The organism is Telluria sp. Soil_C_11 (assembly GCF_057657395.1).
In genome coordinates this window covers 168,710-281,371 of record NZ_JBDGIN010000006.1, presented here as the reverse complement: position 1 = coordinate 281,371, position 112,662 = coordinate 168,710, and the positions used below count along the sequence as shown (strand labels likewise).

Genomic DNA, 112,662 nt, shown 5'->3' with positions numbered 1-112,662 from the left:
TAGCGTACTGTCTTCGACGGTGCGCCTTGCCCTGCAGGCTTTGTTAGGCGCTCTTCCGGTGGCAGGACACGAGCATGGCCGCTGCACTGTACGCAAGAATTATCGTTTTAATTTTTTCAGGGTGCTTGAATGAATCGTGTGTTTTCCCCGGCCGCCGGTGCGGCAATCGTAAAGTCCTTGCTGCTCGCGACCCTGGTGTTCGCCAGCAGCGCCCAAGCCGCCGACGCGGTCCACGGCTCCGCTCCGAAAGCCGACCCTGCCAAGGGCGGCTCCTTGTACGACACCGGCGACAACGCACGCGGCCTGCCGGCCTGCGCTTCCTGCCACGGCGCCGGCGGCAACTCCACCATCGTCGCCAATCCCAAGCTGGCCGGGCAGGCCGAAGCCTACATCCACAAGCAGCTGGTCGACTTCACCACCCCGAACCGCCAGCAGCCGGTGATGACCACCTACGCCAAGATGCTGAGCGACGAAGAGAAGACCAATATCGCCGCCTGGCTGTCGACCCAGCAACCGAAGCAGGGCGCGGCGCGCAACAAGGACACCATCGAACTGGGCCGCAAGATCTACCGCGGCGGCATCGCCGACCGCGGCGTGGCCGCCTGCGCCAGCTGCCACGGCGCCACCGGTTCGGGCATCCCGGCCCAGTATCCGCGCCTGGCCGGCCAGCACCAGGATTACACGATCAACCAGCTGCAAGCCTTCAAGACCGGTGCGCGCAACAACAGCCCGCAGATGGGCGCCCTGGCCAAGCGCATGTCGGACGAGGAAATGAAAGCCGTTGCCGACTACATCGCCGGCCTGAAGTAAGGTTTGAAGCAAACGGGCGCCTGCGCCCGCCAGGAAATCGATGAGCACCACGGGAATTGAACTGAAAACGCGCCGCCGCGGCCTGGCCGAGGCGGTCGAGCTGGTGTCGTCGATGCGCTTCGCGATCGGTTTGCTGGTGATGCTGGCGATCGCCGCCATCATCGGCACGGTCATGAAACAGAACCAGGCCGCGCCGGACTACGTCAACCAGTTCGGCCCGTTCTGGTTCGAGATCTTCCGCAAGCTCGGCCTGTACACCGTCTACAGCGCCTGGTGGTTCCTGCTGATCCTGGCGATCCTGATCGTCTCCACCAGCCTGTGCATCGCGCGCAATGCGCCGAAGATGATGCGCGACATGCGCAGCTGGCGCGAAAGCGTGCGCGAGGACTCGCTGCGCAACTTCCACCACAAGAGCGAATGGACCGCCGGCGGCAGTGCGGTGGCGCTGGCCAGCCAGACCGCCCGGCGCCTCGCCGACGCCGGCTACCGCGTGAAACTGGTCGACAAGCCGAACGGGGTGCTGGTGGCGGCCAAGAAGGGCGCCGGCAACAAGTTCGGCTACATCTTCGCGCACTCGGCGATCGTCATCATCCTGCTGGGCGGCCTGCTCGATTCCGACCTGACCATTCGCTTCCAGCAATGGTTCATGGGCAAAACGCCATATACGGGCGGCGGCCTGATCGCACAGATCCCGCCCCGGCACCGGCTCGGCCTGGGCAACCCCAGCTACCGCGGCAACACCATGATTCCGGAAGGCCAGGATAGCGCCAGCGCCATCCTGCAGCAGGCGAACGGCGTGCTGATCCAGGAACTGCCGTTCACGATCCACCTGAACAAATTCATCGTCGACTTCTATTCGACCGGCATGCCCAAGCTGTTCGCCAGCGAAGTCACGATCCGCGACCACGAGACCGGCAAGACCTTCCCGGCCAGCATCAAGGTCAACCAGCCGCTGATCTACCGCGGCGTGGCGATCTACCAGTCCGGCATCGAGGACGGCGGCAGCAAGCTCAAACTCACCGGCTACCCGATGACGGGCGCGTCGGATAAACCCTTCGCGATCGAGGGCGAGGTCGGCAACGCGACCGAACTGAAGCAGGGCAGCGAGCCCTACACCGTCGAGTGGTCGGGCTTCCGCGCCTTCAACGTCGAGAACACGAAGGAAGGCCAGGACGTACGCGACGTCAAGAAGGCGGAATCGCTGGACGCGCAACTGGCCCGCACCCTGTCCCAGCACACGGGCTCGGCCGCCAAGAACGCCAACAACAAGGACCTCAGGAATGTCGGCCCGAGCGTGCAGTACAAGCTGCGCGACAAGACCGGCCAGGCGCGCGAGTTCATGAACTACATGCAGCCGGTGACGCTCGAAGGGGCCGAGGTCTACCTGGCCGGCGTGCGCAGCAATCCGGGCGACCCGTTCAGCTTCCTGCGCATTCCCGCCGACGACCGGCACGGCGTGCGCGAATGGATGCGCCTGCGCGCCGCGCTGGCCGACCCCAGCCTGCGCGAGGAGGCCGCGCGCCGCTATGCCGAGCGCGCCATGCCGCAGGCAAGGAACGACGCGGCCCTGGCGCGCCAGCTGCAGGAATCGGCGGCCAAGACGCTGGCGATCTTTGCCGGCGATGGCAGCAAGGGCGGTTACCTGGCGGTCTCGCAATTCCTCGAACGGATTCCGCCCGCCGAGCAGGAAAAGGCGGCCAATGTCTTCATGAAGATGCTCAACGGCGCGATGTGGGAACTGTGGCAGGCCGCCCATGCGCGCGCGGGCGACGCGCCGATCGAGCCCAGCGAGGCCCATGGCCGCTTCCTGCAACTGGCGACGAACGCCCTGTCGGACAGCTTCTTCTACGGCGCGCCGGTCTACCTGTCGCTCGAGGATTTCACCGAAGTCAAGGCTTCGGTGCTGCAGGTGACGCGCTCGCCGGGCAAGAAAGTGGTCTACCTGGGCTGCCTGCTGCTGGTGCTGGGCATCTTTTCGATGTTCTACATCCGCGAGCGCCGCATCTGGGTGTGGGTGAAGGAACAGGGAAGTGATGCACACGCGCTGATGGCGATGAGCACCCAGCGCAAGACGCTCGACTTCGAGCGCGAGTTCGAGGATTTGAAGACCAGGCTGCCGCAATCGGCGGAAATCGGCGTAAGCTAGGCCAGGTACCGGAGAGAGGACTTATGTCGCAAGCAACCCAACCCCCCAGCACTTCGTCGTCGTCGCCCGCGCAGGCTGCGTACACCCAGCCGCCCGGCTTCTTCAAGCGCCTGGGCGCCATCGACTGGCTGTACGGCGCCGGCCTGCTGGCGGCTGCGCTGTTCGCGCTGCAGCGCTACGGCAGCTTCATGGACGTCTACGAACAGGCGATCCTGGTGCTGGCCGCGCCTACCTTCGCCCTGCTGGGCTGGCACTGGAAACCGGTGCGCTGGCTGATTCCGCTGATCGCCGTGCTGTCGCTGTGGGGCGTGTCGCTGTACGGCGGTGCGCTCGACGCCGCCAACCAGAAATTCTTCCTCAAGTACATGCTGTCGAGCCAGTCCGCGATCCTGTGGATGAGCGCGCTGTTCGTGTTCTCGACCGTGTTCTACTGGATCGGGCTGCTTGCGCGCTCGCCGTTCGGCGCCAGCGTCGGCTCCAAGCTGTGCTGGGCCGCCGTGGTGCTGGGCTTTACCGGCATGATGGTACGCTGGTACGAGTCCTACCTGATCGGCGCCGACGTCGGCCATATCCCGGTGTCGAACCTGTACGAAGTCTTCATCCTGTTCTCGATGATCACGGCGCTGTTCTACCTGTACTACGAACAGCGCTACGCGACCCGCCAGCTGGGCCCGTTCGTGCTGCTGGTGATCTCGGCCGCGGTCGGCTTCCTGCTGTGGTACACGGTGGCGCGCGACGCCGCCGAGATCCAGCCGTTGGTGCCGGCCCTGCAGAGCTGGTGGATGAAGATCCACGTGCCGGCCAACTTCATCGGCTACGGCACCTTCGCGCTGGCGGCCATGGTCGGCAGCGCCTACCTGCTCAAGTCGCACGGCATCCTGGCCGACCGCCTGCCGTCGCTGGAAGTGCTGGACGACGTGATGTACAAGTCGATCTCGGTCGGCTTCGCCTTCTTCACGGTGGCGACCATCCTCGGCGCGCTGTGGGCGGCCGAGGCCTGGGGCGGCTACTGGTCCTGGGACCCGAAGGAAACCTGGGCCCTGATCGTCTGGCTGAACTATGCGGCCTGGCTGCACATGCGCCTGATGTCCGGCCTGCGCGGCCGCGCCGCCGCCTGGTGGGCCCTGATCGGCCTGGTCGTGACGACTTTCGCTTTCCTGGGCGTGAACATGTTCCTGTCCGGGCTCCATTCGTACGGCAAGCTGTAAAACAGTGCGTTGGGCGGCTGAATCCCGGCAAATAGTGTAAGGTTGATATGTCGGGCGCAACGTGTGCGCCCGGCGCGCTTTGCGGGAGCCAGCCATGCTGATCAAACGAAACCCGAACGGCATCGACTTGCCGTTCCCATCCGAAATTACGCCGCGCGAGGTCTACGAAGGCCGACGCCAATTCATCGCCCGGATCGCGGCCACGGCCGCGGTCGGCTCCTCGCTGTGGGAACTGGCCAACCGCGAAGCCTTCGCACAAACGACGCCGGCGCAAAAGCTGGCCGCCGCCCGCAACGCCGCCTTCTCGACCACGGAAAAGCAGACCTCGTTCGAGGACGCGACCCACTACAACAACTACTACGAATTCGGCACCGATAAATCGGATCCGGCCCAGAACGCGCACACCCTGCGCACGCGGCCGTGGACGGTGCAGATCGACGGCGAGGTCAAGAAGCCGCTGACCCTCGACATCGACCGCCTGGTCAAGCTCGCGCCGCTGGAAGAGCGGATCTACCGCCTGCGCTGCGTCGAGGGCTGGTCGATGGTGATCCCGTGGGTCGGCTATTCGCTGGCCAGCCTGATCAAGCAGGTCGAGCCGACCGGCAATGCCAAATACGTGGAATTCACCACCCTGGCCGACAAGCGCCAGATGCCGGGCGTGGGCAGCCGCGTGCTGGAGTGGCCATACGTGGAAGGCCTGCGCATGGACGAAGCCATGCATCCGCTGACCCTGCTCACGGTGGGCATGTACGGCCAGGTGCTGCCGAACCAGAACGGCGCGCCGGTGCGCGTCATCGTGCCCTGGAAGTACGGCTTCAAGTCGGCCAAGTCGCTGGTGCGCATCCGCTTCGTGCGCGACCAGCCGCGCACCGCCTGGAACACGGTCGCGCCCGAGGAATACGGCTTCTATTCGAACGTGAACCCGAATGTCGACCACCCGCGCTGGTCCCAGGCCAGCGAGCGCCGCATCGGCGAAGGCGGCTTCTTCGCGCCGAAGCGCAAGACCCTGATGTTCAATGGCTACGACCAGGTCGCGTCCCTGTATAGTGGGATGGACCTGAAGAAATACTTCTGACGAGGCCAGATGACAAAGAACGCGCCCTCCAGGCCGGCCGTCGGCCCATCGCCGAAGCAGCTCACTGCGATCAAGAGCGTGGTGTTCGTGCTGGCGCTGCTGCCGTTCGCGCGCATCGCCTGGCTGATCGTCAACCAGGTGCCGGTCGAGCCGGTCGAATTCGTCACCCACGGCACCGGCGACTGGGCGCTGTACCTGCTGTGCGCCACCCTCGCCATCACGCCGCTGCGCCGCTTCACCGGCTGGAACTGGCTGATCCGCCTGCGGCGCATGCTGGGCTTGTATACCTTCTTCTACGCCCTGATGCACTTCCTGACCTTCCTGTGGGCCGACCACGACTTCGACTTCGGCGCCATGTGGAAGGACGTGCTGAAGCGTCCCTTCATCACGGTCGGCTTCATCGCCTTCGTGCTGCTGCTGCCGCTGGCCGCGACCAGCACCAACGCCATGATCAAGCGCCTCGGCCGGCGCTGGGCCCAGCTGCACCGCCTGATCTACCTGATCGCGCCGCTGACGATCCTGCATTACTGGTGGATGAAGGCGGGCAAGCACAACTTCGAGCAGCCGATCATCTGGGGCACGGTCGTCGCCGTGCTGCTCGGCCTGCGCGCGTACTGGAGCTGGAGCCGCGCGCGCAGCCTCACCTCATCCAGGTCCATGGGTTCCTGACGTGATGAAGGGACCTACCGCTCTCGGCCTTCTACTGGCACTGGTGCTCGTGCTGGTGCTGGCGGTTTCGCGCTTCCACACCGGCTCGTCGGTCGAGCGCTGCCTGGTGCTGGACGGGCGCTGGAACGAGCAGGCGGCGGCTTGCGCAAGGCAGGCCTGGCCGGAAGACCGGTCGCGCGACAGGGAATAGGAAGGCCGGGCCAAAGGCGGGGCGGCGGCGCCCCGTCGAGAACTGGCCCGGCCTGGCCGCCGATTACTGGGGCGGCGCCGGAAACTGGATAACGGGGCCGCTGGGAGTCTGGCCGGGCGGAACGAAAGCCGGGGCCGGATCGCCCACAGGTCCGAGGTGGCGTACGAAACGATAGATGGAGCGCACGTCTTCCTTGTCCATATCGCGCAAGGCGAACCAGGGCATCGGAGGCCGCAGCTTCGTCGTGTGCGCGAACTTCACCCACTCGCTTTCGCTCATCTTGCTCATCGTCAGGCGCAGGTTGGCCGGGTAAGTCGTTCCCCATGGGCCACGAAACCCCAGTCGGTCGCCGAGCAGCCAGTCCTTCTCCGGAACCTTGCCCTCGGATTGCGCATACCCCGCGGTGTGACAGTCATTGCATCCCGCAATCTTGACGAGATAGCGCCCACGCTCGATGGACGCGCCCTTGCTGGCGGCGCCCGCCGACGGCTCGCCCGCTGTCTTGTCGGCAGCGAACGCCGTCATGGGCATGCAAACGGCCAATAGCATCACGCCCCCAGCGGCGCTGGCTGCAAGCGTCTTGTCGATGTCACCGAATCTCATTGTCCCCTCCAGGCCATGCGATGGTTTGCTCTCCACGAGCCATGATAGTTGGCCGTGTCATCGGCACAAGGGACAGGAATCCTGTTTTCATAGGACAGCCGGCCAGATGCCGTAGACACTTGTACTGCCAGGCGGCCGCGCAAACAAGGGCCCGCCCCGCCTAGCGCACCAGCGAACGCGCCGTCGGCTGCAAGCGCAAGGTCTCCGGCGCCCGCTCCATGGCGTGGGCGGCCAACATGGCTTGCCAGCGCTCGTCCGCCGCCAGCGCCTGCACGTGCCTGTCGTACGCCGCCGCACCGTCGAACGCGGCAAAGCTGACGAACACGCGCTCCTTCTCCCGCACCGGAAGCCGTTCGAAAGTGTTTTTGCTTTTATCCGTCACATACTGCGCGAGGATGCGCGCGCCGCGCCGTTCGAGCAGCGGCGCCATGTCGCGCCGGAACGCGGCCGCGAAGCCATCCAGCGAATCGTCGCGCAGGTAGTAGATGGTGGCGACCACCAGCCGGCTGCCCACTGCAGCACCCGCAGCCGGCCGCGCCAGGCCGTCGAGCACGAAGCCGCTGCCGGCGAAGGCGGGATGCAGCAGCAGCACGTTGTCGTTGTCTTCGAGGGTGGCATTCGCCTGGTTGCGCCAGGCCTGCCATACCGGGCCGTAGTAGAAAGCGGTGAGGGCCTCGTGGCGCGCCCGCATGTCCGCGAATCCGCGCACCCACACGAAGCGGTTCGGGGCGTCCAGGTCGCGGAAGGTGGCGGCAATGCGCATGCCGGTCGCTTCCTGGCTTTCGATGAAGCGTTCCTCGAACAGCGCGATGAGCTCGTCGCGCTTGCCGGGATACAGCGTGTACTGGCGCAGTTCGACGACTGGGCAGCAGTCCTGCGCCAGGGCGCCGGCGACGGGGGAGGCGGACAGCGCGCAGGCCAGCGCGGCGCCGGACAGAAGGCGGCGGCTCATGCCTGCCACCCTTGCACGACGGTGACCACGCCGGTGCCCACCAGCAGCAGGCCGACCGCGCGCGTGGCCAGCCCGCTGGCGCCGAGCGAGGCGCCGGCCCGTTGCGCCAGCAGGGCCACGCCGCCGTACACGCCGGCCTGGGTGCCGGCCGTGATCAGGCCCAGGGCGGCGGCCTGCGGCCAGATCGGTCCCTGCGCCGGTTTCAGGAACTGCGGGAACACCGCCAGCATGAACACGTAAGCCTTCGGATTGAGCAGGCAGGTCGCCATCCCTTTCAGGAACACGGACGCGGCCGGCCGCGCGGGGGCGTCCAGGTGGACCCGCAGCGTGGTCGCGCCGGCGCGCGCGAGCTGCCAGCCGATCCAGCCGATATACGCCGCGCCGGCCACCAGCAGCAGGTTGAACAGCGCGGGCCAGAGCTGCACGATGGCGGCCACGCCGAGCGCGCCCATCGCGATGTGGCAGATCCCGCCGGCGACGATGCCCGCCACCGCGGCCAGGCCGGCGCCGCGGCCGCCGACCAGCGCGTTGGCCAGCACATAGGCCATGTCGAGGCCGGGCAGGGCGATGATGCCGAGCACCAGCACGAAATACAGCCACAGCGTGGTACTTCCGTTCATGTTTGCCTCCGTGGTCAAAACGTCACGGTACGCCCGATATAGGACATAATCGGTCCTATGTATCATCCGACCACACGCGTCCTCGCCTTGCTGGAACTGCTGCAGACCCATGGCCGCATGAGCGGGGCCGAGCTGGCGCCGCGCCTCGGCGTGGACCGCCGCACCCTGCGCCGCTATGTCGGCAAGCTGGAAGACATCGGCATTCCCATCGTGGCCGAGCGCGGACGCGCGGGCGGCTATGCCCTGATGCCCGGCTTCAAGCTGCCGCCGATGATGTTCACGGAGGACGAGACGCTGGCGCTGTCGCTCGGCCTGCTCGCCGCGCGCGGGCTCGGACTGGCCGAGGCGGCGCCCGCGGTGGCCAGTGCGCAGGCCAAGCTGGAGCGCGTCATGCCGGACGGGCTGAAGCGGCGCGTGCGCGCCGTCGATGAGACGGTGAAGCTGGACGCGGCGCCCGCGCCGGCCAGCAAGCGCGCCGACAACCGCGCGCTGGTGGCGCTGACCGGCGCGGCCCAGGCTTGCCGGCGGGTCGTGCTGCATTACCAGAACCAGAACGGCGACGCTTCGGTGCGCCGTTTCGATCCCTTCGGCGTGGCGTTCCGCCATGGGCGCTGGTACGCGGTCGGCATGTGCCACCTGCGGCAGGAGCTGCGCACGTTCCGGCTGGACCGCATCGCCGGGGTGGAGCCGCTGGCGGAACCGTTCGACCGGCCGGCAGGCTTCGATCCGATGGCCCATCTGGTACAGGCCATCGCGACCCTGCCGCGCGCCTTCACGATCGAAGTGCTGCTGAAGACCGACCTGGCGTCGGCGCGGGCCCACCTGTTCGCCGAGGCCGGGGTGTTCGAGGAAAGCGCCGAGGGTGTCACGATCCACGCCCAGTCCGACGAGCTGGACTGGTTCGCGCGGCAGCTGGCCGGCATGCCCTTCGATTTCGAGATCCGCCATCCGCCCGAGCTGCACGCGGCGGTGGCGGACTGCGTGCGGCGCCTGCTGCGCTGCAGTCCGGCGGCCGGCTAGGGCTTGCGCGGCAGGCAGCCGCGGCCATCTGTCACCGGCTCGAGGTGCGCGCGCGCGCCGCCGATCTCGATGTCCGCCAGCACCGGGGGCACGGCGCGCAGCTTGCCGGCCGCCAGATCGGCGCGCAAGGCCTGGCAGTCGACCTGCGGCAGGTTCACGCGGGCAATCGCCGACCATTGTCCCTGGCCGTCTTCGGCGAACACGACGCCATCCGGCACCGTTGCGGCGTTGTCGTCGCGGCTGCTGACCAGCACTTCCGGCTTGCCATCACCGTTCACGTCCAGCAACAAGGCATCGCAGTGCTTGCCTGGCTCACGCAGGCATTCCGGGTAAAGGTAGAGGTTGTCCTTGAGCGCCCAATCGGTGCGCAGGAAGGAATCGGGCAGCCGCGCACCTGGCTGGCGCAGCATCAGGTTCGAGTTCAGGTCGACCCTCTGCGCAGTCAGCGCGGTGCGGTCCCAGGAGCTTTTCATCTTGCGCACGATGCCGATCTGGCGCCGCACCAGTGCCGCATCCACTCCCTTGGGTTCTCGCTCGAGGCGATCCAGCGCGGCGCGTCCATAGCGTTCGCCGTCGAAGCGCAGGAAGGCGAAATCGAAGCGGTCGGCCTTGACCTTGCCGGACTCCAGCCGCGCAAGCTGGCTGGCGACCGAGATCCGGGCCGGGTCGAGCAGGGGCGAGAACAGCAGCAGGAGCACGCCGAGGACCACGAAGGCGGCGCCGATGTTGACCGCCGCCAGCGAGGGCAGCCAGCCCGGGCGCAGGGCGGCGCGCAGATAGCCGGCCGCATAGCAGGCCGCGACCACGATGCAGGCCGCCGCGCTGACGCGGTCGCCGGTCCAGCCGTAGTCGCGCACGCGCAGGGCCAGAGCGTACGCGGCAAGCGCGACCAGGGGCGCCAGCAGCAGGGCGGCGGCGCGCGCGGCCCAGCGCACGATGCGCGCGACCGAGGCGCCGTCCTCGCCGTTCTGCCAGGCCGCGTTGACCAGCACCACCAGGCCGGCGGCGGCGACCAGCAGCACCGCGGCCGCGCGCTTCGTGTTCCAGAGAGGTTCCAGGCCGGTGAACGGCAGGGCCAGCAGGAAACCGCCGACCAGCAGCACGATGATGGGCAGCAGCCAGGACAACAGCACCAGCAGCAGGCCGCGGATGCCGCGCACGATGGCCGGGCGCACATCGGTCAGGTGCATCGCGCAGGAAAAGGCGAAGGCGGTCACGGGAATCGCGAACCACTCCTTGCGCAGCAGCTCGGACAGGAATTTCAGCTTGACCAGGTCGAACAGGTTCGCGCCGAGGACCAGCACCAGCCAGCTCACGCCGGTGAACAGGGCGCTGAAGGCCAGCTGCACGCCGAGCTTCCAGGCGATGTCGAAATAGCTCGTGTAACCGGCGATCCGGCGGCCGTCGCGCACCGCGGCCAGCACCAGGGTGTGGGCGATGAAGCAACCGGCCATGGCGAACAGCACCAGTGGCGACGAGGGGTAGAGGGAGCGGTACAGTCCGGCCGCGGAGGCATGACGGACATTCGGTTCGCCGTGCGGTGGCAGCGGCAGGTCGCCGCCGCGCCAGGCATCGTGGCAACCGAGGCCGACCAGCACCAGCAGGGCGACGCCGCCCCACAGCAGCAACTGGCGCCGGGACAGGTGGCCCAGGCCGGAAATCAGGATCACCGGCACCAGCAGGCCGGCCAGCATCAGCGGCACCAGCAGCATGGGCACCGTCGCCGGCCATGCCAGGTCCTGGCCGGCACGGTAGAGCAGGTAGAGGAGCAGGCCTTGCAGCAAGCCCAGCAGGATTCGCCAGGCGCCGATGCGGGGCGACGTCAGCGCTGGCAGGGAAGGGTATTCGGACGAATCGAGCGCTTGCATGGAAAGCCTCCGGATGGCGATCCGGAGAGCTTATCATTCATGCAAGCTCGTGCAACAAATTTCAGGCGACGATCGTTTCCAGCGCAAACAGCTCGGCCGGCGTTTCGCGGCGGCGGATCAGGTGCACCTTGTCGCCGTCGACCAGCACCTCGGCCGCGCGCCCGCGGGTGTTGTAGTTCGAGGCCATGGTGAAACCGTAGGCGCCCGAGGCCATCATGGCCAGCACGTCGCCCGGTTCGACCGCCAGCTCGCGGTCGCGCGCCAGCCAGTCGCCCGATTCGCAGACCGGGCCCACCAGGTCGTAGGTGACCGTGGCGCCGTCGCGCGGCGCCACCGGCTTCACGTCCATCCATGCCTGGTACAGGGCCGGGCGCGCCATGTCGTTCATGGCGGCGTCGATCACGCAGAAATTCTTCTCTTCGCCCGGCTTCAGGAATTCGACCGACATCAGCAGCACGCCGGTGTTGCCGACGATCGAGCGGCCCGGTTCGAAGATGACCTTGATCGGCTTGCCCTCGTACTTCTTGGCGCGCCAGGCGTCCACGCGCGCGAACACGCGGCTGACGTAGTCGCCGATCGCCACCGGGGCGTTGTCGCCGGTGCCGTAGTCGATGCCCAGGCCGCCGCCCACGTCGAGGTGGTGCAGGTGGATGCCTTCGGCGGCGAGGGTGTCGATCAGCTCGATCAGTTTATCGAGGGCTTCGAGCAGCGGCGCGTCGTCCAGCAGCTGCGAGCCGATGTGGCAGTCGATGCCGACCACTTCCAGGTGCGGCAGCGAGGCGGCGGTGCGGTAGGTGTCCAGGGCGTCCGAGAAGGCCACGCCGAACTTGCTGGCCTTCAGGCCGGTGGCGATGTAGGGGTGGGTCTTCGGGTCGACGTTCGGGTTCACGCGCAGCGACACCGGCGCGCGCTTGCCGAGGCGGCCGGCGACTTCGTTGATGCGGTGCAGCTCCGGGATCGACTCGACGTTGAAGCACAGGATGCCCTTGCCGAGGGCCAGTTCGATCTCGGCCACGGTCTTGCCCACGCCCGAGAAGATCACCTTGCCGGGGTCGCCGCCGGCGGCGATCACGCGCAGCAGTTCGCCGCCCGAGACGATGTCGAAGCCCGCGCCTTCGCGCGCCAGGATGTCGAGGATGGCCAGGTTCGAATTCGCCTTCATCGCGTAGCAGACCAGGGCGTCACGTCCCTGGGCGGGCTTTGCGTAGCCCCGGAAGTTCTGCAGCAGCTGGGCCTTCGAATAGACGTAGGTCGGGGTGCCGAATTGCCGGGCGATGTCGGACAGGGGAACGCTTTCGGCGTGCAGGACGCCGTCTTGGTACGAGAATTGCGACATGATTACTGTTGGGTGGCGGGAGGAGATTGGGGAGCTTGCGTGGTGGTGCCGTTCGATCCCGCGACCGGCGGCGTCACGCCCGCGGCGGGCGCCGGCGGGCTGACCGTCGTTGCCGGAGCAGCCGGAGCCGCGGGAGCGGCCGGCGTGGTCGCAGCGGCGCGGGCCGGCGGCTTGGGCATGTAGAGCGGGCCGGGCTGGCCACAGGCGGACAGCAGGGCCAGCATGGCGGCAGCAAGAGCCGGGAGCGCAAATGGGGACTTCACGATTAGAATCACGGTTTGATTAGCAGACCTTGGAGTGTAGCATGACCGAAACCGAATTTTTGGACCTGGCCGAAGCCACCCTGAACGAGATCGAACAGGCCTTCGACCGCCTGTTCGAGCAGGACGTGGTCGACGTCGAATGCAAGCGCAGCGGCAACGTGCTGGAAATCGAATTCGTCGACAACGGTTCGAAAATCATCGTCAACAGCCAGGCCCCGCTGCAGGAGATGTGGGTGGCGGCCCGCGCCGGCGGCTTCCACTACAAGCGCGTGGGCGACGAGTGGCGCAATACGCGCGACGACAGCGAGCTGTTCGCCTCGCTGTCGGACTACGCCACCCAGCAGGGCGGGGCGCCGGTCAAGCTGCGCTGATCACACCCAGCAGGGCTTCCATGTCCACCGGCTTGACGAAATGGTGGTCGAAGCCCGCCGCGGCGGTCCTGGCCCGGTCCGCCTCCTGCCCGTAGCCCGTGATGGCGATCAGGGTCGCCGACGCCATCCGCGGCAGCTGCCGCAGGCGCCGCGCCAGTTCGTTGCCATCCATGTCCGGCAAGCCGATGTCGAGCAGGCAGGCATCGGGCGGCTCCCCGCCCGCGCATTCCAGCGCCGCGCGGGCGCTCTGCACGACCGTGACCCGGTAGCCCGCCGCCTCCAGGTACAGGCCGAGCATCTGGCCGGCGTCGTCGTTGTCGTCGACCACCAGCAGGTGCAGCCCGTGCGCGTCCGCCGCCGCCGCCGCCGCATGCGGCGTGGCCGTGGCGCCATCGCCGGGCGCCGCCACGCGCGGCAGGGTGAGCGTGAAGCGGCTGCCTTTGCCGATCCCCGCGCTGTAGGCGGAGACCTGGCCGCCGTGCAGGAGCACCAGGTTCTTCACCAGCGCCAGGCCGATGCCGAGGCCGCCCTGCGAACGGTCGGAAGAACGCTCGGCCTGCGCGAACATGTCGAATACCTGCTCGATCATCTGCGGCGCCATGCCGATGCCGTTGTCGCTGACGGTATAGCGCACGCTGCCGTCGTCGGCGTGCAGCGCCACCACGATGTCCCCGCCCTCGGGCGTGTATTTCGCGGCGTTGTTCAGGACATTCGCGACGATCTGCACCAGGCGCTTCTGGTCGCCATGCACGAAGGCGCCGTCGTGCGGCATCTGGATCGTCACGCGGTGCCGGCGGGCGTCGACCAGCGGGCGCACCTGCTCGACGGCGCTGGTGACGATCTGGCGTGCATCCAGCAGGGTTTCGTCGAGCGTGACCAGGCCGCGCGACACGCGCGACAGGTCGAGCAGGTCGTCGATCAGCCCCGTCATGTGCGTGACCTGGCGCGCAATGATCTCGCTGGTCTGGCGGATCCTGTCGCGGTCCAGGGACGGCAGGCGCAGCAGGTCGGAGGCGGCGCGGATCGGCGCCAGCGGATTGCGCAGCTCATGCCCCAGCATGGCCAGGAATTCGTCCTTGCGCTGGTCGACTTCGCGCATCGCGTACTGCCGGCGCCGGGCGCGCAGGGCCGACTGGACCGCGCTGACCAGGGTCACGCCGTGGACCGGCCGCTCCAGCAGCGAGACGTTGCCCAGCTCCAGGTAGCGGTGCTGCAGCCCGGCGGAGACGGCCTCGCGCCGGCTCATGATCAGCACCGGCAGGTCGGACCAGCCCTGCTGGTGGTCGAGGACGTGCTTCAGGATGCGCTGGAATTCCGGCGTGATCGCCTCGTCGCCGACCAGCAGCGCCCCGGCGCCGCGCGCCAGTTCCCCGGCCAGTTCGCCCGGCTGGGCGCAGATGCAGCAGTCGATGCCGGCGCGTCCGAACAGCTCGGCGATCAGCCTGGCGTCCTTTCCTACCGGTGCATGGATCAGGATGCGGTGTTCCAGCTCTGCGTTCGGCATCACGCTGCGGACGCTCCGTGGGGCGCCGGCAGGATCATCGGCACGCCGGTCAGGATTCCCTGGAAATTGCTGAGCACCGGGCCGACGGTGATGCCGCGCCGCGTGATGTCGAAATACCGGAGGGTCGTCTCGTGGGCGCTGCCGCGCTTCTTGAACACGGAAACCGCCTTCTGGACCGCGCCCTGCGCCTCGAAATAACGCAGGATCAGGACGTTGTCCGCCAGGTAGCTGACGTCCATCCCGGTCGACATGGTGTTGCCCACGATGCCCTGCTGGACGCCGACCAGGAAGGTCACCACGCCGCGCTGGCCCAGGTAGGTCAGGATCTCGTGCAGGTGGGTGGCCAGGAAGCCGGCTTCGGGCATGGCGTTCATGTAGCCGTTCAGGCTGTCGATGACGATCACGCGCGCGCCCTGGTCGGCCGCGCCGCATACGGCATGGCTGAATTCGCCGGGCGACATCTCGGCCGGATCGATCTGGTGCACGCTCAGGAGGCCGGATTCGTAGGGCGTGTGCAGGTCGAGGCCGATGCCTTCGCTGCGGTTCAGCAGCGTATTGAAGGATTCCTCGAACAGGAACAGGGCGGCGCGCTGGCCGCGCTCCGTCATCGCCTTCACGAACTGCACCGCGACGCTGGACTTACCGGTGCCCGGCGGACCCGAGATCAGAGTGCTGGAGCCTTCCTCGATGCCGCCGCCCAGCAGCATGTCGAGCGCGGGCAGGCCGCTGCCGACCTGCGCACGCCGGCTCAGTTCGCGCGTTTCGGCGGCGACGATGCGCGGATAGACGACCAGGCCGCCGGTGACGATCGCGTAGTCGTGCGGGCCGCGGCGGAACGCGATCCCGCGGTATTTCAGGATCCGCACCAGGCGTCGTTCGGCGCCGTATTCGGAATCCGTGTGCTGCAGCGAGATCACGCAATGGGCCACGCTGCGCACCTGCTGGTCGCCGCGCAGCGAGGTCTTGTCGTCGAGCAGCAGGGCGGTGCAGGAACGTTTCGCGAAATACTGCTTGAGAGCCAGCACGTGGCGCCGGTAGCGCAGCGGGCTGCCGGACAGCAGCTGCAGTTCGGACAGCGAATCGAGCACCACCCTGGTCGGATTGAGTTCCTCGACCAGCTTGAGGATCATGTTGTTGGTCTCGCCCAGTTCGACCTCGGACGGATGCAGCACCGTGTACTGCTCGCCCGGATCGAGCAGGCTTTCGTCGGGGATCACTTCCTGCACCGTGACGCCGTCCAGCGACATGCCATGCGCCTGCGCCACCGCACGCAGCTCGACTTCGGTCTCGGCCAGGGTGATGTACAGCACGGTCTCGCCGCGCGCCGCGCCTTCGGCCAGGAATTGCAGCGCCAGCGTGGTCTTGCCGGCGCCGGGATCGCCTTCGACCAGGTACAGCCTGTCCCTGGTCAGGCCTCCGCCGAGCACATTGTCGAGACCGGGGATGCCGGTCGAGATGAAGGCCGTGCTGGAGGTGTTCTGTGTACTCATGGATACTTTCGTTCAAATGGCAATCGTGCCGCTGGAAAGGCCATGATTACATAATTTCGTCAAAAAACGTTTCCCGGTGCGTCGGAATCAGAACAGCTCGTTCCTGACGGCATCGCGCGTCTTCTGCTGGTCGGCCGGGGGCGCCACCCCGACGTCGAGCGACTGCACTCCGGTGCCCGGCGGGTTCTCCATGTAGTAGTACTCGTCGCCGTACTGCACCAGGCCGGCCGGCACCGGCCGCTCGGCGACCGGCACGTCCTTCAGCGCCTTCTGCATGAAGCCGATCCAGATCGGCAGCGCCAGGCCGCCGCCGGTTTCCTTGTTGCCCAGGTTGCGCGGCTGGTCGTAGCCCATCCAGGCGATGCCAACCAGGTGCGGCTGGTAGCCGGCGAACCAGGCGTCGATCGAGTCGTTGGTGGTGCCGGTCTTGCCGGCCAGGTCGGGGCGCTTCAGCACCTGCTGGGCCTTGGCGGCGGTGCCGTAGCGCGCGACGTCGCGCAGCATGCTGTCCATCAGCCAGGCATTGCGCTCGTCGATCACGCGGTTGGCGTCGACGCCGGCGCGCTCCGGCCGCGCTTCCGACAGCACCTTGCCGTCGGCGTCGGTCACCTTCGAGATCAGGTAGGGCATGACGCGGTAGCCGCCGTTCGCGAACACGGAATAGGCGCCGGCCATCTGCAGCGGGGTGGTCGCGCCCGCGCCCAGCGCCAGCGTCAGGTAGGGCGGGTTCTTGTCCGCGTCGAAGCCGAAGCGGGTCGCGTATTCCTGGCCGTAGCGCGCGCCGATCCTGTTCAGGATGCGGATCGAGACCATGTTCTTCGACTTCATCAGGCCGCGCCGCATCGTCATCGGGCCTTCGTACTTGCCGTCGTAGTTCTTCGGCTCCCAGGCCTGGCCGCCGGTCGAGCCGGCGTCGAAGGAAATCGGGGCGTCGTTGATCAGGGTCGCCGGCGAGAAGCCGCGTTCCAGCGAGGCCGAATAGATGAAGGGCTTGAACGAGGAACCCGGCTGGCGCCAGGCCTGGGTCACGTGGTTGAACTTGCTGCGGTTGAAGTCGAAGCCGCCGATCAGCGCGTGGATCGCGCCGTCGTCCGGGCTCACCGCCACGAAGGCCGATTCCACTTCCGGCATCTGGGTGATGCTCCAGGTCGAGCCGCCGTCCTGGGTCACGCGGATCACCGCGCCGCGGCGGATGCGGCGGGTCTCGGCCGCCTTCGGCGACAGCCAGCTCTGGGCGAACGACAGGCCGGCGCCGGTCATTTTGATTTCCTCACCGGAGGCCAGCACCGCCGTCACCTGCGACGGCGAAGCCTGCAGCACGATCGCGGCGACGATGTCGTCCGAATCCGGATGCTCGGCCAGTTCGGCCTCGATGGCTTCGTCGGCTTCGCTCTTGGCCTGCGGGATCTCGATGTATTTTTCCGGGCCGCGGTAGGTGTGGCGGCGTTCGTAGTCCATCACGCCGCGGCGCAGCGCCAGGTAGGCGGCGTCCTGCTCGGCCTTGGTGATGGTGGTGAACACGTTCAGGCCGCGCGTGTAGGTGTCTTCCTTGAACTGTTCGTAGACCAGCTGGCGCGCCATCTCGGCCACGTACTCGGCGTGCACGCCGAAGGCCGTGCTGTCGGTCTTGATCTTCAGTTCCTCGTTCTTCGCCTGCTCGAACTGCGCGTCGGTGATGTAGCCGAGTTGGTGCATGCGCAGCAGGATGTACTGCTGGCGCAGGCGCGCGCGCTTCGGATTGACGACCGGGTTGTAGGCCGACGGCGCTTTCGGCAGGCCGGCCAGCATCGCCGCCTCGGCCACGCTGATGTCGCGCAGGTCCTTGCCGAAGTAGATCTGGGCCGCCGACGAGAAGCCGAACGCGCGCTGGCCCAGGTAGATCTGGTTCATGTAGACCTCGAGGATCTGGTCCTTGCTGAGGTTCTTCTCGATCTTCCAGGCCAGCAGCGCTTCGTAGGCCTTGCGCTTCAGGGTCTGTTCCGAGGACAGGAAGAAGTTGCGCGCGACCTGCTGGGTGATGGTCGAGGCGCCCTGGCGCGCGCCGCCGGTGGCGTTGTGCAGCGCGGCGCGCAGGATGCCCCAGTAGTCGACGCCGCCGTGTTCGTAGAAGCGGTCGTCCTCGATCGCCAGCACGGCCTTCTTCATCACGTCCGGGATGTCCTTGAAGTGCACCAGAGTGCGGCGCTCCTCGCCGAATTCGCCGATCAGGACGTTATCGGCGGTGAAAATCCTTAATGGCATCTTCGGCCGGTAGTCGGTCAGGGTGTCGAGGGCCGGCAGGTTGGGGTAGGCCATGGCCAGCGCGAACACGACCACCAGCACCCCGCATACGGCCAGGCCGAACAGCGTGGCGAGCAGGGTCAGGAGGATGCGTTTCGGACTGTGCTTGTTGGGCGGGGAAGACGGCGGGGTCGGCGCCCCGTTCGAAGATGCTTTCATGCGCATGAATGGTTCGCTGTGTTGATCTGATTCATTATAAGGCAGGGCCGCTGCGGGGGCACGCATGGTCAAGCCGATAACAGCTGTGTAAACGGTGACAATCTTGATCCATACGACTGGAGAACCAAGTGTCGTATTCATGCTTCGGCTCAATATGTTCCCGTGTAGAAATATCTTGTCTGTAGTCATCCTTATTGCTACGATTTAACGCAGTGCCTTGAGCATCTACATAAATAAGGCGCATTAACTCGCTGGTTTTTCTAAACAAAACATCCCGCCCGGGCGTTCAATAAGTCGTTCTTGCAAGAACGCGCTGCAGCAAAGAGGGAGCAACGCTCGTGATCAGTCTAGGTTCCTTGTTCGGACAGTCCAACCCGCCCTTGATCGGAATCGACATCAGTACGTCCGGCGTGCGCCTGGTGGAGCTGGCCGATGCCGGCAAAGGCGAGCTGCGGCTGGAACGCTATGCGTCCGAGCCGCTGGCGCGCGGCACCGTGGTCGACGGTAATATCGAAAACATCGAAGCGGTGTCGGAAGCGGTGCTCCGGGTCTGGAAAAAGAGCGGCACCCGGATCAGGCACGTCGCGCTCGGCATGCCGCCGGCCGCCGTCATCACCAAGAAAATAATCCTGCCCGCGGGCCTGGCCGAAGACCAGCTCGAAGTGCAGGTGGAGTCCGAGGCCAGCCAGTACATTCCGTTCGCACTGGACGAGGTGAGCCTGGACTTCGACGTCATCGGCCCGGCGCCCAACTCGCCGGAAGACATGGAAGTGATGCTGGCGGCGGCCCGCCGCGAGAAGGTCGAGGACCGGGTCGCGATCGCCGAGGCGGCCGGCCTCACCGCCACCGTGCTGGACGTCGAGTCGTATGCGGCGCGTGCCGCGGCGCAGCGCGTGATCGGAGAACTGAGCGGAGAACCGGGCAGCGAACCGGGCGGCGCGCAGGACGGTCGCATCGTGGCCCTGTTCCAGATCGGCGCCCAGGCCACCCACATCTCGGTGATGCAGAACGGCGAGACCATCTACGAACGCGAACAGCCCTTCGGCGGGATCCAGTTAACGCAAGATATCGTGCGCGCCTACGGCCTCTCGTTCGAGGAAGCGGAAGCGCGCAAGAAGGCCGGCGACCTGCCGGACAACTATGGCGCCGACCTGCTCGCGCCCTTCCTGGAAAACGCTGCGCTGGAAGTCACGCGCGCGATCCAGTTCTTCTTCACTTCGACGCCGTACACCCGCATCGACCAGATCTACCTGGCCGGCGGCTGCGCGCTGGTGCCGGGCCTGCTCGACGTGATCGCCGGCCGCACCAGGATTTCGAGCGCGGTGATTTCGCCGTTCAAGGGCATGCAACTGGGGCCGTCGGTGCGCGAACAGCAGCTGCGCAACGAAGCGCCGGCCTACCTGGTCGCCTGCGGCCTGGCACTGCGGAGGTTTGGCTGATGATCCGGATTAACCTGCTTCCCCACCGGGAAGCGAAACGCAAGCAGAAGCAGGCCGCGTTCGCGGTGCTGCTGGCCCTGGGCGGCCTGCTCGGCGCGGCCCTGGTGCTGATGGTGGGCGGCTACAACGCCAGCCGCATCGCCACCCAGAACCAGCGCAACCAGGTGCTCAAGAATGCCAACGCCGAACTCGACGTCAAGATCAAGAAGATCGCCAACCTGAAGGCCGAGATCGAGGGCCTGAAGGCGCGCCAGCAGGCGGTCGAAGACCTGCAGGGCGACCGCAACCAGCCGGTCTACCTGCTCGACGAACTGGTGCGCCAGACGCCGGAAGGGGTCTACCTGAAGAGCTTCAAGCAGGACGGCCAGAAGGTGCTGCTGTCCGGCGTGGCCCAGTCGCAGGAACGGGTCGCCGAGCTGCTGCGCAACCTGTCGGGCAATTCGCCGTGGCTGGAGCGCCCGGACCTGGTCGAGGTGCACGCCGCCACCCTGGCCCAGAGCAAGAGCGGACGCAAGGTCGTCGAATTCACGCTGAACGTGTTCATCAAGCGCGCGCGTGAAAAAGAGGAAAACGCCAAAGACGGCGCCAAAGACGGCGCCAGGCCGGGACCAAAAAAATGAACATCGATCTGAAACAGCTGGGCGCCGACATCGCGTCCCAGTTCGAAGGCCTGCAGGGCCGCCATCCCGGCCTGTGGCCGCTGGCGCCGCGCCTGCTGTGCGCGGCCGGCGTGATGGCGGCCGTGCTCGGCCTCGGCTACTTCTTCTACTGGAGCGGCCAGTTCGAGGAACAGCAGGCGCTGGCCGCGCAGGAGCAGACCCTGCGCAACGACTACAAGGCGAAGATGGCGCAGGCGATCAACCTGGAGGCGCTGGAAGCCCAGCAGCAGCAGGTCAACCGCTACGTCGAGCGCCTCGAGAAGCAGCTGCCCAGCAAGGCCGAGATGGCGGCCCTGCTGTCGGACATCAACCAGGCGGGCCTCGGCCGCGGCCTGCAGTTCGAGCTGTTCAAGCCGGGCCAGGTGGTGGTCAAGGATTACTACGCCGAGCTGCCGATCGACATCAAGGTCACCGGCAGCTACCACGACATCGGCGAATTCGCCGCCGACATGGCGAAGATGCCGCGCATCGTCACCCTGAACAACCTGTCGCTCAACACCGGCAAGGATGGCGTGCTGTCGCTCGACGCGGTCGCCAAGACCTTCCGCTACCTCGACCAGGACGAGCTGGACAAGCAGTCGCAGGCACGCAAGAAAAAGAACAAGGAAAAGAAGGGGGCCAAGGCATGATCAAGCAAGCCAGCGCCTTCGTGGCCGCGGCCCTGCTGCTGGCCGGCTGCGGCGACAGCGACGTCAAGGAAATCCATGACTGGATGGCCCAGGTCAGGCAGCAGACCCGCCCGGCGGTCAAGCCGCTGGCCGAGCCGAAGGACTTCATTCCCTTTGCCTACGGCGACCGGCAGGCGGTCGATCCGTTCAGCCCGAACAAGCTGCTGAGCGAGCTGGCCAAGGCGGCCGAGACCGCGCACGATCCGAACAAGCCCGACCTGCAGCGTCCGCGCGAGGTGCTGGAGGGCTATCCGCTCGACACCATGAAGATGGTGGGCACGATGCAGAAGGGCAGCGTGACCTATGCGCTGCTGCAGATCGACCGCGCGGTCTACCAGGTCCGCGCCGGCCAGCGCATCGGCCAGAATTTCGGCATCGTCACCCGCGTGAGCGACGACGCCATCAATATCCGTGAAGTGGTGCAGGACGCTGCCGGCGAGTGGGTCGAGCGCATGGCGAAGCTGGAGCTGCAAAACAAGGAGAACCGGAAATGACCCGACTTGGAAACATCGCCCTTGGCCTGTGGATGGCGTTCGGCGCCAGCAGCGCTTTCGCGCAGAACGCGATCGAATCGATCAGCGCCAACCAGCAAGGCAATAACGTCGTCATCAACGTGGCGATGAAGGATGCGCCCACCAAGCTGCCGATCGGCTTTTCGATCACGAATCCGGCGCGCATCGCGCTCGACTTCGGCGCCACCGTGAACGCCACCGGCAAGAGCGCCCAGGACATCAACCTCGGCGACGTGCGCGGCGTGAACGTGGTGCAGGCCGGCGAGCGCACCCGCCTGGTGCTGAACCTGAAACGCACGCTGAACTATGCCGCCGCGATCGACGGCAAGTCGGTGATCCTGACCGTGGAAGGCTCGGGCGGCGCGGCGCAGGCGGTGAACGCCGCCGGCCTGCCGGCGCATGCCGCGGCCCCGGCCGCCGGCCCGCAGAACCTGCGCGACCTTGATTTCCGCCGCGGCAGCAACGGCGAAGGCCGCATCGTGGTCGACCTGCCGAACAGCCAGGTGCCGGTCGACGTGCGCCAGAACGGCAACCAGATCCAGGTCGACTTCCTCAGGACCGGCCTGCCGCCCTCGCTGCGGCGGCGCCTGGACGTGACCGATTTCGGCACCCCGGTAACCAAGATCACCACCGTGCCGCAAGGCGAGAACGTGCGCATGACGATCGACGCCCACGGCATCTGGGAACAGAGCGTGTACCAGAGCGACACCCAGCTGGTCATCGACGTCAAGCCGCTCAAGGAAAACCCGAACCGCCTGGCCCAGGGCGCGCAGGGCTACCGCGGCGAAAAGATCTCGTTCAACTTCCAGAACGTCGAAGTACGCGCCGCCCTGCAGGCGGTGGCCGACATCTCGGGCCTGAACATCATCGCCAGCGATTCCGTCAGCGGCAGCCTGACCCTGCAGCTGAAGCAGGTGCCGTGGGACCAGGCGCTCGACGTGATCATGCAGGCCAAGGGCCTGGACATGCGCAAGAACGGCAACGTGCTGTGGATCGCGCCGAAGGAAGAACTGCTGACCAAGGAAAAGCTGGAGCTCGAGCAGAAGGCGCAGATTTCCGACCTCGAGCCGCTGCGTTCCGAGATCTTCCAGCTGAACTACCAGAAGGCCGACGCCTTCCGCACCGTGTTCGGCCTCGACCAGGGCGGCGGCGAAGGCAAGAACCGCATGCTGTCCAAGCGCGGCAGCGCCACCATCGACCCGCGCACCAACCAGGTGTTCGTGACCGACATCCCGTCCAGGCTGGAAGACGTGCGCAAGCTGATCCAGAAAGTCGACATCCCGACCAAGCAGGTGCTGGTCGAGGCGCGCCTGGTCGAGGCCAACGACGGCTTCTCGCGCAACCTCGGCGCCAAGCTGGGCTTCGCCGACATGCGCACCATCCGCGGCGGCGATTCCGGCTACCAGATCAGCGGCAACCAGCGCGTGGCGGTGGGCGGCAACCTGAACGGCATCGGCCAGACCACCGGCCAGCTCGCGCTGACCCAGGATTCCTACAACAATACCCAGCTGGTCAACCTGCCGGCCGCGCCGATCAACGGCGTGAACGCCCCGACCATCGCCTTCTCGCTGTTCTCGTCGGCCGCGAACCGCTTCCTGAACCTGGAACTGTCGGCGCTGGAAGCGGACGGCAAGGGCAAGATCATCTCGAGCCCGCGCGTGGTCACCGAAGACAACGTGGCGGCCGTGATCGAGCAGGGCGTCGAGCTGCCCTACCAGCAGGCCACCAGCAGCGGCGCGACCGCGGTCACCTTCAAGAAGGCCAACCTGCGCCTGGAAGTCACGCCCCAGGTCACGCCGGACGGCAACGTGGTGCTGGACGTCGACGTGGCCAAGGATTCGAAAGGCGAGGCCACCGCGACCGGCTTCGCCATCAACACCCAGCACGTGAAGACCAAGGTGATGGTCGAGAACGGCGGCACGGTGGTGCTGGGCGGTATCTACCAGCAGAGCGAGACCAACAACGACTCGAAGGTGCCGCTGTTCGGCGACCTGCCGGTGGTCGGCCACCTGTTCAAGAGCACCGCGCGTTCGACCTCGAAGACCGAGCTGCTGGTGTTCATCACCCCGAAGATCGTGACCGACCGCGTCCAGAACGCGGCGCCCTGAGCCACCCGGCACAACCGATGACAAGAAGAAGGCAGAGATGAGCGATACCCACTTCAAGCGCCGCGGCGCGCCCGTGGCCGCCGCGCTCCTGATGGCGCTGGTGCTGGCCGCATGCGGCGGCGGCGGCGGCAGCCCGGGCACCACCGGCGGCGGCAGCGGCAGCACCGGCAGCAGCGGCGGTACCGGCGGCACCGGCACCGGCACCGGCGGCACCACCGTCACCGCGACCCCGACCGTGACCCTGGCCTTCGTCAACGCCAGCGGCGCCACCACCAACTCGCTCACCGGCGCGACCCCGCTGACGGTCAAGGCGACCGTGCTGGACAAGGACAAGAAACCGGTGCCGAACGCGATCGTCAGCTTCGGCACCGACAACACGCTGGCGGTATTCTCGCCCTCGGCCGGCACGGCGCTGACCGACGTCAACGGCGTCGCCAGCGTCACCATGCGCGTGGCCAGCCTGGCCGCCGGCGGCGCCGCCAAGGTCACCGCCACCAGCACCGTGGCCGGCAGCACCATCACCGGCGAATCGAACTATGCGGTCGGCGCCACCACCCTGAACTTCGGCGCCCTGAGCGCCTCGCCGAACAGCATCCAGGCTTACGGCTCGGCCGTGCTGTCGGTCGATGTGCTGGCCGGCTCGTCCAAGTACACCGACCAGCAGGTCAACGTCAGCTTCAGCTCGGCCTGCGTGGCCGCCGGCAAGGCCACCCTGGCCGCCACCGTCGCCACCAACAACGGCACCGCGCAGACGGTCTACCGCGACAAGGGCTGCGCCAACAACGACGTGATCACGGTGTCCGCCGACGGCGTCGCCAAGTCGGCCACCACCCAGCTGCAGATCGCCGCGCCGGCCGCCGCCTCGGTGCAGTTCGTGCAGGCTTCGCCGTCCGACAAGTCGATCGTGATCCGCGGCCAGGGCGGCAATGGCCGCACCGAGACCGCGACCCTGACCTTCAAGGTGGTCGACATCTTCGGCAATCCGCTGGCCGGCAAGCAGGTGAATTTCAGCGCCAGCACCAGCGCCGTCACGGTCAACAAGCTCAGCGACACCACCGATGCCACCGGCAGCGTGGTCACCACCGTCAACTCGGGCGACACCCCGACCTCGTTCCGCGTCCAGGCGACCCTGCCGGGCACCGCCAGCGGCGGCAATCCGGACATCTCGACCTATTCCGACTCGATCGTCGTGACCACCGGCCTGCCGGTGCAGCGCGCGTTCTCGCTCAGCTCGGGCGCGTTCAACGTGGAAGGCTGGGGCGTCGACGACCCGAGCGCGACCACCGTGCAGGTGATGCTGGCCGATGCCTTCGGCAACCCGGTCCCGGACGGCACGCCGGTCGTGTTCCAGACCAATATGGGCGCCATCGGTTCGTCCGACAAAGGCGGCTGCAATACCGTCAACGGCCTGTGCTCGGTGCTGTTCCGCACGCAGAATCCGCGCACCGCGACCCCGGGCCTGCCGGCCACGCCGTGCAATACCGGCGCCGGTTCCAGCCCGGACAGCACGCGCCCCGGCCTGGCCACCGTCTGCGCCAGCTCGACCGACGGCACCAACACCGTGTTCGCCAAGACCGCCATCTTCTTCAGCGGCAGCGGGGCCGTGAACACCACCAGGAACGGCGTGCTGGTGTCCTTCACCACCCCGAACGACCTGGGGCAGATCGGCTCCAGCGCGACCGAGGTGTTCCAGCTGCAGATCAACGACGTCAACAACAACCCGATGCCGGTGGGGACCAAGGTCGAGCTGACCAGCGTCCTGAACGCCAACGCCGCCGCCGTCGTGCCGGCGACCGTGCCGAACATCGCACCGCATGGCACCAGCGGCGACGACAATACCGGCAATGCGGTCAACGGCCCGCAGGGTTCGACCCACACGTTCAGCATCTCCAGCACGTCCCCGACCGAGTGCAAGGGCCCGGCGCAGGCATCCTTCAACGTGACGATCACCACGCCAAAGGGGACGGTGACCAATATTCCGTTTAAACTGTTGTTCACCTGCCCGTAAATCGGCGAATTGACCATGCGGCGGCCAGGTTTTCCTGGCCGTTTGCATTTTGAGCGATCGACATAGTGCCTCACTGCAAGAACAACAACATCTTCCTGGTCGGCCTGATGGGTGCCGGCAAGACCACCATCGGACGCATGCTGGCGCGCCGCCTGGGCATGAACTTCGCCGATTCCGATCACGAGATCGAAGCGCGCACCGGCGCCTCGGTGCCATGGATCTTCGAGATCGAAGGCGAGGCCAGCTTCCGCCGGCGCGAGGCCGACATGATCCGCGAGCTGACCGCCGGCAGCGGCCTGGTGCTGGCCACCGGCGGCGGCGCCGTCCTGAATGCGGAAAGCCGGCGCCTGCTGGCCGAGCGCGGCACCGTGATCTACCTGCGCGCCAGCGTCAACAGCATCCTGGCGCGCACCTCGCACGACAAGAACCGCCCGCTGCTGCAGACGGCCGATCCGCGCAAGAAACTGGAAGACCTGACCGCGCAGCGCGAGCCCCTGTACCGCGAGATCGCCGACATCGTCATCGATACCGGCCGGCCTAACGTACAATCGATGGTTCAGACAATCCTGGACCAGCTGGCCGCGATCGATGCCGCGCGCCAGCGGACCAAAGTACGCACAACCATGAACGAACAGCCTTGCACCACCCTTCACGTCGACCTGGGCGAACGCAGTTATCCGATCCTGATCGGACGCGGTCTACTGGATAACGGCGCGCTGCTGACCCGCCACATCGCTGCCGGCGGCGGCAAGATCGCGATCGTCACCAACACCACCATCGCGCCGCTCTACCTGGAAAAAGTCGCGGCTCCGCTGCGCGCCGACGGACGCGAGGTCGTCACCATCGTGCTGCCGGACGGCGAAGAACACAAGAACTGGCACAGCCTGAACCTGGTGTTCGACGCCCTGCTGGAACATAAATGCGACCGCAAGACCACCCTGGTGGCGCTGGGCGGCGGCGTGATCGGCGACCTGACCGGCTATGCGGCCGCCAGCTACATGCGCGGCGTGCCCTTCGTGCAGATCCCGACCACCCTGCTGTCCCAGGTCGATTCCTCGGTGGGCGGCAAGACCGGCATCAACCACCCGCTCGGCAAGAACATGATCGGCGCCTTCTACCAGCCGCGCGCCGTGATCGCCGACACCGCGACGCTGGACACCCTGCCGGACCGCGAGCTGTCGGCCGGCCTGGCCGAGGTAATCAAGCATGGCGCGATCCTCGACTTGCCCTTCTTCGACTGGATCGAGCAGAACATCGGCAAGCTGGTGGCGCGCGACCACGCCGCGCTGGCGCACGCGATCCTGCGCTCCTGCGAGATCAAGGCCGACGTGGTGCGGCGCGACGAGCGCGAAGGCGGCCTGCGCGCGGTGCTGAACTTCGGCCACACCTTCGGCCACGCGATCGAGAACGGCCTGGGCTACGGCGAATGGCTGCACGGCGAAGCGGTCGGCTGCGGCATGGTGATGGCGGCCGACCTGTCGCATCGCCTGGGCCTGATCAAAGCCGACGACGCCCTGCGCGTGCGCCGGCTGGTGAAGGCGGCCGGGCTGCCGGTGGTCGCTCCGGACCTCGGCGCCGAGCGCTGGATCGAGCTGATGGAAGTCGACAAGAAGAACGAGGGCGGGGCGATCAAGTTCATCCTGCTCAAACCGCTGGGCAGCCCGAGCATCACCGGGGCGCCGCGTGAAGCGCTGCTGGCGACCTTGGAGGCCTGTACGCGATGATCGATTTCGACGCCCACCTGGCACCTTATGCGGCGCACTCGTCGAAGTCCCGTGGGCGTCGCCATCCCGAGGCCGCGGCCGGCTCGCGCAGCGAGTTCCAGCGCGACCGCGACCGCATCATCCACTCGACCGCCTTCCGCCGGCTCGAATACAAGACCCAGGTCTTCCTGAACCACGAGGGCGACCTGTTCCGCACCCGGCTGACGCACTCGATCGAAGTCGCCCAGATCGCGCGCACGCTGGCGCGCAGCCTGCGCCTGAACGAAGACCTGGTCGAAGCCACCGCGCTGGCGCACGACCTCGGCCACACGCCCTTCGGCCACGTCGGCCAGGACGTGCTGAACGAATGCATGAAGGACTACGGCGGCTTCGAGCACAACCTGCAGAGCCTGCGCGTGGTCGACCATCTCGAAGAGCACTACGGCGCCTTCGACGGGCTGAACCTGACGTTTGAAACGCGCGAAGGCATCCTGAAGCACTGCTCGCTGACCAACGCGCGCCAGCTCGGGGAGCTCGGCCAGCGCTTCATCGACAAGGCCCAGCCCAGCCTCGAGGCCCAGCTGACCAACCTGGCCGACGAGATCGCGTACAACAACCACGACATCGACGACGGCCTGCGCTCCGGCCTCCTGACCATGAAGCAGATGGAAGAAGTCGAGCTGTTCGCGCGCCTGCATCGCCAGGTGGTGCAGCAGTATCCGGGCCTGCCGGGCCGGCGCGAGCTGTACGAGACGATTCGCCTGATGATCACGGCGATGACGGCCGACCTGGTCGAGGAATCGTGCAGGCTGCTGAAGGAGGCGGACCCGAAGAGCATCGACGAAGTGCGCGCCAGCCCGCCGCTGATCCGCTTCTCGCCGAAGATGCGCGAGGAAACCACGGCGCTGAAGCGCTTCCTGTACGCCAACCTGTACCGCCACTACAAGGTCAACCGCATGCGCGTGAAAGCCAGCCGCATCGTGCGCGAACTGTTCGAGGCCTTCATGACGGACCCGGTGCTGCTGCCGTTCGATTACCAGGTGACGTCGGGCGACACCATGAAGCAGGCGCGGAAGATCGCCGACTATATCGCGGGGATGACGGACCGCTACGCGATCCGCGAGCACAAGCGCATCTTCTCGCTCGATGAACTTTAATCAAACCGGGGTCAGACTCCGATTTTTGGCAATATCCCCAGGATAATTGCCAAAATCGGGAGTCTGACCCCGGTTTGTTTTATCTCAAGCGAAGAGGGAGGGTTGGCCCAGCTGCCCCAGCAGCTTCTTGATGGGCGACGGCAGCGCCGCTTCGTCGATGCGCGCCAGGTCCCACCACACGTAGCCCTCCGCCGCCTCGGCGCGCGATGCCAGCGCGATCCGGTAGGGGTGGATGTGCAGCTTGTAGTGTGTGAACACATGCTGCAGCGGCAGCAGCGCTTCGGTTTCCTCGACGGTGCCGAAACGCTCGGCCGCTTCGGCCACCGCGCCGATGTCCAGTTCTTCGGCGTCCTCGTCCAGCGGCACGTGCCCGTCGGCCTCGGGCAGCGACAGCAGGCCGCCCCAGATCCCCGTGCCCGGGCGCTGCTCGAGCAGCACCTGGCCGCGGTCGATCACGACCAGCATCTGCGCGCGCTTTTCCGGCGTCGCTTTTTTCGGTTTGCGCACCGGCAGCTCCGCCGTGCGCCCGGTGGCGTGGGCCACGCAGCGGTCCCGCAGCGGGCAGCGGCCGCAGTCGGGCTTCGAGCGCGTGCACAGGGTGGCGCCCAGGTCCATCAGGCCCTGCGTATAGGACTCGATGCCTTCTTCGAGCGGCAGCAGGGCGTCGGCGCGGCGCCACAGCGCGTCCTCGACCGGTTTCAGGCCGGGATACTGGTCGATGCCGAACACCCGCGCGAACACGCGCTTGACGTTCCCGTCCAGGATCGCGGCGCGCGTCCCGCTGGAAAACGCGGAGATGGCGGCCGCGGTCGAACGGCCGATGCCGGGCAGGTCGGCCAGCAGCGCCGGATCGGAAGGGAAGGCGCCGCCGTACTCCGCCACCACGCGCCGGGCGCAGGCGTGCAGGTTGCGCGCCCGCGTGTAATAGCCGAGGCCCGCCCAATACGTCATCACGTCTTCCACCGGCGCTTCGGCCAGTGCAGTCACGGTCGGGAAGCGTTCCAGGAAGCGCGCGTAATAGCCGAGTACAGCCGCCACCTGGGTCTGCTGCAGCATGATCTCGGACAGCCAGATCCGGTACGCGTCGCGCGTGTTCTGCCAGGGCAGGGCGTGGCGGCCGTGCTGGCGCTGCCAGTCGATCACGGCGCGCGAGAAGCCCGGGTCGGCCAGTTCGCTGGCATCAAATTCAGTCAATCTCTTCATGCAACTTCCAATGCTTGCGATGCCTTCGGTGCCTCATCCAGCTCCGCATCGAGCACCCGCGTCACCGCGCCGGCCAGGGTCGCCAGCCGGGTCTTGACCTGCTCGAGGTCGTGCTGGGCCGATTCGAAGGCGGCGATCTTCTGCTCCAGGCTTTCGGTGGCGTCGTGGATGCGCTGGATCGAGGACTGGCGGTGCCGCAGCTGTTCGCGGTGCTGGCGGATCTGCGCTTCCAGCGGCGCCATGATCACCTTCAGCCAGGCCTCGACGTCGGCGTTGGCGGCGCGGAAGGTGTGCTTCACGCGCGCCGCGATCGTGTCGACGAAGCGCTCCAGCAAGGCGCCGCGGCTGGTGATCAGCAGGGTCGCGGTGCCGGACTGCTTCTGCCAGATCGCTTCGACCGCGTCGATCTCGCCACGGTAGCGCGACAAGGACAGCGGCATCGGCATGGCCAGCGCCAGGCCATGCTCGGCGGAGAACCTGCGGTACATGGTTTCCATCATCGCGCCGATCTCGCCGATCTTCGCGGTGGAAGCGTCGAGGTTGGCGCGTGCCGATTCGAAGAAGGCGCGCACCGGGGCGCGCATGCCGGTGGCGAAGCGCACGCCTTCCATCGCCGTGCGCACGGTTTCGACCTGTTCCTGCACCACGTCCATGCCGATGCTGCTGTACAGCTCCGTGGACAGGGTCGCGAACACGGCGCGCGTGCCCTGCAGCTTGAACAGGCTGGCGTCGAATTCCTTTTTCTCCATCTCGACGCGGCGCATCATGTGGGCGATCACGCCCTGGTTCTTGCCGCGCAGGCTTTGCAGCTCCTGCAGCTGCTCGACCAGGTCGCGGATGCGCGCGCCCAGCAGCGCCTGCTGGCCGGCCGTGATGGCCTCCATGTCTTCGCGCAGCTGGCGGCGCAGGATGTCCTGGCGCGCCGGGATCAGTTCGTTGAACAGGGCCGCCTCCAACGAGCCGATCCGGCTTTTCTCGAACAGCGCCATGTCGCCGTTCACGCGGCCCACCAGGCCCTTCTGGGCCGAGACCGGGAACACCTGCGATTCGTCGAGGCCGAGCAGCTGCGCCGCGCCGGCCTGCTGGCGCGCGATCGCGGCGTCGTTCTCGCTTTCCGTGCGCAGCTCGTCCCACAGGGCGTCGATCTTGTTGAGCACCACGATGCGGCCCGGCCCGGAACCGATGTGGGTGCGCCAGACTTCGATGTCGCTCTTCGTCACGCCCGTTTCGGCGGCCAGGATGAACAGCACCGCGTGCGCGTTCGGGATCAGGTTCAGGGTCAGCTCCGGCTCGGTGCCGATCGCGTTCAGGCCCGGGGTGTCGAGGATCACCAGGCCCTGCTTGAGCAGCGGATGCGGGAAGTTGATCAGCGCATGCCGCCACTGCGGGATCTCGACCAGGCCATCGTCGCCGACGGCGCCCTGCAGGTCCGGATCCTCCGGGTCGTACAGGCCGTAGCTGCGCGCTTCGTCGACGCCGGCGCGGCGCGTCAGGCTGACCTGGCGGAAGGTCTCGATCATGCGCTCGGGCGACGCCAGGTCGAGCGGCAGCACGGTCCAGGCGGCGGGATCTTCGCGGTAGTCGCTGGTGGCCAGGCGCCTGGCGCGGGTCTCGATCGGCAGCAGGCGGATGCAGGGCGGCAGCTGCGGATCCCAGGCCAGCTCGGTCGGGCACATGGTGGTGCGTCCCGGGCTGGACGGCACGATGCGCTGGCCGTAGTCGGCGAAGAAGATCGCGTTGATCAGCTCGGATTTACCGCGCGAGAACTCGGCCACGAAGGCCACCGACAGGCGGTCGTCGCGCACGCGGGCGAGGGCGCGCGCGAGGCGCTGTTCGGCGGCGCCGTCCAGCAGCTCCGCTGCCTGCACCCAGCCGCGGTATTGTTCCAGCGTCTCGGCGACGCTTGCGCGCCAGGCGCCGTATTGTTGAATATCTTGCATTGTTCCGCTGTCCCTCTCTGGCTTACTTCTGGCAGGTCGCGCAGTAGAACGTCGACCGCTGGCCCTGGACGATCTGGCGCACCGGCGCGCCACAGTTTCTGCACGGCACTCCCGCCCGATCATAGACGAAATATGTCTGCTGGAAATATCCAGATTGACCATTTACTGCAATAAAGTCACGCAAGGTACTACCACCCTGCACGATCGCAGCGGCAAGGATCTCGCGGATGGCCTCGGCCAGCCTGTCATAGCGGGCGCGGCTGATGCGCGAGGCCGCCGTCTTCGGGTTGATCCCGGCGCGGAACAGGCTTTCGCAGGCGTAGATATTGCCGACCCCGACCACGATGTCGCCCTGCAGCAGCACCTGCTTGATGGGTGCGTTGCGCCGTCTCGTCTCGCGGTGGAGCAGGGCGCCTGAAAAGCCGTCCTCGAGCGGCTCGACGCCGAGGCCGCGCAGCAGCACATGCCGGGCCAGGTCGCCATCGTCGTTGCCATGCCAGAGCACGGCGCCGAAGCGGCGCGGATCGTGCAGGCGCAGCACGCGCCGGCCTTCGGGCCCTCCGCTGACGACCAGGTCGAAGTGGTCATGTTTTTTGAGCTCGACGCCTTCCGGCAGCACCCGCAGGTGGCCGGACATGCCGAGGTGGACGATCAGGGTGCCGTGCTCGAAATGGATCAGCAAATACTTGCCGCGCCGGCTGGTCGACAGGATCCGGCGGCCGGCCAGCAGTTCGTTCAGGTGCGGCGGAAACGGCCAGCGCAGGCCCTCGCGCCGCAGCACGACCTGTTCGACGACACGGCCTTCCAGGTGCGGAGCGACGCCGCGCCGCGTGACTTCTACTTCCGGGAGTTCAGGCATGGATCAGCAGTGATGAGCAGAGAAGAACAGTGGAAAAGTATGTAAATTCGTGTTGCAACGGCGCACGCGCGGAAGGCGTTAAGCGTAGAATCGGTCAATCTTGTCAATGCGGGATCGACCTTGAAAAACACTTTCGCCATTGTAACTCTCTCGGCCTTGTTATCTGCATGCGCTGTGGCGCCCAAACCGCAACCGGAGCAGGCGGCCGGAGACCACGCCGACCGGCCGCTCGCCGCCGCCGAGGCCCAGCGCCGCGCTGCCGCCGGCGAACCTGCCCTGGACGCCAAGCAAGGGGACGAGCAACTGCCGAACGTGAACATGACGCCCCAGATGATGTACCAGCTCATGAATGCCGAGCTGGCCTTCAAGAAGGGCGACTGGCAGGGCCCCTACCTTACGCTGATGAGCCTGGCACAGCAGACCAGGGATCCGCGCCTGGCCAAGCGCGCCGCCGAGATGGCGCTGTCGGCCAAGCAAGCCGACGACGCCCTCGCCGCAGTGAAGCTGTGGCGCCAGTACGCGCCCAACTCCGACGAGGCCAACCAGTACTATCTGGGGCTGGTAGTCCTGTCCGACAACCTCGCCGAAGCAGAAAGTGCGTTGAAACAGCGCCTGGCCGAGGCGCCCCCGGGTGCGCGCGGCCTGGTGATGTTCCAGGCGCAGCAGCTGATGATGCGCGCCAAGGACAAGGAAGCCGCCATCGCCATGCTCGAGCGCCTGGTGGCGCCCTACGGCAACATGATGGAATCACACGTGGTGCTGGCCCAGTCCGCCCTGGCGCGCGGCGCCAAAGACGACGCCCTGCGCGAAGCCCGCACCGCGCTGCAGATCAAGCCCGATTCCGAGATCGCCATCCTGACCCTGGCCCAGGTGACGGAAGGCGACGAGGCCTCCGCCAAGGTGCTGGCCGACTTCCTGCAAGCCCATCCGGACGCGAAGGAAGTGCGCACGGCGTATGCCCGCATGCTGGTCAACGCCAAGCAGTACGAGGCGGCGCGCCGCGAATTCCTGGTGCTCGACAAGGCCCAGCCGGACAATCCGGGCAACCTGTACGCGCTCGGCATCCTGTCGATGCAGACCAACGACAACAAGACCGCCGAGCAGTATTTCACGCGCTTCGTCGAGGTCATGGAAAAGGCGCCGGAAGAGGAGCGCGACCCGTCCAAGGCCGTGCTGATCCTGTCCCAGCTGGCCGAGGAACGCGGCGACATCCCCGCCGCGCTAGCCTGGCTCGACCGCCTCGACACGCCCGACCCGAAAATCCAGTTCGGCGCCGACCTGCGCCGCGCCCAGCTGACTGCCAAGCAGGGCGACCTGGCCGGCGCCCGCAAGCTGCTGGGCACGCTCAAGCCCGAGGACCCGGCCGAGCAGGCCCAGGTGGTGCTGATCGACGCCCAGCTGCTGCGCGACGCCGGCAAGAACCAGGAAGCCTACAAGCTGATGGAGCAGGGCCTGAAGCGCTTCCCGGACAATATGGATTTCCTGTACGACTTCGCGCTGATGGCCGAAAAGATGGGCAAGACCGACGTGATGGAAAAATCGCTGCGCCAGGTGATCGCCAAGGCGCCGGAAAACCATCAGGCCTACAATGCCCTCGGCTATTCGCTGGCGGACCGCAACGTGCGCCTGAAGGAAGCCTACCAATTGATCGACAAGGCCCAGAAGATGGCGCCGACCGATCCTTTCATCATGGACAGCATGGGCTGGGTGCAATACCGCCTGGGCAAGCTGGACGAAGCGGAGACCCAGCTGCGCAAGGCCTATCAACTGCGCAGCGATCCGGAGATCGCCGTCCACCTGGGCGAAGTGCTGTGGAAGAAGGGCCAGCACGACGATGCCCGCAAGCTGTGGCGCGAAGCGCGGGCCAAGGATCCGAAGAATGATGCGTTGAAGAGCACGCTGAACCGCTTGCGGGCGTCGCTTTGAAGGAATCTTTCATAAAATAGCTTTTTTTGAAATAAATTTAATCGTCGCGCCCGCGAATAATCGTCATCCCCGCGAAGGCGGGGACCCAAGTTTGCTGACCAATGCCACTTCACCGTTCACTTCCACTAGCGCTCGCCGCAGCCGCCATCCTGTCCCTTTCCGGCTGCGCCACCTCCACCGCCAACCTGTCCACCGCTTCGGTCGGCGCCTACCGCGACACGATCGACCTGACGGGCAGCCTGTCGGTGAGTTACCTGAAGCAGGACGGCCAGCAGGACCACCTCACCGGCCGTTACACCTGGACCCAGCGTCCGGGCCGCATCGACGTGTCGCTGAATTCGCCGGTCTCGACCGTTGCCGAGATCAGCGTCACGCCGGAGTCCGCCACGCTGACCCAGGCCAACCGCGAGCCGCGCACGGCGAAGGACATCGACGCGCTCACCCAGCAGGCGCTCGGCTGGCCCTTGCCGGTGGCCGGCCTGCGCGACTGGCTGCAGGGCTATGCCACCGACGCACAGGGCAAGCGTTTCGCAGCCTCTCCCGCCAACAACAACGTGTTCACGCGCGATGGGTGGCGCCTGCGTTTCGTGGACTGGCAGGCCGGCGTCAATGGCGCGCCGATGCCGAAAACCATCAACGCCGAACGCAGCGCGACCGCCACCAGCGGCGAGCTGTCGCTTCGCATTTCGATCTCCCCGGCAAGCTGAGATGGCCCTGACTTCGCTCCACGGCTGTCCGGCGCCGGCCAAGCTCAACCTGTTCCTGCACGTCATCGGCCGCCGCCCGGACGGCTACCACCTGCTGCAATCGGTGTTCCAGCTGATCGACCACGCCGACACGCTCGACTTCGACCTGCGATCCGACGGCAACATCGTCCGCGTGAACGACGTGCCCGGCGTGCCGGAAGAGCAGGACCTGATCGTGCGCGCCCTGCGGGCACTGCAGGCGGAATACCAGCGCCGCCATGGCAGGCTGCCGCCGGGCATCGACGTGCGCATCGACAAGTGTTTGCCGATGGGCGGCGGGCTGGGCGGCGGCTCGTCCGATGCCGCCACCGCGCTGATGGCCGCGAACTACCTGTGGCAGGCTGGCCTGGCGGATGCCGAGCTGATGGCGATCGGCTTGCCGCTGGGCGCCGACATCCCGTTCTTCCTGTTCGGCGAGACCGCCTTCGCCGAAGGAGTAGGGGAGGCGCTGCAGGCAGTGCCGGGCCCGGATTGCTGGTACGTGGTGATCGAGCCGGGCGTTTCGGTGCCGACTGCGGCAATTTTCACGGCGCCCGATTTGACAAGAGACACGAATGCCGTCAGAATAGCGGACTTCCTAGGGCACTTGGCCGGATCGAAAGGTTCGATTGAGTTCGGGAGAAATGATTTGCAGGACGTGGCAGCCCGCCTGTTCCCGCCGGTAGCCGAGGCGGTCGAATGGTTGAGCGGTCATGGAGCGGCCAGGATGACTGGTTCCGGAGCGTGTGTGTTCAGCGCGTTTTCCAGCGAGCAAGAAGCAGAGCAGGTACTGATGCAGGTGCCGGCGAAGTGGAAAGCATGGAAAGCAAGGTCGCTAACGAAACATCCGATGAAATCGCTCTTGCAAATCAACGAGTTGTAGAATAAAATTTTGCCTGTCGACGCAACGGCGACATAGTCGAAGCGACGATAAGCAAGCAGTACAAGTTTCAGTGTAGGGGAATCGCCAAGCTGGTTAAGGCACCGGATTTTGATTCCGGCATACCAAGGTTCGAATCCTTGTTCCCCTGCCAAAGTTTTTGCCTGAGCTGTTGATGCAATGCTCCAGCAGGCACGAAGTGGAGCCGCCGCGAGCGGCCCATTTTTTTTGTAGTCCAAACGTTAATCTTCTTGCATTAACGGCTTTTCAGTTCTTTCAACGCTCTAACTCTTCTGGGACTCCCCATGGCTTACGAAAACCTGATGGTTTTTACTGGCAATGCCAATCCGGCGCTAGCAGAAGGGGTCGCAAAAAGCCTCGGCATTCCTCTCGGTAAGGCCGTGGTCTCGAAGTTCTCCGACGGCGAAGTCATGGTCGAAATTAACGAGAACGTTCGTGGCAAGGACGTCTTCGTTCTGCAATCGACCTGCGCTCCCACCAACGACAGCCTCATGGAAATCATGCTGATGGTCGACGCTCTCAAGCGCGCATCGGCAGGCCGCATTACCGCGGCGATTCCCTACTTCGGCTATGCCCGCCAGGACCGCCGCCCGCGTTCCGCCCGCGTGGCAATCTCGGCCAAGGTCGTCGCCAACATGCTGGAAGAAGCCGGCGTGGAACGTGTGCTGATCATGGATCTGCACGCCGACCAGATCCAGGGCTTCTTCGATATCCCGGTCGACAACATCTACGCATCGCCGATCCTGCTGGGCGACCTGCAGAAGCGCAACTACGACGACCTGCTGGTCGTGTCGCCGGACGTCGGCGGCGTGGTGCGCGCCCGTGCGCTGGCCAAGCGCCTCGGCTGCGACCTGGCGATCATCGACAAGCGCCGCCCGAAGGCGAACGTGTCGGAAGTCATGAACATCATCGGTGAAGTCGAAGGCCGCAACTGCGTGATCATGGACGACATGGTCGACACCGCGGGCACCCTGACCAAGGCCGCTGAAGTCCTGAAAGAGCGTGGCGCGAAGAAAGTCGTCGCTTACTGCACGCACCCGGTCCTGTCCGGCCCGGCGATCGATCGCATCGCGAACTCGCCGCTGGACGAACTGGTCGTCACCGACACGATCCCGCTGAGCCCGGCCGCCCAGGCTTGCGGCAAGATCCGCCAGCTGACCTGCGCACCGCTGCTGGCCGAAACCTTCAAGCGTATCGTGAAGGGTGATTCGGTTATCTCGCTGTTCGTCGATTAAGATAAAAAACGTGGGCACGGGGTGCCCACCCTACATCGAACGGTAGGGTGGGCACCCGTGCCCACGTCCATGCAAGTCATACAGAATTTCTTGGGTGCGTAATGCGCTCATTTCTCGGAAGCCCCTGGTCGCGGGGGCATCCACAACCGGGCACCCGGGCCGGCCAAGCCGGCATTCGAGCCCATACAACTTGGAGTAACACCATGAAAGTCGTCGCATTCAAACGCGAACTGCAGGGGACCGGAGCGAGCCGCCGCCTGCGCAACGCTGGCCAGACCCCTGGCATCATCTACGGTGGCACCGCTGCCCCGGAACTGATCGCCGTCGATGGCAACGCGCTGTTCCACGCGCTCAAGAAAGAAGCTTTCCACGGTTCCGTGCTGGATCTGGAACTGGACGGCAAGACCCAGCAAGTCCTGCTGCGTGACTTCCAGATGCACGCATACAAGCAACTGGTCCTGCACGTGGACTTCCAGCGCGTCGACGCTTCGCAGCCGATCCACGCCAAGGTCGCCCTGCACTTCATCAACGCCGACGTCTCGCCGGCAGTCAAGCTGAGCGGCGCCATCGTGTCGCACGTGCTGAACGAGCTGGACGTGTCCTGCCTGCCGGGCAAGCTGCCGGAATTCATCACCGTCGACCTGAGCAAGCTGGAAGCCGGTCAATCGGTGCACGTGTCCGACCTGACCCTGCCGGAAGGCGTGTCCGTGGTCGCCCACGGCAAGGACCAGACCGTCGCCACCTCGTCGATCCCGCGCGGTGCTGCCACGGCCGAAGCCGCTGCTGAATAATCCGCTGCTGAGTAATCGGCTTGCCAACCGCTCTTTCGGGAGCGGTTCGATGAAAAACCCGCTCGACTCGCGTCCGGCGGGTTTTTTGTTTTGTTCAGACTTGTTTATTCAGCCATTCGCGGTTTTCCGCGATAATCGAGTTTTACGCGAACTAGACCGTTCTATGCACATCCGCCTGATCGTCGGCCTCGGCAACCCCGGCCCGGAATACGAACAAACCCGCCACAACGCCGGCTTCTGGCTGGTCGACAACCTCGCCAATACCTTGCCGGGCTGCCATCTGCAGCGCGAGACGCGTTTCAATGCCATGGTCGCCAAGACATCGATCTCGGGCAAGGACGTCTGGCTGCTGGAACCGCTGACCTTCATGAACCGCTCTGGCCAGTCGGTGGGCGCGCTGGCGCGCTTCTTCAAGATCGCGCCGGAAGAGATCCTAGTCGTGCACGACGAACTCGACCTGCCGCCCGGCGCGGCCAAGCTCAAGCGCGGCGGCTCCTCCGGCGGCCACAACGGCCTGAAGGACATCACGTCGAGCCTCGGCACCCAGGATTACTGGCGCCTGCGCCTCGGCATCGGCCACCCGCGCACCCTCAACCTGCAGCAAGGCGTGGCCGACTTCGTGCTGCACCGCCCGCGCCGCGAAGAGCAGACCCTGATCGAAGAGGCGATCGACAAGGCGCTGCGCATCATTCCGATGGTGTGCGAAGGCAAGCTGAGCCAGGCCACGACGCAGCTGCATACGGATTGACGTAGGGTGGGCACAATGTGCCCACGCGTAAGCAGGCAATATGCAGGCGTCACGCGTGGGCACGTTGTGCCCACCCTACAAAATCAGGCCGCGCGCCAGTGCCTTGAGCGTCGCCGCCGGCCGCGAGCCGGCATTCAGCTTCTGGAAGATATTGTCGACGTGGGTCCGCACGCTGGCCGGGCTGATCTTCATGGCGCGCGCCGCTTCGCGGCTGGTTTCTCCCAGGCTGATATGGCGCAGCACCTCGATCTCGCGGGCGGACAGCAGCTCGTCGCGCACCTGATTCGTCCGGCCCGGCTTTGGCGCCATCGCGCGCGCGGCGTCGAGGACGGCGGCCACCGCCTGGCGGTCGAAGCGTCCCGCGCCGGCCTGCGCGACCAGCAGGGTCCCGGCCGCCGCTTCGCCATGGGCCGGGCGCCAGGGCCGCGGCGAACACATCGCCGTGTAGGCCGCGGCCACCGCCAGCACCCGTTCCTGCATCCCGATCGCGTCACCGCGCGCCTTGCGGAAGTAACCGCTGCCGTCCAGGCGTTCATACACGAACGAGGCCAGCGTCGCGTCCTGCGCGATGGCAGGCACCTGGGCGCCGGCGCGCGCAGTCCAGAACGGCACCTTTCTTACCTGGTCCCAGTCGAGGACGTCCAGTTTGCCGGGGCGTTCCCACACGGCGTTCGGCACCGCCACCCGTCCGATCCCGTGCAGCAGGGCGGCCCGCACCAGCGGCTTTTCCTCGAGCGCGATCAGGCCCGCCGGGACCGCGCTGCGCCGGGCCAGTTCCGCCACGCGGCGCGAGTAGCCGGCCAGCCAGGGCAGCTTCAGTTCGATCACGTCGGCCACGATGGTCAGCGCGACGGGGCGGTCGTGCCCTGCGTAGTCGGCGGCGCAGGACGGCTCGTCCAGCGCGGCCAGCCAGTCCCGGGCGTGGGGCAGGAGGCGCTGCACCAGGGTTGCCGGGTATTTCACGCCAGCGCGTTCGCCGATCAGCTGCAGGGCGCCGTCGGTGCCATGGGCCGGCGCCAGCACTTCGAGGTCGCCGGCCAGGCGCACGTAGAACACGGCGCGCGGAATGTTCGGCGCGAACAGCGCATCCTGCATGTCGCCACGGTGATGGCTGCCGAACAGGTGGCGCAGGGCTTCTTCGACATCGTTCGAGAGGCCCAGCAGCGCGGCGATGTCGCCCGCCACCTCGCACTGCATCTCGGCCAGCGGCAGCACGTTGGGCAGGGTCAGCCGGGGATTGCCGGACAGGGTGCGCGTCACCATCGCGTGTCGGCCGAGGACGTCGTCGCCCAGCAGGCTGGCAAAGCCGGCCGCCGTCGCCGTGCTGCCCGACCAGCGCAGCAGCCCGACCAGGCGGGTGCTGGTGCAGGCGTCCGCGGCGTCGCCGTTTTCTTCCGCCAGGCGTGCGGCCAGCCGCGCCGTCCGGATCGAATGATCGGGCGGCAGGCCCATGCTCAGGTCGCCGACCATGGCCAGCACCTGCACGGCATCTTCCACGCTGATGGTTTCGTCGAGTTGCATGGCCATAATGTAACGGCCAACAGGAAGGTGAACAAGGAGCACGATACGGATGGCGAAAAAGCCCGGCCGTTAACGCAAAAAGCCCGCCGGAAAGCGGGCTTGGTCGAGGACCGCGGTGATGCGGAAGGGTGCCCATGCTATCTGCGTGGTGCAGCCCTCCGTTCAGGCGGCCGATCGGAGCGGCGGATCAGATCGCGCGGATATTGCTGGCTTTTTCGCCCTTCGGGCTGGACGAGCGCTCGAACGACACGCGCTGGTTCTCGGACAGGCTCTTGAAGCCTTCCGACTGGATGTCCTGGAAGTGCGCGAACAGGTCGCTGCCGCCTGCGTCAGGAGCGATGAAGCCGAAGCCTTTGGAGTCGTTGAACCATTTGACGGTGCCGGTTTGAGTAGTCATGGATGTATTCCTGTAATGTTTGATGTGGGCGAACATGCCCGGGGACGCACATGCGACCAAGAGATGTGACCGAAGGGAATCAAACAGGAATGCCACGAGGGCTAGACGGGAAAGAGACCGACAATGACGACGACTTGATGTAGTGCCCGATTCAATATACAGGTCGGTCGCGGGTTCACCTAATCATTTCGGATTTATTTTGTATAGTAGGCCGCACTCCCACGATTCACGCAACGTGACGGTTCAGCATGAAACTGACGATCAGGCACTATCACCCGGCCGACCGCGAGGCCGTTCTGGCCGCGTTCCGTACCAACGTCCCCGAGTATTTCCCGGCCTCGGAAGAAGCCTGGCTGCGCTCCTGCCTGGATGAGCCGGACGGCCCCCTGTTCGTCGTCGAAGAAGGCGACGGCATCGTCGGATTCGGCGGCTACGAAATTTCCGAGTTCTACAACCTGGGCACCCTGGTGTTCGGCCTGGTCCGCGCCGACCGCCACGGCGCCGGCATCGGCCGGGCCCTGCTGCATTACCGCCTGCTGCACATGGCGGCGCTGGCACTGCGGCCGCGCTACGTCACCGTCGACACGCATCCGCACACGGCCGGCTTCTTCCAGCGCTGCGGCTTCGAGGAAATCGCGCGCTGGCCGGGCGGTTACCGCTCCGGGCGCGACCGGGTCGATTTGCGCTTCGAACTCACCGATGCCGCGGTGGAGACGCTGCGTGCCGCCGGCTGACCCCGCGCGCTCAACGCATCGTGATCGCGACGCGGCTGCGCAAGTCGTGCGCGACCCGTTCCAGCGCCGGCCGCATGGCGCGGACCTCGGCCGGGGTGCAGGTCGGGCGCCCGTTGCGGAAGGTCAGGCGCCGTTTGACGAGCACCGTATTGCCTTGCCGTTCGTAGGCGGCGCGGTAAAACACGCCGCCCCGCGTCACGCTGACCGGCGCCGGCAGCGCCAGGATCTTCACCTGCCGCGGCAACTGGTAGCGGGTCTCGTCCATGGCGTCGATCGCCGGGCAGGAGACAGCCCGGCTGCCGCTGCTCTCCCATGGCATGCCGGCCACCGCATCGGCGACGGTGCTCAGGTAAGGCTGGCTGGTCGGCAGCGCACGCGATCCCGGCAGGGCGACGACATGCGCGCCGACGCCGGACAGCGACATCCGGAATGCATCCTCGCCCACGTCCAGGGTCCTGGGGGCCAGCGCATCGCGGCCTTGCGGCGACAGGCCCGGCAGCATGCGCCGCACGAACCGTTCCCGCAGCGCCGGCGGGGCATCGCGCACCGCCTTGCGGAAAGGCTCGGCGAGGGCGCCGGCATAGGTCCGGTCCAGCGTGATCGAGCCATTGCCGTCGCGCCGGATCTCGACCGTCGTCTTCATGCTGACGCTCTGCGGCTGCGTCATGGGCGTCATCGCAAAGCCGCCGCTCGCCAGCAGCACCGGCTTGCCGAGCAGGGATGGCGGCAGGTAGCCGGCCGCAATGGTTTCCGCGGTCGGATCGAGGTAAAGGCCGAGGCCGGGCAGGTAGACGAGCATGTGCTCGAAGGCGGCGGGCATGGCGACCTCCGGCAAGGTATCGATGTCGCCGCGCCGCACGAGGGCCGCGGTGCTGTCGATGCCGCTCTCCGCCAGCAGCGCCCGCAGCAGCACGACGATTTCCTCGCTGTTGCCGCTGCGCTGCGCCAGCACGGCCGCCGCCGGCCGCGGCGCGGGACCGTCGAAACGCACGCGTGCGGCGACGTGGCGGATGTGGGTGCGGACCCAGTCCGCCAGCGCCAGCGCGCGCGCGCGCGGATCCGCGCGCCCGGCCGCGAGTTCGCGCGCGAGCGCCCCCAGCGCCGGCGAGGGGGCGGCCTTGCCCTCCAGGCGCTGGCGGACGGCCGCGGCGAGTTCCGGATAGCCGGCATAGGCCAGCTCCAGGCCCGCGCCGGCAGCGCGTGCCCACGCGTGCAAGCAGGTGAACAGGTATAGCAGGCAAATCAACTTTCGATAAGGCATGGGGACTCCGCAAAGACGGCTCGGCCAGCAACCCAGCCATGTTACGAAGCCGGGCGCGCCGGCCTTTGTGCGCACGCAAGCGGGCGGATGCGTGCCCGAACCCCTGCCGGCGCGGGCCCGCGCTTCCTGCGATAATTCCTCGATGAGCGCACTTACTTTCCACGCCGGGCCGCTGGCCCTGGCCCAGATCCGCGCGCATGGATTGCGCGCCCAGGACATTGCTGTCGTGCCCGCCGCCGCGGGCGGTCCGAAGGGACTGGTCTTCCGCTCGCTCGACCAGTGGGTGTTCGGCGAATGGTTCCCGTCCGCGCCGCGCGAGCGCGCCCTGATCGGCTCCTCGATCGGCGCCTGGCGCATGGCCGCGGCCTGCCAGCGCGACCCCGTAAAAGCCTTCGAACGCCTCGGCGAGCTGTACAGCGGGCAGCGCTACACCAGTACCAAACCGTCGCAGGAACAGATCGACGAGGTGGTGCAGGGCCTGCTGGGCGAGTTCGTGCGCGGCCACGAAGACGACATCGTCAACCACCCGCAGCACCGCCTGCACCTGCTGACCGTGCGCGGCAAGCGGCTTCTCTCCGCGCCCGGGCACCGGTATGCGGAGATGAAGGGCTTCGCCGCGGCCGCCCTGCACAACCTGGCTTCGCGCGACCGCCTGGCCCGCTTGATGGACCGCGTGGTGATCGGCGACGTGCGCAGCGCCGCACCCTGGCTGCGCGAGAAGTTCGACAGCTTTTCGACCCATTTCGCGCCCCTCACGCGCGAGAACCTGGCGTCCGGCCTGCTGGCGTCCGGGACGCTGCCGATGCTGATGAAGCCAGTGCGCGACATCGCCGGCGCGCCGCCGGGCCATTACTGGGACGGCGGCATCATCGATTACAACCTGGCGCTGCCCTATGCACGGATTGCGGAGCGGGACCAGGCCCAGCTCGTGCTGTACCCGCACTTTAGCGAGCACATCGTGCCGGGCTGGCTGGACAAGGCGCTGCCGTGGCGCCGCGCCGCGCGTGGCCCGAACCGCGGCTGGCTGGACAATGTGCTGATCGTCGCGCCCAGCCCTGAATTCCTTGGTAAGCTTCCGCGCGGAAAATTGATCGATCGCAGCGACTTCAAGTATTACGGGCTGAACCACGATGCGCGCATCCTGGCCTGGAAGCAGGCGATGGACGAGGGGGAACGGCTGCGCGACGCGTTCGCGGCGTTTGCGAACAAGCCCGATTTGTCGCGGATTCGTCCGCTTTAATGAGGCATTTGCGGTCTTCGGGGCCCAGCAGGGGTACAATATGCGGTTTCGTAAATTCGACCCTGAAAGCTTCCCATGAGTCTCAAATGCGGCATCGTCGGCCTGCCCAACGTCGGCAAGTCCACCCTGTTCAACGCCCTGACCAAGGCCGGCATCCCGGCTGAAAACTATCCGTTCTGCACCATCGAGCCGAACGTCGGCGTGGTCGAGGTGCCGGATCCGCGCATCGACCAGCTGGCGGCCATCGTCAAGCCGGAGCGCATCGTCAAGGCCATCGTCGAATTCGTCGACATCGCGGGCCTGGTGGCCGGCGCATCGAAAGGCGAGGGCCTGGGCAACCAGTTCCTGTCGCACATCCGCGAGACCGACGCCATCGTCAACGTCGTGCGCTGCTTCGAAGACCCGAACGTGATCCACGTGGCGGGCAAGGTCAGCCCGATCGACGACATCGAAGTGATCCAGACCGAGCTGGCGCTGGCCGACATGGGCACCGCCGAGAAAGTCCTGCACCGCGAGCAGAAGAAGGCGCGCGCCGGCGACAAGGAAGCGATCAAGCTGTGCGCAATCATCGAAAAGATGCTGCCGCACCTGAACGAAGGCCAGCCGGTCCGCACCCTGGGCCTGGACGCCGACCAGCTCGAACTGATCAAGCCGATGTGCCTGATCACGGCGAAGCCGGCGATGTTCGTCGCCAACGTCTCGGAAAGCGGCTTCAAGGACAACCCGCTGCTGGACCAGCTGACCGAGTTCGCGAACAAGCAGAACGCCCCGATCGTCGCCATCTCGGCCGCCATCGAATCGGAAATCGCCAACCTGGACGATGAAGACAAGAAAGCCTTCCTGGACGACATGGGCATGGAAGAGCCGGGCCTGGACCGCCTGATCCGCGCCGCCTTCAAGCTGCTGGGCCTGCAAACCTACTTCACCGCCGGCGTGAAGGAAGTGCGCGCCTGGACCGTGCCGATCGGCGCCACCGCCCCGCAGGCGGCCGGCGTGATCCACACCGACTTCGAACGCGGCTTCATCCGCGCCCAGACCATCTCGTTCGACGACTACATCGCCTACAAGGGCGAGGCGGGCGCGAAGGAGGCGGGCAAGATGCGCGCCGAGGGCAAGGAATACATCGTCAAGGATGGGGATGTGTTGAACTTCCTGTTCAACGTCTGATCGACGATTGAAACGACAACGGCCCGCATCGACGCGGGCCGTTTTTCATTGCTACCTGCCCAGGTTCTCCCCAAGGAACCTCTCGACCCGCGACCAGAAATCCACCGTGGTCCGCAAGTAACGCCAGCCATGCCCTTCTTCCGGGTACTCGATCCACTCGACATGCGGGTTGGTGCGCCTGACCGCCTCGTAGAACTTCTTCCCGTGATCGATCGGCACCGTGCGGTCCTTGCCGCCATAGGCCAGCAGCAGCGGCTGCGTGATCTTCGACGCGTTCTCCAGCGGCGAGTTCGCCTTCAGCATGGCCGCGTCCTCCTTCTGGTCGCCGATCAGCGTCGGCAGGCCATAGGTCTTGGCGTCCTGCGAAGTGTTGGTGTAACGCAGGTCGTACAGCAGGTTGATGTCGGTCACGCCCACCCAGTCGACGCCGCAGCGGAACAGTTCCGGGTTGCGGATCAGGCCCATGAGCGTCGCGTAGCCGCCATAGCTGGCGCCGGCGATGCAGATGCGCTTGCCGTCGGCAACCCCCTTGTCGATCGCCCAGCGCGTCGCGTCCGCCACGTCGTCCTGCATCGCCTGGCCCCATTGCTTCCAGCCGGCCTTGAAGTGCTCGTCGCCGAAACCGCGGCTGCCCCGGAATTCGGGCTGCAGGACCGCGTAGCCGCGCGAGGCCAGGAACTGCACTTGCGGGTTCCAGCCGAAATGCACGCCGCGCACCCACGGGCCACCGTGCACCAGCACCACCATCGGCAGGTTCTTGCGCTCGCCCTTGGGCAAGGTGAGATAGGCCGGGATCTCGCGGCCGTCGCGCGCCTTGACGCGCACGAAGGAGGTGTCGGCCATCTTCAGCGGATGAATGCCGGGCATGCTCGTCCCCAGCGGGGTCAGCTTGCCGGTGCTGCGGTGGTAGAGCTGCCAGAAGCCCGGCTCGGTATCCGAATACGAGTGCACCACGACGGCATCGGACACCGCGTCGCTGGCCACCTGCAGTTCGTTGATCGTCGACGGCAGCAGGGTGTCGATGCGTTGCTGTACCTGCTTCATGCCTTCGTCGACCCAGGTCGTGATGAACTCGCTGGTTTCGTAGCGCACGCCGAGCAGGTTTTCGTGGTCGGGCGCGAGGATCAGCGACCCGCTGAAATCGAAGTTCTTCAGCCCGACGACCGGTTCCGGATCCAGCTTGCCGGTGTTGACGTCCATGCGGTACAGGCCGGCGGTGTTGCGGCCGTGGTGGCTCCTCACGTACAACTGCCCCGAGCGCGTCACCATGGCGGGAGAGACGCTGTCGGGCGACTCCAGGGTATAGGCACCCAGCTCGCGCCACTTCCCGCTCGATGGATCGTTGTACAGCAGGTGGGTGACGCCGTCCTGGCGCCGGGTGGCAACGCGCGGCGTTCCGCCGGCGTCGATCACCACGCGGCTGATGCCCTCCGGCGCATCGACGCGCACCAGGTTGCCGGTCTCGGTATTCAGGCGGAACAGCGCATAGCCTTCGAAATCTTCGTCAAAGACGTTATTGCGGGTCACATACACGTCGCCCGATTGCGCGTCGTGCACCGTGCTCAGGAAGTAGGTATTCGGCGGCAGGGACTCGCGGCGCGTGCTGGCGCCCCACTCGTGCGCAACCAGGTGCCTGTACTTGCTGCCGTCGATATCGATGGCATGCAGGCCCGGCCCGCGGGCGCGCTCGCGCTCGTCGGCATCGTCGCGGTACGCCGAGAACACGAGGCGATGGTTGTTGACCCAGTGGACGTCGAAGACCTCCATCTCCTTCACGCCCGCCAGGATGCGCACCGGGCCGCCGGCGGCAGGCATGTTCGCCAGCACGATATGGCCTTCCGGTCCGCGCAGCAGCAGGGCGAGATGCTTGCCGTCGGGAGAAAGCGTGGCGCCGGAAAACTGGGGTGGCGTAAAGAAGGCGTGGACGGGGAGTTGCGCGGACGAAGCAGCCGGCGCGTCGGCAGCGGCCGCGCCGGCGGCGCTCAGGGCCAGGCACGCGCCGGCCAGCAGGATATGTTTGAGCATGAATCGCTGTTGAACTGTCGTGGAAGACAATCCATCATCATACTTGCCAAATGGCAAAAAATTCTATCGAACAATAACCAATCGACCGTTTCTGGCGTCCGGACTCAAGCCTGCGCTTCCACCCAGTTCACGATCCCTTTCACGCTGCGGAAATCCGCCACCGAGCGGCAGGCGATGCCCGGATGCCGCTCGCGCAGCATGCGCGTCAGGGCGTTGCCGGGACCGAGCTCCAGGGCGACGTCGATGCGCGCCTCGAGGATCGCGTCCAGGCAATCGGTCCAGCGGATGGTCGTGGTGGTCTGCCGGGCCAGCAGTTCGGCCGCCTGCGCGCCATCGGGCACGGTGGCCGCGCTCACGCCCGCCAGCAAGGGGAGCGATGGCGTGGCGGCATGGGCTTGCAGCAGGGTGCGCAGCGGATCGACCGCCGCGGCCAGCAGGCTGGTATGCGACGCGACCGTGATCGGCAAGGGTTTATAGCCGGCGCCGGCCCGTAGCGCCAATTCCTCCAGCCGGTCGAGCCGGGCGCGCAGGCCGCCGGCGATCAGGGCGCCGGGCGTGTCGATGGCCGCTTCGCAGCCGGCTTGCGCGACGAGGTCGCGGGCAATCTGCGGCGCGACGCCGGACACCGCCGCCATGCCCTGTTCGCCGCCGCTCGACGCCGCTTCGCTCATGATCGCGGCGCGCTGCGCGGCAAGGGCGACGGCCCGGTCCAGCGGCAGGGCGCCGGCGACCGCATACGCGCTGACTTCGCCGACGCTGTAGCCGGCGACCAGGGCCGGTCGCGGCAGGCGCGCGGCCAGCATGGTCCAGGCCATCAGGGTCGAAGCGACCACCAGCGGCTGCGCGCTGCGGTTGTCGAACATGGCCGAGGGGTGGGACAGCAGTTCACGCAGCGGGGTCTGCGACACCGGCCCGTCCGCGCCGCGCAGCCAGGCCTCGGCGCGGGCCAGCGCGGCAGGATCGCCGGCGGCCAGGTCGAACATGCCCGGTCCTTGCGCGCCTTGTCCGGGACAGAGGATGGCGAGGCGCATGATTAAAGGGGCCCCGTTTCGGCGGACAGCGCGTGGACGAAGCAGGTCGCGGCCAGCAGATCGGCCGCGCCGCCGGGCGACAGGCGGTGCGCGACGAAGCGGCGATGGGCCGCCACGGCGTCTTCCTCCCACCCGGCCGCGGCGGTGCCGCCGCGTTCCAGGAAGGCCAATGAAGTCGCGCGCACGATGCGCGCACCTTCCGCGCCGCCGCGATGGTAGACGTTGGTGTCGGACAGTTCGGCCATCAGCGTGAACAGGGTGTCGATGCGGGCGCAGCGCAGGCCGCGCCCCGCCGCCAGCGTGCGGCGCAGGGTCGGCAGGGCCAGTTCGAAGACGGCGGGGAAGCCCGCCGCCGCCTGCTCGCGCGCGCCCGGGGCCGCGTGCCGCGCGCGCACCGCGGCGCCGTTCGACGCCGCCGGGCCGCGGTGGGCGGACAGCGCTTCGCCCCAGCACGCCACCAAGGTCGCGCGCAGCCGGCCGGGCTGCCAGCCGCCTGCGCCATCGAGCGCTGCGCGCCCGGCCGCCGCGCACAGCATCCCCAAGGAAAAGATAGCGCCGCGGTGCGTGTTGATGCCGCCGGTCGCCCCCAGCATGCGCCGCTCGGCGTCGACGCCGAGCAGGCGCAGGGCCTCGAACCCGCTGTCCTGCGCGCCGGCCAGGGCGATGTCGAGGAAGTAGCGGCGCAGCGAGAACAGGCTGCGCACGAAGGTCGAGGCATCCATGTCGTCGTGGCTGCCGGTGTCGACCAGCGACACCAGGCCGGGTTTCGGATACAGCGCCAGTTCCTGGTACAGGCTGCGCACCGCATGGCGCGCGACGGCGGCGCCGGCCGCGGCGCTGTCGACGGCGGCATGGCCGCGATCGAGGAGGCAAGCCTCAGCCATGGCCGCCTCCACGCGTGCCGAACTGCCCGAGCAGCTCGTCGTGCCGCATCAGGGCCACCGTGTCGAGGTGCTTGGCCAGCACGCGGTCGGCACCAGCCCGCGCCTGCCCGACCACGGCCCGCCACTCTTTCCAGGACACGGCATGCCCGGACGGGAATTCGATCTCGCCGTCCAGCGGCAGGCTTTGCGCGTGGCGCGCCACCAGCGCCAGGCCGGCGTCGAGCTGGGCGGCATTCGCGGGACGCAGCAGGAGATCGATGTCGGAATCGGTGCCGAGATAGCGGTCGCCGGTCAGGGTCTGCATGGCGAGGGAGCCGAACACCCGGCAGTCCACGCCCGCGGCGCGCAGCCCGATGCGCAGGCTGGCCAGGCCCGGCTGCCAGGCGGCCGGCGCGTCGGCCTCGTCCAGCGCGAGCGCCGGGCGCACGGTGGCGACGTGGCCGCGCTCGGCGGCAAAGCCGAGCCGCACCTTCTGGCCGCTGTGCGGGTCGGGCGGGGCAGGGATGCCCAGGCAAAGCATGCCGGGCGCCGTACCCGGCTCGAACCTGCGCACCACGGCCGGCAGGCCGCGCGTGCGCCAGTCCTCGGCCAGGCCAAGGCGTGCGCCTTCCAGGCCGCGCGACGCCATGTCCCAGCCTTGCGGCGTCAGCCAGACCAGGTCATGCCGCCTGTACATCGGACCCCGTGCGGACGGCCTGCGCCACCCGGAAGGACAGCTTGCGGCCGCCCCGTTCGAGGCCGAGTTCGGCCCGGCGGTCTTCCGGTCCGGCCTGGGCGATGGCCTGCTCCAGCGCGGCCGCCAGCCCGCCGTGCCAGATATCGGCCACGCCGCCCATGCGCCGGTAGTTTTCGGCGCCGGGAGCGAACACCGGGTTGTCCTGGGCCAGCTGTTCCAGCCTTTCGAGCGGCACCTTGGTGATGCGCGCCATCGCCGGCAGGCCCATCACGCGGATGGTGGCGTCGGGCAAGGCATAGCAGGCGTCGGCGATCAGGCCGCTGGTGATGAAACCGCCCGACAGCGCCTGGTCGTACACCAGCCCGACGATGCGGTGGCCTTGCCGGCGCGCCAGCTCGACGCACTTGCCGAGATGGGCCATGTAGCTGTTAATGCCCAGCATTTCGTCGCGGCGGCGCAGGCGCTGGCCTTCGGTATCGACCATGATCACGATCGGCCGGCCCGGGTGCTGCCTGACCGTGTCGAGGATCGCGGTGGCCTGCGCCAGCGCGATCTCGACGCCGATCGGCGTGTGCCCGGTGGTGCCGATCACGGTCACGGTCTGGCCGCCCACCTGCGCTTCGCCGCTCAGGAAGTTGTTGCGCTCGGCGATGCGGTGGCCCTGCGGGAACAGGGCGTCCGCCACATTCTGCCAGTTCATGATGCTGCTCCTTCACGGTGGCGCTCGGCCAGTTCGCGGAATGCGTCGGTTTCCAGCAGCGGGACCGAATGCGGATCCTCGACGCCGAGTGCTTCCCAGATCTCCAGCGGATCTTCCAGTTCGCCGAAGCGTTCGAGGCGGCTGCCCAGCATGCGCTGCTCGGCTTCCAGCGCCTCCAGCGTCAGTCCGGTGCCGCTGCCGCGCGCCGCATCGGCCAGCTGCAGCGCGGCGTCGCGGAAGCTGCGGATATCGTCGGCCACGATGGCCTGGGCATCGCCGAGCAGGTAGCGGTGCTTGCCGCCGGTGACGCGCCACACCAGGGCGCGGTCGCGCGCGTCGAATTCTTCCACGCCGCCGGCGGTCTCGATGACTTCCGGCCCGGACATCGCCAGCCGGCTTTCTTCGGAGATCACGACGCCGTTGGTGCAGCGCGCCACGATGCCCATGCCGCCGAAGCAGCCGTTGGCGCCCCCCACCAGCGCGATCACCGGGATGCCGGCGGCGCGGGTGTCGAGCACGGCGCGCATCACTTCCGACACGGCGATCAGGCCGGCATTCGCTTCGTGCAGGCGCACGCCGCCGGTTTCCAGCAGCAGCAGCACGGCGTCGGCACGCTCGTCGACCGCGCGGCGCAGCATGCCGACCAGCTTGGCGCCATGGACTTCGCCGACGGCGCCGCCCATGAACGCGCCCTCCTGGGCGGCGATGAAGACCTTGCGTCCTTCGATGGTGCCGCGGCCGACCGCGACGCCGTCGTCGAACGAGACCGGGGCGTCGAGCTGGGGCAGGTGCGGGCTGGTGATGCGCATCTGCGGCGGCAGGAACTCTTCGAAGCTGCCTTCGTCGAGCATGGCGACGATGCGCTGGCGCGCGGTGGCTTCCTGGTAGCTGCTCATGAAGCTTCTCCACTGATCGAGCCGGTGATCGATTCGGCGGCCTGGTCGAGCCGCAGGCTGACCACCGCCGGGGTCGCGCCCATGTCGTTGATGGACACGTGCACGTCGGCCAGCTGCCAGCGCTGGTGGAAGTCGCGCACCACCGCTTCCCAGATCGGGCCGAAGCCGTGCGCGGCGGTGCTGATCTCGACCGCGCAGGCGCCGCTCAATGGACGCTGCTCGATCAGGATCTCCAGATTGCCCGAGCCGACCACGCCGACCAGGCGCGCGCCGTCGATCCGGCGCTGGCCGCCGCTGAAGTTGAATCGTAGGGTTTCCATGGTTACCAGTTCCTGAACTGTTTGGGCGGTTTGTACAGGCCATGCGATGCCCGCACCAGGTCCTTCATGTTCCTGGCCGCGAGCAGGTCGCGCGTGGCGAGCCGCTTGTCGATGCCGAGATCTTCGGGACGGCGGATGATGCCGCGGTCGCGCAGGTTTTCCACCATGCGCGCGTCGCGCGCCAGGCCCACCGGGGTATAGCCGGCCACGCCGCGGATCGCCTGCTCGCGCTCTTCGTCGGTGCGGCACAGCAGCAGGTTGGCGATGCCTTCCTCGGTCAGGATGTGGCTGACGTCGTCGCCGTAGATCATCACTGGCGGGATCGCCATCTTCGCCTGCTCGGCCAGCTGCCAGGCGTCGAGGCGTTCGACGAAGGCCGGCTGCATGTGCTCGCGGAAGGTCTCGACCATCTGCACCACCAGCTTGCGGCCGCGCGGGATGGCCGGGGTGCCTTGGCGCGCCTGTTCGCCGGCCTTCAGCCAGGCCGGGCTGGCGTGGCGCCGGCCGCGCGCGTCCGCGCCCATGTTGGGGGCGCCGCCGAAGCCGGAGATGCGGCCCAGCGTCGCGGTGGACGAGTTGCCCTGCAGGTCGATCTGCAGGGTCGAGCCGATGAACATGTCGCAGGCATAGTGGCCGGCCATCTGGCTGTAGGCGCGGTTGCTGCGCATGCTGCCGTCCGGGCCCGTGAAGAACACGTCGGAGCGGGCGCGTACATAGTCTTCCATGCCGAGTTCGGAGCCGAACGAGTGCACGTTCTCGACGAAGCCGGCCTCGATCGCGGGAATCAGGGCCGGGTGCGGATTCAGCGCCCAGTTGCGGCCGATCTTGCCCTTCAGGCCGAGCGAGGCGGCGTAGGTCGGCAGCAGCAGTTCGATGGCGGCGGTGTCGAAGCCGATGCCGTGGTTCAGGCGCTCGACCTGGTACTCGGCGTAGATGCCCTTGATGGCCATCATCGCCATCAGCACCTGGATCTCCGAGATCAGGGCCGGGTCGCGCGTGAACAGCGGTTCGATGTAGTGCGGGGTCGGCGCCGCCACCGCGAAGTCGACCCAGTCGGCCGGGATGTCGATGCGCGGCAGCTCGTCGACGATCTCGTTGACCTGGGCGATCACGATGCCGCTCTTGAAGGCGGTGGCTTCGACGATCACCGGGGTGTCTTCGGTGTTCGGGCCGGTGTACAGGTTGCCGTGGCGGTCCGCGGCCTGGGCCGCGACCAGGGCCACCTGCGGCGTCAGGTCGATGAAGTAGCGGCCGAACAGTTCCAGGTAGGTATGGATCGCGCCGATGTTGATCTTGCCGCTCGAGACCAGCCGGGCCAGCCGGCCGGCCTGCGGGCCGGAGAACGAGAAGTCCAGCTTTTCCGCGATGCCCTTGTCGAACACGTCGAGGTGTTCGGGCAGGGCCAGCACCGACTGCAGCATGTGCAGGCCGTTGACCCGCCCCGCGTCGAGCGAGGCCAGGGTCCTGGCCAGGAAGTCGGCCTGCTTCTGGTTGTTACCTTCGAGGCAGACCCGGTCGCCGCACTCGAGCACCTGGTGCAGGAGTTCCTGCGCCAGGCTCGTGTCGACGATCTTGCCTTGCAGGCCGCCGCCGAGCGCCTGGCGCGCCCGCGCCAGGCGCTGCTCGCGGTTGGTGCGCCGGCGGTCCCAGCTTCGTTCGTTCGCGGCCATCTAGCGTCCTCCCATGATCATGTCCGGCAGGCCGGTCGCGATCTGCGGGAACACGCACAGCAGGATCACCGCCACGAACATCAGCACGACGAAGGGCATCACGCCCCAGATCACGTCGGACAGCGGGATGTCGGGAGCGATGTTCTTGATGACGAAGATGTTCAGTCCCACCGGCGGGTGGATCAGGCCCATCTCCATCACGATCGTCATCACCACGCCGAACCAGATCAGGTCGAAGCCGGCTTCGCGCAGCGGCGGCAGGATGATCGGGGCGGTCATCAGGATGATCGACACCGGCGGCAGGAAGAAGCCGAACACGATCACCATCAGCAGGATCACCGACAGCAGCACCCATTTCGACAGGTGCAGCCCCACCACCCACTGCGCCGCCGACTGGCTGATGTGCAGGTAGCTCATCACGTAGGAGTAGAGCAAAGACATGCCGATGATCATCAGGAGCATGGTCGACTCCTTGATCGTCGAGCTCAGGATCGGACCGATCTCTTTCGGACGCCAGATGCCGTACACCACGGCCATCAGCACGATCGCCAGCAGCGCGCCCAGGCCGGCGGTTTCCGACGGCGTGGCATAGCCGCCGTACAGCGCGATCATCACGCCGGTCAGCAGGACCAGGAAGGGCAGCACGCGCGGCAGCATCTCGACCTTCTCCGCCAGCGTGTAGGTATGGGCATCCAGGTAGGCGGATTTCTCGCCGCCGCGCTGGTAGGCTTCATGGGCCAGGCGGTATTCCTTGCGCGCCCGGTGCACGGCATAGCCGGCGAACAGCAGCACCAGCATCAGGCCGGGGCCGATACCGGCCAGGAACAGGCGGCCCAGCGACTGCTCGGCGGCCACCGCGTACAGGATCATCGTGATCGACGGCGGCAGCAGGATGCCGAGGGTGCCGCCGGCGGCGATGATGCCGGCCGCGAAGCCCGGCGAGTAGCCGCGCTTGCGCATCTCGGGGATGCCGGCCGAGCCGATCGCCGAGCAGGTGGCAGGCGAAGAACCGGCCATGGCGGCGAACAGCGCGCAGGCGAACACGTTGGCGATGCCGAGGCCGCCCGGCACCTTGTTGAGCCAGGCGTGGATGGCCGAGTACAGGTCGCGGCCCGCCGGCGACTTGCCGATGGCCGCGCCCTTCATGATGAACAGCGGGATCGACAGCAGCGTGATCGAGGCCATCTCTTCGTACACGTTCTGGGTGATCGTGTCGAGCGAGGAGGCCGGCATGAAGAAGTACATGAACACGGTGGCGACCGCGCCCAGCGCGAAGGCGATCGGCATGCCCGAAAACATGACGACGAGCGTAGCGACGGCGTAGCCGACGCCGAGGGAAAGTGCGCTCATGGGATTATTCCTTTTCGGTGATACGGCCGATCAGCTGGACCAGGATCTGGATCGACAGCAGCGTCATCCCGAACGCCATCAGCGAGTACGGGATCCACAGCGGCGGCGCCAGCGTCGACGAGGTGGTCTGGCCTTCGACCAGGGCTTCGTGGAACAGGGTCCACGATTTCCAGGAGAAGAAGGCGCAGAACAGGAAGGACAGCACGTCCACCAGGATCAGGCGGACGCGGTTCACGGCCGGCGAGAGCAGCCCGGCCAGCGCTTCGATGCCGATGTGGCCGCGGAACGACTGCACGTAGGCCGCGCAGAAGAAGGTGGCGCCGACCAGCATGAAGACCGCGGCCTCGTCCTGCCAGTCGGTGGCGACCTTGAAGAAGTAGCGCATCACCACCGAATAGCTCAGCACCAGGGCGGTGACGATCATCCCCACCATGGAGATCACCAGCAGCAGGTGGTTGATCCTGTTGAGGAGCACCGCCAGCGTGGCCGCCCCGCGGTGCGAGGGCAGTGCAGGCGCTTGCGGCGCCTGGGCCTCGTATCCGTGGGCGCTCATCACTTCACCTGTTCGGCGAGCTGCAGCAGCTTGGCGGTATTGGCGTTCTTGGCCGCGAAGTCCTTCCAGGCGGTGCGGCGGGCGATGTCCTGCCATTTCTTGACGGTGGCTTCGGTCAGGTCGACGGTCTTGGCGCCGGCCTTGGCGAATACCTTGGCGACTTCTTCGTCATCTTCCTTGGCTTCCTTGAGGGCGAACGCTTCCATCTCGGCGCCGACCTGCATCACCACGGCCTGCTGCTCCTTGGTCAGGCGGTCGAAGGCGGCCTTCGACATCATCAGCGGTTCCAGCATGAACCAGTAGGACTTGCCGCGGCCGGTGGTCAGGGCCTTCGACACTTCTTCCAGGCGGAACGAGATCAGCGAGGTCGAGGAGGTCAGGGCGGCATCCATGGCGCCGGTCTGCATGCCGGCATAGATCTCGTTCGACGGCAGGGTCACGACGGCGGCGCCGGCTTCCTTCAGGATCAGGTCCATCTCGCGCGAACCGCCGCGGATCTTCATGCCCTTCGCGTCTTCCGGCTCGACGATCGGCTTGCCGCGCGAGGCCATGCCGCCCGCCTGCCAGATCCAGCTCACCATCACCACGCCCTTGTCGGCCAGGATCTTGGTCAGTTCCTTGCCGACCGCGGCGTTCTTCCACGCGGCGCTCTGCTCATAGGACGTCACCAGGCCCGGCATCAGGCCGATATTCGTTTCGGGGACTTCGCCGCCGGCGTACGACAGCGGCACCAGCGACATGTCGAGCGCGCCCTTGCGCATCGCGGAGAACTGGGCATTGGTCTTCATCAGCGAAGAGCCGGGATAGATCTCGAACTTGACACCGCCCTTGGTGCGTTTTTCGACTTCGGCGGCGAACATGCGGACCAGACGGTCACGGAAATCGCCCTTGTCGATCGTGCCGCCCGGGAACTGGTGCGAAATCTTGATGGTCGTCTGAGCCCACACCGGAGCCGCCGCGGCCATGGCCATGCCGAATGCCAGAACACCCATGACGGTGCGTCGCTTGATTGCAATCATTGTGTATCTCCTCAGTTCTCTTCACGGGAACGCATGCTTGTGCATGCAAATTTTTTGTTTATGTATACAAGATGAACCAGAAAAAATACAATGTCAATCAGGTTAATATGATTTTTTTAAGCGGGACGCAGCGCCATGAAAAAGCTTTCTGATCAGCTACGCGAACAGATAGAAGAGAAGATTGCCACTGGAAAGTTACTGCCGGGGCAGCATCTGGACGAGACCGAACTGGCGAATGAATTCGGGGCCTCGCGTACCCCGATCCGCGAAGCCCTGATCCAGCTGGCCTCGGCCGGGCTGGTGCAGATCCGTCCGCGGCGCGGCGCCGTGGTGTCGACCGTGTCGCCGCACGAGATCGTGGAGATGTTCGAGGTGATGGCCGAACTCGAAGCCATGTGCGCGCGCCTGGCGGCGCGGCGCATGTCGCCCGCCGAGCACGCCAAGCTGCTGGAAGCGCACCAGGCCTGCAGCAGCGCCTACGAGGCGCGCGATCCGGATGAGTATTATTATCGCAACGAAGTGTTCCACCAGACGATCTTCGCGGGAAGCCACAACCACTTCCTGGCCGAACAGGCGCGCGCCCTGTCGCGCCGGCTCCGTCCTTACCGGCGCCTGCAGCTCAGGGTGCGCGACCGCATGAAGCACTCGTTCGGCGAGCACGATGCGGTGGTCAAGGCCATCATCGACGGCGACGGCCAGAAGGCGGCCGACTTCCTGCGCAGCCATGTGGCCGTGCAGGGGCAGCGCTTCACCGACCTGGTGGCTTCGCTCGAAGCGATGAACGCCGTGGCGGCCTGAAAGCCGGACCGGCCGCTGCCGCGGCGGGCATGGTCCCATCCCGGGGCCAGCCCGCAATGTCACACAACTGTTAAATTTCCGTCATCTGCCTGACATACGCCTCGACTATTCTCCCCAGCGATCGCCGCGCCTCCGGTGCGGTCCCACTGACCTGATCCTGGAGTGTTGACGTATGAATCCGAATACCGACCTGTCCCGCCGCCGCCTGCTTCGCCTGCTGGGCGCGACCCCCATGCTGCCGATCGGCGCCGCTACCGTGGGCGCCATGCTGGCCGGCTGCGGCGGCGGTGACGACAGCCCGGTGAGCACCGCGCCGACGCCCCCGACCCAGACCACGCCGCCGGTCACTTTGTCGAGCGTGTCCTTCGGTTCGATGAGCGCGCCAAGCCTGGCCGACGCCGCCGCGATGGCCACCACCTCGGTCGCTTCGACCATGACGGTCAACTTCAGCGACAGCAGCAAGCTCGATTTCAAGCTCTCGTACAAACCCTTCTTCATCACCGGCGACCTGGTCCCGAACGGCAGCGGCGGCACCATCCTGGCCGGCGGCTACTACGACATCACGAACCGCCCGATCATCGACACGACCGTGGCCGGCAAGGAGCGCCAGTTCTTCTCGGATTCGCCGGACGGCACTTCGCTGCTGACCGTGCCGAACGCGAAGGCGGCCGGCGTCGGGGCGGCCGGGCTGAAGGGCAATACCGTGTTCGCGGTGGTGCAGTTCGAGTACACGAGCTTCGCCCAGGACGGCGTGACCGGCATGTACGGCCAGCTGCCGTCGCCGATCGCGGTGCTGACCCTGGACCAGGATCCGGCCAACGGCAAGCTGACCCTGGTGAAGTACCACAACGTCGACACCTCGGGCGTGAACGGCCTGTGGATCACCTGCGGCGCCAGCCTGTCGCCGTGGGGCACCCACCTGTCGAGCGAGGAGTACGAGCCGAACGCCTTCACCGCGTCCACCGACGCCCAGTTCAAGGGCTTCAGCAGGAACCTGTACGGCAGCGAGACCATGGCCAATCCGTACAACTACGGCCACCTGCCGGAAGTCACCGTCAACCCCGATGGCAGCGCGACCATCAAGAAGCATTACTGCATGGGCCGCATCTCGCACGAGCTGGTGCAGGTGATGGGCGACAACCGTACCGTGCTGATGGGCGACGACGCCACCAACAGCGGCTACTTCGTATTCGTGGCCGACAGGGAGCAGGACCTGTCCTCGGGCACCCTGTACGTGGCCAAGGTCGGCGCCGGCTTCTCGCTGGACCCGGCCGCCGCCGCCGCGCCGCTCACCTGGATCAGGCTGGGCTCCGCCACCAGCGACGAGATCCGCTCGCTGGCCGCCTCGGTCAAGCCGACCGACATCATGGACGTCAGGACCGCCGACCCGCTGGACGCCACCTATACCAGGGTCGCCGCCAACGGCCGTACCGAGTGGCTCAGGCTCAAGTCGGGCATGGAAAAGGCGGCCGCCTTCCTGGAAACCCACCGCTACGCCGCCCTGGTGGGCGCCTCGATGGGCTTCACCAAGATGGAAGGCACGACCGTCAACCTGAAGGACAGGATCGCCTACTCGGCCCTGCAGAACTGCCAGAGCTCGATGGTGGCGGGGAATGCGCTGAACGTGCCGGGCAACGGCATCTCGATTCCGAAGAAGCTCGATGCCGGCGCGGTGATGATGCTGAACCTGAAGGGCGGCCAGAAGGACACTGCCGGCAATGCCATCGACAGCGAGTGGATGCCGGCCGACACCAGGGCCCTGCTGGTGGGCGAGGACATCGCCGCCGACGCGCTGGGCAATACCGCCAACCCGAACAAGGTCGGCAATCCGGACAACCTGAAGTTCTCGGAAAAGATGCGCACCCTGTTCATCGGCGAGGACAGCAGCCAGCACGTCAACAACTTCCTGTGGGCCTACAACGTCGACACCAGGCAGCTCTCGCGCCTGCTGTCGGTCCCGGCCGGCGGCGAATCGACCGGCCTGCACGCGGTGGACGACATCAACGGCTGGACCTACATCATGAGCAACTTCCAGCACGCCGGCGACTGGGGCGGGATCCATGCGGGCGTGAAGACGACCCTGGATCCGCTGATCCGGGCGAACTACAAGGACAAGTTCGGGGCGGCGGTGGGTTACCTGACCGGCGAGCTGACGCAGTTCAGGCTGGCGAAGGGGTAACCCTCCACACCGTCGTCCCCGCGCAGGCGGGGACCCAAGTGTTGCTTGCATTTCGATAGCGCATGCAAACTTGGGTTCCCGCCTTCGCGGGAACGACGTTTACAAGGTGGCACTTAGAACAGACCAGCGAATTCCCTGGTTGCGGCATATGCATCCGGCGCCGCATACACACTACTGATCGCCGCCACCATATCCGCCCCCAGCCCCACCAGCGGCCGCGCATTCTGCGGCGTCATCCCGCCGATCGCCACCACCGGCACCGCCAGCTGCGCCTTCGCCCGGGCCACGATGCTAGGTGGCGTGCTGACCTCGTACACCTTCACCTTCGACGGATAGAAGCCGCCGAAGGCCACATAGCTGGCGCCCGCGTCCTGGGCCGCCTGCGCCAGTGCGAACTGGCCGTAGCAGGAGGCGCCGACGATCCGGCCAGGCCCGAGCGCCGCGCGCACCGCGGCCACCGGCGCGTCGAGGCCGCCGACGTGCACGCCATCCGCGTCCAGCCGCAGGCACAGTGCGACGTGGTCGTTGATGACCAACGGCCGGTCGTGCCGGCGGCACAGGTCGAGCAGGGCGGCCGCCTGTTGTTCGCGCAGCGCTTCGCCGGCCGTCTTGTTGCGGTACTGGACCAGCGTGGCGCCGGCTTCCAGCGCCTGCCGGGTGACTTCCAGCAGCCGGCCGGTGTCGTCCCAGTCGGGGGTGACCAAATACAGTCCTCTCACTTTCATGCTCCTCGATGTTCGATACGGTGGGGGATGCGCTGGCCAGGCGCGATCGCATAGGCATCCGCCAGCGCCTGGTGGCAGAAGCGCTGGGCGCGGTCGAGCGCCTGGTCCATCGCATCGCCCAGGGCCAGGCGGGCGGCCAGGCTGGCGGCCAGCGTGCAGCCGCTGCCGTGGAATTCGCCGGGCAGGCGCGGCCAGCGCCATTCGCGCACGCCATCCCGGCTGTGCCAGCGGTTCACGACCTCGTCGCCATCGCCGTGGCCGCCGGTCACCAGCAGGTGGGGACAGCAGACAGGGCCAAGCGCCGCCGCTTCCGGCAGGTTCGGCGTCGCCACCGTCGCCACCGCCAGCAACGGCGCCAGTGCCGCCACGGCATCGCCGTGCGCGAGCGGGTCGCCGTGGCCGCTGGCCAGCACCGGATCGAGCACCACCGGCAGCGCCGGCTGGCGTTCGCGCAGCTGCCGGACGATGCCGGCGATCGCCCCGGCATTCGCCAGGCTGCCCGGAATGCCGAGCTTGACGGCGCGGACCGGCATGGTCGCGCCCAGCAGCGCGACCTGGCGCGCGAGCAGGGCGGCGTCCACCGGCACGACTTCGTGCACGCGCTCGTTGTCCTGCACCGTCAGCGCCGTCACGATGGACAGCGCATGGGCGCCCTGGGCCGCGATCGCCTCGATATCGGCCTGGATGCCGGCCCCGCCCGACGGGTCGAGGCCGGAAAACACCAGTACGCAGGGCCGCATCTCAATCAGCGCCACCGAGCCGGCCCGCCATCGGCGACGAGGGAGAGGCCGCGAAGCGCCGCGGCATCCGTCCCGCCAGGTGCGCCGCGCGGCCGGCCTCCACCGCCATGCGCATCGCGCGCGCCATGCGCACCGGCTCGCGGGCGAGCGCGATGGCGCTGTTCATCAGCACGCCGTCGCAGCCCAGTTCCATCGCCACCGCCGCGTCCGAGGCGGTGCCGACGCCGGCGTCGACCAGCACCGGCACCCTGGCCTGCTCGATGATGAGCGAGAGGTTCCACGGGTTCAGGATCCCCATGCCCGAGCCGATCAGGGACGCCAGCGGCATCACGGCGACAACGCCAATCTCCTCCAGCATCCTGGCCTGGATCGGGTCGTCGCTGCAGTAGACCATCACGTCGAAGCCGTCGCGCACCAGTTCCTCGGCGGCGCGCAGCGTTTCCGGCATGTTGGGGAACAGGGTCTTGTCGTCTCCCAGCACCTCGAGCTTGACCAGCTTGTGCCCTTTCAACAGCTCGCGCGCCAGCTGCAGGGTGTAGACCGCATCCTTCGCGGTGTAGCAGCCGGCCGTGTTGGGCAGGATGGTATAGCGCGAGGGCGGCACCACGTCCAGCAGGTTCGGCGCGTGCGGGTCCTGGCCGATGTTCACGCGGCGGATCGCCACCGTGATGATTTCCGCGCCGGCCGCTTCCGTCGCCGCGCGGGTCTGCTCCAGGTCGCGGTACTTGCCGCTGCCGACCAGCAGGCGCGAGCGGTATTCCTTGCCGGCGATGACGAGCGGCCTGTCGTTCATGTCATGCGCATTCATTTCATTCATATATCCTCCCGATGTTCATCCGCCGCCGATCGCGCGCACCACGTCGACCTTGTCGCGTGGCGCCAGCACGGTCCCGGACCAGCGTTCGCGCGGCACCACGCGGCGGTTCACGGCCAGCGCCAGCGCCTGGCCGGACAGGCCCAGCGCATCGACCAGCGCGTGCAGGGTGGCCGCTTCCGGCCGCGCCGCGTCCAGGATGTATGGCGCGCCGTTCAGTTCGAGCTCGATCTCCAGCATCCTCACTCCTTGTGATAGAGCTTGGCGCCCTTGCGCATGAACTCGACCGCCTTTTCCTGCATGCCGCCGGCCGCGTAGTCGCGCACTTCCTGCGTGATCTTCATCGAGCAGAAGTGCGGCCCGCACATCGAGCAGAAGTGGGCCACCTTGCTTGACTCCTTCGGCAGCGTCTCGTCGTGAAATTCGCGTGCCTTGTCCGGGTCGAGGCCGAGGTTGAACTGGTCTTCCCAGCGGAATTCGAAGCGCGCCTTCGACAGTGCGTTGTCGCGGATCTGGGCGCCGGGATGGCCCTTGGCCAGGTCGGCCGCGTGCGCCGCGATCTTGTAGGTGATGATGCCGTCCTTGACGTCGTCCTTGTCGGGCAGGCCCAGGTGCTCCTTCGGCGTCACGTAGCACAGCATCGCGGTGCCGTACCAGCCGATGTTGGCGGCGCCGATGCCGGAGGTGATGTGGTCGTAGCCCGGGGCGATGTCGGTGGTCAGCGGGCCCAGCGTGTAGAAGGGCGCCTCGTGGCACTGCTCGAGCTGCAGGTCCATGTTCTCCTTGATCAGCTGCAGCGGCACGTGGCCGGGGCCTTCGATCATGGTCTGCACGTCGTGCTTCCAGGCCACCTGCGTGAGTTCGCCCAGGGTGCGCAGCTCGGCCAGCTGGGCTTCGTCGTTGGCGTCGTAGATCGAGCCGGGGCGCAGGCCGTCGCCGAGGCTGAAGGCGACGTCGTAGGCCTTCATGATCTCGCAGATCTCTTCGAAATGCGTGTACAGGAACGATTCCTTGTGGTGGGCCAGGCACCACTTGGCCATGATCGAACCGCCGCGCGAGACGATGCCGGTGAGCCGGTTCGCCGTCATCGGCACGAAGGGCAGGCGCACGCCGGCGTGGATGGTGAAGTAGTCGACGCCTTGCTCGGCCTGCTCGATCAGGGTGTCGCGGTAGATTTCCCAGGTGAGTTCCTCGGCCTTGCCGTTCACCTTTTCGAGCGCCTGGTAGAGCGGCACGGTGCCGATCGGGACCGGGCTGTTGCGGATGATCCATTCGCGCGTCTCGTGGATATGCCTGCCGGTCGAGAGGTCCATGACCGTGTCGCCGCCCCAGCGGATGGCCCAGGTCATCTTCTCAATCTCGTCGCCGATGGAGGAGGGCGAAGAACTGAGCGCCGAGTTGCCGATGTTGGCGTTGATCTTCACGAGGAAGTTGCGGCCGATGATCATCGGTTCCGATTCCGGGTGGTTGATGTTGGCCGGCAGGATGGCGCGCCCGCGGGCGATCTCGTCGCGCACGAACTCCGCCGTGATCTCGTGCGGGATGGACGCGCCAAAGGCCTGGCCCGGATGCTGGCGGCCGAGCAGGGCCGCCATGCGCTTGCCGGTCGGGCCCGCGGCTTCCAGGCTGCGCAGGTATTCCTGGCGCCGCAGGTTCTCGCGGATGGCGACGAATTCCATCTCGGGCGTGACGATGCCCTGGCGCGCATAGTGCATCTGGGTGACGTTGCGCCCTCCGGCGGCGCGGTGCGGCTTGCGCTGCAGGTCGAAGCGCAGCTCGGCCAGCTTCGGATCCTGCAGGCGCTCCTGGCCGTAGCGCGAGGACGGGCCGGCCAGTTCGACGGTGTCGCCGCGCTCGCGGATCCACTGGCTGCGCGGGCAGGGCAGGCCGGAACGGATGTCGATGCGCACGTCCGGATCGGTATAGGGGCCGGAGGTGTCGTAGACCCAGACCGGCGGATTCGGCTCGGCGCCGAAGGACGCCGGCGTGGGCAACTGGTGGATTTCGCGCATCGGCACCCGGATGTCGGGGCGCGAGCCGGTCACGTGGACCTTGCGCGAATTGGGAAGCGGTGTCACGGCCGCGGCGTCGACGGTGGCGCTGGCGGACAGGAATTTCGGATCGGCGTTCAAGTGCACTCCTTGTATCACTGAAGATCGGCGATCCAGCGGAGGAGTGCAAAGGAGCGCAGGCTCGAGGGCATGCGCGGACTCTGTAGCTTCCCTTCGCTGGCATTATCCAGATCAGGTTCGGAGGGTATTTCTCACCCGCGCCCGGTCTGGTGTGACCGGCGCAGGACCCCTAGCGTTGTTGCCGCTTCTCGTGAAGCGACGGCGGGAGTGTACGTCGATTTTGGAGGAATGGCAAACTTGGTGCGATACTATCCGCCCCGAAGTCGAACCCGGTCCGCGATGCCCATCCTGTCCCAACTCCTCCTGTATCCGATCAAGTCCTGCGCCGGCTTCGCCGTCCAGGAAGCGACCCTGCTCGAATCCGGCCTGGCCGCGCAAGGCGTGCACGACCGCGAGTGGATGCTGGTGACCGAAGCCGGCCAGTTCCTGACCCAGCGCGAGTTCCCGCGCATGGCGCTGATCCAGCCGCGCCCTGGCGGCGGCAACCTGCGCGTGCGCGCGCCCGGGATGGGCGAGCTGCTGCTGCCGCTCGCCTGGCAGGACGACGCGCCCGTGCGCCAGGTGCAGATCTGGGACGACAGGGTGAGCGCGGCCGACTGCGGCGAGACGGCCGCCGGCTGGTTCGCCGAAGCGCTCGGCACGCGCGAGCCGGTGCGCCTGGTGCGCTTCCGCCATGACGTGGTGCGCCCGACCAGCGTCAAGTGGACTGGCGGCGTGCCCGCGCAGACCCGCTTCGCCGACGCCTATCCGCTGCTGCTGATCGGCCAGTCTTCGCTGGACGACCTGAACCTGCGCCTGCGCGCGGCCGGACGCGACGCGCTGCCGATGGACCGCTTCCGCCCCAACCTGGTGGTGGCCGGCATGGAAGCCTTCGAGGAGGACTACACGGCCTCCCTCGGCACCGGTGCGGCCGAGATCCGGCCCGTGAAACCCTGCGCACGCTGTCCGATTCCCGCCATCGACCAGGCCACCGGCGTGCCCGGCCCGGACCCGCTCGACATCCTGCAGACCTACCGCGCCAATCCGAAACTCGACGGCGCGGTCTGCCTGGGCATGAACTGCATCGTGTCGGCCGGCGCCGGCAGCGGGCTGCGCGTGGGGCAGGAACTGGCGGTCGAACTGGCATTCTGACAACGATTTCGCGCGGTTTCGATTTGCAATACGGCTGAGTTGGCGTAATGTATGGACTAATTGCTGAAAGGAATGTCCATGCACGAGCAGCAGGGCGCCAGTGTGCGCGAACTGATGGCCGAGAACGCCGCACTGCGCAGGCAGCTCGCCAGCCTGATCGACCAGGCCGAAAGCAACCACGCGATCATGATGCGGCACCAGGCCTTCGATCTCGAGATCGTCAGCGCGGGCAGCTTCCAGGAACTGGTCGCCACCATCTTCCGCCAGCTGCCGGTCGTCTCGAATCTCGACGTCGTGACCCTGTCGCTGGTCGACACCGGCGCCGACATCTTTACGGTCATGCACAAGCTGGGCGTGGACTTCGAGGCCCTGCCCAACCTGCTGTTCCATGAACATGCGGAGGAACTGGGCTTCGACCTCGAGCCCGGCCGCACGCCCAGGCCGCGCCTGCTGCCGTACCACCCGGTCAGCCACGCGATGGCCTTCCCGAATCCGCCCGCCGGGCTGGCCAGCGTGGCGCTGGTGCCGCTGATGCGCAACCGGCGCCTGATGGGCAGCCTGAACCTGGGCAGCCGCGACTTCAGCCGCTTCACGCCGCTGCTGGGCACCGATTTCGTCGAGCACATGGGGTCGATCATCGCGATCTGCCTCGAGAACGTGATCAGCAACGAGATGCTGAAGTACATCGGCCTGACCGATGCGCTGACCGGCGTCTACAACCGGCGCTACATGGACCGCCGCCTGGCCGAGGAGATCGCCCGCGCCCGCCGCCAGTCCTACGGCCTGTCCTGCCTGTACATCGACGTCGATCACTTCAAGCAGGTCAACGACAGCCACGGCCACCAGGCCGGCGACGACGTGCTGCGCGAAGTGGCGGCCCGCATCAAGGCCGAGCTGCGCATGTCGGACGCGCTGGGGCGTTTCGGCGGCGAGGAATTCGTGGCGCTGCTGATCGACGCCGACCTGGAGAGCGCCAGCCTGGTCGCGCAGCGCATCCGCGCCAGCGTGGCAGGCCAGTCCTTCCTGCTGGGAGACGGGCAGGGACTGGAGGTGACGGTCTCGGTCGGGGTGGCGGCGCTCGACGGCGTCGACCGCGAGCAGGCGGTCGAGGAAGTGGCGCACGAACTGGTGGCGCGGGCCGACCAGGCCCTTTATCGGGCAAAGGAAAACGGCCGCAACCAGGTGGTCGCGTTACCGTAACAGGCGCCCCTCGGCCCGCGTCACCGCCGTCCCGGTCCCGCGCAGCACCACCACGTCGCCGGCGCGCAGCTCGGTGTCCTGTTCCGGCTCGATGCGCTGGTTGCCGCGCCGGACCGCGGTCACCTCGGCGCCGACGTCGTCCAGCTCCAGCTCGCCGATGCAGCGTCCGACCGCGCCGGCGTCTTCGTTCAGCACCACCGAATGCAGGCGCACGTAGCTGTGTTCCGGGTCTTCCCTGACGTCGCCGGCGCCGTGGAAGAAGCCGCGCAGCGTGGCGTAGCGCTCGTCGCGCGCGGCCTGCACGCGGTGCACCACGCGCCGCAGCGGCACCCCCATCACCACCAGCGCGTGCGAAGCCAGCATCAGGCTCGATTCCAGCGCTTCCGGCACCACTTCGGTGGCGCCGGCCTTTTTCAGGACATCGAGTTCGGTGTCGTCGTGGGCGCGCACGATCACCGGCAGCTCCGGCGCCAGCTCGTGCACCAGGTGCAGCACCTTGAGCGCCAGGCGCGTGTCGGCGAAGGTGATCACCAGCGCGCTGGCGCGGTTGATGCCGGCCGCGATCAGGGCTTCCCTGCGCGCGCAGTCGCCGTAGGAGACGTTGGCGCCGGCCGCGCGCGCCTCCTGGACCCGCTCGGGGTCGAGGTCGAGCGCGTACCAGGGCAGCTTTTCTTCCGACAAAAGGATCGCCAGGCTCTGCCCGCTGCGCCCGAAGCCGGCGATGATCACGTGCTTCTGCGCGGCCATCGTGCGGCTCGCGAGCTGGGTCAGTTGCAGCGACTGCAGCATCCATTCGTTGGAAGCCATCTTCATCACGATCTTGTCGCTGTTGGCGATCACGAAGGGCGCGAGCAGCATCGACAGCACCATCGAGGCCAGCACCAGCTGGATCAGGAAGGGGTCGATCAGCTTCGAGCCGGAGGCCAGGTTCAGCAGCACGAAGCCGAATTCGCCGGCCTGGGCCAGCGCCAGGCCGGTGCGCATGGCCACGCCGTCGGACGAGCCGAAGGCCTTCGCCAGCGCGGCGATCAGGGCGAACTTGAGCAGCACCGGCCCCACCAGCAGGAGCAGCACGATCCACCAGTGGCGCGCCACCAGCTCCAGGTTGAGCAGCATGCCGATGCTGATGAAGAACAGGCCGAGCAGCACGTCGCGGAAGGGCTTGATGTCCTCTTCCACCTGGTGCTTGTACTGGGTCTCGGAGATCAGCATGCCGGCCACGAAGGCGCCCAGGGCCATGGAAAGGCCGGCGCGCTCGGTGATCCAGGCCGCGCCCAGCGTCACCAGCAGCAGGTTGAGCATGAACAGCTCCTGCGAGCGGCGCTTGGCGACGATGGTGAACCACTTGCGCATCAGCTTCTGGCCGAAGAACAGCAGCAGCGCCAGCACGGCGGCGGCCTTCACCGCGGCCCAGGCCAGGTTCATCGCCAGTTCCTCGGGCGGCCGCGCCAGCGACGGAATCAGGATCAGCAGCGGCACCACCGCCAGGTCCTGGAACAACAGGATCCCGATGATGCGCCGTCCGTGCTCGCTCTCGAGTTCGAGGCGTTCGGTGAGCAGCTTGGAGACGATCGCGGTGGAGGACATCGCCAGCGCGCCGCCCAGCGCCAGCGCGGCCTGCCAGCCGATGTTGAAGGGCGCCGGCAGGCGCGGCGTGAGCAGCGCGGTCAGCACCGTGATCAGGATCGTCAGCGCCACCTGGGCCAGTCCGAGCCCGAACACGATGCGCCGCATCGCCTTGAGCTGGGCCAGCGAGAATTCGAGGCCGATCGAGAACATCAGGAACACCACGCCGAATTCGGCCAGCGCGTGGGTGGTGGGGCCGTTGTCGGCCAGCTGCAGGGCATGCGGGCCGATCAGCACGCCGACGGCCAGGTAACCCAGCATCGGGGGCAGGTGGAGCATCCGGAACGCGACCACGCCGAGGACAGCGCTGCCCAGCAGTAAAAGGGTTAGTTCAAGGCCGGAAGTCATTCGCGAATGTCGTTTTTATCCCGTAAATATGTCGAAACCTCATGAAACCTGCTGCGCGTTGCATTTTTGGTCTGCGATGCTCGCTGTACTCTTCGTACAGCTGCGCGTCTCGACCAAAACTGCTGCCGCTCGCGACGGTTTCCTGAGGTTCCTGTGCACTCTGTTACCACTGGCAAGTTTTTTGCTTTCGCAATTCGGCTATACTTCCACCATGAGTGTAACCCATGAAAAAATAATGCTGACAAGTTTTAACGAGACCCAGGCGACGCGCGCACTGGAGCTGGCCCGCCAGACCCTGGACATCGAGGGTGAAGCGATCCGCAAGCTGACCGCACGCCTCGGCCAGGACGACAGCCTGCCGCGCGCCGTGGCGCTGATGATGGCCTGCAAGGGCCGCGTGGTCGTGTCGGGGATCGGCAAATCGGGTCACATCGGCCGCAAGATCGCCGCCACCCTGGCCTCGACCGGCACCCCGGCCCTGTTCCTGCACCCGGCCGAAGCCGCGCACGGCGACCTCGGCATGGTGACCCCGCAGGACGTGCTGGTCGCGATCTCGTATTCCGGCGAAAGCGCCGAGCTGGCGGTCGTCATCCCGGCCGTCAAGCGCATGGGCGTGCCCGTGATCGCCATGACCGGCAAGCCGGGTTCGCGCCTGGCGCAGGTGTCCGATGTGCACCTCGACGTCTCGGTCGAGAAGGAAGCCTGCCCGCTGAACCTGGCCCCGACCGCCTCCACCACCGTGACCCTGGCGCTGGGCGACGCGATCGCCGTGGCGCTGCTGGAGCTGCGCGGCTTCAGGTCGGAAGACTTCGCCCTGTCGCACCCGGGCGGCGCCCTCGGCCGCCGCCTGCTGACCCACGTGCGCGACGTGATGCGCAGCGGCGACGCGGTGCCGAAGGTGGCGCTGGACGCGCCGCTCAGCGACGCCCTGCTGGAAATCTCGCAGAAGGGCATGGGCATGACCGCCATCGTCGACGAGGCCGGCCGCCCGGTCGGCATGTTCACCGACGGCGACCTGCGCCGCATGATCGAGAAGGTCCAGGACTTCAGCAAGGTGGTGATCCGCGACGTCATGCACGCCAATCCGCACCGTATCCATCCGGAGCAGCTGGCGGTCGACGCCGTCGCCGTGATGGAAGAATTCCGCATCAACCAGATGCTGGTGACCGATGCCGACGACGTGCTGGTCGGCGCCCTGCACATCCACGACCTGACCCGCGCCAAGGTGATCTGATGGTGACCCAGCTGGAACATGTACAGCGCGCGGCGCGCGTGAAAGTCATGATCTTCGACGTCGACGGCGTCCTCACCGACGGCAGCCTGACCTACGGCCCGGACGGCGAAGTCACCAAGACCTTCTATGTGCTGGACGGCCTCGGCATCCAGCTGCTGAACCGCACCGGCGTGCAGACCGCCATCATCAGCGCGCGCAATTCGCCGATCGTGGTGAAACGCGCGGCGGACCTCGGGATCACCCACGTGTTCCAGGGCCAGCACGACAAGCGCCTCGCGTTCGCCGAGCTGCTCGAAAAGACCGGCGTGACGGCCGAGCAGTGCGGCTACATCGGCGACGACGTGATCGACCTGCCGCTGTTCACCCGCGTCGGCTTTGCCGTCACGGTGCCGAGCGGGCATCCGGAAGTGCAGTACCGCGCCCACTACGTCACCAAGAACCCGGGCGGACGCGGCGCCGTGCGCGAAGTCTGCGACATGGTGATGCGCGCCCAGGGCACCTACGAACAGGCACTGGCTCCGTATTTTGGATAATCCATCGCAAGCCATGGCGACGACCTCCTACGTCAACAAGCGCACCGCGCACCGCTGGCGCCTGCTGGCCCTGATGCTGGTGGGCGTGTTCTTCGCCTTCGGCAGCTTCTGGCTGCTGCAGGTGATGCGCGGCGACGCGCAGGGGCCGAACGTCAACGTGGGCAACGATCCGGACTACATCATCGACAACTTCAGCTTCGTGCGCATGTCGGAAACCGGCCAGCCGCGCTACGTGATCTCGGGCGAGCGCCTGACCCACCGCCCGGCCGACAACACCTCGGTGATCGACAAGCCGGTCGTGCAGAGCATGAGCACCGACCATCCGCACATGACCATGACGGCCAACACCGCCCACGTCAACCAGGACCAGAACCAGATCGACCTGGCCGGCAACGTCGACATCTCGCGGCCGGGCAGCGCGACCTCGCAGCCGCTGCGCATCCGCACCGAAGCGCTGACCGTGCTGCCGGACGAGGAGATCTCGAAGACCGACAGGCCGATCGAGATGAAGCTCGGGGCCGCCTCCGTGACCGGGGTCGGCATGGTCGCCAACAACGCCACGCAACAGCTGACGCTGGGCGGGCGCGGCCGGATCATCTATCCGCCGCGTGCCGCACGCTGACAGGACAACCTGAAAGGATTCGCATCCAATGAAAAAAATATTCGCTGTCGCCGCGCTCTTGCTGGCAAGCCTGACCGCTACGGCCGAGCGGGCGGATTCCCTCAAGCAGGCCCAGATCGATTTCGACGACGGCCATATCGATGAAGCGACCCAGACCCGTATCCTGACCGGCAACGTGGTGCTGACGCGCGGCACCCTGCTGATCAAGTCGGACAAGGCCGTGCTGAAGGAAACGCCGGAGGGCTACATGCTGCTGACGCTGACGGCCGCGCCGGGCAAGACCGCGAGCTTCCGCCAGAAGCGCGACGGCGGCCCCGACCTGTGGACCGAGGGCCAGGCCCAGCGCATCGAGTACGACGAGCGCACCGAGGTGGTCAAGCTGTTCTCGAACGCCGTGGTCAAGCAGCTCGAAGGCAAGCGCATGACGAGCGAGGTGAACGGTCCCTTCATCTCCTACGACAACCGCACCGAGCAGGCGAACGTGCACAACGACGCCAGCGGCGAGAGCAAGCCGGGCGGCGGACGCAGCACCATCATCATCGCGCCGCGCCGCAGTGCGCCCGCTCAGGCGCCGGCAGCGCAGCCGGCAGGAGCAGCCAAGCAATGATCGATGTCCACGCAGACGCAGACGCAGACGCCGCCGCCCACGCTGGCGGCAGCACCCTGGTCGTCAAGGGACTGCAGAAGAGCTACGGCAAGCGCCTGGTGGTGCGCGACGTCTCGCTGCAGGTCGCCTGCGGCGAGGTGGTCGGCCTGCTCGGTCCGAACGGCGCCGGCAAGACCACCTCGTTCTACATGATCGTCGGCCTGGTGCCGGCCGACGCCGGTTCCATCGTGATCAACGGCACCGACATCACGAGCCTGCCGATCCACCGCCGCGCCATGCTCGGCCTGTCCTACCTGCCGCAGGAAGCCTCGGTGTTCCGCAAGCTGACGGTGGAGGAGAACATCCGCGCCGTGCTGGAACTGCAGCGCGAGAACGGCAAGCCGCTGGGCAAGGCGCGCATCGAGGAACGCCTCGACGAGCTGCTGGCCGAACTGCAGATCGAGAAGCTGCGCGAGAACCCGGCGCTGTCGCTGTCGGGCGGCGAGCGGCGCCGCGTCGAGATCGCGCGCGCGCTGGCGACCGATCCGCGCTTCGTGCTGCTGGACGAGCCGTTCGCCGGCGTGGATCCGATCGCGGTAATCGAGATCCAACGCATCGTGCGCTTCCTGAAGGAGCGCGGCATCGGCGTGCTGATCACCGACCATAACGTACGCGAGACGCTCGGCATCTGCGACCGCGCCTACATCATCAACCAGGGCGCGGTACTGGCATCCGGTCGTCCCGACGATATCATCGCCAACGAATCGGTCCGCCGCGTCTACCTGGGTGAACACTTCCGGATGTAGTCCATGAAACAGACGCTGCAACTCAAGACATCACAGCACCTTGCGCTGACGCCGCAACTCCAGCAGTCGATCCGGCTGCTGCAGCTGTCCACTCTCGAGCTGCACCAGGAGATCGAACAGGTCCTGAGCGACAACCCGCTGCTCGAACGCCTCGACGATCCGCTCGACCGCTCCGTGCGCCTGCTGGCCGACGGCGCGATCAACAATGGCGCGTCGACCTCGACCACGCCCGATGCGCCGCCCGCGTCCGGCCAGGGCGAGGAGGGCGGTGGCGGCGCCGAAGCCGAGGGCAGCCAGGAAGGCAACGACGCCGGCGACAGCGGCGGCGGCGAGCAGGAGATGGACTGGGGCGAACCGGGCCGCTCCGGCAGCGGCGGCGAGGAAGAAGACGGCCGCCCGCAGCTGGAAGCCAGCCCCGTCTCGCTGCGCGAACACCTGATGGAACAGGTGCGCCTGACCTGCATCTCGCCGCGTGACTGCGCACTGGTCGAGATCGTCGTCGACACCCTCGACGACAATGGCTACCTCGAGGAATCGCTGGACGAACTGCACGCGCGCCTGCCGCCCGAACTGGAGATCGAGTTCGAGGAACTGCGCACCGCGCTGGCGCTGGTGCAGAGCATGGACCCGCCCGGCGTGGGCGCGCGCAGCGCCGCCGAATGCCTGGCGCTGCAGATCCGCCGCATGCCCGGCGTGCCGATGGTGACGCGGCGCATGGCGCTGACCATCGTCGAACGCTACCTGACCTGGTTCGCGCAGCGCGAATTCAACAAGCTGAAGAAGGCCCTCGATTGCGACGACGAGGACCTGCGCGAAGCCCAGGCCGTGATCCGCCAGTGCAACCCGCATCCGGGCGCGGCCTTCGCTGCCGACGTCTCCGACTTCGTGGTGCCGGACGTGATCGTGCGCCGCGCGAAGGATGGCTGGAGCGTGCAACTGAATCCGGACGTGATGCCGCGCCTGCGCGTGAACAGCCTGTACGCCGCCCTGATGAAGCAGGGGAAATCGGAGTCGCAGCTGGCCGCGCAGCTGCAGGAAGCGAAGTGGCTCATCAAGAACATGCGCCAGCGTTTCGACACGATCCTGCGTGTCGCCCAGGCTATTGTCGAGCGGCAGCGCAACTTTTTCTCCCATGGCGCGGTTGCCATGCGGCCCCTTGTTTTACGTGAGATAGCTGATACACTAGGTCTACACGAGAGCACAATTTCTCGCGTCACAACTCAGAAATACATGCTGACGCCGCACGGCATGTTTGAGCTGAAGTACTTTTTCGGGAGTCACGTCGCGACCGAGGCAGGGGGAGAGGCCTCCTCGACCGCGATCCGGGCTCTCATCGTACAACTCACAGGAGCAGAAGACCCCAAGAACCCTTTATCCGATAGCAAGATCGCGGAGATGCTGGGGGAACAGGGAATGGTTATCGCACGCCGCACGGTCGCGAAATACCGTGAGGCGCTGAAGATCCCGCCCGTCAGCCTTCGCAAATCCCTGTAGCAAGCTCTTGCAACAACGCTGCCCGAAGCGCGATGTGCGCATGACAGGCGGCGCATCTTCAAAGGAGTGTGTATGAATCTCACTATCAGCGGACATCATCTCGATGTAACCCCAGCAATCCGAGAATACGTACAGAACAAGCTCGAACGCATCACCCGCCATTTCGATCAAGTGATCGACTCCCACGTCATCCTCTGCATAGACAATCTCACCGAGAAAGAAAAACGCCAGAAGGCCGAGATCAACTTGCGCGTTGCCGGGAAGATCGTTCACGTCGCGAGCGCCGCGCATGACCTGTACGCCGCGATCGACATGCTGATGGACCGACTCGACAGGCAAGTCCAGAAGTACAAGCAGATGCTGCAGGATCACAGTAACACTCCGCTGAAACGCATGGCCAACGAAGGGGGAGAAGAAGCTGCCGCCGCAGCGTGACGATTCCGCCGGCACAGCACAGGTAGGCAAAGGGCGCATTGGCGCCCTTTTCGTTTTTTGCGCGCTAGAATGCCGTTTTCCTTTTCAAACAATAAAACATGAGCGAATACGTGCAGACCCGGGTGGCGAACGGCACCGGCAACATTACCCTGGACCGTCCCAAGGCCCTGAACTCGCTGTCGCTGGAGATGGTGCGCGCCCTCACCGAGGCCCTGCTGGCCTGGCGCGACGATGCGGGCGTCGACGCCGTCGTTGTCAAGAGCACCAGCGACAAGGCCCTGTGCGCGGGCGGCGACATCCGCTTTTTCCACCAGGCCGGGCATGCCACGCCCACGGGCGGCAGTGCCTTGCTGGAAGACTTCTTTACCGAAGAATACGCACTGAACCACCTGATCCATTTCTATCCGAAGCCCTACATCTCCTTGATGGATGGCGTCGTGATGGGCGGCGGCATGGGCATCGCCCAGGGCGGCCCGGGCAGCGGCCTGCGCATCGTGACCGAGCGCACGAAGATGGCCATGCCCGAGGTGAACATCGGCCTGTTCCCGGACGTCGGCGGCAGCCACTTCCTGTCGCACGCGCCGGGCGCGCTCGGCATGTACCTGGGCCTGACCGGCCTCACCATCGGCGCCGCCGATGCGCTGTATGTCGGCCTGGCCGATGTGTTCGTCCCCGCCGCGCAACTGCCGGCGCTGCAGGAACTGATCGCCGCGACGCCGGGCGCGCAGCTGCCGGCCGCGATCCGCGCCTTCGCGGCGCCGTTCGCATCGCAGGCAGGGGCCAGCGAACTGCAGGCCCGGCGCGCGCTGGTCGACAGGCATTTCGGTGCATCGTCCGTGCAGGCCGTGATGGCCTCGCTGGAGGGCGACGACCATCCATTCGCGCAGAAGGCCCTGGCGGCCATGCGCCAGCGTTCGCCGCTGATGATGTGCGTGACGCGCGAGATGCTGGTGCGCGGCGCCACGATGGACGTGGCCGGCTGCCTGCGCATGGAACGCTCGCTGGTGCGCCGCAACTTCGAACACGGCGAAGTGCTGGAAGGCGTGCGCGCGCTGGTGATCGACAAGGACAATGCGCCGAAGTGGAATCCGCCGACGCTGGACGCGGTCACGCCGGAGATGGTGGCGCGCTTCTTCGAGCCGGTGTGGCCGGCCCATGCGCACCCGCTGCGACACCTAGTATAACTACGGTAGTGCCCCGCTTTCCGATGACGCAATGCATCATCCCTGCTATCTTTATGGGTTGATGCAATTTGGATAAAGGAAGCGACATGGCAACTGATCACTTCGTCGGTGTCGTCGGCGGCGGCTTGATGGGCGTCGGCATCGCGACCAGGTTCGCGCTCGCCGGCCATGCTACGCTGGTGGTAGAGGCCGATCCCGCCCGCGCCGCCGGCATCCCCCTGCTGGCGGCCGACATCCTGTCCCAGCTGGTTGACGCCGGCCTCATCGACGTGCCGCGGCGCGATGCCGCGCTCGCGCGCCTGCGCGTGGAAGGCGAGCCGGACGAACTGGCCGGCGCCGCCATGGTCATCGAGGCGATTCCCGAAGTGCTGGCGGCCAAGCACGCGCTGTATGCGAAGCTGGAAGCGATCCTGGCGCCGGACGCCATCATCGCCAGCAATACCAGCGGCTTTCCACCGGACGCCCTGTCCGGACACCTGGCGCATCCGGCCCGCTTCCTGGTCGCGCATTTCTGGAACCCGCCGCACCTGATCCCGCTGGTGGAAGTGGTGCCGGGCGCCCGTACCGCCCCGGAGGTGGTCGAGCGCTGCGTCCGCCTGCTGGCCGGCACCGGCGCCGAACCGGTGGTGCTGAAGGCCGCCATTCCGGGCTTCATCGGCAACCGCCTGCAATTCGCGGTGCTGCGCGAAGCGCTGCACATCGTGCGCTCCGGCGCGGCCACGCCGGAGACCGTCGACGCCGTGATGAAAGCCTGCCTCGGGCGGCGCTACAGCATCATGGGTCCCTTCGAAAGCGCCGACCTCGGCGGCCTGCACACCCTGACGGGCATCGGCGCCAACCTGATGCCGGAACTGGCCAAGGACGAGGATGTGCTCGACCTGATGCGCGCCCACGTCGAGAAGGGCGAGCTGGGCGCGAGTACCGGGCAGGGCTTCTATACCTGGGACGAGGACCGGTTCGCTGACCTGAAGGCGCGCCGGTTGCGCCAGCTCTCCGGCAAGTAAGCAGGCAAGTAAGCAGGCAAATAAGCCAGGCAAATGAATTCATCGCCGCCCTGCGCGGCATGACACCGCGATGTCCGTCACCGCTCGACGCGGCGATGGGGCATCAACACATCAAGTAGAACAATGGAGGAGTCTGTTTTGTCGTTTCTGCTAGTACTGCCGCACTGGCCTTCCTGATGGTCGCCGCCTACCGCGGCTATAGCGTCATCCTGTTTGCCCCGATCGCCGCGCTCGGCGCGGTCCTGTTCACCGACCCATCCGCCGTGGCGCCGGTGTTTACCGGCATCTTCATGGAAAAGATGGTCGGCTTCGTCAAGCTCTACTTCCCCGTGTTCATGCTCGGCGCCGTGTTCGGCAAGGTGATCGAGATGTCCGGCTTCTCGAAATCCATCGTGCAGGCCGCGATCCGCTATATCGGCCGCTCGCGCGCGAACGCCGTGATCGTCGCCGTGTGCGCGCTGCTGACCTATGGCGGCGTGTCGCTGTTCGTGGTGGTGTTCGCGGTGTATCCGTTCGCGGCCGAGCTCTACCGCCAAAGCAATATCCCGAAGCGCCTGATGCCGGGTGCGATCGCGCTGGGCGCCTTCTCGTTCACCATGGATTCGCTGCCGGGCACCCCGCAGATCCAGAACATCATCCCGACCACCTTCTTCAAGACCACCGGCTGGGCCGCCCCCGCGCTCGGCACCATCGGTTCGCTGTTCATCATCGTGGTCGGCCTGTCCTACCTGGAGTGGCGCCGCCGCGCCGCGATGGCCAAGGGAGAGGGCTACGGCGCCCACGTCGAGGCGGCTGAAACGGCCGACACGCAAGCGCTGCCGAATCCGCTCATCGCGGTGCTGCCGCTGGTGCTGGTGGGCGTGGCCAACTTCGTGTTCACCCGGATGATCCCGGTCTGGTACGGCGGCGATGCCTACACCGTGCCGACCGAAGTGCTGCCGGGCGTGCACACCCCGGTGACGGCAACCATCAAGACCGTGCTGGCGATTTGGTCGGTGGAAGCCGCGCTGCTGCTCGGCATCCTGCTGGTGATCGCGACCGCGTTCCGCCGCGTCAGCCAGCGATTCGCGGCCGGTTCGAAGGAAGCCGTCGGCGGCGCCCTGCTGGCGGCCATGAACACCGCGTCCGAATACGGTTTCGGCGGCGTGATCGCCGCGCTGCCGGGCTTCATCGTCGTGAGCGACGCCCTGAAAGGGATCCCGAATCCGCTGGTGAATGCCGCGGTCTCGGTCAGCTCGCTGGCCGGCATCACCGGCTCGGCGTCGGGCGGCATGAGCATCGCGCTGGCGGCCATGTCCGACCTGTTCATCAAGGGCGCCGAGGCGGCCCACATCCCGATGGAAGTCCTGCACCGCGTGGTGGCGATGGCCAGCGGCGGCATGGACACCCTGCCGCACAACGGCGCCGTGATCACCCTGCTGGCGGTGACCGGGCTGACGCACCGCGAGTCCTACCGCGAGATCTTTGCGATCACGATCATCAAGACCGTGGCGGTGTTCTTCGTGATCGGGGTGTTTTACGCGACTGGGCTGGTGTAACAGGAAGCAGTGGAGCCCGGTGCCGGTGCCTGGGCTCCCGCTAAATCAGGTCGATTGCCTGCCGCAAGATCCGACAGGTTTGTGGCAGGCCTTGTTGTTCGAGCGTGTCGATGTAATCCCCGGCAGATTTTGGTGGATTTCTCAGCTTGATGCGGCAGGATTTTATGACTTTCAACATGCGAATCTGGTCGAGATCGTATTGTGCTATCAGGAAGTCGTCCGGATGCAATATCTCGATCGAATGTTGGGAAAGGCTTTGTTCCGGAAAATCCTTCAGGTTGAAGGTAACGATCGCATCGGCATGGCCTACGATCGCCGCCGCAAGCACGTGCCTGTCATCCGGATCAGGCAATGCCAAAGTGGGGATCAGGTATTGATAGTTCTCCACCAAGGCATCCTCGACGACCTGGTTCATCAGGGAGCTTGTCTGCAGGAGTTTTTGCTTGTCCAGGTCAGGGCGCTTTGCGATGAGATTGCGGATCCACTCATCGTGTATTTGAGCGGTCCAACGCGCACCGTATATTCCTTCCACGGCTAAGCTCATCAGTAGATCGCGCAGCGGTGCTGGATAGAGCACGCACGCATCGAGAACTGCGGTGTAGCGGTAGTACCCGGCCATCAATAGCCCAAATCAAGTTCCTGTGCCTGGTCGATGAGTTCTTGAAGTGCGTCGTGGGATGCTTTTTTTCGCCGCTCCTTGTATGTGACGACATCCTCGAACCTGATCCGGCGATGCGTGCCAACCTTGTGATACGGGATCTTTCCCTCGTCTAGCATGCGTACCAGATAAGGCCGCGATACGTTCAGGAACATGGCTGCTTCCTGCGTCGAGATATCCATCTCTTTCGGCATGATGGCGACGGCATGTCCTTGAGCAAGCGTACCAAGCATATCCGCGAATAAGCGGAGCACATTAGGTGGCAATTTCAAGACCGGCGAGTCCTCGATCCTCTCGACGCCTTCTTCGAGGATGGCGATATTGACCGCCCGAGAGTGGTCGAGCGCACTGACGATGCAGCGCTGCGCTGCCTTGGCCAGTTCCACATCTTCCTTGTTTTCCAAGCGATCAATTACAGCAGACATGGCTTCCTCTCCAATCTTCAAGCTCACCGTAATCGAATTCTAAGAAATAAACGAAATAAACGCAACGAATCCGGCCAATCGTACGGCTCGGCCACTCTTCACGTTTGCGCAGGCTGGAAGCGGCTTACTGGAGCTTCAGAGGCGGTGAAAATTCAGTGCTGCTCCCGATGCCGCACAACCACCCGTTCGGTATCGCCAAAATAGGCCGCCAGCCGTTCCGCCATGTAGACGGAACGGTGCTGCCCGCCCGTGCAGCCGACCGCCACCGTCAGGTAGCTGCGGTTGTCGGTCTTGAACGAGGGCAGCCATTTCGCCACGAAGGCGCGGATGTCGGCCAGCATCTCGGTGGCCTGGGGCTGGGCGTCGAGGAAGGCGATGACGGGCGCGTCCTTGCCGGTCAGCGGGCGCAGCGTCAGGTCGTAGTAGGGGTTCGGCACCGCGCGCACGTCGAACACGAAGTCGGCGTCCAGCGGCACGCCGTGCTTGAAGGCGAAGGATTCGAAGTACAGGGTCAGCTTCGCATATTCGACCTCGGCCAGTTCCTTGACCCAGGCGCGCAGCTTGTTCGCCGACAGTTCGGAAGTGTCGATCACGTGGCCCAGCTTCTCGATCGGGCCGAGGCGCTCACGCTCCTCGGAAATGCATTCGATCAGCGTGCGGCGCGAAGCCGGGTTCTCGCCCGGGCGCAGCTCGTGCGACAGCGGATGGCTGCGGCGGGTTTCGGAAAAGCGCGCCACCAGCGAGTGGGTGCTGGCGGTCAGGTACATCACCTTCACCTCATGACCCTGCTCGCGCAGCATGCGCACCGTGGCCGGCAGTTCGGCCAGCGATTCGGCGCTGCGGGCATCGACCGCGACGGCGACGCACTTGCTGTCGGGGCCGTCGATCGTGTCCACCAGCGAGGGCAGCAGGGCGGGCGGGAGGTTGTCGACGCAGTAATAGCCTGCGTCTTCGAGGACGTTCAGGGCAACCGATTTGCCGGAGCCCGAGATACCGGTGATGAGGACGATGCGCATATGGTGATGATACCGCATCAATACAAGGTTTGTCCCCGGCCCTCAGTCGCCGCTCATGGCCTGGCGCTGGCGCTCCATGAATTCCTGCAGCGTGTCGATGCCGCGCAGCTGCAGGATGGTGTTGCGCACCGCGGCTTCCAGCAGCACCGCGATGTTGCGGCCGGCCGCGACGGGAATCACCACTTTGCGGATCGGCAGGCCCAGCACGTCCTCGGTCGGGAAGTGGAAGGGCAGTCTCTCGACTTCCTCGTCCAGCGCACCGCGCTTGACCAGGTGGACGATCAGCTTCAGCCGCATCTTGCGGCGCACCGCAGTCTCGCCGAAGATCGCCTTGATGTCGAGCAGGCCGAGGCCGCGCACTTCGAGCAGGTTCTGCAGCAGCGGCGGGCAGCGGCCCTCGATCATGTTCGGCGCGATGCGCGAGAATTCGACCGCGTCGTCGGCCACCAGGCCGTGCGAACGCGAGATCAGTTCCAGGCCCAGCTCGCTTTTTCCCAGGCCGGAATCGCCGGTGATCAGAACGCCCACGCCCAGCACGTCCATGAACACGCCATGCATGATCACGCGCTGCGCCAATTTCTTGGATAAATAGACCCGCAGGAAGTCGATCACCTGGGCCGCCGGCAGCGGCGTCGAGAACAGCGGAATGTTCTGCTCGTCGCAGATGGCGAGGATGTCCGGCGGGGTGTCCAGGCCTTGCGCGATGATCAGTGCCGGCGGGCCGCCCGCGATCATTTCGCCGATCATGTGGCTGCGCGAGCCCGTCTTGAGGCGCTGGTAGTAGTTCAGTTCCTGGTGCCCGAACACCTGGATGCGGCCAGGGTGGATCAGGTTCAGGTGGCCCACCTGGTCGGCGGCCGAGACGGCGTCGCCCGAGATCAGGCGCTCGCCGCCGGGGAAACCCGCGAACCAGCCGAGCTGCAGGCTGTCGCGATTGTCGTCGTACAGCCTCTGGATGGTCAGCGGTGTCTGCAGCATCGTCTTAACCCAAAGCTTGCAGGCTGGGTTGCCAGTTGATGATGCGCTCGTGGACCGAGCGCGGATCCGGATCGGTGGCCAGCGCGGTGCGCACGGCTTCGTCCGAGAACAGTTCGGCGATTTCGGACAGGATTTCCAGGTGCTGCTGGGTCACGTGGTCCGGGATCAGCAGGAAGAACAGCAGGCTCACCGGCAGGCCGTCCGGCGATTCGAAGGGAATCGGCTCGGCCAGGCGCACGAAAGCGGCCAGCGGCGACTTCAGGCTCTTGCTGCCCTTGATCCGGCCATGCGGCACGGCCACGCCATGGCCGAGACCGGTGGAACCGAGGCGTTCGCGCGCGAACAGGTTGTCCGAGACCGTCGAGCGGGCGATGCCGCAGTTGTTCTCGAAAATCAGGCCGGCCTGTTCAAAGGCGCGCTTCTTGCTCGACACTTCCAGATCAAGCTGAACGTTTTCGAGCGAGAGGATTTTGCTTAGATTAGTCATAACACGCTTCGTATTGCGGTGCACCCAGGTGCTTGCGAGCGGGAATTATAGGCTTGTTTTATGGCCGTGTAATTCGATTTCGCGTCGGTACAAGTGGGTGTTCGCGATCCTCATAAGGCCGTACGCAATTTCCGCTACGAAATTCCAAATTTTGCGCACAGAAAGGGTTATTTCAGCACCATCTTTCGTATTTTCTAGCCGAATCTTGCCAACCTGCCCAGTGTGGCGCATGGCGCGGCGCGCCAGTTGACGTCGCGCCGATGACACGATTCTGTCGCTGGAATCGGACATTAGATGGGGACGATGCGCGGGTTTTCTATACAACCCGCGCATGGCGCACGAGCCTTACTGGCGGGCGGTGCGCAGGTTGGGCGGTTTACCCGTGCTGAAGTTGGCGCGCCAGGGGTTGATGTCGAGTCCGCCGCGCCGGGTGTAGCGCGCGTACACGGCCAGCTTGTTCGGTTTGCACTGGCGCAGGATGTCGGTAAAGATGCGCTCGACACATTGCTCGTGGAATTCGTTGTGCTCGCGGAAACCGATCAGGTAGCGCAGCAGGCTTTCCTGGTCGATCTGCGGACCGACGTAATGGATCTGCACGCTGGCCCAGTCCGGCTGACCCGTCACCAGGCAGTTCGACTTCAGCAGGTGCGACACCAGGGTTTCTTCGACCGCGGCTTCGTCGTGCCTGGCGCGCAGCAGTTCCGGCGCCGGCGCATAGTTCTCGACCTCGATGTCGAGGCGGTCCAGCAGCACGCCTTCCAGCTCGCCCATCCTCAGCTTGCCGAAGTCTTCCGGCAGGGTCAGCGCCACGTGCACCGGCGCGCCGAAGGCGTTCGACAGGTCTTCGCGCAGCAGGGCCAGCAGGGCGTCGGTGTTCGCCAGGCGGGTCTGGTTGAAGGAGTTCAGGTACAGCTTGAACGACTTCGATTCGACGATGTTGGGCGAATCGGCCGGCGCGGTAATCGTCGCGATCGCCACCTGCGGCTTGCCGCGCATGTTCAGCCACGACAGTTCGTAGGCATTCCAGATGTCGACGCCGAAGAAGGGCAGGGTGCCGGCCAGGCCGAGCTCGTCGCGCTTCTGCTGGCGCGGAATGGGAAACAGCAGCTCGGGCGCGTACTGGGTCTGGTAGGCCGAGGTCTTACCGAGCGGCGATTGATCAGGGGTATTGGTCATGGTTCAGTCTCGATAGACGGACTTGACGCGGGCATGCCGCGTCGGCAAAGCCGGCTATCGTACACCGTTTCCGCTGATCGCTGCGCCGCTTCCGCGTGGGCACGTGGTGCCCACCCTACATTAGACGCCCCTAGGGTGGGCACCACGTGCCCACGCATGACATCACAGGAACAGCTTGTAGACCGGGTTCTGCGTTTCGTCCCAGTGGCGATACCCCAGGCTGGCCAGGAATTGCCGGAACTCATCCATCTCGCCGCCCGGCACCTGCAGGCCGACCAGGATGCGGCCGACGTCGCCGCCCTGGTTGCGGTAGTGGAACAGCGAAATATTCCAGTTCGGCGCCATGCTGTCGAGGAAGCGCATCAGCGCGCCCGGGCGTTCCGGGAATTCGAAGCGGTACAGCAGCTCGTCGTGCGCCAGCGCGCTCTTGCCGCCCACCAGGTGGCGGATGTGCAGCTTGGCCAGCTCGTCGTGCGTCAGGTCGAGGGTGCGGAAGCCGTGTTCCTCGAAGGTGCGCGCCAGCATGCCGGACTCGCTGCGGCTGCCGATCTGCACGCCCACGAAGATGTGGGCTTCGCGGTCGTCGCTGATGCGGTAGTTGAATTCGGTGACGTTGCGCGGGCCGACCAGGGCGCAGAAGCGCTTGAAGCTGCCGCGCTGCTCGGGGATGGTGACGGCGAACACGGCCTCGCGATCCTCGCCGACTTCGGCGCGCTCGGCCACGAAGCGCAGGCGGTCGAAGTTCATGTTGGCGCCGCAGGCCACCGCCACCAGGGTCTCGCCCTTGACCGGCTCGCGCGTCATCTGCGAACGCTCGATATAGGCCTTGGCGCCGGCGACGGCCAGCGCGCCGGCCGGTTCGAGGATGCTGCGGGTGTCCTGGAACACGTCCTGGATCGCGGCGCAGATCGCATCGGTATCGACGATCACGATCTCGTCGACCACTTCCTGGGCGATGCGGAAGGTTTCCTCGCCCACCAGCTTGACCGCGGTGCCGTCCGAGAACAGGCCGACGTCGGGCAGGGTGACGCGCTCGCCGGCCTTCAAACTCTTTGCCATCGCATCGGAATCCACGGTCTGCACGCCGATGATCCTGATGTCCGGACGCACCGCTTTCACATACGCGCCGACGCCGGCAATCAGGCCGCCGCCGCCGATGGCGACGAAGATCGCGTGGATCGGGCCGGAGTGCTGGCGCAGGATCTCCATGCCGATCGTGCCCTGGCCGGCGATCACGTCCGGATCGTCGAAGGGATGCACGAAGGTCAGTTTCTGTTCGCGTTCCAGGCTCAAGGCATGGTGGTAGGCGTCGGTATAGGAATCGCCGTGCAGCACCACTTCGACGTTGGCGCCGCCGCGCGCCTTGACCGCGTTGATCTTGACGGGCGGCGTGGTGGTCGGCATCACGACCAGGGCGCGGCAGCCGAGCCGGCTCGCCGACAGGGCCACGCCCTGCGCATGGTTGCCGGCCGAGGCGCAGATCACGCCGCGCTTGAGCTGCTCGGGCGTCAGGTGCGCCATCTTGTTGTACGCGCCGCGCAGCTTGAAGCTGAACACGCTCTGCATGTCCTCGCGCTTGAAATAAATGCGGTTGCCCATGCGCTGCGACAGCGTCGGGGCATATTCGAGCGGGGTTTCTTGGGCCACGTCGTAGACGCGCGCGGTCAGGATTTTCTTGAGGTAGTCGGTAGTCATGGCGGATGCGATCTCTGGATTCCGGGGCGACGCGAGACTGTCCTGCTAGGCGGTAACCGATGAGGTGTCCTGGATGGCGGGCGTTGCCGGGTGGGGCGAAGCCTACCGTGTCGTGATGCGGGGTTTTTCCTCATTATAATGGACCACTCACCTCCACCACGTCCACCACTTCTTCGATGATCGAGTCCGCCGTCCTCTGGTTGCTGAAACTCCTTGCCGCACCAGCCGTCGGACTCACCTCCGTCTTCCTGATCGCCTTTGTCTCGGCGACCCTGCTGCCGCTCGGCTCCGAACCGGCCGTGTTCGCCGTCGTGAAGGCCAATCCGGCCATGTTCTGGCCGGCGATCCTGGTCGCGACCGTCGGCAACACCCTGGGCGGCGCGGTGGACTACTGGATCGGCTACCGCGCCAAGGTCGCCTTCGCCAAGGAGCGCAAATCGCGCTGGTTCCACTGGCTGGCGCGCTACGGTTCCAAGACCATGCTGCTGTCCTGGGTGCCGGGCATCGGCGATCCGCTGTGCACCCTGGCCGGCTGGCTGCACCTGCCGTTCTGGTCCAGCGTGATGTACATGGCGATCGGCAAGTTCGGACGCTATATCTTCATGACCGCGACCCTGCTGTATGTGCCGGACGGGTGGTGGAAGTGGATCGGCGACACCACCAGCCGCTGGTTCGGCTAGTCCTTGATGCAGCCGGCCGCGGGCCAGCCGGCCTGCACCCGGCACTCGCCGCGGGCCGCCGCGGCCTGCACCCGTTCCTTCGCTGCGATCACCGAGCGGCGCTGGGCGTCCAGGACGGCGCGCAGGCGGTCGATTTCTTCCAGCCGCGCCTCCAGCTTGCCGAGCAGCGCATCCTTCAGCGCATCGCCCTGCAGCCCTGTCACCGTCCGGATCGCCTCCAGCGAAAAGCCGAGATTCTGGCCGAGCTGGATCAGGTCCAGGCGTTCCAGCGCGCTGTCCTGGTACACCCGGTAGCCATTCGCGCCGCGCTGCGCCTTCGGCAGCAGTCCTTCCTTTTCGTAGTAGCGGATGGTCGATGCCGGAATGCCGGTGCGTTCCGCGAGTTCGCCGATTTTCATGTTCATTTTTACGCTTGACCTTGAAGTTGACTTCAAGCTTAGGATACCGCATCGACACCCGATTTCAGGAAACCCCATGCTGTTTACTACCTTGACCCTGCCGAACGGCGCGACCGTCCCGAACCGCCTGGCCAAAGCCGCCATGGAAGAAACCCTGGCCGACGCCGGCCAGTTGCCGGGGCCCGCCATCCATCGCCTCTACCAGCGCTGGGCCGAGGGCGGCACCGGGCTGCTCATCACCGGCAACGTGATGGTCGACCGGCGCGCCCTGACCGGTCCGGGCACCATCGCGCTGGAAAGCGACACGCCGCTCGCGCCGTTCGCGGCCTGGGCCCAGGCCGCGCGCGCACGCGGCGCCCAGGCCTGGATGCAGATCAGCCATCCGGGCCGCCAGGTGATGGCGAACATGGGCGGGCTGGCATGGGCGCCATCGGCGGTGGCGCTGGACCTGGGCAAGCACAGCAAGCTGTTCGCGCGGCCGGTCGCGATGGAGGAGGCCGACATCGCGGAAGTGATCGAACGCTTCGCAGCGACGGCCCATGCGGCGGAACGGGCAGGCTTCACCGGCGTCCAGATCCACGCGGCACATGGCTATTTGATTTCGCAATTCCTGTCGCCGCTGACCAACCGGAGAGAGGATGCCTGGGGCGGCAGCCTGGCCAACCGCGCGCGCCTGCTGCTGGAAGTCGTAAGAAGCGTGCGCGCCCGCGTGTCTCCGGGCTTCTGCGTCGCGGTCAAGCTGAACTCGGCCGACTTCCAGCGCGGCGGCTTTTCCGCGGACGACGCACGCCAGGTGCTGGCGATGCTGAACGGGGAGGGTGTCGACCTGGTCGAGCTGTCCGGCGGGAGTTACGAGAGCCCCGCCATGCAGGGCCGCACCGCCGACGGCCGCACGCTCGCGCGCGAAGCCTACTTTTTGGAATTCGCCAGCGACCTGGCGCGGGTCGCGGCGATGCCGCTGATGACCACCGGCGGCATCGCCCGCCGCGCGGTTGCCGAACAGGTGCTGGCGGGCGGCGTCGCCATCGTCGGCATGGCGACGGCGCTGGCCGCGGTGCCCGACTTGCCGCGCGAGTGGCAGGCGGGGCGCGAGCCGGTCGCCGCCATGCCCCTCGTGGACTGGAAGGACAAGGCGCTCACCAGCCTGGCGCGGATGGCGCTGGTGCGGCGCCGCCTGCATGCGCTGGGCCGGGGCGGTGGCGCGCTGTCCGCCTACAGTCCCCTGGTCACGCTGGTGCTCGACCAGTTGCGCAGCGTGCGGCTGACGCGGCGCTATCGGACCTGGCTGGCCGGGCTGGAGACCAGGGCCATGCCCACCCTGCGTGGATAAGATGCCGTGGTAGATATAAGGCCGAGTTTTCGGTGCAAAAAAGGGTTTTTGTGCATCGAAAATTTGCATCGAAACACGTTTTTCCGATGTTTGTGCTAAACCGGCCTTGTAAAAATCGCTCCGTCGCCAGCATGGTGCATCGCAATAAGCTAGAATAACTGTCCACTACGCGTCAGTTCGTCAGCCGATTCCATGAACGCACCAGCCAATATCCACGCCCTCCTCGAAGAGAACGCGCCCGCCCGCCTGCGCGAGATTCCCTATAACTACACCTCGTTTTCCGACCGCGAGATCGTGATCCGCCTGCTGGGCGAGTCCTCCTGGCGCCTGCTGGACGAACTGCGCGGCGCACGCCAGACCGGGCGCTCGGCGCGCATGCTGTACGAGGTGCTCGGCGACATCTGGGTCGTGCGCCGCAATCCGTATCTGCAGGACGACATGCTGGACAACCCGAAGCGGCGCGCCAAGCTGATCGAGGCCCTGCATCACCGCCTGGCCGAAGTCGACAAGCGCCGCCTGGCCGTCGATGCCGGCGACGGCGCCGATGCCGCCACCGCCGCGGCGCGCAGCAGCGCGGTCGAGCAGTTGCTGGCCGCGGCCCGCAAGGCGGTCGACGATTTCGGCAACGAGTTCCGCGCGATGTACGACTTGCGCAAGCGCGCGAAAGCCGTGCTGGGCCGCTACACCGACAAGCGCAACATCCGCTTCGACGGCATGCACCGCACCTCGCACGTGACCGACGCCACCGACTGGCGCGTCGAATATCCCTTCCTGGTGCTGCTGCCGGACAGCGAAGACGAGATGGCCGGCCTGGTCAAGGGCTGCATCGAGCTCGGACTGACCATCATCCCGCGCGGCGGCGGCACCGGCTACACCGGCGGCGCGATTCCGCTGACCCCGATGTCGGCCGTCATCAACACCGAAAAGCTGATCCAGATCGGCCCGGTCGAGCTGAGCCGCCTGCCGGGCGTCGACCGCGAGTACGCGACCATCTTCACGGGCGCCGGCGTCGTGACCCAGCAAGTCTCGCAGGCCGCCGAGAAGGCCGGCTTCGTGTTCGCGGTCGATCCGACCTCGGCCCACGCCTCCTGCATCGGCGGGAACATCGCGATGAACGCGGGCGGCAAGAAGGCCGTGCTGTGGGGGACGGCGCTCGACAACCTCGCTTCCTGGCGCATGGTCGACCCGAACGGCGACTGGCTGGACGTGACCCGCCTCGACCACAACCTCGGCAAGATCCACGATGCCCCGGTCGCGACCTTCAGGCTGGAATGGACCCATCCGTCGGAGAAGGGCGCACCCAAGGGCGCGCCGTTCCGCACCGAGACCCTGTCCATCGAAGGCCGCCGCTTCCGCAAGGAGGGCCTGGGCAAGGACGTGACCGACAAATTCCTGGCCGGCCTGCCGGGCATCCAGAAGGAAGGTACCGATGGCCTGATCACCTCGAGCCGCTGGATCCTGCACAAGATGCCGAAGTTCACGCGCACCGTGGCGCTCGAATTCTTCGGCCAGGCGCGCGATGCGATCCCTTCGATCGTCGAGATCAAGGACTATCTCGATAGCCTGCCCAAGAACGGCAAGCCGGAATTCGAGAGCCTGCGCCTGGCGGGCCTCGAACACCTCGATGAACGCTACCTGCGCGCGGTCGGCTACGCCACCAAATCCAAGCGCGGCACGCTCCCCAAGATGGCGCTGTTCGGCGACATCGTCGGCGACGACGAGAACGCCGTCGCACAGGCCGCATCCGAAGTGGTGCGGCTGGCGAACACCCGCGTGGGCGAGGGCTTCATCGCCGTCAGCGCCGAAGCCAGGAAAAAATTCTGGCTGGACCGCGCCCGCACCGCGGCCATCGCGCGCCACACCAACGCCTTCAAGATCAACGAAGACGTCGTGATCCCGCTGAACCGCATGGGCGAGTACACCGACGGCATCGAGCGCATCAACATCGAACTCTCGATCAGGAACAAGCTGAAACTGGTCGAGGAACTGCACGCCCTGTTCCGCTCCGGCCAACTGGAAGTGACCAAGGCCGACGACGCCACCGGCGAAGGCGTGTCGAAGGAAGAGATCCTGGGCGACCGTCCGCAGCAGGCCGACGAGTTGCTGGGCAAGGTGGCGGCGCGCTGGGGCTGGCTGCTGGCCAACCTCGACCAGCCGTTGACGGCGGTGCTGGGCAAGCTGGCGGAGTTCGGCCTGGACGGCTTCTACGAGACCTTCGAGCGCCGCATCTCGGCGCAGCCGCAGGCGCTTCTCTTCGACGTGGTGCAGGACCACACCGTGCGCGTTTCGTGGAAGACCGACATCCGCGCGCCGCTGCGCCAGATCTTCAATGGCGCGGCCTACAAGCCGATCCTCGACGAGGCGACCGCCATCCACCAGCGCGTGCTGCGCTCGCGCGTGTTCGTCGCGCTGCACATGCACGCGGGCGACGGCAACGTGCACACCAACCTGCCGGTGAACTCGGACGACTACGCGATGCTGCAGGACGCCCACAAAGCGGTCGAGCGCATCATGAAGCTGGCGCGTTCGCTGGACGGCGTGATCTCGGGCGAACACGGCATCGGCATCACCAAGCTGGAGTTCCTGACCGAGGAGGAGATCCGCGACTTCCGCGACTACAAGCAGCGCGTCGACCCGGAAGGGCGCTTCAACAAGGGCAAGCTGCTCAACACCGACACCGCCTACGCCGACCTGCGCAACGCCTACACGCCGTCGTTCGGCCTGATGGGCCACGAGTCGCTGATCATGCAGCAGAGCGACATCGGCGAGATCGCCAACAGCGTCAAGGACTGCCTGCGCTGCGGCAAGTGCAAGCCGGTCTGCACCACCCACGTGCCGCAGGCGAACCTGCTGTACTCGCCGCGCGACAAGATCCTCGCGACCTCGGCGCTGATCGAAGCTTTCCTGTACGAGGAGCAGACCCGCCGCGGCGTCTCGATCCGGCACTGGGAAGAATTCGAGGACGTGTCCGACCACTGCACCGTGTGCCACAAGTGCGTGACGCCGTGCCCGGTCAACATCGACTTCGGCGACGTCTCGATGAACATGCGTAACCTGCTGCGCAAGATGGACAAGCGCAGCTTCAAGCCGGCCAATCGCGCCGCCATGTTCTTCCTGAACGCGACCGACCCGACCACCATCAACGCCACCCGCAAGGCGATGGTCGACTGGGGTTATAAAGCCCAGCGCCTCGGCGCCAGCGTGCTGAAGGCGGTGGCAAAGGAACAGACCAAGGCGCCGCCCCCCACCACCGGCAAGGCGCCGGTGCGCGAGCAGGTGATCCACTTCGTGAACAAGAAGATGCCGGGCAACCTGCCGAAGAAGACCGCGCGCGCCCTGCTGGACATCGAGGACGACAAGGTCATCCCGATCATCCGCAATCCGAAGGTCACCAACGCCGACACCGAAGCCGTGTTCTACTTCCCGGGCTGCGGCTCCGAGCGCCTGTTCTCGCAGGTGGGCCTGGCGACCCAGGCGATGCTGTGGGAAGTCGGCGTGCAGACCGTGCTGCCGCCGGGCTACCTGTGCTGCGGCTACCCGCAGCGCGGCGCCGGCCAGTACGACAAGGCCGACAAGATGATGACGGATAACCGCGTGCTGTTCCACCGCATGGCGAACACGCTGAACTACCTCGACATCAAGACGGTGCTGGTCTCCTGCGGCACCTGCTACGACCAGCTCGCGACCTACGAGTTCGAGAAGATCTTCCCGGGCTGCCGCATCATGGACATCCATGAATACCTGCTGGAGAAGGGCGTCAGGCTGGAAGGCGTCACCGGCACCCGCTACATGTACCACGACCCCTGCCACACGCCGATGAAGCTGCAGGATTCGGTCAAGACCGTGAACGCGCTGGTGCAGACCGCGGACAACGTGAAGATCGAGAAGAACGACCGCTGCTGCGGCGAATCGGGCACCTTCGCGGTGAGCCGTCCCGACATCGCGACCCAGGTCCGCTTCCGCAAGGAGCAGGAAATGGAGAAGGGCGCGGACAAGCTGCGCGCCGACGGCTTCAAGGGCGATGTCAAGATCCTGACCAGTTGCCCGTCCTGCCTGCAGGGCCTGTCGCGCTACAACGACGATTCGGGCACGACCGCCGACTACATCGTGGTCGAGATCGCGCGGCATCTGCTGGGCGAAAACTGGCTGCCGGATTACGTGGCGAATGCGAACAACGGCGGTATCGAGAGGGTGCTGGTATGACGAAAGTCCAGGGTTGCGAGCTGTGCGAACTGGCGGCGGCCGCCAAGGTGGTCGCCACCGACAAGTTCTCGGTCATCGTGGTGGACGACCCCAACTACCCCGGCTTCGCCCGCGTGGTCTGGAACGAACACGTGCGCGAGATGAGCGACCTGGCGGATGAAGACCGCCTGCTGCTGAACGACGCCGTGTGGAAGCTGGAACAGGCCGTGCGCGAGGCGCTGCAGCCGCTGAAGGTGAACGTCGCCAGCCTCGGCAACGTGGTGCCGCACCTGCACTGGCACGTCATCCCGCGCTACGCGGACGATGCGCATTTCCCGGCCCCGGTATGGGCGCAGGCGGTGCGTGAGACGCCTGCAGAGGTGCTGGAGGCGAGGAGGGCGCTGGTGCCGGAGTTGGTGGCGGCAATCGAACGGAAGTTCGTCACGCAGTAAAATCAGCCTATCCCGTCGTTCCCGCGAAGGCGGGAACCCAAGTTTGCAAGCGTTCCGACGGCTCATGCAGAACTTGGGTCCCCGCCTCCGCGGGGACGACGGGTCATCACTTGTAGACACCATGCCCACGCCAACCAACCTCACCATCCGCCAGCAATCCAGACTGCTGGAAATCGCCTTCGACGACGGCGCCGCCTTTTCCATCCCGTTCGAGCTGATGCGGGTGTACTCGCCCTCGGCCGAAGTGAAGGGCCACGGCCCGGGCCAGGAAGTGCTGCAGGTCGGCAAGCGCAACGTCGGCATCGAAGGCGTCGAGCCGGTCGGCAACTATGCCGTGAAGCCGCTGTTCACCGATGGCCACAATTCCGGCATCTATACCTGGGACTACCTGTACAAGCTGGGCCGCGAGCACGAGGCGCTGTGGCAGGACTACCTGCAGCGCCTGCAAGCCGCCGGCTTCCCGGGCGACAGCGGACGCGAGCCGGGCACCGTGCTGCCGGGCGCGGCGGCGAAGCCCCATGCTTGCGGACACCATCACTGAGCCAGTCTCACCGCTGCGGCGTAAACGAAAAAAGCGCCGGCAATGCTCGGCGCTTTTTTATGCCGGTCGAGCCGGCTGTTCGGCGATTACGCCTGCGGCTGGATGTTCGCCGCTTGCTTGCCCTTCGGGCCGGTGGTGATTTCGAAGCTGACGCGCTGGTTCTCCGCCAGGGACTTGAAGCCGGCAACATTGATCGCCGAGAAGTGCGCGAACAGGTCGTCGCCGCCGTCATCCGGTTTGATGAAGCCGAAACCCTTGGAATCGTTGAACCATTTCACAGTGCCAGTCGCCATGTCATATCTCTCTCTAAAGGAATTTTGTATAAAACCCTGGCGGGTCCGCTGGTCTGCGCCATTCGAACTCGACAAAGCTGAATCACTATAAGCAAAATTTCAAGAAAGTGCTGCACGATTGAAACGGAACGTGGGACAGTGTTGTTATTTCCACGACAACTTCGGAACCAGGCCGTTCCGGCAGCCCGGCAGTATGAAAGGTGGATGGCGCCTGCGCCCGGGATGGCCCTTGTATAATGCAAGAAGATCAAACTGGCAAACGATATGACCAACACCACCCATTTCGGCTACAAGACTGTTTCCGAGGACGACAAGGTCCACGAAGTCGCCAAGGTTTTCCACTCGGTCGCGTCGAAGTACGACGTGATGAACGACCTGATGTCCGGCGGCCTGCACCGCATCTGGAAGACGTTCACGATCGCCCAGGCGGGCGTGCGTCCCGGCTTCAAGGTGCTCGACATCGCCGGCGGCACCGGCGACCTGGCCAAGGCGTTCGCCAGGCAGGCGGGGCCCAGCGGCGAGGTCTGGCTCACCGACATCAACGAATCGATGCTGCGCGTCGGCCGGGACCGCCTATTGAATAAAGGTCTAGTCACCCCCACCTTGCTGTGTGATGCGGAGAAGTTGCCGTTTCCCGATAATTACTTCGACCGGGTCAGCGTGGCTTTCGGCCTGCGCAACATGACGCACAAGGACCAGGCGCTGGCCGAGATGCGCCGCGTGCTGAAGCCGGGCGGCAAGCTGCTGGTGCTGGAGTTCTCGAAAGTGGCGGCGCCGCTGCAGAAGCCGTACGACATCTATTCGTTCTCGGTGCTGCCGTGGCTGGGCCAGCGCATCGCGGGCGATGCCGAGAGCTACCGCTACCTGGCCGAATCGATCCGCATGCACCCGGACCAGGAAACGCTGAAATCGATGATGGAAGGCGTGGGCCTGGAACGCGTGCAGTACTACAACCTGACGGCTGGTGTGGCCGCGCTGCACACCGGTATCAAACTTTGAGGTGTCGACGATGAAGAAATTCTTGGCCAGCATGATGATCGCAGTGACCGCACTGTCGATGGTTGCCGATGCGTTCGCGCGTCCCGTGGGCGGCGGCCGTTCCTTCGGCCGCCAGTCGTCGTCGGTCAGCCGGATGCGCGCACCGGCCCCGGCGCCGGCGCCGAGCCCGGTGCAGCAGCCGTCCTACCAGCGTCCGGCGCCGGCCCCGATGGCGCCGCAGCCGATTCCGCAGAAGCGTCCGAGCATGTGGAAGGGCGTACTGGGCGGGGCCCTGCTGGGCCTGGGCCTGGGCGCGCTGTTCTCGCACTTCGGCATCGGCGGCGCCATGGCCAGCGCGCTGTCTTCGATCCTGATGATCCTGCTGCTGGTGTTCGCCGTGATGTTCATCGTGCGCATGTTCCGCCGCAAGGATACCCCGGCCAATCCGCAGTTTTCCGGCTTCAACCAGAACCCGGTGCCGGCCACCGCCACCCCGGAAATCGGCTCGGGCCTGAACCAGGGCTGGCAGCCGAATGCCTACCAGGGCGGCTACAACCAGCCGACCTCGAACGTGTCGTTGAACAAGCAGGGCGCCCACCAGCAGTGGGGCGTGCCGGAAGGCTTCGATACCGATGCCTTCCTGCGCCATGCGAAAGCCTCGTTCATCCGCATGCAGGCCGCCTGGGACCGCGGCGACCTGGCCGACCTGCGCGAATTCACCTCGCCCGAAGTATTCGCCGAGCTGCAGCTGCAGATCCAGGAGCGCGGCGGCAACCAGGACTATACGGAAGTCGTCTCGATCGACGCCCAGCTGCTGGGCATCGAAACCACCGAGCGCGACTACCTGGCGAGCGTGCAGTTCAACGGCATGATCCGCAACGCCCCGGGCGCGCAGGCCGAGCCGTATGTCGAGGTGTGGAACCTGGCGAAACCGCTGTCGGGCACGGGTGGATGGGTGCTGGCGGGTATCCAGCAGATCACCTGAGATCATTTTTGCAAGAAATTTTTCCGAAAGCACTCGTGCCGCCGGGTTTGTACCCCGGCGAACTGGTAAGATCGAAGCCGCCCAAGCAGGGCGGTTTTTTTTTGAACGCAAGCCTCAATGTCACCGACTTCTTCTTTCCTGTCGCCGCAGCGCGGTATAACGGCCTCGGCCGTGGCGACCATCAATCACCTGCTGGCCCAGGAAGCCTGGGCGCGCGATACCTTGATGCGCCGTGCCGGCAAGATGGCCTGCATCGACATCGGCCACGTGCGCCTGTGCATGCGCGTGGCCCGCGACGGCATGCTCGAGGTGGCCGGCGATGAAGACCTGCCGGACGTGACCATCCACGTGAAAGCCGGCGACCTGCCGCTGATCCTGCAGAACCGCGACCGCGCCTTTTCCTATGTGCGCATCGACGGTGATGCCGAGTTCGCCAACACGATTTCCCAGCTCTCCAAAGGGCTGCGCTGGGATGCCGAGCACGACCTCGAACGCCTGTTCGGGCCGATCGCCGCCAACCGCCTGGCGGGCGGCGCGCGCGCGGCCGTCTCGCATGCCGCATCAAGCGGACGCCGCCTGGCCGAGAACGTCGCCGAATTCCTGCTGGAAGAGCGCCGGGTACTGATCCGCCCGAGCACCGTCGATGCCTTCGCGGACGAGGTGAACCGCCTGCGCGACGACGTCGAGCGTACCGCCAAGCGCATCGCCAGGCTCGAACAAAAACTGGAACAGCGCGCCCAGCGCCCAACCACGGATAGCTGATGATTCTGAAACTCCTGCGCCTGCTGAAAATCTTCACGGTTGCCACGCGTTACGGCCTCGACGAAATCGCCATGTCCGGGTTCGACGTGCCGCGCACGGCCCGCTTCATCAACACGATGTTCTTCTGGCGCCGCATCACCTCGCCGCGCGCGATCCGCCTGCGCCTGGCGCTGGAAGAGCTGGGCCCGATCTTCGTGAAGTTCGGCCAGGTGCTGTCGACCCGGCCCGACCTGATGCCGCCGGACATCGTGGCCGAGCTGTCGCTGCTGCAGGACCGCGTGCCGCCCTTCGATTCCGACCTGGCCATCGCCCAGATCACGACTTCCCTTGGCGCCCCTCCCAGCGAGCTGTTCGCCACCTTCGAGCGCACCCCGGTGGCCTCGGCCTCGATCGCCCAGGTCCACTTCGCCACCCTGAAGAACGGCAAGGAAGTCGCGGTCAAGGTGCTGCGCCCCGGCATGAAGACCACCATCGACGAAGACCTGGCGCTGATGCAGATGGCGGCCGGCCTGATCGAGAAGGTGTGGCCGGACAGCCGCCGCCTGAAGCCGCGCGAAGTGGTCGCCGAGTTCGACAAATACCTGCACGACGAGCTCGACCTGATGCGCGAAGCCGCCCAGGCCAGCCAGCTGCGCCGCAACTTCGCCAACTCGACCCTGCTGATGGTCCCGGAAATGTACTGGGATTACTGCTCCAGCAGCGTGATCGTGATGGAGCGCATGAACGGCATCCCGATCTCGCAGACCGACCGCCTGGTCGCCGCCGGCGTCGATCTGAAGAAATTGTCGCGCGATGGGGTCGAGATTTTCTTTACCCAGGTGTTCCGCGACGGCTTCTTCCATGCGGATATGCACCCCGGCAACATCCTGGTGTCGGTGGAAGAGGCGACCTTCGGCCGCTACATCGCGCTCGACTTCGGCATCGTGGGCACCCTGAACGACTTCGACAAGGATTACCTGTCGCAGAACTTCCTGGCCTTCTTCCGCCGCGACTACAAGCGCGTGGCCGAGGCCCACATCGAATCCGGCTGGGCGCCGCGCAATACCCGCGTCGACGAGCTGGAAGCCGCCGTGCGCGCCACCTGCGAACCGATCTTCGACCGTCCGCTGAAGGACATTTCCTTCGGCCAGGTGCTGCTGCGCCTGTTCCAGACCTCGCGCCGCTTCAACGTCGAGGTCCAGCCGCAGCTGGTGCTGCTGCAGAAGACCATGCTCAACATCGAGGGCCTGGGACGCCAGCTCGACCCGGACCTCGACCTGTGGAAGACGGCGAAACCCTATCTGGAACGCTGGATGGCGGAGCAGGTCGGCTGGCGCGGCATGGTCGAGCGCCTGCGCGACGAAGCGCCGCGGTTCGGCCAGATCTTCCCGCAGATTCCGCGCCTGGTGCACCAGGTGCTGCACAAGCACGCGCACAGCGACCTCGACATGGGCGACCTGATGGCCAAGCTGGTGGAAAACCAGCGCCGTACCAACCGCCTGCTGGCCGTGCTTGCCGGGGTCACGGGCATCGCGGTCATCGGCCTGGCCGCCATGCATTTCGTCGGGTTCTGAGGCCATGCCGGAGTTCTCCAGCCGCGACCCGCTCACGCCCGCGTTCTGGGACGAGCGCTTCGACAGGCAGTTCACGCCCTGGGACCGGGGCGGCGCGCCGGCCGAGCTGCGCGATTTCGTGGAGGGGGAGGTTAAACCCTTATCGGTCGTCGCAGGACAGCCCCCAGCTGTCCTGCTACCCGGCTGCGGCGCGGCCCACGAACTGGCGCTGATGCTGGAAGCCGGCTGGGACGCCACGGCGATCGATTTTTCGGCGGCCGCCGTCGCGCGCGCGAAGGCACTGGCCGGGCCGTGGGCCGAGCGCATCGTGCAGGCCGACTTTTTCGACTACGCGCCGCCGCGTCCGCTGGACCTCATCTACGAACAGGCCTTCCTGTGCGCGCTGCCGCGCAAGCGCTGGCCTGACGTGGCGCGGCGCTGGGAACAGCTGCTGCCCAGCGGCGGGCTGCTGGCGGGTTATTTCTTCTTCGACGAAGCGCCGAAGGGGCCGCCGTTCGGCATCACGCGCGCGCGGCTGGACGAGCTGCTGGCGCCCGGCTTCGACTGCATCGCGGACCAGGCGGTGAGGGAGTCGGTGCCGGTGTTCGCCGGCAGGGAGCGCTGGATGGTGTGGCGGCGCAAATAATCGGCGCGCCAAAAGAAAAGGGCCCGCAAGGGGCCCCGATTTGAAGTCGTTCTTGTATGGCTTGGCGGCGACGGCTGGGCCAGTCGCGCAAACTTCTGTTTCTTAGCAACTAAGGAGTGCTATTTAAACAGGTATGTTGATGTTCGGCAAACGTTACCCATCGGGTATGCGGAATAAAAACAACACTGTTGCCGAATAGCAGCAAGTTGCATGGCTGTTCATCCTGCCTTCCGACCGCTTCAAGGGGCAACTCCGTCCGCAAAAGCTTTATAATTCAGGGTTTTGATGATTTTTGCGGAGTATTCAGATGCCGATTTACGCCTACCGCTGCGATGAATGCGGTTTTGCCAAAGATGTCCTGCAAAAGATTTCGGATCCGGTGCTGACCGTCTGCCCGTCGTGCGGCAAGTCATCGTTCAAGAAGCAAGTTACCGCCGCCGGTTTCCAGCTCAAGGGTACCGGCTGGTATGTGACCGACTTCCGCGGTGGCAGCGCCCCGGCGACCGGCACGGCGCCGGCGCCGGCGACGACCGACAGCGGCGGCGGCACGAGCAGCGATAGTAGCGCCAGTACGGCGCCCACGCCAGCGCCGGCGGCGACGCCGGGCGGCAGCAGTACCTGACCCTTTTGGACACCGATGCGTAAATATTTCATCACCGGCGCGCTGGTCCTGGTTCCCCTGGCGATTACCGCCTGGGTGCTCAACTTCGTGATCGGCACGCTGGACCAGTCGCTGGTGCTGGTGCCCAGCGAGTGGCAGCCGCGCACCTACATCCCCGGCCTGGGTGCGATCATCACGCTGGCGATCGTGTTCCTGACCGGCGTGCTGACCAATAACCTGGTCGGCAAGTGGTTCGTGCGCATGTGGGAGCGCGTGCTGAACCGGATCCCGGTCGTCAACTCGATCTACGGCAGCGTCAAGCAGGTGTCCGACACCCTGTTCTCGTCCTCGGGCAACGCGTTCCGCAAGGCCGTGCTGATCCCGTACCCGCACGAGAATTCGTACACGATCGCCTTCCTGACCGGCGTGCCCGGCGGCGACGTGAAGAACCACCTGGTGGGGGACTACGTGAGCGTCTACGTGCCGACCACTCCCAACCCGACGTCCGGCTTCTTCCTGATGATGGAGCGCAGCCGGGTGGTCGAACTGGACATGACGGTCGATGCGGCCCTGAAGTACATCGTGTCGATGGGCGTCGTGGCCCCGGCCGCCGCGGAAGAGGCCCAAACGGCCGAGGTCGCCGCCAAGGACGCCGTCGCCGCAGAATAAAAGAAGATAGCAAGAATCGAACGCCTGCAAGCAGGCACCGAATAACCAACCTGGATCGAAAAACTATGTCCTCCATGCGTACTCACTATTGCGGCCTCGTGACCGAAGAGCTGCTGGGCCAAACCGTCAGCCTGTGCGGCTGGGTGCACCGCCGCCGCGACCACGGCGGGGTGATCTTCATCGACCTGCGCGACCGTGAAGGCCTGGTGCAGGTCGTCTGCCACCCCGACAATGCGGAAGTCTTCAAGGCCGCCGAGCACGTGCGCAACGAGTACTGCCTGCGCATCACCGGCACCGTCGTGAACCGCCTGGAAGGTACGGCCAACGCCAACCTGAAGTCGGGCAAGATCGAGATCAACACCACCGGCCTGGAAGTGCTGAACGCCTCGGTCCCGGTGCCGTTCCAGCTGGACGACGACAACCTGTCGGAAACCACCCGCCTGACGCACCGCGTGCTCGACCTGCGCCGCCAGCAGATGCAGCACAACCTGCGCCTGCGTTATAAAGTGTCGATGGAAGTGCGCAAGTACCTGGACAACCTGGGCTTCATCGACATCGAGACCCCGATGCTGACCAAGTCGACCCCGGAAGGCGCGCGCGACTACCTGGTGCCGTCGCGCGTCAACCCGGGCAATTTCTTCGCGCTGCCGCAGTCGCCGCAGCTGTTCAAGCAGCTGCTGATGGTCGCCAACTTCGACCGCTACTACCAGATCACCAAGTGCTTCCGCGACGAAGACCTGCGCGCCGACCGCCAGCCGGAATTCACCCAGATCGACTGCGAGACCTCGTTCCTGACCGAGCAGGAAATCCGTGACCTGTTCGAAGACATGATGCGCGTCGTCTTCAAGAACGCCGCCGGCATCGACCTGCCGAACCCGTTCCCGGTGATGGACTTCGCCACCGCGATGGGCATGTACGGTTCGGACAAGCCGGACATGCGCGTCAAGCTGCAGTTCACCGAACTGACCGAGCTGATGAAGTCGGTCGAGTTCAAGGTGTTCAACAGCGCCGCCAACATGCCGAACGGCCGCGTGGTCGGCCTGCGCGTGCCGCAGGGCGGTTCGATGCCGCGTTCGGAAATCGACGCGTACACCCAGTTCGTCGCCATCTACGGTGCCAAGGGCCTGGCCTACATCAAGGTCAACGAGAAGGCCAAGGGCCGTGACGGCCTGCAGTCGCCGATCGTGAAGAACATCTCCGACGAGGTGCTGGCCAAGGTGCTGGAACTGACCGGCGCCGAAGACGGCGACCTGATCTTCTTCGGTGCGGATAAAGCCAAGGTCGTCAACGACGCCATCGGCGCGCTGCGCGTGAAGATCGGCCACTCGGAATTCGGCAAGAAGGCTGGCCTGTTCGACGACCGCTGGGCGCCGCTGTGGGTGATCGACTTCCCGATGTTCGAGTACGACGAGGAAGGCGACCGCTGGAACGCGACCCACCACCCGTTCACCGCGCCGAAGGACGGCCACGAAGACATGCTCGAGACCAACCCGGGCGCCTGCGTCGCCAAGGCCTACGACATGGTCCTGAACGGCTGGGAACTGGGCGGCGGTTCGATCCGTATCCACCGCGAAGAAGTGCAGAGCAAGGTGTTCCGCGCGCTGAAGATCGACGCCGAGGAAGCCCAGCTCAAGTTCGGCTTCCTGCTGGACGCCCTGCAGTACGGCGCGCCGCCGCACGGCGGCCTGGCCTTCGGCCTGGACCGCCTGATCACGCTGATGACCGGCTCCGAGTCGATCCGCGACGTGATCGCCTTCCCGAAGACCCAGCGCGCACAGGACCTGCTGACCAACGCGCCGTCGGAAGTCGACGAGAAGCAGCTGAAAGAGCTGCACATCCGTCTGCGTAACGAGCAGCCGAAGGTCGCTTAAGTCATACCTCGTCCCCGCGGCCTCTCCGTCGTCCCCGCCTGCGCGGGGACGACGTTTTTGGGGCGCGGGCCGACGTCTTGGGCTGACGCTACAATAGTGCCATGGCCCACAAAATCCCCGAATCCGTCCTCGTCGTCATCCACACCGCCGACCTGGAAGTGCTGCTGATCGAGCGCGCCGACCGTCCCGGCTTCTGGCAATCCGTCACCGGCTCGCTCGACCGGATCGACGAACCGCTGCTGGAAACCGCCGCCCGCGAGCTGTTCGAGGAAACCGGCATCGTCGCCGACGGCGAACGCATCGTCCTGCGCGACTGGCACTTGTCGAACATCTACGAGATCTACCAGACCTGGCGCCACCGCTATGCGCCCGGCGTCACCCACAACACCGAACACGTGTTTTCCGTCTGCGTGCCGCGCGACATCCCGGTCGTGCTGGCGCCGCGCGAACACCTGCAATACGCCTGGCTGCCGCTGCTGGAAGCGGCCGACCGCTGTTTTTCCAGCTCGAACGCCGAAGCCATCCTGCAATTGCCGCGTCACCTGGACTGAGCGGCTGCCGCGGAGGCGGTTGTTGCAAAGACCCAACCGTGGAGACGAGCCTTCCCGGTCAATCGTGTCGTTATTTTCGCAGGGAAACGAATGTTTCTTGACCGACACACTTCCGATTGATACTTTTGGTCTTGAAGGTTTTCTCCATTTGGTTTCTTTGATCCCGAGGCGCATTCATGGCCGACACGCTCGTCATCCCCATCGACCAGGTCCAGATCGGCCTGTACATCTACCTTGACCTGAAGTGGTTCCAGCATCCCTTCGCGTTCAGCCATTTCAAGGTCAAGACCGAAGACCAGCTCCGCACCCTGCGCGGCCTGGGCATCGACAAGGTGCGCGTCGACCCCGCGCTCAGCGACATCCCGGTGCCGGCGCCGGCCCAGCCGGCCGTGGCGGAGCCTGCCCAGGGGGCGCCCGCGCTGGACAGGAGCGAGTCGCCGATGCTGGCGGCCAAGCGGGCGATGATGGAGCGCCTGCGCGAGCAGCGCGCGAATGCGGCGCGCGTCGAGCAGGCCTTCGTCGATACCGCGCGCGCGATCCGCGACATCGACCGCAACCTGTTCTCCCAGCCGGCCGAGACGATGCGCGTGGCCGGCAAGTTGATCGGCCAGATCACCGATTCGATCCTGGCCGCGCCCGAACTCGCGATCAACCTGATGGGCGATAAACTCGGCGGCGAGGAAATCTACGTGCATTCCCTCAACGTCACGATGCTGTCGATGATGATCGCCCGCGACATCAAGCTGCCGCACGAAGTGGCCAGCATGCTCGGCATGGGCGCGCTGCTGCACGACATCGGCACCAAGAACATCCCGGACCGGGTGCTGAACAAGCTCGATCCCTACAACCACGCCGAGCAGGCGCTGGTCGAGACCCATTCGCACGGCGGTTTCGAGATCGGCCAGAAACTGGGCCTGGCGGCGCCGGCCCTGGCGATCATCCGCGACCACCATGAGCTGTTCGACGGCAGCGGTTATCCGCGCCGCCTGCAGGGGGAGGCAATCAACGTCCTGAGCCGGATCGTCTCGATCGCCAACTATTACGACGAATTGTGCAACCCCCGCAATCCGGCCGACGCGCTCACGCCGCACGAGGCGCTGTCGCTGATGTTCGCCAAGATGCGCAGCCGCTTCGATCCCAAGCTGCTGCAGGTGTTCATCCGCTGCCTCGGCGTGTACCCGCCCGGCACGATCGTCCAGCTGCCCAATGGCGTCGTCGGCATGGTGGTCACCGTCAACACCACCAAGCCGACCAGGCCGCAGATCATGATCTACGAAGCCGGCGTGCCGCGCGAAGAGGCGGGCATGGTCAACCTCGAGGAACAGCCGGACCTGAACATCGTCAAGTCGATCCGTCCGTCCCAGGTGCCGAAGGACATCTACAACTACCTCAGCCCGCGCAAGCGGGTCAGCTACTACTTCGACGCCAGCGAGCAGGGGCGCAGGAGCCACTCATGAGCCTGCACCAGCTGATGCTCGACCATAGTCCCTACCTGATGGTGCTGGTCGATCCGGCCGACCTGCGCATCCTGGTCGCCAACCGCACGGTCGAACAGGTGCTCGGTTATTCGGGCGCGCAGTTGCGCGGGATGCTGATCACCGATATCGAAAGTTCGCTGCAGGACGTCTTTTATTGGGAGGAGGTGCTCAACGGCCAGTACCTCGACGTCGCGGCGCAGGAGGGCGAGTACCTGTGCGCCGATGGCGCGATGCTGACGGTGATGAAGTCGGTGCACCTGATCCACGACGGCGAGCGTCCGCTGCTGCTGGTACGGGCGCGCGACCGCCGCCACGAGCGCCAGGTCGAGGACTTGCTCGAGCAGACCCTGGCCCAGCTGCGCACGACGCTCGAGTCGACCGCCGACGGCATCCTCGTGATCGACTGGCATGGCAAGATCACCAGCATGAACCGCCTGTTTTCGGCGATGTGGGAGATCCCGGACGACTTGCTGAAGGCCGGCGACGACGACGGCATCATCGAATACATTGCCGGCCAGGTCGAAGAGGGCGAGCTGATTCGCAGCCGCTTGCGCCAGGTGGCCGACACGGCCGAGACGCAGGACCTGTTCCGCCTCACGAACGGCCGCTACTTCGAGTGCCGCTCGCGTCCCCAGTTCCTCGGCGAACGGGTGGTCGGGCGCGTGTTCGGCTACACCGACGTTACCGAGCGCCACCGGGCCGAGGAAGCGCTGCGCGAGTCGCGCGACCAGCTCGAATCGAAAGTGCGCGAACGGACCCGCGACCTGCGCGAAGCGAATGCGACCCTGGAACAGGAGCAGGCGCGCCAGGCGGAGCTGATCAAGAAGCTGGGCGTGGCCCAGAGCCAGCTGCTGCAGTCCGAGAAGATGGCTTCGATCGGCGTGCTGGCGGCCGGCGTCGCCCACGAGATCAACAACCCGATCGGCTTCGTCAATTCGAACCTGGGCAGCCTGCAGCGCTATGCGCAGGCGCTGCTCAAGCTGCTCGACAGCTACGAAGCGCTGGAGGAATCCTTCAGCCCGGCCGACCGCGCCGCGATCGCGCAGGTGAAGAAGGAGGTCGACGCCGATTACCTGCGCGAAGACCTGGAACCGCTGCTGCGCGAATCCCTCGACGGCATCGACCGCGTGCGCCGCATCGTGCAGGACATGAAGGATTTCTCGCACGTCGACGGCGGCGACCTGCAGTACGCCGACCTCGAGGCTGGCCTGAACAGCACCATGAACGTGGTCTGGAACGAGATCAAGTACAAGGCCGAGGTGAGCAAGGAGTACGCAAACATCCCGCAGATCGAGTGCTACCCGTCGCAGCTCAACCAGGTCTTCATGAACCTGCTGGTGAACGCCGCGCATGCGATCGAGGAGCGCGGCCGCATCACCCTGCGCACGGGCCACGACGCGCAGCAGGTATGGATCGAGGTCGAGGACACCGGCACCGGCATCCCGAAGGACAAGCTGGGACGGATCTTCGAACCCTTCTTCACGACCAAGCCGGTGGGCAAGGGCACCGGCCTGGGCCTGTCGCTGTCGTATGGCATCGTGCAGAAGCATGGCGGCCGCATCGAAGTGCACAGCGAAGTGGGCAAGGGCACGCTGTTCCGCGTCGTGCTGCCGCGTTTCCGGCCGGCGTCCGATACCGCCGAGGCAAATGCGGCGTTCTAAAGCTTGCGCACAGGAACGTTGCTGGCGATTCCCTTGAGAAATAAGTGCTCGACAGCGTGTTGGATGTCGGTCACAAGTACATACATATATAAAAAAATTGATGAGGTTGACTCTGACAGATCTGTCAGCGCACGCCTACAGTTTCGGTGGTAACACAGAATTAAATTCGGAACAGATGAGGTAACACAATAGATTAGTTTGTTTGACAGGCAGAAACGATTTTATTAAGGTCAATAAGTCGCCATTGGCGAGTTTTCGTTTTGCAACATCCAAACTAGGTACTGGAGGAATTATGAGCGAACGCAAGCACGAGCAGAAAGTAAAAGAGGTCAGCGTCGACGATGACTATCTTTGCATTGAATTGCTAAACGGCCTGCTCCTGACCGGTCCGCTGCGCACCAACCCGATCCACCGTGAATCCGGCGAGCCGGAATCCCACGCCCCGGCACATCCCTTCCTGCCGGCCATGAGCATTTAACCCACCTTGCGCCAGTCCCGGGAGAGACCGGGATGGCGCGCCGCCAAGGCATCCGCCTCCCTTCCTGATGCGCCGCACGATTGGCGCGGTTAACGGAAGAACACGGAATGATGGGGTTAAAATGTTCCCATGAAAATTCGTGTTGCGACCTACAACATCCACAAAGGCGTTTCGTCCTTCCGCAGCACACCACGCGTGGTGGCGCTGAAAAAAGCCATCGGCATGTTCGATGCGGACGTCGTGTTCCTGCAGGAAGTGCAGGGCCGGCACGACCGCTACCAGGCGCGCTACGGCGAAAAAGTGCGCAGCCCCCACCATCACTGGCCCGAGAAGGCCCAGCACGAGTTCTTTGCCGGCGAATCCCTGCATGCCGCCTATGGCATGAACGCGGTCTATGACCATGGCCACCACGGCAATGCGCTGCTGTCCTGCTACCCGATCGCGAACCAGCACAACCATGACGTGTCCGACCATGCCTACGAGCAGCGCGGCATCCTGCACTGCGTGCTGGAGACCCCGGTCGGCCAGGTGCACTGCTACGTGGTCCACCTCGGCCTGTTCGAAGTCAGCCGCCGGCGCCAGACCGAGGCCCTGATCAGCGCGGTGAACGAGTCGTCGGACGGCAGGCCGGTCATCATCGCCGGCGACTTCAACGACTGGCGCAATACCCTGAGCGATTGCCTGCGCATGAAACTCGGCGTGGTCGAAGTGTTCGACGAGCTGGAGAAGGGATCGCGGATCGGCGAGCTGGTGCGCAACGTGGCCGGACGCGAGCGGCGCCTGGTGCCGGCGCGGACCTTCCCGGCGGCCTTGCCCTGGTTCCGTCTCGACCGGATCTATGTGCGCGGGTTCAAGGTCGAACAGGCGGAAGTCCTGCACGGGCCGCAATGGGCGCGCCTGTCGGACCACGCTCCCATCGTCGCCAACCTTCAATTGACCTGACCAGGCCCATGCGTTCGGTATCCTACGTCGCCGGCAACGACGTCCAGCTACTGGAGAGTGGCGGCAGTTATTTCAAGGAACTGCTGGCCGCGATCGATTCGGCGCAGCACGAGATCCTCTACGAGACTTATATCTACGCCGAGGACGAGACGGCGCGCGCCGTCACCGAGGCCCTGAAACGCGCCGCCCGGCGCGACGTCAAGGTACGCGTGCTGGTCGACTGGTTCGGCACCGGCCGCCGTTCCTGCTGCCAGCTGGGCGAGGAATTCGCCGAGGCCTGCGTGCACTACCGCATGTTCAATCCCTGGTTCAAGCGCGGCGCGGCGCGCAGCCACCGCAAGATCGCCGTGATCGACGGCGAGACGGCGTTCGTCGGCGGCATCAATACCAACGACGATTCGCTGTGCGATTACGCGCCGTACAAACCGCTGCCGGCGCCGCGCTGGGATTTCGCGGTGCGCGTGCGCGGCCCGCTGGTGGAAGCGATCCACCGCGAATCCCAGGCCCAATGGACCCGCGCCGGCCACCTCAACCTGGCCCACCGCATGCACCTGTTCCGCGAATCGCGCAGGCAGCCCGCCGCCCTGGGCGAGCATCCGATGCGCGCCGGCTTCGTGGTGCGCGACAACCTGCGCAACCGCCGCACCATCCAGCGCGCCTACCTGCAGGCGATCGGCCGGGCCCGCAAGCGCGTGCTGATGGCCACGCCGTACTTCGCGCCGGGGCGCAAGTTCCGCCAGGCGCTGGCGCAGGCGGCGCGGCGCGGCGTCGACGTCTGCCTGCTGATCGGCGTGGGCGAGTTCCGCATGCAGGACGCGGTCGCCAATTCCTTCTATCCGCAGCTGCTGGCGGCCGGCGTGCGTATCGTCGAGTACCGCAAGACCCAGCTGCATGCCAAGGTGGCGGTGGTCGACCACGACTGGGCCACGGTCGGCTCCAGCAATTGCGACGGCCTGTCGCTGTTCGTGAACCAGGAAGCCAACGTGGTGGTGCGCGACGGCGCCTTCGCCTCCAGCATGGCGAAACAGATCGAGCGCGGCATCGCCGATGGCGTGCCGGTCGGGCTCGACGATTTGAAACAACTCGGTTGGGTGCGCCGCACCGGCCACGAAATGGCCTATCTTTTGTATAAACTGACGATGCGGATCTTTACGATCGGCTATGCATGAGCGGCAAAGAGTACATATGATGGAAAACGATAACGTACGGATCGACAAATGGCTGTGGGCGGCGCGCTTCTTCAAGACGCGCTCGCTGGCGGCCGAGGCGGTCGATCGCGGCCGGATCAAAATCAATGCCGAGAACGTCAAGCCGGCCCGTTCGGTAAAGGTGGGCGACAAGATCCTCATCGATAACGGCTCGACCCGCTGGGAAGTCGTCGTGCAGGGCCTGTCCGGCACGCGCGGCCCGGCCCCGGTGGCGCAGGCGCTCTACCGCGAGACCGAGGTGAGCATCCAGAAACGCGCCAACGACCAGGAAGCGCGCCGCCTGTTCCCCGAGCCCAGCAGCACGATCAAGGGCCGCCCGACCAAGCGTGACCGCCGGGCGATCACCCGGGCGGGCGAGTAGGGTGGGCACCATGTGCCCACGCGTAACGCTCGCACAGCCAGCTGCTTGCATGCGTCACGCGTGGGCACCGTGGTGCCCACCCTACTAGAATCGCAACTCTAAACTTCCCGTTTGACATTTCAAGGCTGGTAGATAATAGTACGAGCGTTCGGATTTTTTTCTCGATCCATTGGGAGCATCGTATCAACACTTCAGCCAAATCCATGGTCATGCGCAAGGGCGAGATGACGCGCGCAGCGATTCTCGACGTTGCGCTCGAACTCGCCAGTCGCGACGGCCTCGAGGGGCTCACGATCGGCCTGCTGGCCGACCGCATGAGCATGAGCAAATCGGGCGTGTTCGCCCACTTCGGTTCGCGCGAAGATTTGCAGATCGAAGTGCTGAAGCTCTACCACCGCCGCTTCGAGCAGGAAGTCTTCGTCCCCAGCGTCAAGGAGCCGCGCGGCCTGCCGCGCCTGGAAGCGATGTTCAACCGCTGGCTCAAGCGCGTCTCGGTCGAGATCGCGTCGGGCTGCATCTACATCAGCGGCGCCGTCGAATACGACGACCGGCCGGGCCCGATCCGCGAGGAGCTGGTCGGCATGGTGCGGATCTGGCAAGGCGCCCTGGTGCGCTGCGCCCAGCAGGCCATCGACTGCGGCGACCTCAAGCCGGATACCGATGCCGAGCAGCTGGTGTACGAGATGTACGGCCTGGTGCTGGCAGTGCACCACGATGCGCGCTTCCTGCGCATTCCCGGCGCCGTCGACCGCGCGCACCGCGGCTTCGCACGCCTGGTCGAGAACTACCGTAATCCCGCTAAATAATCACACACATCCACCTTCGTAGGAGAACAACATGGGTCAGTACGTCGCGCCAATCCGGGATATGCAGTTCGTTCTGCACGAGTTCCTGAACGTCACCGAGGAGTTCAAGGGCCTGCCGGCGTACCAGGAAATCGACGCCGACATCATCAACCAGGTGCTCGAGGAAGGCGCGAAATTCACGCAGGAAGTGCTGTTCCCGCTGAACCACTCCGGCGACCGCGAAGGCTGCCACTACGATGCCGCGACCAAGGCCGTCACCACGCCGAAGGGCTTCAAGGAAGCCTACAAGCAGTACGTGGAAGGCGGCTGGGCCGCGCTGGCCTGCGATCCGGAATACGGCGGCCAGGGCCTGCCGGTGGTGCTGAACAACTCCTTCTACGAGATGCTGAACTCGTCGAACCAGGCCTGGTCGATGTACCCGGGCCTGTCGCACGGCGCCTACGAGTGCCTGAAGGAGCACGGCACCGACGACCAGAAGAAGTTCTACCTGCCGAAGCTGGCGTCGGGCGAATGGACCGGTACCATGTGCCTGACCGAAGCCCACTGCGGCACCGACCTGGGCCTGCTGCGCTCGAAGGCCGAGCCGCAAGCCGACGGCACCTACAAGATCACCGGCTCGAAGATCTTCATCTCGGCCGGCGAGCACGACATGTCGGAAAACATCGTCCACCTGGTGCTGGCGCGCCTGCCGGACGCGCCGGAAGGCTCGAAGGGCATCTCGCTGTTCCTGGTGCCGAAGTTCCTGCCGAACGCCGACGGTTCCGTCGGTGAGCGCAACCCGATCTTCTGCGGCGCGATCGAAGAGAAGATGGGCATCCACGGCAACGCCACCTGCCAGATGAACCTGGACGGCGCGGTCGGCACCCTGATCGGCCAGCCGCACAAGGGCCTGCAGGCGATGTTCGTGTTCATGAACGCTGCCCGCCTGGGCGTGGGCATGCAGTCGCTGGGCCTGACCGAAGTCGCCTACCAGAACGCGCTGGTGTATGCGAAGGACCGCATCCAGATGCGTAGCCTGTCGGGCCCGAAGGCGCCGGACAAGCCGGCCGACCCGATCATCGTGCACCCGGACGTGCGGCGCATGCTGCTGACCGCGAAAGCCTACGCAGAAGGCGCGCGCGCCCTGACCTCGTACGTGGCGCTGCAGATCGACCGCGAACTGAATCACCCGGACGAGGAAGTGCGCAAGGAAGCGGCCGGCGAAGTGGCGCTGCTGACCCCGATCGTCAAGGCCTTCATCACCGACAACGGCTGGATCGCCACTTCGGAAGCGATGCAGGTGTACGGCGGCCACGGCTACATCAGCGAGTGGGGCATGGAGCAGTACGTGCGCGACGCCCGCATCAACATGATCTACGAAGGCACCAACACCGTGCAGTCGCTGGACCTGCTGGGCCGTAAGATCCTGATGGACAACGGCGCCAAGCTGCGCGCCTTCGGCGAGAAGATCAAGGCCTTCGTCGAAGAGAACGGCCTGGACGAGCAACTGTCGGAATTCGTGACCCCGCTGGGCGAACTGGGCGAGAAGGTCACCAAGCTGACCATGGAAATCGGCATGAAGGCCTTCCAGAACCAGGACGAAGTCGGCGCCGCCGCCGTGCCTTATTTGCGCGTCGCCGGCCACCTGGTGTTCAGCTACTTCTTCGCGCAGATGGCGAAGATCGCGCTGGCGAAGAAGGATTCGGGCGACAAGTTCTACGAAGCCAAGCTGGCCACCGCGCGCTTCTACTTCGCGCGCCTGTATCCGGAAACCGCAATGCTGATCCGCCAGGCGCGTTCGGGAGCGTCGAACCTGCTGGCGCTGGATGCAGATCTGTTCTAAGCAAGCACCATCACGTTGACTAACCGTCGTCCCCGCGAAGGCGGGGACCCAAGTTTTCGGCAGATCGACGAACTTGGGTTCCCGCCTGCGCGGGAACGACGATCAAACAAGGAATACATTACATGTCCAACTTCATCGTCAAGAAAGTCGCCGTGCTGGGCGCCGGCGTGATGGGCGCGCAGATCGCCGCGCACTGCGTCAACGCCAAGGTCCCGGTCGTGCTGTTCGACCTGCCTGCCAAGCCGGAGCAAGGCTCCGGCGGTAACGCAAACAAAAATACCATCGTCCTGAAGGCCATCGAGAACCTGAAAAAGCTGTCGCCGGCCCCGCTGGGCAACAAGGACGACGCCGCCCTGATCGAAGTCGCCAACTACGAGGACAACCTCGACCTGCTGGCCGGCTGCGACCTGATCATCGAAGCCATCGCCGAGCGCATGGACTGGAAGCACGACCTGTATAAAAAGGTCGCGCCGCACATCGGCCCCAACGCGATCTTCGCCTCGAACACCTCGGGCCTGTCGATCGAAAAGCTGGCCGAAGGCTTCGACAGCGAACTGAAGGCGCGCTTCTGCGGCGTGCACTTCTTCAACCCGCCGCGCTACATGCACCTGGTCGAGCTGATCCCGACCGCGTCGACCCGTCCGGAAATCCTGGACCAGCTCGAGACCTTCCTGACCTCGACCCTGGGCAAGGGCGTGGTGCGCGCGAAAGACACCCCGAACTTCATCGCCAACCGCGTCGGCATCTTCGGCATGCTGGCCACCATCGTCGAAGCCGGGAAGTACGGCCTGTCGGTGGACGTGGTCGACGACCTGACCGGCGCCAAGCTGGGCCGCGCCAAGTCGGGCACCTTCCGCACCGCGGACGTGGTCGGCCTGGACACCATGGGCCACGTGATCAAGACCATGCAGGACACCCTGCAGGACGACCCCTTCTTCAGTGTCTACAAGACCCCCGAGGTGCTGTCGAAGCTGATCGAGAAGGGCGCGCTGGGCCAGAAGACCGGCGCCGGCTTCTACAAGAAGGTCGGCAAGGAGATCCAGCGCCTGGACTTCGCCACCGGCGAATACGTGCCGAGCGGCGCGAAGGCCGCCGACATCGTCGGCCGCATCCTGAAGGAAAAGGACCCGGTCAAGAAGTTCAAGGCCATGCGTGAATCGTCGAACCCGCAGGCGCAGTTCCTGTGGGCGATCTACCGCGACGCCTTCCACTACATCGCCGTCCACCTCGACACCATCGCCGACAACGCGCGCGACATCGACTTCGCGATGCGCTGGGGCTTCGGCTGGAGCGTCGGCCCGTTCGAGACCTGGCAGGCCGCCGGCTGGACCCAGATCGCCCAGTGGGTGAAGGAAGACATCGACGCCGGCAAGGCGCTGTCGACCGCACCGCTCCCAAGCTGGGTGTTCAGCGCACCGGTCGCGGAGAAGGGCGTGCACACTGCCGAGGGTTCGTACTCGGTGACGAAGAACGCCTACGTGCCGCTGTCCGACCTGCCGGTGTACAAGCGCCAGCAGTTCCGCGCGCCGGTCGTCGGCAGCACCACGGTCGATGCGAAGACCGCCGGCACCACCGTGTTCGAGGACGACTCGGTGCGCCTGTGGCACTCGGACGACGAAGTGCTGGTCATCTCGCTGAAGACCAAGATGCACGTGATCGGCGACGGCGTCATCAAGGGCATCAAGCGCGGCCTGGAAGAAGCGGAAAAGGGCTACAAGGGCCTGGTGATCTGGAATACCGACGCAGCCGAAGGCGGCGCCTTCTCGGCCGGCGCCGACCTGCAATCGGCCCTGCCGGCCTTCATGACCGGCGGCGCGAAGGCGATGGAGCCGATCGTGCGCGAGCTGCAGGACACCTTCATGGCCATGAAGTATTCGAACATCCCGGTGGTGGCCGCCGTGGCCGGCCTGGCCCTGGGCGGCGGCTGCGAGATGGCGCTGCACGCCTCGAAGCGCGTGGCCTCGATCGAGTCCTACATCGGCCTGGTGGAAGTGGGCGTCGGCCTGGTGCCGGCCGGCGGCGGCCTGAAGGAAGCCGCGCTGCGCGCCGCCAACGAAGCCAAGGGCAACGACATCCTGCAGTTCCTGAAGACCGGCTTCACCAACGCCGCCACCGCGCAGGTGTCCAAATCGGCGCTCGAAGCGAAGGCGATGGGCTACCTGAAGGAAGACGACGTCATCGTCTTCAACCCGTACGAGCTGCTGCACGTGGCGAAGGTCACCGCGCGCGCCATGTTCGACGCCGGCTACCGCGCGCCGGCGCGCCGCCCGGTCCCGGTCACCGGCCGCTACGGCTGGGCGACCATCCGCGGCCAGCTGGTCAACATGCGCGACGGCGGCTTCATCTCGGCCTATGACTACCACCTGGGCGACACCATCGCCGAAATCGTCACCGGCGGCGACATCGACCAGGGCAGCGTCGTCTCCGAGCAGTGGCTGCTGGACATGGAGCGCAAGGCCTTCATCTCGCTGCTGAACAACCCGAAGACGCAAGAGCGGATCATGGGCATGATGCAGACCGGTAAGCCGGTGCGCAACTAAGCCGTCGCGGACAACAAGGACTACTGACATGAGCAAACAACTTCAAGACGCATACATCGTCGCAGCGACCCGCACCCCGATCGGCAAGGCGCCGCGCGGCTTCTTCAACAAGACCCGTCCGGACGACCTGCTGATCGCCGCGATCCAGGGCGCGATGGGCCAGGTGCCGAACCTGGACCCGAACCTGATCGTCGACGCCATCGTCGGCTGCTCGTTCCCGGAAGCCGAGCAGGGCTTCAACGTGGCGCGCCAGGCCGTGGTCATGGCCGGCCTGCCGAAGACCGTCGGCGGCGTGACCGTCAACCGCTACTGCGCGTCGGGCATCACCGCCCTGGCGATGGCCGCCGACCGCATCCGCGTCGGCGAGGCCGACGTCATGATCGCCGGCGGCGTCGAGTCGATGTCGATGGTGCCGATGATGGGCCACCACCCGTCGATCAACATGCGCGTGTTCGACGACGAGAACGTCGGCCTGGCCTACGGCATGGGCCTGACCGCCGAGAAGGTCGCCGCGCAGTGGAAGGTGAGCCGCGAAGACCAGGACGCCTTCGGCCTGGAATCGCACCGCCGCGCCATCGCCGCCCAGCAGGCCGGCTTCTTCAAGGACGAGATCACCCCGGTCGAGATCGTGACCCGCACGCCGAACCTGGCGACCGGCGAGATCGACGTCAAGCGCCGCACCGTCGACCTGGACGAAGGCCCGCGCGCCGACGCCAGCATGGAATCGATGGCCAAGCTGAA

Annotated in this window: 103 protein-coding genes, 1 tRNA gene, 1 pseudogene and 1 riboswitch (1 of these 106 running past the window's edge); of the genes and pseudogenes, 64 read left to right on the top strand and 41 right to left on the bottom strand. The window is 66.1% G+C overall.

Features of this window, described 5'->3' with window-relative positions; translation table 11 throughout:
• Positions 1 to 129 precede the first annotated feature (129 nt).
• From AC3A6M_RS13005 to AC3A6M_RS12980, 6 genes are all read left to right on the top strand, one after another.
• On the top strand, positions 130 to 810 hold the full coding sequence (locus tag AC3A6M_RS13005) for a c-type cytochrome (protein ID WP_487853145.1): 681 nt from the start codon (positions 130 to 132) through the stop codon (positions 808 to 810).
• Positions 811 to 850: 40 nt separating this feature from the next.
• Positions 851 to 2,956: a cytochrome c biogenesis protein ResB gene (locus AC3A6M_RS13000; RefSeq protein WP_487853144.1), complete on the top strand. Its 2,106-nt coding sequence runs from the start codon at positions 851 to 853 to the stop codon at positions 2,954 to 2,956.
• 23 nt (positions 2,957 to 2,979) lie between these two features.
• Entirely contained in the window at positions 2,980 to 4,164 is a 1,185-nt protein-coding gene (ccsB, locus tag AC3A6M_RS12995; RefSeq protein ID WP_487853143.1) for a c-type cytochrome biogenesis protein CcsB, read from the top strand.
• Positions 4,165 to 4,258: 94 nt separating this feature from the next.
• Positions 4,259 to 5,239, top strand: coding sequence for a protein-methionine-sulfoxide reductase catalytic subunit MsrP (msrP, locus tag AC3A6M_RS12990; protein ID WP_487853142.1), 981 nt, complete (start codon positions 4,259 to 4,261; stop codon positions 5,237 to 5,239).
• 9 nt (positions 5,240 to 5,248) lie between these two features.
• Positions 5,249 to 5,908, top strand: coding sequence for a protein-methionine-sulfoxide reductase heme-binding subunit MsrQ (locus AC3A6M_RS12985; protein WP_487853141.1), 660 nt, complete (start codon positions 5,249 to 5,251; stop codon positions 5,906 to 5,908).
• Positions 5,909 to 5,912: 4 nt separating this feature from the next.
• Entirely contained in the window at positions 5,913 to 6,098 is a 186-nt protein-coding gene (locus AC3A6M_RS12980) for a hypothetical protein (RefSeq protein WP_487853140.1), read from the top strand.
• A gap of 63 nt (positions 6,099 to 6,161) precedes the next feature.
• Here AC3A6M_RS12980 and AC3A6M_RS12975 read toward each other — a convergent pair whose 3' ends face one another.
• The 3 genes from AC3A6M_RS12975 to AC3A6M_RS12965 form a co-directional block, all read right to left on the bottom strand.
• Positions 6,162 to 6,701 carry a cytochrome C gene (locus AC3A6M_RS12975; RefSeq protein WP_487853139.1) on the bottom strand — a complete coding sequence of 180 codons (540 nt, stop codon included), beginning with the start codon at positions 6,699 to 6,701 and terminating at the stop codon, positions 6,162 to 6,164.
• A 160-nt stretch (positions 6,702 to 6,861) separates the two neighbouring features.
• Positions 6,862 to 7,653, bottom strand: a complete 792-nt coding sequence (locus AC3A6M_RS12970) for an NIPSNAP family protein (protein WP_487853138.1) — start codon at positions 7,651 to 7,653, stop codon at positions 6,862 to 6,864.
• Positions 7,650 to 8,273, bottom strand: a complete 624-nt coding sequence (locus AC3A6M_RS12965) for a LysE family translocator (RefSeq protein ID WP_487853137.1) — start codon at positions 8,271 to 8,273, stop codon at positions 7,650 to 7,652. The genes AC3A6M_RS12970 and AC3A6M_RS12965 overlap by 4 nt, the downstream gene beginning before the upstream one ends.
• 57 nt (positions 8,274 to 8,330) lie before the next feature.
• Between AC3A6M_RS12965 and AC3A6M_RS12960 the strand changes: the two genes are divergently transcribed.
• The gene (locus AC3A6M_RS12960) at positions 8,331 to 9,293 is read left to right on the top strand and encodes a helix-turn-helix transcriptional regulator (RefSeq protein ID WP_487853136.1); all 963 of its coding nucleotides are present in this window, start codon (positions 8,331 to 8,333) and stop codon (positions 9,291 to 9,293) included.
• Here the strand turns inward: AC3A6M_RS12960 and AC3A6M_RS12955 are convergent.
• The 3 genes from AC3A6M_RS12955 to lptM form a co-directional block, all read right to left on the bottom strand.
• Positions 9,290 to 11,161: an FG-GAP repeat domain-containing protein gene (locus AC3A6M_RS12955; protein ID WP_487853135.1), complete on the bottom strand. Its 1,872-nt coding sequence runs from the start codon at positions 11,159 to 11,161 to the stop codon at positions 9,290 to 9,292. The two genes, AC3A6M_RS12960 and AC3A6M_RS12955, sit on opposite strands and share 4 nt — an antisense overlap.
• 61 nt (positions 11,162 to 11,222) lie before the next feature.
• Complete coding sequence (lysA, locus tag AC3A6M_RS12950) at positions 11,223 to 12,497, bottom strand: diaminopimelate decarboxylase (protein WP_487853134.1); 1,275 nt, start codon at positions 12,495 to 12,497, stop codon at positions 11,223 to 11,225.
• A gap of 2 nt (positions 12,498 to 12,499) precedes the next feature.
• Positions 12,500 to 12,760: an LPS translocon maturation chaperone LptM gene (lptM, locus tag AC3A6M_RS12945; RefSeq protein ID WP_487853133.1), complete on the bottom strand. Its 261-nt coding sequence runs from the start codon at positions 12,758 to 12,760 to the stop codon at positions 12,500 to 12,502.
• A 41-nt stretch (positions 12,761 to 12,801) separates the two neighbouring features.
• Here lptM and cyaY point away from each other — a divergent pair, with 41 nt between their 5' ends.
• On the top strand, positions 12,802 to 13,131 hold the full coding sequence (gene cyaY / locus AC3A6M_RS12940; protein WP_047826087.1) for an iron donor protein CyaY: 330 nt from the start codon (positions 12,802 to 12,804) through the stop codon (positions 13,129 to 13,131).
• On the opposite strand, the gene AC3A6M_RS12935 is transcribed toward cyaY, so the two are convergent.
• The 3 genes from AC3A6M_RS12935 to AC3A6M_RS12925 form a co-directional block, all read right to left on the bottom strand.
• Positions 13,118 to 14,635 (bottom strand): hybrid sensor histidine kinase/response regulator, encoded by a 1,518-nt coding sequence (locus AC3A6M_RS12935; protein ID WP_487853173.1) that lies wholly within the window; start codon positions 14,633 to 14,635, stop codon positions 13,118 to 13,120. The two genes, cyaY and AC3A6M_RS12935, sit on opposite strands and share 14 nt — an antisense overlap.
• The gene (locus AC3A6M_RS12930; RefSeq protein ID WP_487853132.1) at positions 14,635 to 16,125 is read right to left on the bottom strand and encodes an ATPase domain-containing protein; all 1,491 of its coding nucleotides are present in this window, start codon (positions 16,123 to 16,125) and stop codon (positions 14,635 to 14,637) included. Before AC3A6M_RS12930 ends, AC3A6M_RS12935 begins: the two co-directional genes overlap by 1 nt.
• Before the next feature lie 87 nt (positions 16,126 to 16,212).
• Entirely contained in the window at positions 16,213 to 18,564 is a 2,352-nt protein-coding gene (locus AC3A6M_RS12925; protein WP_487853131.1) for a penicillin-binding protein 1A, read from the bottom strand.
• Between the two features lie 338 nt (positions 18,565 to 18,902).
• On the opposite strand from AC3A6M_RS12925, the gene AC3A6M_RS12920 reads away from it, so the two are divergent.
• The 8 genes from AC3A6M_RS12920 to AC3A6M_RS12885 all read left to right on the top strand — a co-directional run bounded on the left by AC3A6M_RS12920 (position 18,903) and on the right by AC3A6M_RS12885 (position 28,818).
• A complete protein-coding gene (locus AC3A6M_RS12920; protein WP_487853130.1) occupies positions 18,903 to 20,003 on the top strand; it encodes a pilus assembly protein PilM in 1,101 nt (366 codons plus the stop codon).
• The gene (locus tag AC3A6M_RS12915; RefSeq protein ID WP_487853129.1) at positions 20,003 to 20,623 is read left to right on the top strand and encodes a PilN domain-containing protein; all 621 of its coding nucleotides are present in this window, start codon (positions 20,003 to 20,005) and stop codon (positions 20,621 to 20,623) included. Before AC3A6M_RS12920 ends, AC3A6M_RS12915 begins: the two co-directional genes overlap by 1 nt.
• Positions 20,620 to 21,291, top strand: a complete 672-nt coding sequence (locus tag AC3A6M_RS12910; RefSeq protein WP_487853128.1) for a type IV pilus inner membrane component PilO — start codon at positions 20,620 to 20,622, stop codon at positions 21,289 to 21,291. The genes AC3A6M_RS12915 and AC3A6M_RS12910 overlap by 4 nt, the downstream gene beginning before the upstream one ends.
• On the top strand, positions 21,288 to 21,824 hold the full coding sequence (locus AC3A6M_RS12905) for a pilus assembly protein PilP (protein ID WP_487853127.1): 537 nt from the start codon (positions 21,288 to 21,290) through the stop codon (positions 21,822 to 21,824). The genes AC3A6M_RS12910 and AC3A6M_RS12905 overlap by 4 nt, the downstream gene beginning before the upstream one ends.
• Positions 21,821 to 23,950 (top strand): type IV pilus secretin PilQ, encoded by a 2,130-nt coding sequence (locus AC3A6M_RS12900; RefSeq protein ID WP_487853126.1) that lies wholly within the window; start codon positions 21,821 to 21,823, stop codon positions 23,948 to 23,950. The genes AC3A6M_RS12905 and AC3A6M_RS12900 overlap by 4 nt, the downstream gene beginning before the upstream one ends.
• Positions 23,951 to 23,987: 37 nt before the next feature.
• Positions 23,988 to 25,958: an Ig-like domain-containing protein gene (locus AC3A6M_RS12895; protein WP_487853125.1), complete on the top strand. Its 1,971-nt coding sequence runs from the start codon at positions 23,988 to 23,990 to the stop codon at positions 25,956 to 25,958.
• A gap of 65 nt (positions 25,959 to 26,023) precedes the next feature.
• Positions 26,024 to 27,682, top strand: coding sequence for a bifunctional shikimate kinase/3-dehydroquinate synthase AroKB (gene aroKB, locus AC3A6M_RS12890; protein WP_487853124.1), 1,659 nt, complete (start codon positions 26,024 to 26,026; stop codon positions 27,680 to 27,682).
• Entirely contained in the window at positions 27,679 to 28,818 is a 1,140-nt protein-coding gene (locus AC3A6M_RS12885; protein ID WP_487853123.1) for a deoxyguanosinetriphosphate triphosphohydrolase, read from the top strand. The genes aroKB and AC3A6M_RS12885 overlap by 4 nt, the downstream gene beginning before the upstream one ends.
• An 84-nt stretch (positions 28,819 to 28,902) precedes the next feature.
• Here the strand turns inward: AC3A6M_RS12885 and mutY are convergent, their stop codons facing one another.
• The 3 genes from mutY to mutM are packed head-to-tail and all read right to left on the bottom strand — an operon-like array spanning position 28,903 to position 32,820.
• On the bottom strand, positions 28,903 to 30,021 hold the full coding sequence (gene mutY / locus AC3A6M_RS12880; RefSeq protein WP_487853122.1) for an A/G-specific adenine glycosylase: 1,119 nt from the start codon (positions 30,019 to 30,021) through the stop codon (positions 28,903 to 28,905).
• On the bottom strand, positions 30,018 to 31,961 hold the full coding sequence (locus tag AC3A6M_RS12875) for a dynamin family protein (protein ID WP_487853121.1): 1,944 nt from the start codon (positions 31,959 to 31,961) through the stop codon (positions 30,018 to 30,020). Before AC3A6M_RS12875 ends, mutY begins: the two co-directional genes overlap by 4 nt.
• Positions 31,962 to 31,983: 22 nt before the next feature.
• Entirely contained in the window at positions 31,984 to 32,820 is an 837-nt protein-coding gene (gene mutM, locus AC3A6M_RS12870) for a bifunctional DNA-formamidopyrimidine glycosylase/DNA-(apurinic or apyrimidinic site) lyase (RefSeq protein WP_487853120.1), read from the bottom strand.
• Between the two features lie 174 nt (positions 32,821 to 32,994).
• Between mutM and AC3A6M_RS12865 the strand changes: the two genes are divergently transcribed.
• From AC3A6M_RS12865 to pth, 7 genes are all read left to right on the top strand, one after another.
• The gene (locus tag AC3A6M_RS12865) at positions 32,995 to 34,746 is read left to right on the top strand and encodes a tetratricopeptide repeat protein (protein ID WP_487853119.1); all 1,752 of its coding nucleotides are present in this window, start codon (positions 32,995 to 32,997) and stop codon (positions 34,744 to 34,746) included.
• 101 nt (positions 34,747 to 34,847) lie between these two features.
• Positions 34,848 to 35,453 carry an outer membrane lipoprotein LolB gene (locus tag AC3A6M_RS12860; RefSeq protein ID WP_487853118.1) on the top strand — a complete coding sequence of 202 codons (606 nt, stop codon included), beginning with the start codon at positions 34,848 to 34,850 and terminating at the stop codon, positions 35,451 to 35,453.
• Between the two features lies 1 nt (position 35,454).
• Positions 35,455 to 36,354: a 4-(cytidine 5'-diphospho)-2-C-methyl-D-erythritol kinase gene (gene ispE, locus AC3A6M_RS12855; protein ID WP_487853117.1), complete on the top strand. Its 900-nt coding sequence runs from the start codon at positions 35,455 to 35,457 to the stop codon at positions 36,352 to 36,354.
• Positions 36,355 to 36,428: 74 nt separating this feature from the next.
• Positions 36,429 to 36,505 (top strand) — tRNA-Gln (locus AC3A6M_RS12850).
• Between the two features lie 151 nt (positions 36,506 to 36,656).
• On the top strand, positions 36,657 to 37,607 hold the full coding sequence (locus AC3A6M_RS12845) for a ribose-phosphate pyrophosphokinase (RefSeq protein WP_487853116.1): 951 nt from the start codon (positions 36,657 to 36,659) through the stop codon (positions 37,605 to 37,607).
• 203 nt (positions 37,608 to 37,810) lie between these two features.
• Positions 37,811 to 38,398 carry a 50S ribosomal protein L25/general stress protein Ctc gene (locus AC3A6M_RS12840; RefSeq protein WP_487853115.1) on the top strand — a complete coding sequence of 196 codons (588 nt, stop codon included), beginning with the start codon at positions 37,811 to 37,813 and terminating at the stop codon, positions 38,396 to 38,398.
• A 163-nt stretch (positions 38,399 to 38,561) separates the two neighbouring features.
• On the top strand, positions 38,562 to 39,146 hold the full coding sequence (gene pth, locus AC3A6M_RS12835; RefSeq protein ID WP_487853114.1) for an aminoacyl-tRNA hydrolase: 585 nt from the start codon (positions 38,562 to 38,564) through the stop codon (positions 39,144 to 39,146).
• A 75-nt stretch (positions 39,147 to 39,221) separates the two neighbouring features.
• Here the strand turns inward: pth and AC3A6M_RS12830 are convergent, their stop codons facing one another.
• Both AC3A6M_RS12830 and AC3A6M_RS12825 read right to left on the bottom strand, forming a co-directional pair.
• Entirely contained in the window at positions 39,222 to 40,667 is a 1,446-nt protein-coding gene (locus AC3A6M_RS12830; RefSeq protein WP_487853113.1) for an HD domain-containing phosphohydrolase, read from the bottom strand.
• Positions 40,668 to 40,854: 187 nt separating this feature from the next.
• Positions 40,855 to 41,064, bottom strand: a complete 210-nt coding sequence (locus AC3A6M_RS12825) for a cold-shock protein (protein WP_487853112.1) — start codon at positions 41,062 to 41,064, stop codon at positions 40,855 to 40,857.
• Between the two features lie 248 nt (positions 41,065 to 41,312).
• On the opposite strand from AC3A6M_RS12825, the gene AC3A6M_RS12820 reads away from it, so the two are divergent.
• Positions 41,313 to 41,798: a GNAT family N-acetyltransferase gene (locus tag AC3A6M_RS12820; protein WP_487853111.1), complete on the top strand. Its 486-nt coding sequence runs from the start codon at positions 41,313 to 41,315 to the stop codon at positions 41,796 to 41,798.
• A gap of 10 nt (positions 41,799 to 41,808) precedes the next feature.
• Here the strand turns inward: AC3A6M_RS12820 and AC3A6M_RS12815 are convergent, their stop codons facing one another.
• A complete protein-coding gene (locus tag AC3A6M_RS12815) occupies positions 41,809 to 43,059 on the bottom strand; it encodes a transglutaminase-like domain-containing protein (protein WP_487853110.1) in 1,251 nt (416 codons plus the stop codon).
• Between the two features lie 142 nt (positions 43,060 to 43,201).
• Between AC3A6M_RS12815 and AC3A6M_RS12810 the strand changes: the two genes are divergently transcribed.
• Both AC3A6M_RS12810 and ychF read left to right on the top strand, forming a co-directional pair.
• Complete coding sequence (locus AC3A6M_RS12810; RefSeq protein WP_487853109.1) at positions 43,202 to 44,299, top strand: patatin-like phospholipase family protein; 1,098 nt, start codon at positions 43,202 to 43,204, stop codon at positions 44,297 to 44,299.
• A gap of 75 nt (positions 44,300 to 44,374) precedes the next feature.
• Positions 44,375 to 45,466, top strand: coding sequence for a redox-regulated ATPase YchF (gene ychF / locus AC3A6M_RS12805; protein WP_487853108.1), 1,092 nt, complete (start codon positions 44,375 to 44,377; stop codon positions 45,464 to 45,466).
• 51 nt (positions 45,467 to 45,517) lie between these two features.
• Here the strand turns inward: ychF and AC3A6M_RS12800 are convergent, their stop codons facing one another.
• From AC3A6M_RS12800 to AC3A6M_RS12750, 11 genes are all read right to left on the bottom strand, one after another.
• A complete protein-coding gene (locus tag AC3A6M_RS12800) occupies positions 45,518 to 47,491 on the bottom strand; it encodes a S9 family peptidase (protein ID WP_487853107.1) in 1,974 nt (657 codons plus the stop codon).
• 104 nt (positions 47,492 to 47,595) lie between these two features.
• Entirely contained in the window at positions 47,596 to 48,522 is a 927-nt protein-coding gene (locus AC3A6M_RS12795; RefSeq protein ID WP_487853106.1) for an ACP S-malonyltransferase, read from the bottom strand.
• A gap of 2 nt (positions 48,523 to 48,524) precedes the next feature.
• Complete coding sequence (mdcB, locus tag AC3A6M_RS12790; RefSeq protein ID WP_487853105.1) at positions 48,525 to 49,406, bottom strand: triphosphoribosyl-dephospho-CoA synthase MdcB; 882 nt, start codon at positions 49,404 to 49,406, stop codon at positions 48,525 to 48,527.
• The gene (gene mdcG / locus AC3A6M_RS12785) at positions 49,399 to 50,082 is read right to left on the bottom strand and encodes a malonate decarboxylase holo-[acyl-carrier-protein] synthase (RefSeq protein WP_487853104.1); all 684 of its coding nucleotides are present in this window, start codon (positions 50,080 to 50,082) and stop codon (positions 49,399 to 49,401) included. Before mdcG ends, mdcB begins: the two co-directional genes overlap by 8 nt.
• Complete coding sequence (mdcE, locus tag AC3A6M_RS12780; protein WP_487853103.1) at positions 50,066 to 50,782, bottom strand: biotin-independent malonate decarboxylase subunit gamma; 717 nt, start codon at positions 50,780 to 50,782, stop codon at positions 50,066 to 50,068. The genes mdcG and mdcE overlap by 17 nt, the downstream gene beginning before the upstream one ends.
• Positions 50,779 to 51,678: a biotin-independent malonate decarboxylase subunit beta gene (locus tag AC3A6M_RS12775; RefSeq protein WP_487853102.1), complete on the bottom strand. Its 900-nt coding sequence runs from the start codon at positions 51,676 to 51,678 to the stop codon at positions 50,779 to 50,781. The genes mdcE and AC3A6M_RS12775 overlap by 4 nt, the downstream gene beginning before the upstream one ends.
• Positions 51,675 to 51,998: a malonate decarboxylase acyl carrier protein gene (gene mdcC / locus AC3A6M_RS12770; RefSeq protein WP_487853101.1), complete on the bottom strand. Its 324-nt coding sequence runs from the start codon at positions 51,996 to 51,998 to the stop codon at positions 51,675 to 51,677. The genes AC3A6M_RS12775 and mdcC overlap by 4 nt, the downstream gene beginning before the upstream one ends.
• Before the next feature lie 2 nt (positions 51,999 to 52,000).
• The gene (mdcA, locus tag AC3A6M_RS12765; RefSeq protein ID WP_487853100.1) at positions 52,001 to 53,668 is read right to left on the bottom strand and encodes a malonate decarboxylase subunit alpha; all 1,668 of its coding nucleotides are present in this window, start codon (positions 53,666 to 53,668) and stop codon (positions 52,001 to 52,003) included.
• Entirely contained in the window at positions 53,669 to 55,018 is a 1,350-nt protein-coding gene (locus AC3A6M_RS12760; protein WP_487853099.1) for a TRAP transporter large permease, read from the bottom strand.
• 4 nt (positions 55,019 to 55,022) lie between these two features.
• Positions 55,023 to 55,571 (bottom strand): TRAP transporter small permease, encoded by a 549-nt coding sequence (locus AC3A6M_RS12755; protein WP_487853098.1) that lies wholly within the window; start codon positions 55,569 to 55,571, stop codon positions 55,023 to 55,025.
• Complete coding sequence (locus AC3A6M_RS12750) at positions 55,571 to 56,590, bottom strand: TRAP transporter substrate-binding protein (RefSeq protein ID WP_487853097.1); 1,020 nt, start codon at positions 56,588 to 56,590, stop codon at positions 55,571 to 55,573. The genes AC3A6M_RS12755 and AC3A6M_RS12750 overlap by 1 nt, the downstream gene beginning before the upstream one ends.
• A gap of 135 nt (positions 56,591 to 56,725) precedes the next feature.
• Here AC3A6M_RS12750 and AC3A6M_RS12745 point away from each other — a divergent pair, with 135 nt between their 5' ends.
• Positions 56,726 to 57,388, top strand: coding sequence for a GntR family transcriptional regulator (locus tag AC3A6M_RS12745; RefSeq protein WP_487853096.1), 663 nt, complete (start codon positions 56,726 to 56,728; stop codon positions 57,386 to 57,388).
• 172 nt (positions 57,389 to 57,560) lie between these two features.
• Positions 57,561 to 59,567: a PhoX family protein gene (locus AC3A6M_RS12740; protein ID WP_487853095.1), complete on the top strand. Its 2,007-nt coding sequence runs from the start codon at positions 57,561 to 57,563 to the stop codon at positions 59,565 to 59,567.
• Between the two features lie 113 nt (positions 59,568 to 59,680).
• Here the strand turns inward: AC3A6M_RS12740 and thiE are convergent, their stop codons facing one another.
• From thiE to thiC, 5 genes are read right to left on the bottom strand one after another with little or no spacing between them, the layout of a single operon-like run.
• The gene (thiE, locus tag AC3A6M_RS12735; protein ID WP_487853094.1) at positions 59,681 to 60,286 is read right to left on the bottom strand and encodes a thiamine phosphate synthase; all 606 of its coding nucleotides are present in this window, start codon (positions 60,284 to 60,286) and stop codon (positions 59,681 to 59,683) included.
• A 2-nt stretch (positions 60,287 to 60,288) separates the two neighbouring features.
• Positions 60,289 to 61,032 carry a bifunctional hydroxymethylpyrimidine kinase/phosphomethylpyrimidine kinase gene (gene thiD, locus AC3A6M_RS12730; protein ID WP_487853093.1) on the bottom strand — a complete coding sequence of 248 codons (744 nt, stop codon included), beginning with the start codon at positions 61,030 to 61,032 and terminating at the stop codon, positions 60,289 to 60,291.
• A 1-nt stretch (position 61,033) separates the two neighbouring features.
• Complete coding sequence (locus AC3A6M_RS12725) at positions 61,034 to 61,849, bottom strand: thiazole synthase (RefSeq protein WP_487853092.1); 816 nt, start codon at positions 61,847 to 61,849, stop codon at positions 61,034 to 61,036.
• Positions 61,850 to 61,864: 15 nt separating this feature from the next.
• Complete coding sequence (thiS, locus tag AC3A6M_RS12720; RefSeq protein WP_487853091.1) at positions 61,865 to 62,086, bottom strand: sulfur carrier protein ThiS; 222 nt, start codon at positions 62,084 to 62,086, stop codon at positions 61,865 to 61,867.
• Positions 62,087 to 62,088: 2 nt separating this feature from the next.
• A complete protein-coding gene (gene thiC / locus AC3A6M_RS12715; RefSeq protein WP_487853090.1) occupies positions 62,089 to 63,978 on the bottom strand; it encodes a phosphomethylpyrimidine synthase ThiC in 1,890 nt (629 codons plus the stop codon).
• A gap of 71 nt (positions 63,979 to 64,049) precedes the next feature.
• Positions 64,050 to 64,159, bottom strand: a riboswitch (TPP riboswitch).
• A 98-nt stretch (positions 64,160 to 64,257) separates the two neighbouring features.
• Between thiC and AC3A6M_RS12710 the strand changes: the two genes are divergently transcribed.
• Together AC3A6M_RS12710 and AC3A6M_RS12705 are read left to right on the top strand one after the other, a co-directional pair.
• Positions 64,258 to 65,109, top strand: coding sequence for an MOSC domain-containing protein (locus AC3A6M_RS12710; protein WP_487853089.1), 852 nt, complete (start codon positions 64,258 to 64,260; stop codon positions 65,107 to 65,109).
• Positions 65,110 to 65,187: 78 nt separating this feature from the next.
• The gene (locus tag AC3A6M_RS12705; RefSeq protein WP_487853088.1) at positions 65,188 to 66,309 is read left to right on the top strand and encodes a GGDEF domain-containing protein; all 1,122 of its coding nucleotides are present in this window, start codon (positions 65,188 to 65,190) and stop codon (positions 66,307 to 66,309) included.
• Here the strand turns inward: AC3A6M_RS12705 and AC3A6M_RS12700 are convergent.
• On the bottom strand, positions 66,301 to 68,283 hold the full coding sequence (locus AC3A6M_RS12700) for a monovalent cation:proton antiporter family protein (RefSeq protein ID WP_487853087.1): 1,983 nt from the start codon (positions 68,281 to 68,283) through the stop codon (positions 66,301 to 66,303). The two genes, AC3A6M_RS12705 and AC3A6M_RS12700, sit on opposite strands and share 9 nt — an antisense overlap.
• Before the next feature lie 211 nt (positions 68,284 to 68,494).
• Here AC3A6M_RS12700 and AC3A6M_RS12695 point away from each other — a divergent pair, with 211 nt between their 5' ends.
• The 10 genes and pseudogenes from AC3A6M_RS12695 to AC3A6M_RS12650 all read left to right on the top strand — a co-directional run bounded on the left by AC3A6M_RS12695 (position 68,495) and on the right by AC3A6M_RS12650 (position 77,719).
• Positions 68,495 to 69,517: a KpsF/GutQ family sugar-phosphate isomerase gene (locus AC3A6M_RS12695; RefSeq protein WP_487853086.1), complete on the top strand. Its 1,023-nt coding sequence runs from the start codon at positions 68,495 to 68,497 to the stop codon at positions 69,515 to 69,517.
• On the top strand, positions 69,517 to 70,050 hold the full coding sequence (locus AC3A6M_RS12690) for a KdsC family phosphatase (RefSeq protein ID WP_487853085.1): 534 nt from the start codon (positions 69,517 to 69,519) through the stop codon (positions 70,048 to 70,050). The genes AC3A6M_RS12695 and AC3A6M_RS12690 overlap by 1 nt, the downstream gene beginning before the upstream one ends.
• A gap of 13 nt (positions 70,051 to 70,063) precedes the next feature.
• The gene (lptC, locus tag AC3A6M_RS12685) at positions 70,064 to 70,672 is read left to right on the top strand and encodes an LPS export ABC transporter periplasmic protein LptC (RefSeq protein WP_487853084.1); all 609 of its coding nucleotides are present in this window, start codon (positions 70,064 to 70,066) and stop codon (positions 70,670 to 70,672) included.
• Positions 70,673 to 70,700: 28 nt separating this feature from the next.
• Positions 70,701 to 71,279: a lipopolysaccharide transport periplasmic protein LptA gene (gene lptA, locus AC3A6M_RS12680; protein WP_487853083.1), complete on the top strand. Its 579-nt coding sequence runs from the start codon at positions 70,701 to 70,703 to the stop codon at positions 71,277 to 71,279.
• Entirely contained in the window at positions 71,276 to 72,064 is a 789-nt protein-coding gene (gene lptB / locus AC3A6M_RS12675; protein ID WP_487853082.1) for an LPS export ABC transporter ATP-binding protein, read from the top strand. Before lptA ends, lptB begins: the two co-directional genes overlap by 4 nt.
• Before the next feature lie 3 nt (positions 72,065 to 72,067).
• Positions 72,068 to 73,558, top strand: a complete 1,491-nt coding sequence (locus tag AC3A6M_RS12670) for an RNA polymerase factor sigma-54 (protein WP_487853081.1) — start codon at positions 72,068 to 72,070, stop codon at positions 73,556 to 73,558.
• Between the two features lie 72 nt (positions 73,559 to 73,630).
• On the top strand, positions 73,631 to 73,993 hold the full coding sequence (gene hpf, locus AC3A6M_RS12665; RefSeq protein WP_487853080.1) for a ribosome hibernation-promoting factor, HPF/YfiA family: 363 nt from the start codon (positions 73,631 to 73,633) through the stop codon (positions 73,991 to 73,993).
• A 98-nt stretch (positions 73,994 to 74,091) separates the two neighbouring features.
• Positions 74,092 to 75,177, top strand: a complete 1,086-nt coding sequence (locus AC3A6M_RS12660) for an enoyl-CoA hydratase/isomerase family protein (RefSeq protein ID WP_487853079.1) — start codon at positions 74,092 to 74,094, stop codon at positions 75,175 to 75,177.
• Between the two features lie 86 nt (positions 75,178 to 75,263).
• The gene (locus AC3A6M_RS12655; RefSeq protein ID WP_487853078.1) at positions 75,264 to 76,181 is read left to right on the top strand and encodes a 3-hydroxyacyl-CoA dehydrogenase family protein; all 918 of its coding nucleotides are present in this window, start codon (positions 75,264 to 75,266) and stop codon (positions 76,179 to 76,181) included.
• Positions 76,182 to 76,319: 138 nt separating this feature from the next.
• Positions 76,320 to 77,719: pseudogene (locus AC3A6M_RS12650) on the top strand (GntP family permease).
• A gap of 40 nt (positions 77,720 to 77,759) precedes the next feature.
• Here AC3A6M_RS12650 and AC3A6M_RS12645 read toward each other — a convergent pair.
• The 7 genes from AC3A6M_RS12645 to ilvA all read right to left on the bottom strand — a co-directional run bounded on the left by AC3A6M_RS12645 (position 77,760) and on the right by ilvA (position 84,166).
• Positions 77,760 to 78,338: a PIN domain-containing protein gene (locus tag AC3A6M_RS12645; RefSeq protein ID WP_487853077.1), complete on the bottom strand. Its 579-nt coding sequence runs from the start codon at positions 78,336 to 78,338 to the stop codon at positions 77,760 to 77,762.
• Positions 78,338 to 78,802: a helix-turn-helix domain-containing protein gene (locus tag AC3A6M_RS12640; protein ID WP_487853076.1), complete on the bottom strand. Its 465-nt coding sequence runs from the start codon at positions 78,800 to 78,802 to the stop codon at positions 78,338 to 78,340. The genes AC3A6M_RS12645 and AC3A6M_RS12640 overlap by 1 nt, the downstream gene beginning before the upstream one ends.
• A gap of 152 nt (positions 78,803 to 78,954) precedes the next feature.
• The gene (rapZ, locus tag AC3A6M_RS12635; protein ID WP_487853075.1) at positions 78,955 to 79,818 is read right to left on the bottom strand and encodes an RNase adapter RapZ; all 864 of its coding nucleotides are present in this window, start codon (positions 79,816 to 79,818) and stop codon (positions 78,955 to 78,957) included.
• Between the two features lie 42 nt (positions 79,819 to 79,860).
• Positions 79,861 to 80,796: an HPr(Ser) kinase/phosphatase gene (gene hprK, locus AC3A6M_RS12630; RefSeq protein WP_230024320.1), complete on the bottom strand. Its 936-nt coding sequence runs from the start codon at positions 80,794 to 80,796 to the stop codon at positions 79,861 to 79,863.
• Between the two features lie 4 nt (positions 80,797 to 80,800).
• A complete protein-coding gene (locus tag AC3A6M_RS12625) occupies positions 80,801 to 81,283 on the bottom strand; it encodes a PTS sugar transporter subunit IIA (protein ID WP_435571252.1) in 483 nt (160 codons plus the stop codon).
• Positions 81,284 to 81,628: 345 nt separating this feature from the next.
• The gene (queF, locus tag AC3A6M_RS12620) at positions 81,629 to 82,459 is read right to left on the bottom strand and encodes an NADPH-dependent 7-cyano-7-deazaguanine reductase QueF (RefSeq protein ID WP_487853074.1); all 831 of its coding nucleotides are present in this window, start codon (positions 82,457 to 82,459) and stop codon (positions 81,629 to 81,631) included.
• A gap of 162 nt (positions 82,460 to 82,621) precedes the next feature.
• Positions 82,622 to 84,166 (bottom strand): threonine ammonia-lyase, biosynthetic, encoded by a 1,545-nt coding sequence (gene ilvA / locus AC3A6M_RS12615; RefSeq protein WP_487853172.1) that lies wholly within the window; start codon positions 84,164 to 84,166, stop codon positions 82,622 to 82,624.
• A gap of 164 nt (positions 84,167 to 84,330) precedes the next feature.
• Between ilvA and AC3A6M_RS12610 the strand changes: the two genes are divergently transcribed.
• Positions 84,331 to 84,834: a YqaA family protein gene (locus AC3A6M_RS12610; RefSeq protein WP_487853073.1), complete on the top strand. Its 504-nt coding sequence runs from the start codon at positions 84,331 to 84,333 to the stop codon at positions 84,832 to 84,834.
• Here the strand turns inward: AC3A6M_RS12610 and AC3A6M_RS12605 are convergent.
• Positions 84,831 to 85,238 (bottom strand): MerR family transcriptional regulator, encoded by a 408-nt coding sequence (locus tag AC3A6M_RS12605; RefSeq protein ID WP_487853072.1) that lies wholly within the window; start codon positions 85,236 to 85,238, stop codon positions 84,831 to 84,833. The two genes, AC3A6M_RS12610 and AC3A6M_RS12605, sit on opposite strands and share 4 nt — an antisense overlap.
• A gap of 70 nt (positions 85,239 to 85,308) precedes the next feature.
• Here AC3A6M_RS12605 and AC3A6M_RS12600 point away from each other — a divergent pair, with 70 nt between their 5' ends.
• The 4 genes from AC3A6M_RS12600 to AC3A6M_RS12585 all read left to right on the top strand — a co-directional run bounded on the left by AC3A6M_RS12600 (position 85,309) and on the right by AC3A6M_RS12585 (position 91,737).
• Positions 85,309 to 86,562, top strand: coding sequence for an NADH:flavin oxidoreductase/NADH oxidase family protein (locus AC3A6M_RS12600; RefSeq protein WP_487853071.1), 1,254 nt, complete (start codon positions 85,309 to 85,311; stop codon positions 86,560 to 86,562).
• A 192-nt stretch (positions 86,563 to 86,754) separates the two neighbouring features.
• Positions 86,755 to 90,765 (top strand): DUF3683 domain-containing protein, encoded by a 4,011-nt coding sequence (locus tag AC3A6M_RS12595; RefSeq protein ID WP_487853070.1) that lies wholly within the window; start codon positions 86,755 to 86,757, stop codon positions 90,763 to 90,765.
• Positions 90,762 to 91,196, top strand: a complete 435-nt coding sequence (locus tag AC3A6M_RS12590) for an HIT family protein (RefSeq protein WP_487853069.1) — start codon at positions 90,762 to 90,764, stop codon at positions 91,194 to 91,196. The genes AC3A6M_RS12595 and AC3A6M_RS12590 overlap by 4 nt, the downstream gene beginning before the upstream one ends.
• Before the next feature lie 121 nt (positions 91,197 to 91,317).
• Positions 91,318 to 91,737, top strand: coding sequence for a gamma-butyrobetaine hydroxylase family protein (locus AC3A6M_RS12585; protein ID WP_487853068.1), 420 nt, complete (start codon positions 91,318 to 91,320; stop codon positions 91,735 to 91,737).
• A gap of 86 nt (positions 91,738 to 91,823) precedes the next feature.
• Here AC3A6M_RS12585 and AC3A6M_RS12580 read toward each other — a convergent pair whose 3' ends face one another.
• Complete coding sequence (locus AC3A6M_RS12580) at positions 91,824 to 92,030, bottom strand: cold-shock protein (RefSeq protein ID WP_441934951.1); 207 nt, start codon at positions 92,028 to 92,030, stop codon at positions 91,824 to 91,826.
• A gap of 264 nt (positions 92,031 to 92,294) precedes the next feature.
• Between AC3A6M_RS12580 and ubiE the strand changes: the two genes are divergently transcribed.
• The 19 genes from ubiE to AC3A6M_RS12485 form a co-directional block, all read left to right on the top strand.
• A complete protein-coding gene (ubiE, locus tag AC3A6M_RS12575) occupies positions 92,295 to 93,029 on the top strand; it encodes a bifunctional demethylmenaquinone methyltransferase/2-methoxy-6-polyprenyl-1,4-benzoquinol methylase UbiE (RefSeq protein ID WP_487853067.1) in 735 nt (244 codons plus the stop codon).
• Positions 93,030 to 93,039: 10 nt separating this feature from the next.
• Entirely contained in the window at positions 93,040 to 93,993 is a 954-nt protein-coding gene (locus AC3A6M_RS12570) for a Tim44 domain-containing protein (RefSeq protein ID WP_487853066.1), read from the top strand.
• 117 nt (positions 93,994 to 94,110) lie between these two features.
• Positions 94,111 to 94,755 carry a ubiquinone biosynthesis accessory factor UbiJ gene (locus AC3A6M_RS12565; protein ID WP_487853065.1) on the top strand — a complete coding sequence of 215 codons (645 nt, stop codon included), beginning with the start codon at positions 94,111 to 94,113 and terminating at the stop codon, positions 94,753 to 94,755.
• Positions 94,755 to 96,308, top strand: coding sequence for a ubiquinone biosynthesis regulatory protein kinase UbiB (gene ubiB / locus AC3A6M_RS12560; protein WP_487853064.1), 1,554 nt, complete (start codon positions 94,755 to 94,757; stop codon positions 96,306 to 96,308). The genes AC3A6M_RS12565 and ubiB overlap by 1 nt, the downstream gene beginning before the upstream one ends.
• 4 nt (positions 96,309 to 96,312) lie before the next feature.
• On the top strand, positions 96,313 to 96,933 hold the full coding sequence (locus tag AC3A6M_RS12555) for a methyltransferase domain-containing protein (protein ID WP_487853063.1): 621 nt from the start codon (positions 96,313 to 96,315) through the stop codon (positions 96,931 to 96,933).
• A gap of 307 nt (positions 96,934 to 97,240) precedes the next feature.
• Positions 97,241 to 97,555, top strand: a complete 315-nt coding sequence (locus tag AC3A6M_RS12550) for an FmdB family zinc ribbon protein (protein ID WP_487853062.1) — start codon at positions 97,241 to 97,243, stop codon at positions 97,553 to 97,555.
• A gap of 15 nt (positions 97,556 to 97,570) precedes the next feature.
• Positions 97,571 to 98,203, top strand: a complete 633-nt coding sequence (locus tag AC3A6M_RS12545) for a DUF502 domain-containing protein (protein WP_487853061.1) — start codon at positions 97,571 to 97,573, stop codon at positions 98,201 to 98,203.
• Positions 98,204 to 98,277: 74 nt separating this feature from the next.
• Positions 98,278 to 100,074 (top strand): aspartate--tRNA ligase, encoded by a 1,797-nt coding sequence (gene aspS, locus AC3A6M_RS12540; RefSeq protein WP_487853060.1) that lies wholly within the window; start codon positions 98,278 to 98,280, stop codon positions 100,072 to 100,074.
• A gap of 101 nt (positions 100,075 to 100,175) precedes the next feature.
• The gene (gene nudB, locus AC3A6M_RS12535) at positions 100,176 to 100,625 is read left to right on the top strand and encodes a dihydroneopterin triphosphate diphosphatase (RefSeq protein ID WP_487853059.1); all 450 of its coding nucleotides are present in this window, start codon (positions 100,176 to 100,178) and stop codon (positions 100,623 to 100,625) included.
• Between the two features lie 176 nt (positions 100,626 to 100,801).
• Positions 100,802 to 102,082: an HD-GYP domain-containing protein gene (locus AC3A6M_RS12530; RefSeq protein ID WP_487853058.1), complete on the top strand. Its 1,281-nt coding sequence runs from the start codon at positions 100,802 to 100,804 to the stop codon at positions 102,080 to 102,082.
• A complete protein-coding gene (locus AC3A6M_RS12525; RefSeq protein WP_487853057.1) occupies positions 102,079 to 103,764 on the top strand; it encodes an ATP-binding protein in 1,686 nt (561 codons plus the stop codon). Before AC3A6M_RS12530 ends, AC3A6M_RS12525 begins: the two co-directional genes overlap by 4 nt.
• Before the next feature lie 292 nt (positions 103,765 to 104,056).
• Positions 104,057 to 104,242, top strand: a complete 186-nt coding sequence (locus AC3A6M_RS12520; protein ID WP_487853056.1) for a hypothetical protein — start codon at positions 104,057 to 104,059, stop codon at positions 104,240 to 104,242.
• Between the two features lie 129 nt (positions 104,243 to 104,371).
• Positions 104,372 to 105,184 (top strand): endonuclease/exonuclease/phosphatase family protein, encoded by an 813-nt coding sequence (locus AC3A6M_RS12515; RefSeq protein WP_487853055.1) that lies wholly within the window; start codon positions 104,372 to 104,374, stop codon positions 105,182 to 105,184.
• An 8-nt stretch (positions 105,185 to 105,192) separates the two neighbouring features.
• Positions 105,193 to 106,353 (top strand): cardiolipin synthase ClsB, encoded by a 1,161-nt coding sequence (gene clsB / locus AC3A6M_RS12510; RefSeq protein WP_487853054.1) that lies wholly within the window; start codon positions 105,193 to 105,195, stop codon positions 106,351 to 106,353.
• A 19-nt stretch (positions 106,354 to 106,372) separates the two neighbouring features.
• Entirely contained in the window at positions 106,373 to 106,753 is a 381-nt protein-coding gene (locus tag AC3A6M_RS12505; RefSeq protein ID WP_487853171.1) for an RNA-binding S4 domain-containing protein, read from the top strand.
• Between the two features lie 209 nt (positions 106,754 to 106,962).
• Entirely contained in the window at positions 106,963 to 107,559 is a 597-nt protein-coding gene (locus AC3A6M_RS12500; protein WP_487853170.1) for a TetR/AcrR family transcriptional regulator, read from the top strand.
• Positions 107,560 to 107,590: 31 nt separating this feature from the next.
• Positions 107,591 to 109,381 carry an acyl-CoA dehydrogenase C-terminal domain-containing protein gene (locus AC3A6M_RS12495; protein WP_487853053.1) on the top strand — a complete coding sequence of 597 codons (1,791 nt, stop codon included), beginning with the start codon at positions 107,591 to 107,593 and terminating at the stop codon, positions 109,379 to 109,381.
• A 122-nt stretch (positions 109,382 to 109,503) separates the two neighbouring features.
• The gene (locus tag AC3A6M_RS12490) at positions 109,504 to 111,921 is read left to right on the top strand and encodes a 3-hydroxyacyl-CoA dehydrogenase/enoyl-CoA hydratase family protein (RefSeq protein WP_487853052.1); all 2,418 of its coding nucleotides are present in this window, start codon (positions 109,504 to 109,506) and stop codon (positions 111,919 to 111,921) included.
• A gap of 28 nt (positions 111,922 to 111,949) precedes the next feature.
• A protein-coding gene (locus tag AC3A6M_RS12485; protein WP_487853051.1) for an acetyl-CoA C-acyltransferase crosses the window boundary here: on the top strand, positions 111,950 to 112,662 show its 5' portion. 484 nt of this gene lie beyond the right edge of the window; the window shows 713 of its 1,197 coding nt (coding positions 1-713); it begins with the start codon at positions 111,950 to 111,952; its stop codon lies beyond the right edge, outside the window.

Bases quoted from the DNA above. Each gene is read 5' to 3' on its own strand.
- AC3A6M_RS13005 (WP_487853145.1), top strand. From the start codon at position 130: ATGAATCGTGTGTTTTCCCCGGCCGCCGGTGCGGCAATCGTAAAGTCC.
- AC3A6M_RS13000 (WP_487853144.1), top strand. From the start codon at position 851: ATGAGCACCACGGGAATTGAACTGAAAACGCGCCGCCGCGGCCTGGCC.
- ccsB (WP_487853143.1), top strand. From the start codon at position 2,980: ATGTCGCAAGCAACCCAACCCCCCAGCACTTCGTCGTCGTCGCCCGCG.
- msrP (WP_487853142.1), top strand. From the start codon at position 4,259: ATGCTGATCAAACGAAACCCGAACGGCATCGACTTGCCGTTCCCATCC.
- AC3A6M_RS12985 (WP_487853141.1), top strand. From the start codon at position 5,249: ATGACAAAGAACGCGCCCTCCAGGCCGGCCGTCGGCCCATCGCCGAAG.
- AC3A6M_RS12980 (WP_487853140.1), top strand. From the start codon at position 5,913: ATGAAGGGACCTACCGCTCTCGGCCTTCTACTGGCACTGGTGCTCGTG.
- AC3A6M_RS12975 (WP_487853139.1), bottom strand. From the start codon at position 6,701: ATGAGATTCGGTGACATCGACAAGACGCTTGCAGCCAGCGCCGCTGGG.
- AC3A6M_RS12970 (WP_487853138.1), bottom strand. From the start codon at position 7,653: ATGAGCCGCCGCCTTCTGTCCGGCGCCGCGCTGGCCTGCGCGCTGTCC.
- AC3A6M_RS12965 (WP_487853137.1), bottom strand. From the start codon at position 8,273: ATGAACGGAAGTACCACGCTGTGGCTGTATTTCGTGCTGGTGCTCGGC.
- AC3A6M_RS12960 (WP_487853136.1), top strand. From the start codon at position 8,331: ATGTATCATCCGACCACACGCGTCCTCGCCTTGCTGGAACTGCTGCAG.
- AC3A6M_RS12955 (WP_487853135.1), bottom strand. From the start codon at position 11,161: ATGCAAGCGCTCGATTCGTCCGAATACCCTTCCCTGCCAGCGCTGACG.
- lysA (WP_487853134.1), bottom strand. From the start codon at position 12,497: ATGTCGCAATTCTCGTACCAAGACGGCGTCCTGCACGCCGAAAGCGTT.
- cyaY (WP_047826087.1), top strand. From the start codon at position 12,802: ATGACCGAAACCGAATTTTTGGACCTGGCCGAAGCCACCCTGAACGAG.
- AC3A6M_RS12935 (WP_487853173.1), bottom strand. From the start codon at position 14,635: ATGCCGAACGCAGAGCTGGAACACCGCATCCTGATCCATGCACCGGTA.
- AC3A6M_RS12930 (WP_487853132.1), bottom strand. From the start codon at position 16,125: ATGAGTACACAGAACACCTCCAGCACGGCCTTCATCTCGACCGGCATC.
- AC3A6M_RS12925 (WP_487853131.1), bottom strand. From the start codon at position 18,564: ATGAAAGCATCTTCGAACGGGGCGCCGACCCCGCCGTCTTCCCCGCCC.
- AC3A6M_RS12915 (WP_487853129.1), top strand. From the start codon at position 20,003: ATGATCCGGATTAACCTGCTTCCCCACCGGGAAGCGAAACGCAAGCAG.
- AC3A6M_RS12910 (WP_487853128.1), top strand. From the start codon at position 20,620: ATGAACATCGATCTGAAACAGCTGGGCGCCGACATCGCGTCCCAGTTC.
- AC3A6M_RS12905 (WP_487853127.1), top strand. From the start codon at position 21,288: ATGATCAAGCAAGCCAGCGCCTTCGTGGCCGCGGCCCTGCTGCTGGCC.
- AC3A6M_RS12900 (WP_487853126.1), top strand. From the start codon at position 21,821: ATGACCCGACTTGGAAACATCGCCCTTGGCCTGTGGATGGCGTTCGGC.
- AC3A6M_RS12895 (WP_487853125.1), top strand. From the start codon at position 23,988: ATGAGCGATACCCACTTCAAGCGCCGCGGCGCGCCCGTGGCCGCCGCG.
- AC3A6M_RS12885 (WP_487853123.1), top strand. From the start codon at position 27,679: ATGATCGATTTCGACGCCCACCTGGCACCTTATGCGGCGCACTCGTCG.
- mutY (WP_487853122.1), bottom strand. From the start codon at position 30,021: ATGAAGAGATTGACTGAATTTGATGCCAGCGAACTGGCCGACCCGGGC.
- AC3A6M_RS12875 (WP_487853121.1), bottom strand. From the start codon at position 31,961: ATGCAAGATATTCAACAATACGGCGCCTGGCGCGCAAGCGTCGCCGAG.
- mutM (WP_487853120.1), bottom strand. From the start codon at position 32,820: ATGCCTGAACTCCCGGAAGTAGAAGTCACGCGGCGCGGCGTCGCTCCG.
- AC3A6M_RS12860 (WP_487853118.1), top strand. From the start codon at position 34,848: ATGCCACTTCACCGTTCACTTCCACTAGCGCTCGCCGCAGCCGCCATC.
- ispE (WP_487853117.1), top strand. From the start codon at position 35,455: ATGGCCCTGACTTCGCTCCACGGCTGTCCGGCGCCGGCCAAGCTCAAC.
- AC3A6M_RS12845 (WP_487853116.1), top strand. From the start codon at position 36,657: ATGGCTTACGAAAACCTGATGGTTTTTACTGGCAATGCCAATCCGGCG.
- AC3A6M_RS12840 (WP_487853115.1), top strand. From the start codon at position 37,811: ATGAAAGTCGTCGCATTCAAACGCGAACTGCAGGGGACCGGAGCGAGC.
- pth (WP_487853114.1), top strand. From the start codon at position 38,562: ATGCACATCCGCCTGATCGTCGGCCTCGGCAACCCCGGCCCGGAATAC.
- AC3A6M_RS12830 (WP_487853113.1), bottom strand. From the start codon at position 40,667: ATGCAACTCGACGAAACCATCAGCGTGGAAGATGCCGTGCAGGTGCTG.
- AC3A6M_RS12825 (WP_487853112.1), bottom strand. From the start codon at position 41,064: ATGACTACTCAAACCGGCACCGTCAAATGGTTCAACGACTCCAAAGGC.
- AC3A6M_RS12820 (WP_487853111.1), top strand. From the start codon at position 41,313: ATGAAACTGACGATCAGGCACTATCACCCGGCCGACCGCGAGGCCGTT.
- AC3A6M_RS12815 (WP_487853110.1), bottom strand. From the start codon at position 43,059: ATGCCTTATCGAAAGTTGATTTGCCTGCTATACCTGTTCACCTGCTTG.
- AC3A6M_RS12810 (WP_487853109.1), top strand. From the start codon at position 43,202: ATGAGCGCACTTACTTTCCACGCCGGGCCGCTGGCCCTGGCCCAGATC.
- ychF (WP_487853108.1), top strand. From the start codon at position 44,375: ATGAGTCTCAAATGCGGCATCGTCGGCCTGCCCAACGTCGGCAAGTCC.
- AC3A6M_RS12800 (WP_487853107.1), bottom strand. From the start codon at position 47,491: ATGCTCAAACATATCCTGCTGGCCGGCGCGTGCCTGGCCCTGAGCGCC.
- AC3A6M_RS12795 (WP_487853106.1), bottom strand. From the start codon at position 48,522: ATGCGCCTCGCCATCCTCTGTCCCGGACAAGGCGCGCAAGGACCGGGC.
- mdcB (WP_487853105.1), bottom strand. From the start codon at position 49,406: ATGGCTGAGGCTTGCCTCCTCGATCGCGGCCATGCCGCCGTCGACAGC.
- mdcG (WP_487853104.1), bottom strand. From the start codon at position 50,082: ATGTACAGGCGGCATGACCTGGTCTGGCTGACGCCGCAAGGCTGGGAC.
- mdcE (WP_487853103.1), bottom strand. From the start codon at position 50,782: ATGAACTGGCAGAATGTGGCGGACGCCCTGTTCCCGCAGGGCCACCGC.
- AC3A6M_RS12775 (WP_487853102.1), bottom strand. From the start codon at position 51,678: ATGAGCAGCTACCAGGAAGCCACCGCGCGCCAGCGCATCGTCGCCATG.
- mdcC (WP_487853101.1), bottom strand. From the start codon at position 51,998: ATGGAAACCCTACGATTCAACTTCAGCGGCGGCCAGCGCCGGATCGAC.
- mdcA (WP_487853100.1), bottom strand. From the start codon at position 53,668: ATGGCCGCGAACGAACGAAGCTGGGACCGCCGGCGCACCAACCGCGAG.
- AC3A6M_RS12760 (WP_487853099.1), bottom strand. From the start codon at position 55,018: ATGAGCGCACTTTCCCTCGGCGTCGGCTACGCCGTCGCTACGCTCGTC.
- AC3A6M_RS12755 (WP_487853098.1), bottom strand. From the start codon at position 55,571: ATGAGCGCCCACGGATACGAGGCCCAGGCGCCGCAAGCGCCTGCACTG.
- AC3A6M_RS12750 (WP_487853097.1), bottom strand. From the start codon at position 56,590: ATGATTGCAATCAAGCGACGCACCGTCATGGGTGTTCTGGCATTCGGC.
- AC3A6M_RS12745 (WP_487853096.1), top strand. From the start codon at position 56,726: ATGAAAAAGCTTTCTGATCAGCTACGCGAACAGATAGAAGAGAAGATT.
- AC3A6M_RS12740 (WP_487853095.1), top strand. From the start codon at position 57,561: ATGAATCCGAATACCGACCTGTCCCGCCGCCGCCTGCTTCGCCTGCTG.
- thiD (WP_487853093.1), bottom strand. From the start codon at position 61,032: ATGCGGCCCTGCGTACTGGTGTTTTCCGGCCTCGACCCGTCGGGCGGG.
- AC3A6M_RS12725 (WP_487853092.1), bottom strand. From the start codon at position 61,849: ATGAATGAAATGAATGCGCATGACATGAACGACAGGCCGCTCGTCATC.
- thiS (WP_487853091.1), bottom strand. From the start codon at position 62,086: ATGCTGGAGATCGAGCTCGAACTGAACGGCGCGCCATACATCCTGGAC.
- AC3A6M_RS12710 (WP_487853089.1), top strand. From the start codon at position 64,258: ATGCCCATCCTGTCCCAACTCCTCCTGTATCCGATCAAGTCCTGCGCC.
- AC3A6M_RS12705 (WP_487853088.1), top strand. From the start codon at position 65,188: ATGCACGAGCAGCAGGGCGCCAGTGTGCGCGAACTGATGGCCGAGAAC.
- AC3A6M_RS12700 (WP_487853087.1), bottom strand. From the start codon at position 68,283: ATGACTTCCGGCCTTGAACTAACCCTTTTACTGCTGGGCAGCGCTGTC.
- AC3A6M_RS12695 (WP_487853086.1), top strand. From the start codon at position 68,495: ATGAGTGTAACCCATGAAAAAATAATGCTGACAAGTTTTAACGAGACC.
- AC3A6M_RS12690 (WP_487853085.1), top strand. From the start codon at position 69,517: ATGGTGACCCAGCTGGAACATGTACAGCGCGCGGCGCGCGTGAAAGTC.
- lptC (WP_487853084.1), top strand. From the start codon at position 70,064: ATGGCGACGACCTCCTACGTCAACAAGCGCACCGCGCACCGCTGGCGC.
- lptA (WP_487853083.1), top strand. From the start codon at position 70,701: ATGAAAAAAATATTCGCTGTCGCCGCGCTCTTGCTGGCAAGCCTGACC.
- lptB (WP_487853082.1), top strand. From the start codon at position 71,276: ATGATCGATGTCCACGCAGACGCAGACGCAGACGCCGCCGCCCACGCT.
- AC3A6M_RS12670 (WP_487853081.1), top strand. From the start codon at position 72,068: ATGAAACAGACGCTGCAACTCAAGACATCACAGCACCTTGCGCTGACG.
- hpf (WP_487853080.1), top strand. From the start codon at position 73,631: ATGAATCTCACTATCAGCGGACATCATCTCGATGTAACCCCAGCAATC.
- AC3A6M_RS12660 (WP_487853079.1), top strand. From the start codon at position 74,092: ATGAGCGAATACGTGCAGACCCGGGTGGCGAACGGCACCGGCAACATT.
- AC3A6M_RS12655 (WP_487853078.1), top strand. From the start codon at position 75,264: ATGGCAACTGATCACTTCGTCGGTGTCGTCGGCGGCGGCTTGATGGGC.
- AC3A6M_RS12645 (WP_487853077.1), bottom strand. From the start codon at position 78,338: ATGGCCGGGTACTACCGCTACACCGCAGTTCTCGATGCGTGCGTGCTC.
- AC3A6M_RS12640 (WP_487853076.1), bottom strand. From the start codon at position 78,802: ATGTCTGCTGTAATTGATCGCTTGGAAAACAAGGAAGATGTGGAACTG.
- rapZ (WP_487853075.1), bottom strand. From the start codon at position 79,818: ATGCGCATCGTCCTCATCACCGGTATCTCGGGCTCCGGCAAATCGGTT.
- hprK (WP_230024320.1), bottom strand. From the start codon at position 80,796: ATGCTGCAGACACCGCTGACCATCCAGAGGCTGTACGACGACAATCGC.
- AC3A6M_RS12625 (WP_435571252.1), bottom strand. From the start codon at position 81,283: ATGACTAATCTAAGCAAAATCCTCTCGCTCGAAAACGTTCAGCTTGAT.
- queF (WP_487853074.1), bottom strand. From the start codon at position 82,459: ATGACCAATACCCCTGATCAATCGCCGCTCGGTAAGACCTCGGCCTAC.
- AC3A6M_RS12610 (WP_487853073.1), top strand. From the start codon at position 84,331: ATGATCGAGTCCGCCGTCCTCTGGTTGCTGAAACTCCTTGCCGCACCA.
- AC3A6M_RS12605 (WP_487853072.1), bottom strand. From the start codon at position 85,238: ATGAACATGAAAATCGGCGAACTCGCGGAACGCACCGGCATTCCGGCA.
- AC3A6M_RS12600 (WP_487853071.1), top strand. From the start codon at position 85,309: ATGCTGTTTACTACCTTGACCCTGCCGAACGGCGCGACCGTCCCGAAC.
- AC3A6M_RS12595 (WP_487853070.1), top strand. From the start codon at position 86,755: ATGAACGCACCAGCCAATATCCACGCCCTCCTCGAAGAGAACGCGCCC.
- AC3A6M_RS12590 (WP_487853069.1), top strand. From the start codon at position 90,762: ATGACGAAAGTCCAGGGTTGCGAGCTGTGCGAACTGGCGGCGGCCGCC.
- AC3A6M_RS12585 (WP_487853068.1), top strand. From the start codon at position 91,318: ATGCCCACGCCAACCAACCTCACCATCCGCCAGCAATCCAGACTGCTG.
- AC3A6M_RS12580 (WP_441934951.1), bottom strand. From the start codon at position 92,030: ATGGCGACTGGCACTGTGAAATGGTTCAACGATTCCAAGGGTTTCGGC.
- ubiE (WP_487853067.1), top strand. From the start codon at position 92,295: ATGACCAACACCACCCATTTCGGCTACAAGACTGTTTCCGAGGACGAC.
- AC3A6M_RS12570 (WP_487853066.1), top strand. From the start codon at position 93,040: ATGAAGAAATTCTTGGCCAGCATGATGATCGCAGTGACCGCACTGTCG.
- AC3A6M_RS12565 (WP_487853065.1), top strand. From the start codon at position 94,111: ATGTCACCGACTTCTTCTTTCCTGTCGCCGCAGCGCGGTATAACGGCC.
- ubiB (WP_487853064.1), top strand. From the start codon at position 94,755: ATGATTCTGAAACTCCTGCGCCTGCTGAAAATCTTCACGGTTGCCACG.
- AC3A6M_RS12555 (WP_487853063.1), top strand. From the start codon at position 96,313: ATGCCGGAGTTCTCCAGCCGCGACCCGCTCACGCCCGCGTTCTGGGAC.
- AC3A6M_RS12550 (WP_487853062.1), top strand. From the start codon at position 97,241: ATGCCGATTTACGCCTACCGCTGCGATGAATGCGGTTTTGCCAAAGAT.
- AC3A6M_RS12545 (WP_487853061.1), top strand. From the start codon at position 97,571: ATGCGTAAATATTTCATCACCGGCGCGCTGGTCCTGGTTCCCCTGGCG.
- aspS (WP_487853060.1), top strand. From the start codon at position 98,278: ATGCGTACTCACTATTGCGGCCTCGTGACCGAAGAGCTGCTGGGCCAA.
- nudB (WP_487853059.1), top strand. From the start codon at position 100,176: ATGGCCCACAAAATCCCCGAATCCGTCCTCGTCGTCATCCACACCGCC.
- AC3A6M_RS12530 (WP_487853058.1), top strand. From the start codon at position 100,802: ATGGCCGACACGCTCGTCATCCCCATCGACCAGGTCCAGATCGGCCTG.
- AC3A6M_RS12525 (WP_487853057.1), top strand. From the start codon at position 102,079: ATGAGCCTGCACCAGCTGATGCTCGACCATAGTCCCTACCTGATGGTG.
- AC3A6M_RS12520 (WP_487853056.1), top strand. From the start codon at position 104,057: ATGAGCGAACGCAAGCACGAGCAGAAAGTAAAAGAGGTCAGCGTCGAC.
- AC3A6M_RS12515 (WP_487853055.1), top strand. From the start codon at position 104,372: ATGAAAATTCGTGTTGCGACCTACAACATCCACAAAGGCGTTTCGTCC.
- clsB (WP_487853054.1), top strand. From the start codon at position 105,193: ATGCGTTCGGTATCCTACGTCGCCGGCAACGACGTCCAGCTACTGGAG.
- AC3A6M_RS12505 (WP_487853171.1), top strand. From the start codon at position 106,373: ATGGAAAACGATAACGTACGGATCGACAAATGGCTGTGGGCGGCGCGC.
- AC3A6M_RS12500 (WP_487853170.1), top strand. From the start codon at position 106,963: ATGCGCAAGGGCGAGATGACGCGCGCAGCGATTCTCGACGTTGCGCTC.
- AC3A6M_RS12495 (WP_487853053.1), top strand. From the start codon at position 107,591: ATGGGTCAGTACGTCGCGCCAATCCGGGATATGCAGTTCGTTCTGCAC.
- AC3A6M_RS12490 (WP_487853052.1), top strand. From the start codon at position 109,504: ATGTCCAACTTCATCGTCAAGAAAGTCGCCGTGCTGGGCGCCGGCGTG.